This is a genomic window from Pseudomonas sp. MPR-R2A5, assembly GCF_058793055.1.
On record NZ_JBXAFK010000023.1, the window covers coordinates 1 to 106,708 of the forward strand.

Genomic DNA, 106,708 nt, shown 5'->3' on the forward strand with positions numbered 1-106,708 from the left:
CAGGCCGACCTGGTAAAAGCACGGCCTGCCTGACGGCAGGCCGTTACCGGCCCGCACACAAAATATCTGACAGTCCCACTGGCAGGCGCTTATTCTCGGCACGTCTGAAAAGGTACCCTCCGATGACAAGTCTTTCCTCCACGCCCTTACCGCACCTTCTGCCCCAACAGCCTCCCCTCCTGATCGACACACCCACGCCCGCCCTCCCGGGCAACCAGCCCCCCACCACCGACACCGAACAGTCCGACTCAACCCAAACAAACCCCTCAACCACCGATACCGCCAGTGGCAGCTTGGCGCAAACCCTGGCAGACAAGCAGAACCTGCGCAGCCTCGGGCAAAAACTCAACGATATGGCCCAGCGCCTGGGTGTAAACGCCACGCCGCAGGAGATCCTGGCCGCGCTGAAGTCGACCCCCATGGATGTGCAAACCGCCTCGTCCTATCCCGTCGCCCCCGGCCATGCCACGACAATGGAGGCCTTCATCACCTCCATAGGCGTGGCTGTACCGAACAGCCATTTCGCCTTGACCGCATTGGCAGACGCCGTGCTCAGCAGGGCCATTGAACACCCCCTGGGCAATCTGGGCGGTGCCCTGTCCTGGCCGCTGCCGCTGAGTATCGCGGAGCAACGCACGTTGCTCAGTGCCGCCACGCAATATGTCACGCTCCACCCCAACCCACCGTCGATGGGGGCAAGCCTGGGCCCGCTGGATTATCTCAACAGCAATCAGCCACTCAGCGGCGAAGCCGCATGTGATCCAGCGAAGGCGCTGGAAACCCTGCTCAGTACCCCCCGTGCACAAGCGCTGGGGCAAGCCATGCAGACTCAATTGAACGGCATTGCGACTGACACCAGCGTCAATGACTACACACTGGCCGCGCTCAATCTGATGCTGGACCCACAGTCCATCAGCACGCCCCATCGAAACACCGTCGCCGGGTTTGATCTGGCACAGTCGGAGCATTGGGGCAAACCCGCATCAGCCATATTCCCGGCCCTGAGCAAGCACTTGAGCGCGCAAGGCCACGCCACGGCCGAAATGGCCAACGTAGGCGCTTACCTGATGCTGGCCCGCAAGGCGCCCGAGTTGCTGATCAAGGACATCCCCAGCAACGTGACCTATGGCAGCCCTGCCTGGGTCAACCTGTCGATCGCCGCGGCAACAATAGAAGCCCAGACACCGGGCAAAGTGCCCAACATGAGCTTTGCCCAGGTCATGAATGCCGCCGAAGACGCCAGCCTGCAAGATCCAGCCATGACCCAACAGGCACAACGCGCCGCCCTGCGGGTGTGGGGCGTGGTGAGTGGCGCACTCTCCCAGCAAGAAGCTGATCGCTACAGCCCCGACGACGTCGAGAAGGTCCGCAGCGCGTTCAATCAACAGGCGAATGAACGATTGGAGGCGTCCAGCCAGATTCAGACTGAAATGCCCAGCCGCAAAGACATTGCCCTGGCCGCACTTAAACAACGGTTCGGCTCGGATGTGCCCTTTGAAGAAAAACTGCTGAGCGTCAAGAACACCAAGCAACCCCACATACAGCCGCTCTACGACCCCAATCGTGCCCCGGCAGGCTTGCACTCGTTGCTGGATATCGCCATGAGTGGCTTGCACCAGTACGAATGGGAAAGCACAGACCCACGCATCCTCCGCGCCACGCAAGGCGAGTCCCTCCAATTCGACGTGAACAGCACCTTCAACGATCAGTTCACCCAAGCCATCGATTCAAGAAAAAAGGGCATTGCTAAGGCGGTCAAACACATGATTGCCCAATTGCCCCTGGCCGACAGGCAAAACCTGGAGCATGGGGAACTTGAGTTCTACCAGCACAATACCTACAAGCTGGGGCTAGGATTTACCGGAAGAACCCTTCACAGCAAAAACGACAATTTGCTGGTTAAAGCCACAGGGCCAAGCGGCGAGACGGTGTATAAGATCGACCTGAAACAAGGGCGCGTGACCCAGGTTCCCACCACCGTTTTGACCGATCAGCACGAACGTAACGCCAGCCTGGTCTACCCGATTGAGCGGTTCACACCAACCACCTCGCCTGAGGCCGACTTCGCCCAGGACAAGACCGTCAGTTCTCCTCCGCCCACGCCTTCGAGCTACACAAGTGCCCGAACACAGTCCATTGCCGATGCCTTTGTCGAACACCTGGACATTGCCGGCAAAGACGTGGTCCGGCAGGCCAAGGGGGCTACCAGCTACGATCAGCAGATGGACACGGAGTGGAAACTGGTCGGCTTTTTACTGGACCTGATTCCACTCAGGTCGGCCATTGTCAACTTTCAAAACGGTGACTACCTGGATGGCGCGACAGACCTGGGCATGGATATCTTTGGTTTCGTCACTGCCGGCGCAGGGGCGGCAGCGAAAGTGACAAAAGCCGGAACCTCGGCCGTCAGCGCCGCAACCAAGGCCCTGCGGGTGGCCAAAATACTCGGGACCACCGTCATCGGTGAGCTCAACCCCTTCAGTGGTATAGGCGATCTGGTTCAAGGCGGTGCAAGGCTGATCGGCAACGGGATTGAACAGGTCAAGCGCATAGGTCGTCATCACAACGTGTTGAATGTCGCCAGTGCCGAATATGGACCTATTACCCAAGGCACCTTCAAGGCTGCCGACCAGACCGTCGAGGGAAGCACCATCCTGTTTGATGGCCAACGGTATGCCTATGATCCCGACAAGGGCAAACCTTACGGAGCGCCGATCGAGGCATTCAACCCGCTGGACGGGATGATGCCGCCCGCCCCCAATATAAACGCATCCCGCAATCTCCCCGCATCCGCACACAATAACCGGCATAACCCGCTTAGCTCGAGCAACCGCCCGGCCCGTCCGCAGCCACCGGCGAATGGCCCGGTACAAGCGGTCCCGAACGGCATCCAAAAGACCGACCACTTACCTCAGGGGGAGTATGTCACCAGCATCAAAGGCGCGATAAGCGATGCACACTTCACCCCGAGCAGGAAGGCGGCAACCCGGCAAAAGTTCGGGCAAGAAATGAATGACTTTTATCGGCGGATGGCAAACGGCGGCCTTCCGGCTCGCCCCACCCTCCCCGTGATCCCTGGTCAAGTCACACCCAAAACGCTGATCGAAAAGGCCCTGGATGCATCCGATGGCGTGGTCTTTGGTGACATCCATAAAGAAATGGCCAGTTTCCAGACGCTGTTCGATAACGTAGACACCTTCAAGCAAAAAGGGGTCAAGAAACTGTATATCGAAGCCACGTTCTATGACGCACAGATGAAAGTCATTGACGACGGCATCGGTTTTCTCGGCAACGGCAAGACACCACGGCTATCGCCCTCATTCGATGAGTTGGTCAAAAAATTCAATGATGAAGGGATAGAGATCGTGCCCCTCGACCATCCTTATCTCACCCGGCACAAAGATGAGCCCGAGCAGTTCCAAGCAATCAATCAGGCGCAGCAAAATGAGCCAAGGCTCAGGGAATTCAATTACTACGCCGCACAGACCATTCGCCAGAACCCTCCGGGCGAAAAGTGGATTGCGTTGATGGGCAATGCCCATATGAAGACATCCCAAGGAGTCCCGGGAGTGGCGGAGCTGACAGGCGGCATTGGGGTGGGCGTTTTCACAAGGACAGACCCGGGAGTAAGCGTCGGAATGAGGAAGACCAAAAACCTCCCGGATCCGGCAAAGGCCTTAGATCCTCACGACGCACCGGGTGACCTGCACATTTTCCACGAGGTCTGAGGTCCAACCTACCCCCTGAACCCAGCCTGCTCATACGCGATGACAAAACGCCCGGCCGGAGGCCGGGCTTTTGTTCAGGGCCTGTCACCCGCCATGCACCCATCGCTGATGCAACCATCGCGCAAACGCATCCAGCGCAAAGCCCAGCAGCCCGATCAGCAGCACCATCGCCATCAGTTCCGAATAAGCCAGGCGGTCCCGCGTGTCGAGGATGTAATACCCCAGCCCGGCACTGACCCCAAGCATCTCGCACGGCACCAGCACGATCCACAAAATGCCGATGGCCAGGCGCACGCCGGTCAACACATGCCCGACCACGCCTGGAATGATCACCCGACGCAGCGTCTCCCAGCGCGTGGCACTCAGGCTCTGGCTCAACTGCAACCAGCGTGGGTCCAGCTGGCGCACCCCGGCAGCGGTGTTGAGCATGATCGGCCACACCGCGGCAAACGCCAGCAGGAAGTAGATCGGCTGGTCCCCGACGCCCATCAGCATCACCACGATCGGCATCCACGACAGGGGCGAGATCATCCGCAGGAACTGAAAGGCCGGCGTGGTCGCAGCCTCCAGGTTGCGCGAACTGCCCACCAGCAACCCCAGCGGTACGCCCACCAGCAAGGCAAGAAACAGCCCGACCACAATGCGCTTGAGGCTCACCGCAATGTGCAGGTACAGCTCGCCGCGCCCCAGCAACTCCCACAGGCTGCCGAACGTGGCCGCCAGTGAAAAACGCGCTGACAAGCCGTCGGCAGCGCCAAACACCTTCACACCCAGCCACCAGAGCAACAGCAACCCGGCCAAGCCTCCCAACCCGAGCAACCAGCCCGGCCACGCTACGGTTTTACCTCGGTTCAAGCGCCGATCTCCTCGTGCCGCTCAAAGCCCTCCGGCAAGCCAAAGGTCTTCATGCCACCCACGGCCTCGATGGCGTTGCGCACAAAGCGGTCATCCACGAGGTCCTTGGCGACGAAGGCCGGGTCGAGATCGGCGAGGAACTTCTTGTCGCCTTCGATCAAGGTGTCTTTCAGGCGCCGTACCAGTTCCTCGGTGTAGCTGGGGAAGGGATAGGGCTGGAAGTCGATGCGATGTTCGTCCCAGTTGGCATGCTGGATCGCACCCTCCGCCAGGTACGCAGCGCGGTCGCTGGCCGCCGGTGCCAGGACCTTGCTCAAGACCGGTTCAGCATGCGGCGTGTAGCGGTTCGGGCCATCCTTGGACAACAGCTTCACCGCTTCTTCGCGGTGGTCGCGGGTCCAGACCTGGGCCTTGACGATGGCATTCACCACCTTCTGCGACCACTCCGGGCGGTTGACCAGGTCATGCTCATGCATGAACACCACGCAGCACGCATGGTTGCGCCACACATCGCCGGTAAAACGCTGCACGCGACCGACCTTGAGGTTTTCCGCGAGGGCATTGAACGGCTCGGCGACGATGTAGCCGTCGATGCGCTTGCTGGCCAATGCCGGCGGCATGTCCGAAGGCGGCAGCACGATCAGGTTCACCTCATTGGCGGCAATCGCGCCACCGGCCGCACGGGCAACGGGGGTAAGGCCGTTATCGCGGAACAGTTGCTGCACCACCACGTTATGGATCGAATACCAGAACGGAATCGCCACCGACTTACCGCCCAGTTGCTTCACGTCAGTGATGCCCGGCGCCACGGTCAGCCCGGAACCGCCGACGTGGTTCCACGCCACGACCTTGGCCGGGACCTGGCTGCCATAGCGTGCCCACACGGTCATCGGCGACAGCAGGTGAATCACGTTGACCTGGCCCGAGATAAACGCCTCGATCACCTGGGCCCAACTGCGTAGCAGCACCGGGCGCTCGGCCTTGATGCCCTCGGCCTCGAACAGGCCATTGTTATGCGCCACCAGCAATGGCGTGGCGTCGGTGATCGGCAAATAACCGATGCGTACCGGTGCATCCGGTTCATTGGCCGCGCGTGCCTGCAGGCTGCTCAACAGCGGCAAGGCACCGGCGGCGCTGAGCACCGCAGAGAGTTTGAGAAAATCACGGCGCGAGTGGGTCAGGTCATCCAGACACATGGCTAGGCTCCAGCAGGTCAAGGGGGTTGGGTTGAGGGCGGCTCGCCTGCCGTAGGGTTTTAAGAATCTCGATGCGCAGCGCGCCAATCGCTTCTACCTGTTCCTCGCGGGGTTGCGGCAGGTCGATCCGCCATTCGCCCAGCGTGCGCGCCGGGCGGTTACCCAGTAGCAGGATGCGGTCGGACAGCAGCAAGGCTTCGTCGATGTCGTGGGTGATCAACACCGCCGCCGAACCCTGTTCGCGATTGACCTTGAGCAACAGGTGCTGCATGTCGGCACGGGTCACTTCGTCCAAGGCACCAAAGGGTTCATCGAGCAGCAGTACTTGCGGCTGGCGCGCCAGGCAGCGGGCCAACGCCGTGCGCTGGGCCATGCCACCGGACAACTGCGCCGGGAACTGCTGGCGCGCATGCTCAAGGCCCACGGCCGCGATGGCATGGTCAACGCGCTGGCGCCGCTCCTCGGGGCTCAGGTGCGGCTGACGGGTGAAGTCCAGGCCAAACGCCACATTCTTTTCCAGGCTCAGCCACGGCAACAGGCTTGGGTCCTGGAACGCCACCGCCACACGCGGGTGCGGGCCGCTCAATGGCTCGCCCAGTACCTGTACGCCGCCGCCCTGAGGCGCCTGCAAGCCGGCGAGCACCCGCAACAGGCTGGATTTGCCCACACCGCTGGGGCCGAGGATCGATACCACTTCGCCGGGCTGCAACTGCAGGTCGAAGCCTTGCAGCACCGGGCCGCTGGCGTACCCCAGGGCAATGCCCCGGGCCGTCAGAACCGCCTGGCTCATAACGCGGCCTGGCGTTGCAGTTCGGTGCGCAGTTGCACCAGGCTGGGCGTCACAATCGGCACAAAGGCCGACTCACGCCAGCGCCGGGCAAAACCACTGCCGTGCGCGGTGAGGTAGGCCTTGCCGCCACTGGCCTGCAGCTCAAGTTGCACGGCGCTCGCAGCGGTTTCCGCGAGGGCGATGCGCAGCTTGAACAATGGCACCGGTTCGGCGGCAAAACGTCCGGCCAGCAACCCTTTCTTGAGTTCGGTGACCAGGTGATCGAGGGTCACGCGCAACGCCTCCAACTCTTCACGCAACACGGTGCGGGACGCGCCCAGATGATAGGCCACTTCCGCCAACGAGCGACGCGCCAGGCCAATCGACATGCCGCATTGCAGGCCAAGAAACGCCGGGCGCACCGCCGGCAGGAACTGGCGTGCATCCTCATGCAGCAACCAGTCGCGACTCAGCTCCACACCTTCCAGCCCCAGGGCGGCCGTGTTGCTGGATTGCAAGCCGAGCAAATCAAGGTCGTGTGAGCGCTGCAAGCCCGCCACTGAGTCCGGGATCGCCAGGATAAACGGCGCACCACCGTCGGCATGTTCAATCGCGGCGGCGGCGACGAAGCCGTTCTTGCGCAAGTTGGTCACCCAGTGCAGGCGACCGTTCAGGGTCCAACCGTCGTCGCTCGGCTCGCCGCTGATCTGCAAGGTCTCGATACCCGAGAGGAACTTCATTGCATTCGACAGCCCCGTGGCCCCGGCCAGCTTGCCGCTGAGCAGGTCCGGCAACAACTGCTCACGCAGCCGCTCGTTGGGGCTGTGCAACAGATACTCGATAAACGAACGCTGCCCCCAGCACACAAAGGCTGCCGCCAGGGAATGGCTGGCAACATTCGCGATGGCGTCCACCGCCCCGCCCACATCGCCGCCGAGGCCACCGAGGTGCTTGGGTACGCCGATTCGCAACACGTTGGCGTCTGCCAACCGCGGCAGCACTTCCTGTGGGTCGCAACTGCCCACATCCAGGGCCTGCGCTTGAACATCGAGCCAACGGCTCAAGATTGGGTCAAGCATTCATGTTTCTCCTTGTTAAAGCAGATGACCATCACCGACGCGTGCGCGCCTTCAACTGGCCGGTTGTTCCCAACGGTACTGCGCCAGCTCCGGGTTCAGCGGGGTACGGGCAAACACATTAGCGAAGTTGCACAGAGTGGCCAGGCTGACCCCCAATATAACCTCCAGCGCCTGGCCTTCGGAGTAGCCGGCGGCCCGGAACGCCTCGTAGCCGGCATCGCTCACATCGCCTCGGGTAGCGATCACTTCGCGGGTGAACGCGGCGAGCGTCTCATAACGAGCATCAGGCAGTTCGCCACGCTGGCGCAGGGCTTCGATCACGGTTTCGGGCAGCTTGGCTTTGTTGCGCGCCACGGCGGTGTGGCCGGCCACGCAGAAATCGCAACCGTGGGTGGTCGCGGCAATCAGTTGCACCACTTCGCGATCGGCCAGGCTCAGCTCGGCCTTGGCGTTCAGGCCGGAAACGGTGATGTAGGTCTCCAACGCGGCCGGCGCATTGGCCAGCACGGCCAGCAGGTTGGGGATGAAACCCGAGCCTTTCAGCGCATTTTCCAGGAAGGGTTTGGCCGCTGGCGGAGCGGTTTCGAGGGTGAGCAGCGGTACGCGGGACATGGTGCGGTCTCCTTATTGGTTCGTGTACCAAGTCTGTTGGTTATAAAAAAACGCCTCAATAGGCTAAAGTAGCGATTACTTGCTCTTGAGTCTTTCCATTAGATGAATTCGTCCGGTGCACTTGTCGATTGGTTATTAGACAGCCTTGAACTCGAGACCAGCTTGTTTCATGTCGGACGTTACTGCGGTGACTGGCACGCCAGCACCCACGGCCTGGCACGGGCCAGTTTCCACCTGCTCGTGCAGGGCCAATGCTGGCTGCATATCGACGGCGAGCCCAGCCCCCAGCACCTGAACAATGGCGACGCGGTGTTTCTGTTGCGTGACCTTGAGTACCGACTGTCCGGCGAAGCCACGGCGGCGGGTGCGCAGGAATGCCCGCGTCGCCCGATGGTGCCACTGGACAGCGCGGCCACCGACGGCGTGGGGCTGGTCTGCGGGTTCTTTCACTTCCAATCCGGCTTGTCCGCAATGATTGTCGACAGCCTGCCCGCGTGGATCATCCTGCGTGCCGGCGACCCGTCATTGACCGCCGCGCGCAACCTGTTCGAACTGATCCTACAAGAGTGCGAACGCACTCCGGCGCCCTCGTCCACCCTGCTCGAACGTCTGTGCCACCTGCTGTTCCTGTATGTACTGCGCCAACAAGTGATCGGCAACACCGACTTGGGCGGCCTCGCCGCGCTGGGCCGGCAGCCGGCATTTGCGCACCTGCTGGAACAATTGATCGCCCGGCCGGCGGAGCCCTGGACCCTGGAAAGCATGGCCGCCTGCACCGGCCTGTCGCGCTCGGCGTTTTTCAAGCGCTTCAATGAGCTGTGCGGGCAATCGCCAGGGCAAGTGCTACTGATGATGCGCATGCGCCATGCCTGCCAGCTGTTCAAAAACGACCAGACCGTGGCCGATGTTGCGCTGGAGGTGGGGTATCAGTCGGTGGCCGCGTTTACGCGGGCGTTCCACAAGGTCATTGGCCAGCAGCCGGGGGCCTATCGCAAGGGCCAGGCGCCAGGCGTGAAGCGCTAAGCCCACGCATCGTAATAAATGGGACGGTTTTGCAGGCGCCCGCCCCTAACGCTGTAACCCACTGCCGGGCCGCGCGCACAGTTCCACCAGCCAATCGACAAACACCCGCACCCGCCGTGATAACTGGCGGTGCGGCGGGTACAGCGCCGTCAGGGCCATTTTCGGGACTGGCAAGTGTGGCAGCACTTCCACCAGCGTCCCCCGGGCCAGTTGCTGCATCGCATGATAATGGGGGGCCTGGATCAACCCGTATCCGGCTTCGCAAGCAGAGAAATAGCCGTCTGAACTGTTCACCGCGACAGTCTTGGCCAGGTTGACGCTCCGCAACTCGTTCGCTAATGCGAATTCCAGCCCGAAGCGTTTGCCGCTGGCGCTGGACACATACTCAACCATCTGATGCCGGGCCAGGTCGTCCAGGGTTTGGGGCACCCCCATGCGTTCCAGGTACCCGGGGCTGGCCAAGGTCAGTTGGTCCATCATCGCCAGCGGCCTGGCCACCAGTGATTCGTCCAGGGCCGGGCCACCGCGCAGCACGCAATCCACACCTTCGCGTATCAGGTCCACCGGGCGGTCATTAAGGCTGATCTCCAGTTCAATCTGCGGGTAACGCGAGGTGAACGTCGGCAACGCGGGGATCACGATAAGGCGCCCGATACCCGACGGCATATCAATGCTCAGGGTGCCGCGCGGGTTCTGGCTGCGGGTAGAAAACACCGCTTCGGTTTCCTCCAGGTCTGTCAGCAATTGCACGCAACGCTGGTAATACGCCGTGCCATCCAGGGTCGGACTGACCTGACGCGTCGTGCGCTGCAACAACTGCACGCCCAGGTGCGCTTCCAGTTGCTTGATCAGGATCGTCACCGACGCGCGTGGCAGTTGCAGGCTGTCGGCCGCCTTGGCGAACCCGCCCAACTCGACAATCCGGGTAAACACGCGCATTGCGTTGAAACGGTCCAAATCTCGCCACCTCTATTATGGATTATTTAGATTTTACGAATAGTGATAGTGCTTTTAGCCGGTTTATCCCGGTTTTGTCGAGGGTAACAATAGGCGCCTACCTCAACAGGAGCTGCACCCATGCACACTCGTCAACTCGGTAAAAACGGCCCACGTGTTTCCGCCATCGGCCTCGGCTGCATGGGCATGACCGACTTCTACACCCCCGACACCGATACCACCGAGGCCACGGCCACCCTGCATCGCGCGCTGGAACTGGGGGTCAACTTCCTCGACACCGCCGACATGTACGGCCCGCACACCAATGAACAACTGATCGGCCAGGCCATCGCCGGCAAACGCGATCAAGTGTTCCTGGCGAGCAAATTCGGCATCGTGCGCGACCCGGCGAACCCGGCGCGGCGCGGCGTCAATGGGCGTCCCGAGTACATCCGCGAGGCCATCGACGGCACGTTGCGGCGGCTGGGCATAGAAACACTGGACCTGTATTACCAGCACCGCATTGACCCTGAGGTCGCCATCGAAGAAACCGTCGGCGCCATGGCCGAGCTGGTCAAGCAAGGCAAGGTGCGTTACCTGGGCCTGAGCGAAGCGTCCGCCGCCACCTTGGAACGCGCCCACAAGGTGCACCCGATCAGCGCGCTGCAAAGCGAATATTCCTTGTGGAGCCGCGACCAGGAAGACAACGGCTGCCTGGCCGCCTGCCAACGCCTGGGCATTGCCTTCGTGCCCTACAGTCCGTTGGGCCGGGGCTTTCTCACCGGCGCCCTGCAAAGCCCGGACGATTTCGGCGCCGATGACTATCGCCGTCTCAGCCCACGTTTCCAGGGCGATAACTTTGCGAAAAACCTGCAATTGGTGAAACAGGTACAACGCCTGGCGGCTGACAAAGGCGTCACCGCCGGGCAATTGGCTTTGGCCTGGGTGCTCGCGCAAGGTGACTTCATCATCCCAATCCCCGGGACCAAGCAGCGCAGGTACCTGGAACAGAACGTAGCGGCTGTATCGATCACCCTCACCCCGGCCGAACTGGCGGCGTTGGACGCCATCTTCCCTGCCGACGCCACAGCTGGCCTGCGCTACCCCAAGGAAGTCATGGCAATGCTGGATATCTGACGAGCCCTGCCAGGGAGCCCCTTTATCAAGGGGCTCCCACTTCCTTGCACCATCGTACCTAAAGCTATTGCGCGCCAAGCCGATAGCCCTACGAAGCTCTAACAAAGCCGCGTCGACAATAAACGCTTCGTAAGGACGACCCCCATGCCCCCACTGCGCTCCATCCAAGCTCGCTACACCGTGTTCCTGGTGCTGTTCGTCCTGATGCTATTAGTGTTGACCGTCGTGGGCATCGGCCAATTGGTCGCGCCCACCCTGCGCCAGACTGAAGAGCAGGTCGTACTCAATCGCATCGCCGAGGTTGCGGTACAGATCCAGGGCGAGTTGAACAAAGTCCAGGCCCAGCAACGCACCATCACCCAAACCATCCCCCTGCTCGACAGCGATGCCATCGACAAGGTCCTGCCAGGTCTGGTGGACCAGTATGGCGAGCTGAAAGTGTTCGGCGGTGGTATCTGGCCGCTGCCCAACCAGCGCACGCCCGGGCGCAACAAGCACAGCACCTTCTGGCACCGTGATGCGTCGGGCAAGCTGGCCGTGAACACCTTCTGGAACAGCGACCCGGCGCCCAACTACTACGACCAGAGCTGGTACAAGGGCGGCCTCGCCGCGCCACGCGGGCAATGTGCCTGGGCCGCGGCCTACAAGGACGACGCCAGCCAGGAGCCGCGCACCAACTGCGCCATGGCCATCCAGCGTGATGGCGCGGCGTATGGCGTTGCCACTATCGACGTGACCCTGGGTTTCTTCAACGACCTGGTGGCGAGCAAGGAAAAAGACATCGGCGGGCAAATGCTGATCGTCGAAGGCGACGGCAAGATCATCAGCAACAGCACACGTATCAACAGCCCGGTGGTGCTGAAGAACATCAGCGAACTGAGCGGCACCTCGGCGTTCGCCGCCATGATCAGCAAAGCCCTTGGCCAGCGTGACCAGAAGTTGCAACGCAGCGAGTTCGACAACCAGGGCGTGGCCAGCACCTTCTACATGCGCCCGATCGAAGGCACGCCATGGTTCCTCGCGACCGCCCTGCCCACCTCGCTGATCACCGCCCAGCGCGATGACGTGCTCGGCACCCTGGCGCTGCTGCAAATTCCCATGGTACTGCTGCTGGTGCTGCTGGCGGCCTATGCGATTCGCCAGTTGGTCCAGCGCATGAAAACGCTGAAAAGCAACATCGACGCACTCTCCGCCGGCGACGCCGACCTCACGCGACGCATCACCATCCGCGCCGAAGACGAACTCGGCGCCATCGGCCACTCGGTCAACCGCTTTATCGTCTACCTGCAAAACATGATCGGCGAAGTGACCCTGGCCACCGGGGCCATGTCGTCTGGCCTGGCGCAATTGCAGCAAACCTCGGCGCAGACCAACAGTATCCTGGTGCGGCATGCCTCGGAGACCGACCAGACCGTCACCGCGATCACCGAAATGAGCTCCACCGCCGACACGGTGGCGCACAACGCCGCCGAAACCGCTGCATTCACCCAGCGCGCCAATGAGCACGCCGACCGCTCCCGTGTGGTCGTGGGTGAAGCCTCTACCAGCGTCAGTGCATTGATCGGTGAAGTCGCCAGTGCCACCCACACCGTGGAAAACATGCGCCAGGACGCCGCACGCATCACTGAAACCCTCGGGGTCATTGGCGCGATTGCCGGCCAGACCAACCTGCTGGCACTCAACGCGGCGATCGAAGCCGCGCGTGCCGGCGAGCAAGGCCGTGGGTTTGCGGTGGTGGCGGACGAAGTGCGTGCGCTGGCGGCGCGGACCCAGGCCAGCACCTCGCAGATCAATGAGATGCTCGCGCGCCTGACCACGGGCGTGAGTTCGTCCGTGGCGGCCATGGAAAACACCCAGGCCAGCTGCCAGTCGGCGGCGGACGCTACCGCACGGGTGAACAGCGGCCTGGATGAGATGGCTGGCTCGGTCAGCCATATCAACAACCTCAGTACCCAGATCGCCACGGCCGCCGAGCAACAGAGCGCGGTGACCGAAGAGATCAACCGCAGCATGGTGCAGATCCGACATATGGTCGAAGAGCTGGTACAAAGCGGCCATGCCACTGAAACCAATACACAAAGCCTGCTGGATGCGAACGGTCGGGTGATTGCGTTGATGAGCCGATTCAAGGTGCGCTGATAAATGGATGAAACACTCCCGTGCAATACGCGGGAGTGGGACTATTCTGACAGCTCACGGTGCATAGTTTCGCCACACAGGAGGTGTGCCATGCGCGCTGAGCAGTCGATTCGCCTGGAGCGGATCAGTCAGGAACGTTTTATCCAGGCCCCTATCGACGCCGTCTATGACTATGTGACCCAACCGGATCGATGGCACGAATGGCACCCCACCTCCCTTGGTGCCGAGACCGGCACCAGCGGCTCACTCCCCGCCGGCGCGCGTTTCACCGAGGTCATCGACCTGCTGGGTGTACGGGTTCCCATGAGTTATCGCGTGCAGATCGCGCACAAGCCTGGGGAGTTCAAGACCGTGTTCACCTCCCTGGCTGTCGACGGCTCCCTACACTACGTCTTGCAACCCTATAACGGCGGCACGCTGTTCAAGCGCGTGTTGACCTATGAGACGGAGTTGCAACTGGCGAGCTTGCATGAACGCATGATCGAGCTGTCCACGATCGCGCTGGACCAGCTCAAGCACCGGCTGGAAAATCCCGACTTCGTATAATTTTGAAACATTACCACTGGCGTCGCGCACCGGCGGGCGCTGGCTTGCCCGCGATGACGTGGTCATGATCGCCACCATCCCAATGGCCACCTCCTGCTGACGAGACCTTCCATGAAAACCCCTTTGCGCCTGGCCCTGCTGTCAGCCCTGTTCACCACCGCCCTGGCCCAAGCCGCCGACTTGATACCCATCGACGTACACCGCGACGCTAATTGCGGCTGCTGCAAAAAATGGATCAGCCACCTGGAAAATAACGGTTTCAAGGTCAATGACCACGTCGAAACCAACATGAGCGCGGTCAAGCAACGCCTGGGCGTCGCCCCGCGCCTGGGTTCCTGCCATACCGCGGTCATCGACGGCAAATTCGTCGAGGGTCATGTCCCCGCCGAACAGGTGTTGGCGTTGCGCAAGCGCGACGACCTGCTGGGCATCGCCGCACCGGGCATGCCCATGGGGTCGCCGGGGATGGAAGTGGACGGTCAAGCCGAGGCCTATCAGCTCATTGGCCTGACGCGTGACGGCCAGGATGTTGTGGTCGCCGAGTATCCGGCGCACTGATCGGTGTTGGTCGGTTACCTCGGGCTGTTCGTCGCGGCCTTTGGTGCCGCGACCCTGCTGCCGCTGCAATCGGAAGCCGTGCTGGTGGGCTTGCTGCTCAGCGGCCAGTACAGCTTGTGGTGGTTGCTGGGCATCGCCACCTTGGGCAACGTGCTGGGGTCGCTGGTCAATTGGCTGTTGGGCCGCTGGGTGGATCACTTCAAGGCGCGACGCTGGTTCCCGGTGAGTGCCCGGCAACTGGACAAGGCGCGCGGCCATTACGCGCGTTGGGGGCACTGGACGTTGTTGCTCAGTTGGGTGCCGATCATAGGCGACCCCCTGACATTGGTGGCCGGGGTGATGCGCGAACCCCTGTGGCGCTTCTTGCTTATGGTCTCTATCGCCAAAACAGCGCGCTATGGCCTCGTAGCCTATCTGACGGGGCCTTGGACATAATCATCTGTCGGCGCTGACCGGCAGGCCAATCTGTACCAACTGGCGCAACGATTCATTCAACTCCGGCGTAGAACCCTCAACAATCCGCGGCTCCACGACGTAATAGAGGTACGGTTTGTACCCGTCGAATCGTTCAAGGTCCTGGCGGTAGATCAAACGCTGCACGGGGGCGCCTTCTGGCCACGAGTCGCCGACCAGCTTCGACTCGCTGAACACCACCACATCATTCAATCCACGGACATAGCGCATGATCAGGGTCAATTTATCCTGCGCTTGACGCCATGGGTAATAGGGAATACTCACCAGCGCGGAGTTGGGAATAGGATGCACCGTATGGCCGGGGTATTCGGCAAAATAAGGCGCCTCAAGCCTGACAATCGAGCCGAATACCTTCGCAACGGTGATTCTCGAATACAGATCGACGGCAGGATTCTGCTTCCTCAGCACATACTTGATTTCCACCCGGCCGCCTGCAGCGGCACGCACCACACCATATGGGACATTGTGCGTGACCGTCCTGCCAGCCGTGATGACCCGTTCAAAATCACGATGCACAATCACACCCCCGTTGGGCGGGTAGGACCGGAAGTCTATGTCGTACAGACTTCCCGCCGGGGCGATGGCTGCAGAGTTGTGCATCTCGATGAGCAGGTCCTCGCCATTGAGTCGCTCTATATCGATAGTGTCAACGGGGCCATCGGTGATAATGGCCGGGCCCTCTAGCCGCGTACTATCCAGGTTCACCTGCACCTTGGTATCTGCGGACCTGTCCGTCGACGTGTTGCCTACCTGGTCCACCAGTAAAAACCCTACCAACAGGTCGGTGCCGTCGCCCCCTTCCATCAGTTGGTCACGACTGATGTTGAACACGGTTTCGCGGCCAACCCCCGCCACTTGTTGGATGATAAGCACGCTTGCCCAAGAGAAATGGATCATGTCCCGGGCATGCATGTTCGGATAGGGGGCAACTGTCACCGTTACCCCGCGTATGGCATCCGGAGGGTCAACAATCGTGGTCGACAGGGTGAACTTGAGCTCTGAATGCCCTACGCCAGGGAACGGTGGGTTATTGTTTCTTCCACCCGGCAGGTCAGTCTTCACCAACACGCTCAAGGTGTAGGAAGCGGCCTCGCCTCCCTCTTTGAAATGCACCACATACCCCAGCCGCACCTCACCATCAGGAAGGTTCTTGTGTTCAATGCTGAAGAAATAATGGTTGGCCGCCTCATCGCCCTCCTTGAGCATCAGGGTTGCCAATTGCAGCATATCGGGCATGCGCACGATATTGATCACATCGCCCGGGCTTGCCAGCCAGTTCCTGTCCACCACCACCGTCAAGCCATACGTCAGCAACCAGAGGCCAACGCCCCCGTCATAGCCAATGACGTTTTGCTTCATACCCGGAATATTGAGGCGATCGAGTTGCCTGGGTTGGCGGGGTGATTGGGGGGCCAGGGCAATGTCCATGGATTCTCTCCGACTGATCAAGCGAACACTCAAGCGACGCTATTGAGCGGTTGGTGTTATCAAACAATGATGGGCGGGGCATGGCTACTGTCAGAGTTGACAGGTAGCGACCAGTGGTCTCAACACCGGCCGCTTCTCGTTCCATTCGTCGCCACCTGTCAGAGTTGACAGTAGTCAGCGGTCCTCGCGCAGAGGTTCAATTTCGCCATACGCCTGCGAGGAAATCCTCATGATCAAGCACCCTGCACCGGTCAATCCGTTTGTACCCGATCTGCCACCGGTCGAGATTGGGCTCTTGCAACCCCCTATCGTAGGCGACCACGAGCGGGCCGATGGTGGCATCGGCATTCGGCATACCGAGATTCCCCTGGTGGTGCATATTGCCCGTCCGCCTTCAACGCCCAAAGGCACCAGCTTTGAGTTTTACTGGGCAGGCGTCGCGGTGGCGTTCAACCAGATTCGCGACGGCGACGAAAACCTGACCCGTATCCCCTTTACGATCTCCCAAAATTTCATTCGCGAGTCGTGGGCCGACCCGGTACAGGTCAGGGTCATCCGTCTCAGTGGGAACCCTTCGGAAACCATGCCGTTGCGGTTGCGCGTCAATCTGCGTCGTCCAGGAGGCATCGCGCCGGAACCCACCCAGCCCGGCAATCGAAAACTGGTCCTGGTGCTGCCGCCCGATGTAGAAATTGACGGTATCAATGATGACCGTGCCAAGCTCGGTGTTCAGATAACGTTCCGACACTGGGAGAATATGGCGCCCTATGATCTACTTCGGCTGGCCTGGGGCAACGTGATCATAGAGTACCGAGTGCAACCCGCTGACGTCGGGTCTGACATCAAGCTCACCGTGGAGTACGCCACGATTATCGATGTCGGCGACAGCGAGCAATTGCCAGTCGCTTTCCAAGTAATAGGCCCCACCGGCAATGGTCCCGACCCAAGGGCTCTGTGGTCGGTCATAACCTGGATATCGGTGTACCTGCGCAATGATCGTTTGGACCCTCCCTGGTTGGATTTTCCCGATACGGCCCCCACCATCGACTTGGCTCAGTTGGGCAATCAACACGTAAGAATCGGGCTCTATGTTTCAGCCGCCAATGCCCGGATCTACGAGCGCGTCTTTCTGATTTGGGCCGGGACCAATGAAAATGGCTCTGTCCCCCATATTGACGATCAGGTGTTACCTGGGGGCAGGACTTACTATTTCGACGTACCGAATGCCTTGGTCAAGGCCATTGCCAGTGGCAGCGCAACCGTTCACTACTTGCTGGAGGGTAACGGGCAGCCGACCAAGCGCTCGCACAATCTGTTCCTGTCGGTTATCGGTGAAGCGCTGAAATGGCCCGCCCCCTGGGTGGTAGAGGCGGTAGGCGACATTATCCCCCCAGGCCCTGCCAACGCCACCGTCAGCTTTCTTGAGCAGGACACCTGGCGACCCGACGACCTCATCCAGATCACGCTGTTGGTCAGCAACCCCAACATCACGACTGAGTACAAGCAGAGCAAACGGTTTGACAGCATCCCGAATGACAAAGGCGTGCTCTCGTTCACCGTACCGGGTGAAGATATCAAGCGGTTTGACGGGTTGCGCGTGCAGGTGTTCTACACACTTCTGCGCACCGGGCAGGACTCACTGAGCGAAACCTATCAAGTGGGCGAGCCCAAACGCGATATGCCCCCACCCAAAATCGAAAAGGCATCGGGCGCTCAACTGGACCCGGACGATGTAAAGAATGGCGCCAAAGTCATTGCCCCCTTCGCCAGCACGCGCGCAGGCGACCAGATGATCTTGTGGTGGACAGGCCCGCTGGCCAGCACCCAAGTCGACTACGATGTCCACCGGGATGGCGAACTCGCTGAGTTCGTGGTGCCGTACGTCTTTGTCGAACGCAACCTTGATCAGGACGTAATTGTTTCCTACACCCTCAAGCGGGGGCTTGAACCGACGCGTTACTCCGAAATCACGTCCGTGCTGATTGCCCGAGGCCTGATGGACCTGCCACCACCGGACTTGGTCCGAGCCACGATCACCGGGCCAGGCAGGGCCACGCTGGCGCCGCTGGATGCGCTGAATGGCAGCGACCTGGTGGTGCGCTACGTGGGGATGCTCGACACCGACTCCATCAAAGTGTCCATGCTCGGTAGGCAAGGGCAAGGCTCGCCGGACATCCCGGCCAAATTCGGCAACGAATTAGCGGGAGAGGTCGTGTTCGACATCCCCCGGCAGGCCATTGCGGCCAACATAGGCAATAGCGATCAGTTCATGACGTTCAAGTACGTGGTCACCCGCAGGGGTGAACCGTCGCCGGACTCTCAGATATTGACCGTGAAGGTGCTGCCTATTCCGTTGGATGAATTGCAGAAAACCATCATCCGTATCAACGAAGCAGATCAACAAACCCAAATACTCGACCTGGCAAAAGTGATTGACGGGGCGACCGCCCATATTGGCACCTGGCACTTTATTACCGAGTTCTGGCCGGTTTGGCTGACGTTGACAGGCAAAAAGAACGGCGTGAATTACCCGATCACCCTCCTAAACGGCAGCGGGGGTGATCGTGTCAATGGCGACTGGATAAACCAGGGTCGCTACGAACATCCGATCCTGGCCACTTACCTCAATGAATTGGACCACGCTTCGACGCTGACGATGGAGTTCTCGGCCGCGTTCAGCACCAGCCCAGAACGGGCGGATGCGATCGTGTTTCCACCGGTGATCTACTCCGTTTTAAAAGCGCCGCCGTTGACTATTGGCAACTCGACCATGATTTTGAACGGGCGAGCCATCGTCGCTCCCGGCTGGCCACGAAACGGCCAGGAATACCCGGGCAATGCCCAGATACGCGAGGCAGAAGGGGGCTCGCCTCCTTACTCATACCGTTCAAGAAACCCAGGTATCGCGACGGTCAACTTAAACGACGGCAAGGTCAGGGGCATGGCTAACGGAAGCACCTATATCGATGTAGAAGACAGGGCAGGCAATACCGCGTCATACCGTGTAGAGGTCAGCAACGTATGGCAACTGCGTGAAAATCGTGCAGGAATGAATTGGAGCCAGGCCGTCGCCTGGCGCAAATCATTACCTGGCGCTGTAGGTATCTATTATGCCGATGGCATATCGTTTATGCGGACCGTATACGGTTCGCCATTACCCGTTCCGTATGACTCATATTACTGGCTGGGGGTTGAAGAGGGTTGCGACTTCCTCACGGGCGTGTTTTGGGATTCCATGAGGCCGGATATCGTGCGGTGTATCAACAGAAATACATACACATGGGCCTGGTGTCTGCAGCCATGACGTGCGGCCAAACGGGACGAGCGTGATATGCCGGCCTGAGCGACCTCCCCTGCCATATGCTGGTGGCATGGAACTCGGCGTCGATTTGCGACATGATCCTCACCCGGCCAGTGTATTACGCGTTCAAGAACCTGCGGATGGCAACCCTGCTGCTGATCGGCACGTCCGCCACCACCGCCATCGGCAAAGACCTCGGGCCGCCGGTATTCCCCATGCAACCCTGGTGGAATTCCCGGGGTTAGGCCATGCACCGAAAACGCAAGAACCGGCCCAGTTTCACACCGCACTGTTGCAGGGCCTGAGCACCCTTTAATCCAACCTTTTTCGAGGCACTCGTGAATGTCGGTACAGATTGCAGTCATTGATGATTGGCAGAATGTGGCCCAAGGCGTGGTGGACTGGTCGGTCCTGGACACCGTCGGCCAGGTGCACTTCCTGCACGATTATCCGGCGCAAACCACCACGATGATCGAGCGCCTGAAAGGCTTCGAGGTGATTTGCGTAATGCGCGAACGCTCGACCTTCGATCAACCCCTGCTGCAAGGCCTGCCGAACCTCAAGCTGCTGGTGACCGGCGGCATGCGCAATGCCGCCATCGACATTGCGGCCGCGAAGGCCCTGGGCATCCAGGTATGTGGCACCGACAGCTACAAGCACGCCGCGCCGGAACTGACCTGGGCGCTGATCATGGCCTCCACCCGCAACCTGCTCGCCGAAGCCAGTGCCCTGCGCGCCGGCCACTGGCAAGTGGGCCTGGGCGGCGACCTGTATGGCAAGACCCTGGGTATCCTCGGCCTGGGCAGCATCGGCCAGAAAGTCGCACAGTTCGCCCAGGTGTTCGGCATGCGGGTGATCGCCTGGAGTGAAAACCTTACGCCGCAGCGCGCTGCCGAAGCCGGGGTGACCTGGGTCAGCAAACGCGAACTGTTCGAACAGGCCGATATCCTGACCATTCACCTGGTGCTCAGCGAACGCAGCCGCGGGTTGGTGGATGCGCAGGCGCTGGGCTGGATGAAACCAAGCGCACGGCTGGTGAACACCGCGCGCGGGCCTATCGTGGATGAGCAGGCGCTGGTGCAGGCGTTGACCGCTGGTCGCCTGGCAGGCGCTGCGCTGGATGTGTATGCCCAAGAGCCGTTGCCGGTCGATCACCCGTTCCGCCACTTGCCCAATGTACTGGCCACGCCCCATGTGGGGTATGTGAGTGAGCAGAACTATCGGCAGTTTTATCAGCAGATGATCGAAAACATCCAGGCTTGGGCTGATGGAGCGCCCATTCGCCTACTCGGCTGACGCACCAATAAGGGGCAGCCTGCACTCATGATGGGAATACCCTCTCTGTGAAGAGCAGGCTTGCCCCGCGGTGGGGCGCGAAACGGCCCTGAAAACTGGCAACGGGGTGCAAGCCGCCAAAACCGTTTGGGAGCGCTTCGCACGCCAGCGCAGGGCGAGCCTGCTCGCCACAACCCTCGTTACAAGTTTTTGTCCTACAAAATTCCCACATAAACCCTACAGGCTCTGGGATCTGTCCTAGACTCATGACTGATGGGTCCGTTCCAAAACAAAAACCCCGCAAAAAATCGAAACTTTACAACTCTGCCGTAGGTCCAGTTTTAAGGTGGCGCGAGCGCACGCAGTTCACAGCCGATGCCCGTCCATCCAATCTATTTCAGCTGACCGTGCATCTGGCATAAGCCTTGCCAGTTTGTATAACGCTTGTGCGCCTGGCCGCAGGATGCGGTCTTCGGAGCTAGTGGCAGCGGGCCATTAGCCGACCAACACGTGGGAGAGAATTATGATCAGTGCCGCTGTAGAGACTCAGGGAGAGCGTTTTTGTAAGCCGGCAGGGGGGCCCACCTCGTTGGCCGACCTGCCCAACACTGTGCGGCCGATCGTGAGTCAGAACCCGAACCGAAAGAAAGTCTTGTTCGTCACCTCTGAATTCGCCGACCTGGTCAAAACCGGAGGCCTGGGCGACGTTTCCGCCGCCCTGCCCCGCGCCATGGCGCACCTGCACGATGTACGGGTGCTGATCCCGGGCTACCCGCAGGTGATGGAAAGCGACAACCCGATCCATATCATCGGCGAACTCGGCGGCCACGCCGCGTTGCCGCCGTGCAAGATCGGGCGCATGGACCTCAAGGATGGCCTCGTCATCTACGTGCTGATCTGCCCCGAGCTCTACGAGCGCGAAGGCACGCCCTACGGCGCCAACAACGGCCGTGACTGGCCCGACAACCATATCCGCTTTGCCCGCCTGGGCCTGGCCGCCGCCGACATGGCCGCCAACCTCGCCCAGATCCACTGGTGCCCGGACCTGGTGCACGCCCACGACTGGCCAGCTGGCCTGGCCCCGGCCTATATGCACTGGCGTGGGTCACGCACGCCAACGCTGTTCACCATTCATAACCTGGCCTATCAAGGCGTGGTCAGCCTGGCCTCGACCCCGGAACTGGGCATTCCCCCCCATGCCCTGCAACAGGAAGGCATGGAGTTCTACGGCAAGATGTCGTTCCTCAAGGCCGGCATGGCGTACTCCAGCCATATCACCACGGTGAGCGCCACCTACGCCCAGGAAATCACCACCCCGGAATTTGGCTGCGGCCTCGACGGCTTCCTCGCCGCCAAGACCCAGCAAGGCTTGCTCAGTGGTATTCCCAACGGCATCGATGAAAGCTGGGAAACCTCCACCGACACGCACCTGACCCACAACTTCAATATCGGTGACTGGGAAGGCAAGGCAATCAACGCTGCCCACGTGCGTGAGCTGTTCGGCCTGCATGACTCCACCGGCCCGCTCTTTGCCGTGGTCTCGCGCCTGGTCTACCAGAAAGGCCTGGACCTCACCGAAGCAGTGGCCAGCTTTATCGTCGAGCACGGCGGCCAGATCGCGATTATCGGGCGCGGGGAGCCGGAGGAAGAACAAGCCATGCGTGAGCTGGCGCTGCGCTTCCCTGGCCAAGTCGGCGTGCGTATCGGCTTCAACGAGACCGATGCGCGCCGCATGTTCGCCGGCAGCGATTTCCTGCTGATGCCTTCACGCTATGAGCCTTGCGGCCTCAGCCAGATGTACGCCCAACGCTTCGGCTCGCTGCCGGTGGCACGCAATACCGGCGGCCTGGCGGACACCATCGAGAATGGCGTCACCGGGTTCCTGTTCAATGAGTCCACGGTGCAAAGCTATGAGGAAGCGCTGAGCCGTGCGTTCAGGGTGTTCGCCAACAAAGGCCTGCTCAATGCCATGCGCAGCCGCGCCATGACCCAACCCTTCAACTGGTGCCAGGCGGTAGAACCCTACGCCGAACTCTACGAACAACTGGTGGCCAAGGCTCTGGGGAAAACCACTAAATAATCAAGGGAGGTCTTCATAGATGCCGTTACGGACTTTGGAAACCTGGCCCCACGGCGCAATCATGTTGGACGCGCAACACACGCGTTTTGCCTTGTGGGCGCCAGACGCGTTTTATGTCAGCGTTGAATTGGAAGACGGCCGGTCCCTCGCCATGTTGCCTCAGGCAGAGGGCTGGTTCGAGATAGAGATCCAGTGCCCGGCGGGCACGCGTTACCGCTACAACATTGATGGCGAAATGGATGTTCCCGACCCTGCGTCCAGGGCGCAAGCCTCGGACGTGCACGGTTGGAGCCTGGTGGTCGACCCGCTCGCCTACCCATGGCGACACAGCCAGTGGCAAGGCCGCCCCTGGCATGAAGCGGTGATCTACGAACTGCACGTCGGCGCGATGGGTGGGTACGCCGGTGTCGAGAAACACCTGCCACGCCTGGCCGAGCTGGGCGTCACCGCAATCGAATTGATGCCTCTGGCGCAATTTCCCGGCGAGCGCAATTGGGGCTATGACGGGGTGCTGCCGTATGCACCGCACGCCGCCTACGGCTCCCCCGAACAGCTCAAGCACCTGATCGACAGCGCCCATGAACATGGCCTGGCGGTGATCCTCGACGTGGTTTACAACCACTTCGGCCCTGACGGCAATTACCTGGGCCAGTACGCCAAGGGCTTCTTCCAACAGGATGTGCACACACCTTGGGGCGCGGGTATCGATTTCAATCGCCGCGAAGTGCGGGATTTTTTCCTCGATAACGCGCTGATGTGGCTGCTCGAATACCGCTTCGACGGCCTGCGCCTGGACGCGGTACACGCCATCGACAACCCCGGTTTCCTGCAGGAGCTGGCCCACCGCGTGCGCCAACAGGTGGACACCGGCCGGCATGTGTGGATGGTGCTGGAAAACGAGCTCAACCAGGCCCACCTCTTGAAGCACGATTTCGACGCGCAATGGAATGATGACTTTCATAATGTGTTGCATGTGTTGCTGACCGGCGAAACCGACGCCTATTACAGCGACTTTGCCCAGGAGCCCACCGCCAAACTGGCGCGTTGTCTGAGCGAAGGCTTTATCTACCAAGGCCACACCACCCGCCACGGCCATGAGCGCGGCGAACCCAGTGGCGACTTGCCACCCACGGCCTTCGTGGCGTTCTTGCAGAACCATGACCAGATCGGCAATCGCGCCTTGGGCGAACGCTTGCATCAACTGTGCTCGCCGCAGGCGTTGCAGGCCGCCACGACCTTGTTGCTGATGTCACCGATGATCCCGCTGATGTTCATGGGCGATGAAGTCAACGCGAGCGAGCCGTTCCTGTTTTTCACCGACCACCATGGCGAACTGGCCGAAGCGGTGCGTGAGGGCCGGCGCAATGAATTCGCCGATTTCGCCGCGTTCAAGGACCCCGAACGGCGCGAACACATCCCAGATCCCAACGCGCTGCCCACCTTTGTGCAATCGGCGCCGAACCTGGTGGAAAACGAACACGCCCACTTCTACCGCCAGCTGCTGAGCCTGCGCCACCGGCATATCGTGCCGCACCTGCCGGGCAGCGTGGCCTTGGGCGCGCACGTGCTGGCAGACGGCGCCGTCAGCGCGCGCTGGCGCCTGGGCAATGGCAGCCTGTTACAGATCGATCTGAACCTGAGCCGTGCGCCCCTCGATTGCCCCGCGCCGCCGCAGCTTCTGTTCCAAACGCCCGCCCATGAAGGCCCGCACCTGGCGCCCTTCAGCGCGCGCGTCACCTTATCCCCTGTTGGAGAGCACCTTTGAGTGAAGCGAACCTGGAAATACTCGCCAGCCGAGCGGGGTTGGCCGTCGATTGGATCGACGCCAACGGCCGCCCGCAACGCGTGACAGCCGACGCCTTGCGCGCGGTATTAAAAGGCCTGGGTCACCCGGCCGACAACGATGCCCAGGTCGATGCCAGCCTGCTTGAATTGGAGCAGGTGCAACAAGACAAACACTTGCCACCCCTGATGACCGTCGACAGCGGCGATGGCTTGGACCTCGGGCATTTCTTTGCGCCCGACACCCCCTGCCGCGTCCACCTGGAAGACGGCGAAACCCTGCAACTGCGCCTGGACAGCCACGCCGTGTTGCCCGGCGTGATCGCCCTCGGCTATCACCAGGTGCATATCGACGACCAGACCTTCACCCTCGCGGTGGCCCCCACTCACTGCTACAGCGTCGCCGAAGCAGTCGACACCGCCACCGCCCGCGCCTGGGGCCTGAGTGCCCAATTGTATTCTTTGCGCCGCCTCGGCGACGGTGGCTTTGGCGACACCCTGGCCCTGGAACACCTGGCCCGTTCGGCCGCCGAACGCGGCGCCGATGCCTTGGCCATCAGCCCGATGCATGCGATGTTCAGTGCCGACCCCGAGCGCTATAGCCCGTACTCGCCCTCGAGCCGGTTATTTCTCAACAGCCTGTATGCATCGCCTGGCTGCGTCCTCGGCGAACGTGAAGTCCGTAACGCCATTGAGGCCTGCGGCCTGGCGGAGGAACTGCACGCCCTGGAACAACACACCCTGATCGATTGGCCGGCCGCCGCCAAGGCCAAGCAGCGCCTGTTGCGTGCCTTGTATGAAGACTTCCGCCACGGCCACCACCCGCAACACGCCGACTTCCTGAGCTTCCGCCAGGCTGGCGGTGAAGCCCTGGAAAACCATTGCCGCTTCGAAGCGGTGCAGGCCGTACGCGCGGCCGCGGGCGAATCACTCGACTGGCGCCACTGGCCGCAGGAATGGCGTTCGCCACAGAGCCCGGCACTGGTGCATTTCGCTGAAGAGCACGCGGCCGATATCGGCTTTTATGCGTTCAGCCAATGGCTGATCGCCCGTTGCCTGGAGCGCGCGCAACAGGCGGCACGTGGCAGCGGCATGGGTGTCGGGTTGATCGCCGACCTGGCCGTAGGCGCCGACGGCGGTGGCAGCCAGGCCTGGAGTCGCCAGGATGAGTTGCTCGCCGACCTTACCGTGGGTGCGCCGCCCGACATTCTCAACCGCGCCGGGCAAGGCTGGGGAATTTCCGCATTTTCCCCCGAAGGCCTCAAGCGCAACGGCTTCCGGGCCTTTATCGAAATGCTGCGGGCCAACTTTGCGCATGCCGGCGGCTTGCGCATCGACCATGTGATGGGCCTGCAACGCCTGTGGGTGATTCCCATGGACGCCTCGCCTCGCGAAGGCGCCTACCTGTATTACCCGGTGGACGACCTGCTGCGCTTGCTCGCCCTGGAATCCCACCGCCACCAGGCCATCGTGCTCGGTGAGGACCTCGGCACCGTGCCCGACGGCCTGCGTGAAAAACTCATTGGCCGTTCGATCCTGGGCATGCGCGTGCTGTTGTTCGAACAAGGCCACGATGGCCAGTTCAAGCCGATCCTCGACTGGCCGGACAACGCGCTGGCCACCACCAGCACCCACGACTTGCCGACCCTCAATGGCTGGTGGCACAGCCGCGATATCGACTGGAACGTCCAACTGGGCCTGATCGACGCCCCCACTGTGGAGCAATGGCGCGAGCACCGCCTGCGTGAGCGCCAGGCGTTGCGCCAGGCCCTGAGCCAGGACCCGCAGAATTTCATCGATGAAATCCGCAATGAGACCGACCACATGATCGACGCCAGTGTGCGCTACCTGGGGCATACCCGCGCACCGCTGGTGTTGCTGCCGCTGGAAGATGCGCTGGGCCTTGAAGAACAAGCCAACCTGCCCGGCACCACCGATACCCACCCGAATTGGCGCCGTCGCTTGCCCGGCGAAGCCTCCAGCCTGCTCGACAATGCCGGCGCCGCCCGCCGCCTCGAACTGCTGGCCGTCGCGCGCAACCAAGCCTATGAGCGTGACCGATGAACGTACTGCCCCTGCGCGCAACCCAGCGCCTGCAATTCCATAAAGGTTTCACCCTGGACGACGCGGTGCCACTGGTGCCGTATTTTGCCCAATTGGGTATCAGCCACCTGTACGCCTCGCCGCTGCTCGCCGCCCGCGCCGGCTCGATGCACGGCTATGACGTGGTCGACCCCACCCGCGTCAACCCGGAACTGGGCGGCGAAGCGGCATTGCGCCGGCTGGTCGCCGCACTGCGTGAACATAAGATGGGGCTGATCCTCGACATCGTCTCCAACCACATGGCCGTCGGTGGCGCCGACAACCCGTGGTGGCTCGACCTGCTGGAATGGGGCCGCCTGAGCCCCTACAGCGAGTTCTTCGACATCCAGTGGCACTCCCCCGACCCGCTGCTCAAGGGCCAATTGCTCATGCCGTTTCTTGGCAGCGACTACGGCGAAGCCCTGCAAACCGGCACCCTGACCCTGCATTTTGACGCCGCCCATGGCACGTTCTACGTCGAACACTACGAGCATCGCTTTCCGGTCTGCCCACGGGATTACGCGGCGATCCTCGGCACTGATGAACTGCTCAAGCCCCTCGCCGACCGCTTCAGCGCCCTCGCCTATCAGGACGACGCCTACGCCGAAGCCGCCTGGCTCAAGCAGGCACTGGTCGAGCGTGCTACCCACGGCGCCGTACGCGAGGCCATCGAACACCGCCTGGGCGAATTCGATGGGCGCCAACCCGACGGTTTCCAGCGCCTGCATCACCTGCTCGAACAACAAGCCTACCGCCTGGCCAGCTGGCGCACCGCGGCCGACGATATCAACTGGCGGCGTTTCTTCGACGTCAACGAACTGGGCGGCCTGCGCGTGGAACGCAGCGTGGTGTTCGAAGCCACCCACGGCAAGATCTTCGAGCTGATCAGCGAGGGCCTGGTGGACGGCCTGCGCATCGACCATATCGACGGCCTGGCCGATCCGCGCGGGTATTGCCGCAAATTGCGCCGGCGTGTCGATTCACTGTCGCCACAGCGCCATCTGCCGATCTTCGTGGAAAAAATCCTCGGCGAAGGCGAAACCCTGCGCGAAGACTGGCAGGTGGACGGCACCACCGGCTACGAATTCATGAACCAACTGTCGCTGCTGCAACACGACCCGCAGGGCTTCGAACCGCTGGCCGAGCTGTGGACCCGACACAGCGAACGGCCCTCAGCCTTTATCGAAGAGGCTCGGCTGGCGCGTCAGCAGATTCTCAATGGCTCCCTGGGCGGCGACTTTGAAAGCGTGGCCCAGGCCCTGTTGCAAGTGGCCCGTGACGATGTGATGACCCGCGACCTGACCCTGGGCGCCATTCGCCGCGCCTTGCAGGAGCTGATCGTGCACTTCCCGGTGTACCGCACCTATATCAGCGCCCGAGGCCGCAGCGAGCGCGACGACGTCTTTTTCCAGCAGGCCCTGGCCGGTGCGCGCAGCACCTTGAGCGAGGGCGACTGGCCGGTGCTCGATCACCTGGAAAAATGGCTGGGCGGGCAACCCTGGCGCGACCGCCCCGTCGGTCGCGAGCGCAAGATACTCAAGCACGCCTGCGTGCGCTTCCAGCAACTGACCTCGCCGGCGGCCGCCAAGGCCGTGGAAGACACCGCGTTCTATCGCTCGGCGGTATTGTTGTCGCGCAACGATGTGGGCTTCAGTACCGAGCAGTTCAGCGCCCCCGTGACAGACTTCCACCGCGTCAACCAACAGCGGCTGCAGACGTTCCCCGACAACCTGCTGGCCACTGCCACCCACGACCACAAGCGCGGTGAAGACAGCCGCGCACGCCTCGCGGTACTGAGCGAATGCGCACCGTGGTATGCCGGACAGGTGGAGCACTGGCGCACCCTCGCGGCGCCGTTGCGCAATGACACCAGTAGCCCGTCGGCCGGTGATGAGCTGATCCTCTATCAAGTGTTGCTCGGCAGTTGGCCTTTGGACCTGCATCTGGACGACCGTGAAGCGCTCCAGGCCTATCAACAGCGCCTGTGGCAGTGGCAACAGAAAGCCTTGCGCGAAGCCAAGCTGCAAAGCAGTTGGAGCGCCCCCAACGACACCTACGAACAAGGGGTAGAAGCGTTCCTTTCGCGCCTGCTGCTCAGCGACGACGGCCTGCCCCTGCGCACCGCCATCGCCAGTGCCGCCCAGGCCATCGCACCTGCCGGCGCGGTCAATGGGCTGGCGCAATCCTTGCTTCGCCTTACCGTGCCTGGGGTACCGGACCTGTACCAGGGCGATGAGTTCTGGGACTTCAGCCTGGTGGACCCGGACAACCGTCGCCGGGTGGATTTCAACGCGCGGCAACGTGCGCTGAATGCACCACTCGACCTCGGCGAGTTGCTGTTCAACTGGCGTGACGGGCGGGTCAAACAGGCGGTGATCGCCCAGGCGCTGGCCTTGCGCAAGGCCCACCCCGAGGTGTTTCATCAGGGCCGCTACACGCCCCTGGATGTGGTGGGCCAACACGCCGAACACGTGGTTGCATTTTGCCGCGAGCACCAGGGCAGACGCGTGCTGGTGGTGGTGCCGCGCTGGCCCCAACGCCTGCTTGAAAAGGGTGTGCACCCCCAGATCAATGCGCGGGTTTGGGGCGATACACGGGTGAAATTACCGTTCGCCGCGCCAACCGAAAACTGGAAGGGACTTTTTCATACAGTCGCAGTCACACCAGACAAGGAGCTGTTGATCAGCACTGCGCTGGGGGATTTCCCGGTCAATGTCTTTATCAATCCTGATGATCAAGAAAGCTGAAAATTTTCTGTGAGGAGCATTGTGATGAGTACTGAAGACAAACGCATTCGCGAATTGGCGCATCAAATCTGGGAGTCCGAGGGCAAGCCCCACGGTCAAGATGCACGCCACTGGGAGATGGCGCGCAAGCTGGCAGAGGCCGAAGCGCTGACGCCGAGCAAACCCAAGCCGGCCGCCAAGCCCAAGACCGCGCCCAAGCCAGCGGCGAAAGCCAAGCCTGCGGCAGCGGCCCCAAGCAAACCGGCTCCCCCGGCGGCAAAAAAGCCGGCGGCGCCAAAAAAGCCCAAGCCTTAAGCCTCGTGACCTCATGAGCCACCTGCCGATACGGTCGGCAGGTGGTCATTTCACTTTCCCGATTGTCAGCTGAACCATGTCAGCACGGCCGCGTTCGGCCCGAAAAAAGACCCTTGCAGGAGCAACACAATGAGCAAAGCCGATAACCACCAAGCGGCCCCGGCCCACGAGCCATCGCGGATCCGCGAAGGTTTGCCCTTCCCCCTGGGCGCGACCTGGGACGGCCTGGGTGTCAACTTTGCCCTGTTCTCGGCCAACGCCACCAAAGTCGAGCTGTGCCTGTTCGACGATACCGGCGAAGTCGAAATCGAACGCATCGAACTGCCTGAATACACCGACGAAATCTTCCACGGCTATCTGCCCGACGCCCACCCCGGGCTGATTTACGGCTACCGTGTGTACGGTGCATATGACCCGGCCAACGGCCATCGTTTCAACCACCACAAATTGCTGATCGACCCCTATGCCAAACAGCTGGTGGGCGAACTCAAATGGTCCGAGGCGCTGTTCGGCTACACCATCGGCCACCCGGACGACGACCTCAGTTTCGACGAACGCGACAGCGCCCCCTTCGTGCCCAAATGCAAAGTCATCGACCCGGCGCACACCTGGGGCAACGACCAGCCCGTGCGTGTGCCCTGGGACCGTACGATCATTTATGAAACCCACCTGCGTGGCATCAGCATGCGCCACCCATCGGTGGGCGAGTCGGTGCGCGGTACCTGCGCCGGCCTGATGGAAGATGACGTGCTCAAGCATATCCGTCAGTTGGGCATTTCCTCGGTCGAGCTGCTGCCCGTGCACGCCTTTGTCAACGACCAGCACTTGCTGGAAAAAGGCATGACCAACTACTGGGGCTACAACAGCATCGCGTTCTTCGCCCCCGACCCACGCTACTTGGCCAGCGGCAAGATCGCCGAGTTCAAGGAGATGGTCGCGCACCTGCACGAAGCCAAGCTGGAAGTGATCCTCGACGTGGTCTACAACCACACCGCCGAAGGCAATGAGCGCGGCCCGACCCTGTCCATGCGCGGCATCGACAACGCCTCTTACTATCGCCTGATGCCCGACGACAAGCGCTTCTATATCAACGACTCCGGCACGGGCAACACCCTCGACCTGAGCCACCCGTGCGTCCTGCAGATGGTGACCGACTCGCTGCGTTATTGGGCCAACGAAATGCACGTCGACGGTTTCCGCTTCGACCTGGCGACCATCCTCGGCCGCTACCGTGACGGCTTCGACGAGCGCCACAGTTTCCTCGTCGCCTGTCGCCAGGACCCGGTCCTGCGCCAGTTGAAACTTATCGCCGAACCCTGGGACTGCGGCCCCGGCGGCTACCAAGTGGGTAACTTCCCGCCAGGCTGGGTGGAATGGAACGACCGTTTCCGCGACACCGTGCGTGCCTTCTGGAAAGGTGACGACGGCCAGCTTGCAGATTTTGCCGGGCGCATGACCGCCTCCGGTGAGATGTTCAACCATCGCGGCCGTCGCCCGTACAGCTCGGTGAACTTCATCACCGCCCATGACGGTTTCACCTTGCACGACCTGGTCTCCTACAACGACAAGCACAACGAAGACAACGACGAAAACAACCAGGACGGCACCAGCAACAACCTGTCTTGGAACCACGGCGTCGAAGGCCCCACCGACGACCCTGAAATCAACGCACTGCGCCTGCGCCAGATGCGCAACTTCTTCGCCACGCTGCTGCTGGCCCAAGGCACGCCGATGCTGGTGGCCGGAGACGAGTTCGCCCGCACCCAGCACGGCAATAACAACGCCTATTGCCAGGACAGCGAAATCGGCTGGGTCAACTGGGACCTGGACGACGACGGCAAGGCGCTGCTCAAGTTCGTCAAACGCCTGATAAAGCTGCGAATGGCTTATCCGATCCTGCGTCGGGGTCGCTTCCTGGTGGGCGACTACAACGAAGATATCGGCGTGAAGGACGTCACCTGGCTGTCACCGGATGGCAACGAGATGACGACCGAGCAATGGGAAGACAGCCATGGTCGCTGCCTGGGCATGTTGATGGATGGTCGCGCCCAGGAAACCGGGATTCGCCGCGCGGGCGCCGATGCCACCTTGTTGCTGGTGGTCAATGCCCATCACGACATGGTCAATTTCCGCCTGCCGCCGGTGCCGCAAGGTGAGTTCTGGACCTGCATGCTGGATACCAACCAGCCAGCGGTACGCGGCCAGGAGCGCTTTGAGTTCGAACATGAATACGCGGTCACCGGCCGTTCGCTGTTGCTGTTTGAATTGCAGCGTGACGACGAGGTGTGACATGGCCTTGCATGGATTCCTTCAAGGCTACCCAGGCTATGCGGACACGCAGGCCCTCGGCGCCGCCCTGAAGGCGCTTCAGGCAGAAGGCCTGGATCAGTTGCCGTTGCCCGGCAGCGGCCAGACCCTGGAGCGCCTCAGCGGCCTGGCGCAGGTAGCCGGGCATGACTTGCGCCTGTGCAAGTTGTTCGAAGGCCATACCGATGCCCTGGCGATTATCGCCGAACTGCGCAGCCCCTTGCCGCCCTTGGGCAGTACATGGGGCATGTGGGCAGCCGAACCGCCGACGGCCAAGGTCCGCGTGCGCCGCGATGGCTCGCGCTTGATCCTTGAGGGGCGTAAAGCCTGGTGCTCCGGCGCGGCGGTGGTCAGCCATGGGCTGCTCACCGCTTGGGACGAACAGGATCGCCAGCAGTTGGTCGCGGTGCAGATGCATCAGCCAGGCATCACCGTGACCGATGAGGGCTGGAACGCCGTGGGGATGGCGGCCACGGGCAGTGTCGAGATCCTTTTCGACAATGCCCTGGGCATCGCCGTCGGCGCACCGGGCGACTACCTGGCGCGCCCGGGGTTTTGGCACGGTGGCATCGGTATTGCCGCGTGCTGGTATGGCGCCGCACAGCGCCTGGCCGAAGTGCTGCGCGCGCAGTGCAGCAAACGCCCAGAGCCCCATGCCCTGGCCCACCTGGGTGCGGTCGACAGCGCGTTGAACAGCGCAGCCTGCGTACTGCGGGCCAGCGCCGCACAGATCGACCGGCAACCGCAGGCCGACGCCCGACAACTGGCCCAGCAAGTGCGCGCCGCCCTCGAGGATACGGTTGAGCAGGTGATGCGCCACGTCGGTCGCGCGACCGGTGCCGGGCCCTATTGCAAGGACCCGCACTTCGCCCAGCTGATGGCGGATTTACCGGTGTTTGTGCGTCAAAGTCATGCCGAACGCGACCTGGCCGCCCTCGGCGAGCAGGTGGCGGGCGGCGCCCCAGGGAGGTGGCAGTTATGAAACCCAATCCCATTGTGGGCCAAGGCACCCCGCTGCATCAGTGGCAGGCCTCGTCCCATATGGCGCAGTTGCCCCTGATCAGCGTTGAGCAACTGGTGCCCAAGGGCCATCGCGCCGTGATCATTGCGCCGCACCCGGACGATGAAGTGCTCGGCTGCGGAGGCCTGCTGCAGGGCCTGGCCGCGCTGGGCCGGCCGATCCAACTGATCTCAGTCACCGATGGCCGTGCCAGTCACCCTGGCTCGCGACGCTGGCCGGCGGAACGGCTGAGCGTGGTGCGCCCGCAGGAATCGGCCCAGGCCCTGCACCGCCTTGGCGTGCCGCTGCACCGCTTGAAATGGCTGCGCGCGGGCTTTGACGACAGCCGGGTGGCCGCACAGGAAGCCGCGCTCGCCGCGTTCATCCAGCGCTATCTCAAGCCCAACGATGTGGTGTTCACCACCTGGCGCGAGGACGGCCATTGCGACCATGAAGCGGTCGGCCGCGCCAGCGCCAAGGCCGCCTTGGCCGTGGGGGCGAGCCTGTTCGAACTGCCCGTGTGGACCTGGCACTGGGCAACCCCCGAAGACAGCCAGGTGCCCTGGCACCGTGCGCGCAAACTGCCCCTGGCGCCCGAGGTGGTGGCGCGCAAGCGCCATGCTATCCATGCGTTTGCCAGCCAACTGGAGGGCGACCCACATATCGGCCTGCCACCGGTGTTGGCGCCCTATGTGGTGGAACGTTTGCTGCAACCCTTTGAAGTGGTGTTTGTATGAGCGTGGCTACGCCGTATTTCGATCAGTTATTTGCCGACAACGATGACCCATGGGCCTTCCGACAGCGCTGGTATGAACGGCGCAAACGCGCGCTGACCCTGGCCGTGTTGACCCGCCCACGTTACGCCTCGATCTTTGAACCCGGCTGCGCCAATGGCGAATTGAGTGCCGAACTGGCGCCGCGTTGCGATCGCCTGGTGTGCTGCGATACCGCCAGCGCCGCCGTGGCACTGGCCAAGACCCGCCTGATGGGCTTTGCCCACGCCCACGTCGAGCAAAGCCGCCTGCCGGAGCAATGGCCCGGCGGCCGCTTCGAGCTGATTGTGCTGAGCGAACTGTGCTATTACCTCGATGCCGACGACCTGGGCCGCCTGATCGAGCGCGCCCTCGCCAGCCTTACCGACGACGGCCAGTTGCTCGCCTGCCACTGGCGCCCGCGAATCGAGGGTTGCCCGCAGACCGCCGAACAGGTACATGCCCTGCTCCATGAACGCCTGGCGATGCGCTCTGTGGTTCAACACCACGAAGAGGATTTCCTGCTCGACCTGTGGAGCCGTGAAGGCCATTCGGTGGCGACCCTGGAGGGGCTGCGTTAAAAAACGGGGTGACTCGATGTGAAAACCATCGATCCTTGACTATGCTGAGGAAGCCTTGCCGGCACTCCAGGGTTGGAGTGCCGAGCAATCGTCGCGGCGGAGCCTGCGGCGAATAACGAGAGTCGTACCGACAACGGGCACGACCCGCACCAACCGACAAGGATGTGACACCCATGAAGCCCGCTTCCCTGAGCGAAATCCGTCGCGGTCCCGCGCAAATCTGGAACAGCGCGCCCCAGCTGGCGCAGATCCCCGCGATTCAACTCAACTCATTGGTGCCGGCCGGCGCGCGCGTGGTGATTGTCGCGCCCCACCCTGGCGATGAAGTACTGGGCTGCGGCGGTTTGCTGCAACGCCTGAGCACCCTCGGACACCCCCTGCAATTGATCTCCATCACCGACGGCAGCGCCAGCCATCCGGGTTCCCATGTGTGGCCCGCCAGCCGCTTGAGCGTGGTGCGGCCCCAGGAAAGCGTCGAAGCGTTACGACGCCTGGGCATGCCGCTGCACAGCCTGAAGTGGATTCGGGGCGGGTTCCGCGACACTGGCTTGGCCGCTCACGAACAAGCGATGAGCCAATTTATTGCGCGCTACCTGCAACCCGGTGATGTGCTGTTCACCACCTGGCGCAACGATGGCAATGACGACCACGATGCCGTCGGCCGCGCCAGCGCCAAGGCGTGCAGCCTGGTCGGCGCGTGCCTGTATGAGCTGCCGATCTGGGCGTGGCACTGGCCGGCGCGGGAAAGCGCGATGATCCCCTGGCAGCGCGCACGCAAGGTGCGCCTCGACACCTGGAGCGTCGCGCGTAAATTGCACGCCGTCCATGCCTTCGCCAGCCAGTTGGTCGGTGACCCGGCCATTGGCCTGGCGCCAATCCTGGCCCAGGTGCTGCTGGAGCGTATACGCGATCCTTATGAGATCGTGTTGATCTAGCCTTCCACTCGTCCATACCTGTTATTTCTGACAGTAGCGGCCTACGCAATGTGCGTCTAAGGTGCAAAAAGCCCTGCACTGGTTGAGGTGCAGTCGAGAAAGCCATGCCAACCCTTTGCATTGGCCGGTGTTTTCAGATGCAGGTAAGCCGCAGTCCCTGATCCGTATCGCGTTCGTTGTTGCCATGGTTCGGACCGCACCTGGATACCAGGTGCGTGAACAACATGCCTCTGCTGCGAGGACGAATCATGCGCACACCCACTCCTGCTTGGCTGTACGCGGGCATCCTGTCATTGATGGTTCTGACGACCTGGCCGCTTCTCTCCCAGGCGGCGTGTACGATCAACATCACCTCCGGCGACGACACCTCCACCTGCGACAGCGGCACCGCGCCGGGCTTCACCGACAACGCGGGCAACAACACCCTCGACATCCGTGACAGCGGAAGGATCACCGGCAACGTCACCTTCGGTGCGGGTAACGATCTCGTGGATGTGAATGGGGCGACGGCAGGAATCGACGGCGCACTGAATCAGGGCGACGGGAGCAATATCTTTCGGCTTAACCTGGGAACTGTCGGTTCCGTAACCCAGGGCTCAGGCACGGATGTCATACAGATCAGCGGTGGCAAGGCCGGTGCGATCAGCCAGGGGGGCGGGATCGACAGCTACGCCCAAAGCGGTGGGACCGTTGATTCCGTGTCCCAGGGTGACGGCCATGACCGGTTTACCATGAGTGGCGGCACCATTATCGGGATCTTCGATGACGGCGACGACGCGCTGATGACCGACGGGCTGATCGGGTCGGTCAACATGCGGCTGGACAATAACGTGTTTGATATGCACGGCGGCAGGATCGTCAACAACCTGACGACGGGCTTTGGCCTGGACCGCATTTACGTCCGTGGCGGTTCCATCGGTGGCACGATCAGCCTGGGCGACGGCGATGATTTGATCGAGGTTTCAGGTGGCGAGGTGGGTGCAAATGCCGGTTCGGAGATTCGCATGGGTAACGGCGATGACACCCTGCTCTGGACCCGCGCCGGAATCATCCACAGTCCAATACGGATGTCCGCCGGTGACGACAAAGTGGTACTGACGGCCCTTACGGAAACAACGCTGTCCCCTACCCCGCAGATCGACGGTGGGCCAGGTAACGACACACTCAATTTCGTTGCAACGCAATCAGCCACTCCGTCGCGTTACGTCCAATGGGAGAACGTTAATCTCACCAACGCCTCGCAGTTGAACCTGGGTGCTGGCGAACTGGTGCTCGGTGACCTGCTGACCCTGACCGGGACCCTGAATATCGATCCTACCAGCACGCTGTCAGCCACCGCTGGGGCCATATCGCCTTCCGCCGCCGGCCAACTGGTGAACCTGAACAACAGCGGCCTGATCGACATGACCACCGGCAGCACCAGTGCCACCGACACCCTGACAGTCCACGGCAACTACAACAGCACCGGCGGCCGGCTTGCGCTGCAAAGTCAGTTGGGCAGTGATGGCTCGGCCGCTGACAAGCTGGTGATCAGCCAGGGAGCGATCCTGGGCTCCACCGCCATCAGCGTCAGCAACCTCGGCGGAGCCGGCGCCGAGACCTTGCAGGACGGTATCCAGGTGGTTCAGGCGCTCAACGGTGCAACCGGTACCACCAGCAGTTTCTCCCTGGCCGCCCCGGTATCGGCGGGAGCCTATGAATACTTCCTGTTCAAGGGCGGCGTCACGGCGGGCACGGCGGAAAACTATTACCTGCGCTCCACGATACCGGTGACCCCGCTACCGCAGCCCGAAGGCCCGGTGACGCCTTTGCCTAATCCGGTGGAAGACACCCCGGACCTGCCGACCAACCCAGGTATCACCCCCATCCCGATCTACCGCCCGGAAGTGCCGATTTATGCAGCACTCTTCCCCGCTACGCAGCAAGTCGTCCAGGCCATGCTGTCGACCTTCCACGAACGCATGGGCGACCAGCGCCCGCAGCAGGTCGATGCGTCGACGGCCGGTTGGGGCCGGGTCTATGGCAACAGCGGCCGCCAGAGTTTCGCCGGTGCCGTGAGCCCGACGCTGAACAGCTCGGTGACGGGCTTCCAGGTGGGCAGCGATGTGTATACCCACACCCATGACAACGGCCAGGTGCAGCACGCCGGGTTCTTCGTCGGCCACAGCAGGCTCAAAGGCGATATCAAGGGCTTCAACCTCGGCTGGCAGGACAAGGACGCTGGCAACACCACCTTGCGCGGGGACAGCCTGGGGGTTTACTGGACGTTGATCGGCGCCAACCAGGCCTACCTCGACCTGGTCCTGATGGGCACCCGTTTCGACGGCAACAACGAGTCGGACCGTGGCGTGAAGATGAAGACCCGCGGCCACAACGTCACGGCCTCGGCCGAAGTGGGCTGGCCGTTCCCGTTGACGCGCAACTGGGTGTTGGAACCCCAGGCCCAAGCGATCGTCGGCACAACCCACCTGGACAGCCAGAATGACGGAATTTCCGACGTGTCCTACAACGCCGACACCAGCCTCACCACGCGCCTGGGTGTACGCCTGCGCGGCGACTACCAGGTCCGTGGAATGCCCTTGCTGCCCTATGCACGGGCCAATATCTGGCATACCTCCGCCGGGCAGAACACCGTCACCTTCAACGGGGTGACCGATATCGACACCGAGCAGAAGTCCACCACCCTGGGCCTCAGTGTCGGCGCCACGCTACAAGTGACCAAGGACTTCAGCGTGTACGGCGAATTGGGCTACAACAGCAACCTGGACAGCAACGCCTTTGACGGTCGCCAAGGCGCCGCCGGCATGAGAATGAAATTCTGACCTCGCCTGTGTATCGCAGTGTGTACGGCAGCCACTGCGATACATAGGGTTTAACCCGGCGTCGGTGCTGAAACAGTCCGGATACAGCAGCACGATCAACTGTGAGCCATACGCACACCAAGCCGTAGGAGGCTCACCATGCACACGCCGCAGACTCGTCGCTGCAAGCACCCGAGGCGTTTGCCCAGGCGGTGGTGGATGCAGACCATCTGTGACGTGAGCGCGAAGACTGCGACACCGCCTTCACGCGGCCGGTGCCCTGGCGATGGGGGCCGAACACTGTCCGGCCCCCATCGCCCCCAGGATCATCTGCGCCGTTTTGATCACTGCCATTTCGACTTTGTATGCTCCTACAGTCGAATGATGGCATTATGCCTCACTCTTTATCGTACGCATGGAGCGACCGTGACCCACGTTTTCACCCCTTCCCACACCCACCTCGCCGCTGGCGTCCCCGCGAATTTTCCGTTCTTCAAGCGCCTCGGGATGTTCGTGCTGGCGGCATTCATTTTCATCTTCGGCACGATTCCCGGATTGTTGCTGGCGCCCCCCGCCACCCAGGCTTACGGGGCATTCATCACCACCCTCGGTCCTGTCGCGCTGCTGCTATGTGCATTGTTCGCCTGGCAACATCGGGCCGATCTGGGCGCTACGTTTCGCGGCAACGACTTGCGCAGACCGCTGCGTGTCGGCGCCATCAGCGTTTTCGCCGTCTATATGCTTTGTGGCCTGTTGGTTGCGGTGCTGGGGCTGCCACGGGAAGCGTTCATGGCTGAGCTGTTTGCCGGCCTGACCACCTGGCAAACGCTGATCAAGCTGGCTTCGTTGATGATCCTGGCGCCTATCACCGAAGAACTGATGATGCGCCACTACGCACTGCGTCTGTTTCCCTATGAACGCAGCCACCTGTGGAAATGGGTTTCGGTTCTTGCCACCTCCGCCCTGTTCACCAGCCTGCATACTCAATACGGCAACTGGCCAACCCTGGCGCTGATATTCGCCGTTGGGTGCATCCTTGCCCTTGCACGCATCGCCAGCGGTGGCCTGCGGGTACCGATCCTGCTGCATATGTTCGCCGAAGTGATCGCCTGCAGCCTGGATTGGACCTGGGCATCAGCAGGGCTCTACGGCTGATCAGAACAGGCCTGATGCCTGGGTGATACCCCCGCTCGTAAATCCAGTTGAGCGCGCCGTCAGACCGCCCGGATAGGCGGCCTGCGACGGGCTTATGGGCAAAAGCCGCGCCCCTGCCATGTGAAAAACTTGTTAACCCTCTCTGCCCCAAGGCTTTTTTTGGCCGCCTTGATCTGTCAAGCTGATGAGAACAATTATCAACAGCTTTACTATTTGCTAGGAATGGTATTCAGGGAGAGTCAGGTTCATGTCTGTTCAACACCCAGGCGGCAAGGTTTTTTCACCCAGTTTTATGGCGATGGCGATGTGCCTGGCAACGTCCCAGGCGACCTTCGCAGCCGACACTGAAAAACCAGCACCGCTGGAACTGGGGGCTACCGAAATCTCCGGCCAACAGCTTGGCGACACCACCGAAGGCACGCAGTCCTACACCACCGGTGAGATGGCCACCGCCACCAAACTGCCCCTGAGCATGCGCGAAACGCCCCAAGCCGTGACGGTCATCACCCGTCAGCGCATGGACGAACAGGCCATGACCAGCGTCAACGACGTGGTCAAGAACACGCCGGGGCTGTTCCTCAGCCAAGCCAGCGGGCCGGGCCGGCAAACCTACAAATCGCGCGGTTTCGACATCGACAACATGATGTTCGACGGCCTGCCCTGCGCCTATTCCGGCTACGCCAACAGTGTGCAACCTAACCTGGCGATGTTCGACCGCGTGGAGGTGATCCGCGGCGCCACCGGCCTGGTTACCGGTGCCGGCAACCCCTCGGCGGCAATCAACTTCGTGCGCAAGCGCCCAACCCTTACCCCTCAGGTGTCGATTACCGGCGCGGCCGGCAGTTGGGATGACTACCGCGGGGAACTCGATGCTTCCAGCGCCTTGAACGACAGCGGCACCCTGCGCGGCCGGGTGGTTGGCTCATACCGCGATGCCAATAGTTTCCGCGACAAGGAAACCAGCGACCACGGCCTGTTCTACGCCATTGGTGAGGCCGACCTCAGCGAAAACACCACCGCCACCCTGGGGTTCTCGCAACAGGAAGACCAGACCAACTACTTCTGGGGCGGCCTGCCGCTGGGCGCCGACGGCCATCACCTGAACCTGCCCCGCTCCACCAACCCCGGCAGCGACTGGGAAAACAAGAAACTGACGATCAATACGGTGTTCGGCGACGTGCAGCATCGCTTCGACAATGGCTGGAAACTCAACCTCGCCGGCTCCGCCTCGCAACTGGACGGCGTGTTCACCGGCACCTACCAGTCGCGCTACCGGACCACACTGGCGAGAACCGCCTACCAGTCGCATCAGGACGACAAACAGTACGCCTTCGACACCTTCGCCAGCGGCCCGGTCGAAGCCTTCGGTCGCACCCACGAAGTAGTGGTCGGGACCAGCAAGCGCATCCTCGACGCCACCTCCAAGGAATACAGCCCCTATGACACCAACTATCCCCTCAATGGTGCAAAACCGGACTTCGTGCGCAATGGCAAAGGCCATGCCATCACCAGCCAGGACGGCGTCTACCTGACCACCCGCCTGAACCTGGCCGACCCGCTCAAAGTGATTCTCGGCGGGCGCCTGGACTGGTATGACTACGACGATCGCCAGGGTAACGGCGACTACAAAGTCACCCGCAACCTGACGCGTTACGCCGGTGTGATCTATGACCTGGACGAGCATCACTCGGTCTACGCCAGCTACACCGATATCTTCACCCCGCAAAGCAGCAAGGACCTCTCGGGCAAAGTGCTGGAGCCGATTGTTGGCGAGAACTACGAGGTGGGCCTCAAAGGCGAGTACTTCAACGGCGCCCTCAACGCCAGCGTGGCGGTGTTCCAGATCGACCAGAAGAACCGCGCCACCCAAGCCGCGACCCAGCTCGGTTGCCCTCAGCTCACCTGCTACGACGCCTCCGGGCTGGTGCGCAGCCAGGGTATCGACCTGGAACTGCAAGGCGCACTCACCGAGAACTGGCAGGTCGGCGGCGGTTTCACCTACACCCGCGTGCATTACATCAAGGACACCAACGCCGCCAACAAAAACCAGCGCTTCGACACGGACACCCCAGAACGGATGTTCAAGCTCACGACGTCGTACCGCTTCCAGGGCCCACTGGAAAAACTGCGCATCGGCGGCAACGTCTACTGGCAGAGTCGCATGTACAACGACGTCGTCCTCGCTGACAGCAGTCGCTACCGCCTGGAACAAGGCAGCTATACCGTCGCAGACGTCATGGCTGGCTACCAGGTGACCCGGCACCTGGACCTGCAAGTGAACGTCAACAACCTCTTTGACCGCACCTACTACTCCGCCATCGGCACCAGCCCTATCTGGGGTTCCACCGACACCTACGGTAACCCCCGCAGCTTCGGCCTGACAGCCAAGTACACGTTCTAAATGCACTGGGCGCCGGTTTCGACCACGAAGTTGAAATCGGCGAACAGATCAAGCTGCAGGAATATTTACCTCGGTATCAGATACGTTACACTCGCCGCCTTAAACATCCGCCAGGGAGGCAACCATGAGCGTTCGCGGTCACGATCGACAGATCGACAATATCGAATTCAATGTGGCCAACATTGCCCGCAGCAAAGCGTTCTACGGCGAAGCGTTCGGCTGGACCTTCGTCGACTACGGCCCGACGTACACCGAATTCAGCGATGGCCGCTTGACGGGCGGTTTCACCACCGGCGAGCCCGTTCGCCCGGGCGGCCCCTTGATCATTTTGTACGCCGATGACCTCGATGACACCCAGCGACGGCTTGAAGCCGTGGGCGCCGTCATCACCCGTGCGACCTTCTCGTTCCCAGGCGGCAGCAGGTTCCACTTCACGGATCTCGACGGCTATGAACTGGCCGTCTGGACCGCTCAGCCATAAATCCCCGCTTGGATGCGCGCGACATTCCCGTACAAGGGGGTCGCGTCGTCATCCGTTGAACACCGACCTTTCTCCATCAGATAAATGCAGGCTGTGTAAATGCGCAAGATTGCCCTCCCGTTTTTGATGCTGTTGCTGTGCCTGCACGGCTGTGCCGAAATGCCCGCCTACTCGAATGTCACCGCCAGCGACGCGAGCGATGAGTCGCGCTATACCGTCGTCGAAACCGACACGTATGCGGGGCGGCCTCAACGGCACCTGCTGGATGACCAAGCCGACCTGAACATCATCAGGGTCAACGATAAGAAGGTCGGGAACATCCCCTTCTCCACGTACTACTACAGGAACGACTCGCCCCAGCGCGCCATCCTTGTACCCGGCAAATACAAGATCCAGCTGGAATACCGCTTGCCTCGGTACTTCATGTTTGCAGAACTGGATTTTGAGGGTAAACCCGGCCAGAAGATCATCGCCCGCTCGGAGTACATTGGGCTGAATCGAATCAAAGTCTGGTTGGAAGATGCCGCGACCGGTGAGGTGGTCAGCCAGCGGGCGAGATATTAAAGCCGCCCTCGACGCCTCCCGCTCATCAGCGGCGCACGGTTCACTTATCGCAGCGAGCAAACTCGTCCTCGGGTGGCGGAACGCGAAATGACAAAAGAGACAACACGTCACATCTTGGTCACCGGCGCGGCAGGTACCGGCACCACGACCTTAGCCGATGCGTTAGGCAAGGCGTTGAGCGCAACGCACCTGGAAGCCGATGACTATTTGTGGCTACCCAGTGACCCGCCCTATCAGCACCTGGCAGACAAAACGCAGCGAGGCGCGCGCTTGCGACAAGCAATGCACGCGCATGGCCGCACCGTGGTGGCAGGATCCATCATGGGCTGGGGCCAGCCGCTTGAAAGTGAGTTTGACCTTGTGGTGTTTCTTTATCTTCCTGCCGAACTCAGGTTGGCGCGATTGGAACACCGAGAAGCCAAGCGTTTCGGACAAGCAAGGCCCGAGTTTCTGGCGTGGGCGGCTCAGTATGACGAGGGAGACGCCCCTGGACGTAGCTTGGCCAGGCATCAGCACTGGCTGTCCGCACTGTCCTGTACGGTATTGATGCTGGAGGGGGATATGTCTGTGGCAGATCGAGTCCGGCGGGTATTGAGCACGCTCGACGGACTGAAGCGCCCGCCGTCAGTCACGTGAAAGGGCGTGATAGGCACTCAGTCTTTAACCTCGGGCAAAGCGTCGCGCTTGGCGAAGATGCCTGCCATTTCCGCCGCGTTCTCAGTGCCCCAGGTACACAGCGGCACGATCGCCTCAGCCAGGCTGCGACCCAGCGGCGTCAGCGTGTAGTCCACGCGCGGCGGCACTTCTTTGTAATCGGTCCGCGCCAGCACGTGGTCGGCTTCCAGATCCTTCAATTGCTGGATCAGCACCTTGTCGCTGACGCCTGGGATCAAACGCTTGAGCTCGCCGTAGCGCTTCGGGCCGTCGCGTAGGAAAAACAAGACCAGCGGTTTCCACTTGCCCGAGATGATGCGCAGCGTGGCGTTGAGCCCGCAACCGGTACCGCAGATTTCAGAGTTTCTGGTCATTTTTTGATACTTACCAAAAGGTGCATACTTGTCCTTAGGTTATTAGCACCGCATCCTCGTCTCAAGCAAGCGATTTCCGGCTTGGGTACAACTCCAACGAAGGATGCACGTCATGACCAGATTGAATGGAAAGACCGCCGTGATCACCGGCGGCGCTACCGGCATCGGCCTCGCCGCGGCAAAACGCTTCATCGAGGAAGGTGCGTTCGTCTTCATCTTCGGCCGCCGGCAGCAAGCGCTCGACGCCGCCGTGGCCGAGCTAGGCCCCAACGCCCGTGCGGTGAAAGGCTCGGTCTCTGATCAGGCCGACCTGGACCGGCTCTACGCAGCGGTGAAGGCCGAGCGTGGAACCCTCGACATCGTCTTCGCCAATGCCGGGGCGGGAAGCCCGCTTGCGCTCGGCACAATCACCGCCGAGCACATTGACGAAGTCTTCGACACCAACGTGAAGGGCTTGATCTTCACGGTGCAGAAGGCGCTGCCGCTGATGGGCCCGGGCGGTTCGATCATCCTCACCGGATCGAGCGCCGGCACCACCGGCGCCCCGGCATTCAGTGCCTACAGCGCGAGCAAGGCGGCCGTACGCAACCTCGCGCGCAGCTGGGCGCAAGACCTGAAGGACACCGGCATCCGAGTCAACGTGCTGTCGCCCGGGCCAACGGCCACCGAACTCGCGAAGGCAGCGCTAGGTGAGGAAGGCATGAAGGTCTTCGCCTCGATGAATCCGCTCCAGCGCATGGCCGATCCAGTGGAGATCGGCGCGGTGGCTGCCTTTCTCGCATCGCACGACAGCAGCTTCATGACCGCCAGCGAGGTCGCCGTCGACGGCGGCCTGGCCCAAATCTGACCTGCTACGCCCGGCTGCGCACTCGATTCGATATTCGCAGCGGCTGGGCGTGGTAAACCTGAGGAGAAACGCTATGAGCTACGCAATTATCGGCTTCGGCAAGCTCGGCCAAGCGCTTGCCAAGGCCTTTGCCCGAAGCGGCATCGACGTATCCGTTGCGACCACTCGCGCTCCGGAAAGCTTTGCATCCCTGGCTGCCGCGATCGGCCCCCAGATCACGGCCACAACGCTGGCGGAGGCCGTCAAGGCGGACATCCTCTTTTTGGCGGTCCGGTACGAGTCGCACGGAGATGTTGCACAGGCGCTGCCGACCTGGACGGGAAAGATCATCATCGACGTGACCAATGCTTACGGCGTGCCCCCAGAAGCACTGGGAGGACAGCCCTCTTCCGAGGTCATCGCGCAGGCCTTCACGGGGGCCAGACTGGTTAAGGGTTTCAACCATCTGGTCGCTGCCGTCCTTGACCAGGATCCAGCGGTCCAGGGTGGCAGGCGAGTCGTGTTCCTGGCGAGCGACGATGACAGCGCCGCGGAAGAGGTTGCTGCGCTTGCGAACAATCTCGGTTTCTCGCCGCTGCGACTGGGCGGGCTTTCGGAAGGTGGCCTGCTGGTCCAGGCGCGCGGAAACAGCTGGGGGCCGCTGATCTTCAAGGACCTGGTCAAGTTCGACTGACGTATTGCGCGCGCACATGTCGGTACGAGCCGGCCTCGCGGATAAAGGCCAGCCTCTGACTGATTGAAGCGCGATCCTGGCTCGATCGCTCGCCCCCTCTCAATTTCGATGCAGCAGCGTATTGGGCGCAACGCCGAATGCCTTGCGGAACGCATGGCTGAAATGGGAAAAATCAGAAAACCCGAAATCCAATGCCGCCTGGGAAACACTGCGCACCTGGCCGCGTTCAATCGCTTCGCGGCTGGCGTTGAGGCGCTCCTTCCAAATCTCGGCCACGGGAGTCTTCTGATAGCGTGCGAAGGCGCGTGTAACGGTTCTGGTGGACACGTTGTGGGCCTGCGCGATGACTTCAATCGACAGGTCCGGCTCGGTCAGGTGCCGTTGAATGTACTTCATGATGCGACCGTAGAGATCCAGTTCTTCATGGGTGGTCTTCAAGTCCTGCACTTCCAGGCTGATGACGAGAAGGTCGAGCAAAGCACTGGAATAACGGTTCGAGATGGCCTCGTCCTGCAACGATGCCGGCGTACTTGCGGCCTGACGTAACATTTCCCGCAATGGGATTACGCCAGGGCGCCGATCGTCGAGGACCATTGCCGTGTAGTCCGCGATGCGCGGCAGACGTTCGACGAGCAAGCTCCGAGGAATACGGACCAGGTGGTTTTCGGTACCACCGAAGCTGAATCGAAACGCCTGAGTTGCGTCATAAAGAAACAAATTGCCCGACGCCAGATTGGCTTTCCGGCCTCCCTGTTCAATTTGACCATGGCCATTTCGAGAGAAACCCAACCACAGTTCTTCGGCCGGACCGCTGCGCAGGTGGCGCTCGGAACGCTCCCAATAATGCAGGGGCGATGACAATGAACAGATGTCCAGATCGCCTAAGGTATTGACGGCGAGCGCACCATCGAAACTGCTCTGGGACAAGGGTTTGCTATCGGCCGTCAGACAATGGCGGCAAACCACTTCCTTCCAATATTCAAAGCGACGGGGTGCGGCAACGGCAAGGGTCGAATACTGAGTGCTTGGGTTCATGGCACTGACCTCGGTACGGCAATGCAAAAGAGCTCGATGATGTGTAACTGTTTGTCACCGTTAGCAATTAACAGGCCAAGCACACGCAGGGACATCCCAAGGGCTTTACGACGAGGTTTGCATCGAGGTGGCGCCAGCCCGGGGTGGAGATTGAAGCGCCCGCCATCCCCATTCAGAGGCACAGGGCCTCACATTTTCGGCCTGGGTGCACCAACCCCGATCATGGCCCGGCAGTGCCAGCGTTGTCTTTTCCAACCAAACGGTTGTCCTGACGAACAAAGCGACCCATCGCCGTTCCGCCTAGTTTTCACCTCACAGCAGCTCATCCCCGCACTGATGAGGCACCCCATGCATCGACAACGTTCACACCCCTTGCCGGACGCTTCCTGGCCTTTGCACACGCGCGACCTCGTGCCTGAAGAGTCGGTGTACTGGTTGATCGAATGGGGGGCCATGAAGCTGCTGCACCGACAGCGGGAGACCCAGCCCACCCCGCCACCGGGGCGTTGAATCCTACCCGCATGCCTGAATGAAAATAACGAGGAGCCCAAGATGGAATCTGCGATCGACACACATCTCAAATGCCCACGCACCCTGTCTCGTCGCGTGCCCGAAGAGTATCAACCACCCTTCCCAATGTGGGTCGCACGCGCTGACGAACAACTGCAGCAAGTGGTGATGGGTTATCTCGGCGTGCAGTATCGCGGCGAGGCACAACGCGAGGCCGCGCTGCAGGCCATGCGGCATATTGTGAGCAGCTTCAGCCTGCCGGATGGCCCGCAGACCCACGACCTGACCCACCACACCGACAGCAGCGGCTTCGATAATTTGATGGTCGTGGGTTACTGGAAAGACCCGGCCGCCCACTGCCGCTGGTTGCGTTCGGCCGAGGTCAACGATTGGTGGACCTCGCAGGACCGCCTCGGTGAAGGCCTTGGTTATTTTCGTGAGATCAGCGCGCCGCGGGCCGAGCAGTTTGAGACCCTCTACGCCTTCCAGGACAACCTGCCCGGTGTCGGCGCAGTCATGGACAGCACCAGTGGCGAAATCGAGGAGCACGGTTACTGGGGATCGATGCGCGACCGTTTCCCGATATCCCAGACAGACTGGATGAAGCCCACGAACGAGCTGCAAGTGGTCGCCGGTGACCCTGCCAAAGGTGGTCGGGTGGTGATCATGGGGCATGACAACATCGCCTTGATTCGTTCAGGCCAGGACTGGGCGGATGCCGAAGCTGAGGAGCGCTCCCTGTACCTCGACGAGATCCTGCCGACCTTGCAGGACGGCATGGACTTCCTGCGCGACAACGGCCAGCCCCTGGGCTGCTACAGCAACCGGTTCGTACGCAATATCGACCTGGACGGCAACTTCCTCGACGTGAGCTACAACATCGGTCACTGGCGTTCGCTCGAGAAACTCGAACGCTGGGCGGAATCGCACCCTACCCACCTGCGTATTTTCGTGACGTTCTTTCGGGTGGCCGCGGGGTTGAAAAAGTTGCGGCTGTACCACGAGGTATCGGTCTCGGACGCCAAAAGCCAGGTATTCGAGTACATCAACTGTCATCCGCACACCGGCATGTTGCGGGATGCCGTTGTCGCGCCCACCTGACACTCAACGCTGACCCATCTGTCCTGGAGGGCGTCGCTCCTCCCTCCAGCCTGACGCCGGGTTCACCCCATTATTTTTTGGTCCCTCATCTCTAGCGCATGGGGTGGGGGCCACTTTTTGGCAGGGATTTGATCATGAAACCGAATCGAAGTGTGCTGGTGCTGGGAATGTTGCCGGGAGGTTTCGAACCGTTGCGCGCAGGGGCCAATGCCTCGCTTTTTTTATTATCGGCACGCGCAGCGATCTGATCTTTATCTTCTGAGTGCAGATGTCTTTTTCAACCAAATGAGTGTCCTGCTCAACCATGCAAATACGGCCATAGCGGCCTAATTTTATCTCCATTGCGACCCGGACTCAGTGGGTCCCACGGGCTCGAAACGGTTGTCGAACAATCCCGAGCCGGTGTGTCGATCATCGATCAAAAGACAGGAAAATCATGGCCATTACTCGCCCTACCCTCGACCAGGTTTTAGACATCGCGACCCAGTTGCACATGCAACTGACGCACGAACAGGCAGCGTCCTACCTGGAACTGATGCAACCGAGTTTCGACGCCTACGACCTGGTCGACGAACTGGCTGATTTCGTTCCGCCAATACGCTACGACCGCAGTTCAGGCTATCGCCCATCGGCCAAGGAAAACCCTCTGAACGCCTGGTACTACCGAACAGAAGTGAATGGTGCCCGCGAAGGCCTGCTGGCGGGTAAAACCGTCGCGCTCAAAGATAATATCTCCCTGGCAGGCGTCCCCATGATGAACGGCGCAGCGCCGTTGGAAGGCTTCGTCCCGGGGTTCGATGCCACGGTGGTCACCCGCTTGCTCGATGCGGGGGCGACCATTCTCGGCAAAGCCACCTGCGAGCACTACTGCCTTTCAGGAGGCAGCCACACCTCCGATCCAGCCCCGGTGCACAACCCACATCGCCACGGTTATGCCTCTGGCGGTTCCTCATCAGGCAGCGCGGCATTGGTTGCGGCCGGTGAGGTGGACATCGCCGTGGGTGGCGATCAAGGCGGCTCCATTCGGATCCCGTCGGCCTTCTGCGGTACCTACGGCATGAAGCCCACCCACGGCCTGGTGCCCTACACCGGCGTCATGGCGATTGAAGCCACGATCGATCATGTCGGCCCCATCACCGGTAACGTACGCGACAACGCGCTGATGCTGCAGGCAATGGCCGGTGCAGACGGACTCGACCCGCGCCAGGCGGCGCCTCAGGTCGATGACTATTGCAGTTACCTGGAAAAAGGCGTGAGCGGACTCAGAATCGGGGTGTTGCAAGAGGGATTCGCGCTTGCCAACCAGGACCCTCGCGTGGCGGACAAAGTGCGCGACGCCATCGCCCGACTCGAGGCGTTGGGCGCTCATGTCGAGCCGGTCTCCATTCCCGAGCACAACCTGGCGGGGTTGTTGTGGCACCCCATCGGTTGCGAAGGCTTGACCATGCAGATGATGCATGGCAACGGCGCAGGCTTTAACTGGAAAGGGCTTTACGATGTCGGCCTGCTGGACAAACAAGCCAGCTGGCGCGAGCACGCAGACCAATTATCCGCGTCGCTCAAGCTCTGCATGTTCGTCGGCCAATACGGCCTGTCGCGCTACAACGGACGCTACTACGCCAAGGCCCAGAACCTTGCACGCTTTGCCCGGCAGGGATACGACAAAGCGCTGCAAACCTATGACCTGCTGGTGATGCCGACCACGCCCATCACGGCCCAACCCCACCCGCCAGCGAACTGCTCGATCACGGAGTACGTGGCTCGCGCGTTGGAAATGATCGGCAATACCGCGCCACAGGACATCACCGGGCATCCGGCCATGTCGATTCCGTGCGGCCTGCTGGACGGCCTGCCCGTCGGGCTGATGCTGGTCGCAAAACACTACGCCGAGGGCACGATTTACCAAGCGGCGGCGGCGTTTGAAGCCTCGGTGGACTGGCGCACGCTCTGAGCCTTTTACAGGCGCCGCCCCCCCTGAAGAACGATAAGAAAGACCGGCAAGTTGCAATGACTTTTCAACCGCGTTGACTGATAGGAGTTACCCCATGAGTACATCGATTTCCACGACCGCGACACCTTCGACCCCCGGTGAGAGAGCATGGGCCTTGTTTCAAGTGCTCAAGAGCAAGGAACTCATCCCAGAGGGCTATGTCGAGCAGCTCACTCAATTGATGGCCCATGACTGGAGCCCGGAGAACGGCGCTCGCGTGGTCGCCAAGGCATGGGTCGATCCGCAGTTCCGGGCGCTGCTGCTCAAGGACGGAACAGCCGCTTGCGCGCAGTTCGGCTACACCGGCCCACAAGGCGAATACATCGTCGCCCTGGAAGATACACCGGGGGTGAAGAACGTCATTGTCTGCAGCCTGTGCTCCTGCACCAACTGGCCGGTCCTCGGCCTGCCGCCCGAGTGGTACAAGGGCTTTGAGTTTCGTGCGCGCCTGGTCCGGGAGGGGCGCACCGTACTGCGCGAGCTGGGGACGGAGTTGCCGAGCGACACGGTCATCAAAGTCTGGGATACCAGCGCCGAAAGCCGTTACCTGGTGTTGCCGCAAAGGCCTGAAGGCTCTGAGCACATGAGTGAAGAACAGCTTCAACAGCTGGTGACCAAAGACGTGCTGATTGGCGTCGCCCTGCCACGCGTTGGCTGAGAAAAAACAACTCATCATCGTTCAACTTGCGGAGTTTTCATTATGGATGGCTTTCACGATCTCGGCGGTTTCCAAGGCCTTGGCAAAGTGCCGCACACCATCAACAGCCTCAGCTACAAACAGGTTTTCAAGCAGGACTGGGAACACCTGGCCTATAGCTTGATGTTTGTCGGCGTTGACCAATTGAAAAAGTTCAGCGTGGACGAAGTGCGTCACGCCGTCGAACGCCTGGACGTTCGCCAGCATGTCGGCACCCAGTACTACGAACGCTACATCATCGCGACCGCCACGCTGCTGGTGGAAACGGGCGTTATCACCCAGGCGGAGCTCGATCAGGCATTGGGTTCCCACTTCAAGCTGGCGAACCCCGCCCATGCGACAGGTCGCCCGGCGATCACCGGCAGGCCGCCCTTCGAAGTGGGCGATCGGGTTGTGGTTCGAGACGAATATGTGGCGGGGCATATCCGCATGCCGGCCTACGTGCGCGGTAAGGAAGGCGTGGTCCTGCACCGCACCTCAGAGCAGTGGCCCTTCCCCGACGCCATTGGCCACGGCGACTTGAGCGCAGCCCATCAGCCTACCTACCACGTCGAGTTTCGCGTGAAAGATCTATGGGGTGACGCGGCAGATGACGGTTACGTCGTGGTCGATCTTTTCGAAAGCTACTTGGATAAGGCCCCCGGTGCCCAAGCGGTGAACGCATGATTGAAGGCGCCCAGGCGGGCCGACTGCCGGTGACGGTCCTTTCCGGCTTCCTCGGCGCCGGCAAAACCACCCTGCTCAACGCTATCCTGCGCAATCGCCAAGGACTGCGGGTCGCGGTCATCGTCAACGACATGAGCGAAGTCAACCTCGATGCCGAATCGGTGCAGCGCGACGTCTCGCTGCACCGTGGCCGCGATGAGTTGATCGAGATGAGCAATGGCTGCATTTGCTGCACCCTGCGCGCCGACCTGCTGGAACAGATCAGTGACCTGGCACGTCAGCAGCGCTTCGATTACCTGCTTATCGAATCCACGGGGATCTCCGAACCGATGCCGGTCGCGGAGACCTTCGCCTTCCTCGACACCGAAGGCTTCAGCCTCAGCGAGCTGGCACGCCTTGATACACTGGTGACGGTGGTCGATGGCAGCCAATTTCAGGCGCTGCTGGAATCGACGGATACCGTTGCCCACGCCGACACCGAGGCGCACACGTCCACGCGTCACCTGGCGGATCTTCTGATCGAACAGGTGGAGTACGCCAACGTCATTCTGGTCAACAAGCGGGACCTGATCGACGAGCCCAGCTACCAGGCAGTGCACGCGATCCTCGCTGGCCTCAACCCGAGCGCGCGGATCATGCCGATGGCTCACGGGAACGTCGCGCTGTCCAGCCTCCTCGACACCCATCTGTTTGATTTACCCAGCCTCGCAGCCTCGCCGGGCTGGATGCGTAAAATGGAAGCTACCGATACGCCGGCCTCGGAGTCGGATACCTATGGCGTGACATCCTGGGTCTACCGGGAGCGTGCGCCTTTTCACCCCCAGCGCTTGCTCGAGTTTCTACAGAAGCCCTGGCGCAACGGTCGCTTGTTGCGCAGCAAAGGTTACTTCTGGCTCGCCAGCCGCCACCTGGAAATCGGCCTGCTGGCGCAAAGCGGCAAGCAGTTCCAGTGGGATTATGTCGGGCGCTGGTGGAACTTCATCGAGCCATCGCAATGGCCGCGGGACGAATATCGGTTGCAGGGCATCATGGCCAAGTGGGACAGCGTTGTCGGCGACTGCCGACAGGAGCTGGTCTTCATCGGCCAGGGGCTCGACACCCGCGTCTTGCAGCGCGAACTCGACCATTGTTTGCTGAGTGCCCAGGAAATAGCCGCCGGCCCACTGGCCTGGCAGGCCCTGCCGGCGGCGACGGCCTTTGACACCGAGGCCTTATCGGCACGCCCCACGCCCCCCCATGGCGGTTCAACCGACTTGACCCGGTAGAGGTACACCATGCTCTTTTTTAGCCGTACCACCCGCTGGGTCTTGGCGCCGCTTGCCGACAGACTGGACCAGCCTGACCAGGCATGCACGCCGTTGTCGTCGAACAACCCTTTGTTGCGACGCATCCTGACCGGCGTCGAGCAATTACTGCAAGAGCGCAGCGCCCTGAAAGAACAGGCACGCGCGCTGACACAGGAAGTCACCCAACTGGACGAGCGCGTGGCCTGCCGTGACGCGCTTTTGCGGCAATGGGAGGCTCGCTGGGCCCTGGTCAGCCACGGCGCAGGTGAACTGTTCTGGGAGCTGGAGGTGAATGGAACCGCTGCACCGTCACTGGCATGCGCAATGAGGTGGACGGGGTCTGCGTCGATCCTGGCTGCGGGCATTGATCAGCTTGGCCATTGGAACGAACAGCTCCATCCGGCCGACCGTCAACGCCATTTGGATACCCTCGCCAGGCACCTGGCCGATCGCAGCGGGCGTACGCCGTTTGTGTTGGACGTGCGAATACAGCCCCCATCGGGCGACGACTATCGCTGGTGCAGGATCAGCGGTGATTCACGCCGCGATGCGCAAGGCCTGCCTGTGGCGATGGGTGGCAGCCTGCGGGACATTCACCAACAACACCTGCAAGACGAGGTGCTGGAACTGGCGGCGACACGCTTCGACATCTCCCGGGAAATGCTCCATGACGGGCTCTGGGATATCGAGGTCGTGGCCGGCGACCCGGCGAACCCGAAAAATACCATCTGGTGGTCATCGCAAATGCGTCGGCTGCTGGGGTACACCACGGTCGAGGAGTTTCCCAATACATTGGAAAGCTGGACCTCGCGCCTGCACCCCGACGACAGCGAACGGGCTATCGCTGCGTTCGTCGCCCATGTCGACGACCGCAGCGGCAAAACACCGTTTGACGTGGATTATCGACTCAAGCACAACAACGGCACTTACCGCTGGTTTCGCGGCCGCGGCCAAACCCGGCGCGCGGACGATGGCTCCCCGCAAAGAGTCGTGGGCGCCATTACGGATATCCATGCCAGCCATGAAGAGCGTGCGCTGCGCGAGGCTCAGGAACAGCAACACCGCATGATGCAGGAAACCTTGAGCAAGCTGACGCAGATTGTCGCCACCATCCAGGGCATCGCCAGCCAGACCAACCTCCTGGCGCTGAACGCAGCCATTGAGGCGGCGCGCGCAGGCGAAGCCGGACGCGGCTTCGCAGTGGTCGCCGATGAAGTCCGCAAGTTGGCCACGCGAACCAGCCAGGCCACCCAGCAAGCAGCCGACATGATGGACGGCTAGCCCCATGAACACACCCCAGCCGGTGGCGACAGCCAGCCGTTGCCATGCCTGCATGTAGAGGCTGCTGGGGTTTTCGCAAGACCGATCCCCACAATAATAATCAGGTGTCGATATGCGCGATTATGAACACGTTGTTGAATCCTTCGATTATCTGCAGAGCGCCACCCAGGATTTGCATGGCGAACTTACTGCTTTGAACGCCTGCGTCGAATGCTGCGACCGGCATGCCCACGGCGAGGCCGTGGCGTTGTATTGCGAAGCGCAGGATGGCCATGCCGAGCGCTACAGGTTTCGCGACCTGCAACGCCAGGCGGCGCGCTTCGGCAATTTCTTGCGTGAACAAGGCGTCAAGCCGGGCGATCGCGTCGCCGGCCTGATGCCACGCACGGTTGAACTGTTGATTGCCATTTTGGGCACCTGGCGCATCGGCGCGGTCTACCAACCGCTGTTTACGGCCTTCGGCCCCAAGGCCATCGAACAACGCTTGAACTGCTCGAACGCCCGCTGGATCGTGACCGACCCGCACAACCGTCCGAAGCTGGACGACGTCACTGACTGCCCCAGCATCGTTGTGACCGGTGGCGCCCCACAGAACCCCGCTGATCACCACTTCTGGAGCGCACTGAACCGCCAGGCTGACGATTGCGCGCCGGTGCTGCTGGATGCCAGTGCGCCGTTCCTGTTGATGTGTACCTCTGGCACCACCGGGCCGGCCAAACCGCTGGAGGTGCCGTTAAGCGCGATTCTGGCCTTCAAGGGCTATATGCGTGATGCGATTGACTTGCGTGCGGACGACCGCTTCTGGAACCTGGCTGACCCGGGTTGGGCCTATGGTTTGTATTACGCGGTGACCGGCCCGCTGGCTTGTGGGTATGCAACGCTGTTCTACGACGGCCCCTTCACGGTGGAAAGTACCCGTCACATCATTGCCAAGTACGCAATCAACAACCTGGCCGGTTCGCCCACCGCCTACCGCTTCCTGATCGCCGCGGGGGCCGAGTTCGCCGACGCCGTTCGTGGGCGCCTGCGGGCCGTCAGCAGCGCCGGAGAACCGCTCAACCCGCAAGTCGTGCGGTGGTTTGCCGAACAGCTTGGCGTGGTGATTCACGACCACTATGGGCAAACGGAAATCGGCATGGTGCTGTGCAATCACCACGGTTTGCGTCACCCGGTCCGCGAAGGCTCAGCGGGTTATGCGGTGCCCGGATACCGCATCGTCGTGTTGGATAAGGCACACCGGGAATTGCCAGCCGGCCAGCCGGGCGTCCTGGCCGTTGATCGCGAGCGCTCGCCGTTGTGCTGGTTCGACGGCTACCTCGGCATGCCCACCCAGGCCTTTGCAGGGCGCTATTACCTGAGCGGCGATATTGTGGAGCTCAATGACGACGGCAGTATCAGCTTCGTCGGCCGCAATGATGACCTGATTACCACGTCCGGCTACCGCGTCGGACCGTTCGATGTGGAAAGCGCGCTGATCGAACACCCAGCGGTGGTCGAGGCGGCCGTGATCGGCAAACCCGATCCGCAACGCACCGAGTTGATAAAGGCGTTTGTCGTGCTGAACACACCCTACCTGCCAAGCCCTGAGTTGGCGGAGGAGCTGCGCCTGCATGTACGCCAGCGTCTAGCCGCACATGCTTATCCGCGGGAAATGGAGTTTGTCGACCATCTGCCCAAGACCCCAAGTGGCAAGTTGCAACGGTTCATTCTGCGCAACCAAGAGATTGCCAAGCAACAGGCGCTTGGTTAAGCCCCCTGATCGGTCAAGCTCAGCGCCGCGTCCTTGCATGATCGACACCCCGCCCCGGAGCCGCCATGGACCTCGCCACCGTCGCCCTCCTCCCCGCCGGCTTCGCCCTGTGGGGTTATGGGCACTGGCGCGTCAGGACTTTCTGGTGGTGACAGGCAAGCCTGGTGGTGGGCTATATGAAATATCCTAGACGGTTGCTCCTGGCTGTTTTCAGGCTTTCGTACGGTCGAAAACCGGCCAGCGGTTGCCACTTGGCTGGACCCTTTCGTTTGATTAACGGATAGGGTTTATCCCGTCCTCGACAAGTGAAGAGAACGCTTGAACCGTAGGCTCGGCTCTAGGAGTACACGGTACCGGTTGGCATTTTTATACCGCACAGTGTTCGGTAGAAAATACCATTTCCATATACCAAGCATTTATCGTGGGCTTGGGCTTTAAGCATTAACGCTCGCAATCTTTCGACAATCCGAACGGCTCGACGTCTGAATAACAGCGGTTTGATTGGCCGCTTTTCTTGCCCTGGATGTTGGATTTCACCGAGATACTCCTGCCAACTCTTTGGTTGCTGACAGAGCTGTGTTTCGAGATCGTTCAAAATTGCCAGTACGTCAGCTAGATCGTCATTTCTCAAGCGGAACGTTACATTCATTGATTCAATGCCTATCCCTGCATCTCTTTGTGTATATCGTTCAAAAGCAGGTGCTATAAGGGAAAAATATCCAAACGTATGAAAGCAGTCAGACCTGAAAGTAATTCGGTCTTCTGGGTCTAGCGGACCCAAATGCTCTGTTTTTTTCGATGCATATAAGCCGATTATATGATGCATGGTGACTGTACCAAACTACTGACATACTTATGGACGAAGGCAAGCTCACACTCCTGCGAGGACACAGGCTAGAAGGTTCGTGGCATCTATCGGCCACTTCCTCTGACCGTTTTCTGGCGGCTGTCACCGGCAGCTATGGGGTCCAGGTTGTGTGAACAGTGCCGATGAATCTAAAGAGCATTAGACAAACAACCTCAGGTCTTTCACATTCCCTCTAAAGCGGGTCAGGAAAAAGACATACCTTCACGTTTGGCATCCAGCTACCCAAATATTCAACATGCATTGGACGCGATCATTCCAAGCAAAAAATTGGACGTGGCTACTCGTATTGTCCTATGGGCGGCGAGTGACGCCGGGCTAGATCCAGCCGAAATTATGGTCACGCTGTCAAAGCTAGATCCAGTGCTTTTCGACAACCTTTGTTCTGAAATGGAGGTGCAGTATTTCAGACTTTTCGAGCGCGGAGATGAGAGGCACCTATCGTTTTTCTGTAAGGCTCGAGCCTACAGCGCCGGCGCTTGGTTGGCTCGTGAGGCACCCTACGAAGCAATTTACGAGTCAATATTTGCCACAGAGAAACCACTTGTAATTGCTGATTTTTTGTAGGTAAAAATGGACCTAACCGGTTTCTGTAGCCATCCAGGTCAAAAAAAAATGGAGCTGAGCCGTAAACTCCTTTGGCTTAGCATACGGGCTCCTTGCCTGGGACAAGAAAAAAGAGATCTGCATGCTCATACACGGGTAATGCTGAACAAACAGCTCGACATGTTCTTCGAGTGTTTGCGGCCACATCAGGTCCTTTTCAGAGCGAAGTACTTGAGTTGACCGGATGAGTTTGCGCGAGGCTTCCCGTTGCAAGCGTAGGGATTGCGTCGGTGTGGTCGCCTGATCGATAAGATCGGCATACCGGGTCAATTCGGATTCAAAGTCACCATTCACGGCAATGGCGATATCACGCGACGGCTTGAACCGGTCGAAGCGCTTGCTCAGATCATTCCCCCATAAGCAACGGCAGTGATGCTTGAGCCAATACCCCCAGCTCAATCGGTTGTCTGCCGCCAATACTTCAGAACGACTACCGATGTCGAAATCGATCTTGATGACTTCGGTATGCCGATTTTCCAGCGTGCGCCTTTTCGACTCGAACATTTCGAGATCCTGCGACGTAGGAGTGCTCTGCAGAACAAGGGTTAGGTCAAGGTCAGAAACCCCCAGCACGGCGTCGCCTCTAGCGACGCTGCCATAAATATAAATCCCGTCCAGCAGAGGTTCCGAGCGAGTGAGCGTCATGCAAACGTCCACCAGTAAATCTTGAAACTGCGGCTGTATCTCGACGTTGGGCACGGTGAGGATATAACCGTCTGCATCGATGCCACGAGGATGGAATCGTTCCATGAAGCCGTCCGTGAGTTGTGTTCAGAGAGGTACTTTAACAGGGCCAATAGTGACTGCTTCTGGCCGTTTTGAGTCGGTCGCAACAGGCAGAAAACGACCCATTGCGGCCATTCGCAGGAGCCACCAGAATCGAGGGACTGCTGGTCGTGAGGTGACGCATGGTGAGAATTGAAGTATCAGAAGAAGCTGACTGGAAACTTTTCGAGTATGTGGCCCGGGTTCTTGAGCAAGGGCTGGGCGGTTGCTGGAAAGAGAGGCTCGATGGCTCGGACCAGCGCTACTGGGATCTGTTAGTGGATGAACACACGCTTACCCTGCACCTTGAACACTATTTAGGCATTTCAGTGGTCATTCCCGATGGCGCAGATGACATCGCTCAAAGAGTATGTGCGTTGCTCAAGCAGCCTCCTTGCGGGTAAACCCGCTCCAACAAAGATCACAACTGATCTAGACGGCAGCTGTGGGTCGATAGCGGGCTTATCAAGCCCTGCCCATTTCCTCGCACCAGATATCGACAAGCAGGCTCCGCTCGACCCATAGCAGACGTCGAGGGCCATAGTTATGTGCCGCTCAGAAAACGATTTCGCACCGCGCTTCAGCGGCCTGTACTCGTAATGTCAGGCCAGACTCGAAGCGTATTACAAGGTGATGATCTGGTTGGATGTTATCTGTGAGGTAAAAGGTTTGTGTCTCCGCACCGGACTCCACCACTCCAATCGAATGAAGAACATTACCGTCACTGTCAGCCAGGTTTTCATCCCGCCCACTCGCTGAAAAGTAGTCAACCTCATGGAAGCTGATAGTAATCTTGCGTGCTTCTTCAGTCGGCACCCATGAGTCACTCCGTCGAGTGAAGCTAAGTACAATCGACCGATCCACGATGTCGTAAATGATGGCGCCGGCTTGATAGAAGTTATGCAGATCGTATGCACGGTCGTGAATCTCGACCTCGATATGCCCAAACACGAAACCATGGAATTGCATGGATTAGCCCTAATGATCTAACGGTAGGAGTGCATCGTACTGCATGGTCGCAATGGCCGCTTCTGGCCCAGAGTGTGTAAAAACAGATGTTCAGCCGGCGTCAGGGGAGACAGGCATCCCGCTGAATGATTTGGAAAGTACCTCCGCGCGACGCTTGTGTTTCTAGGTGGAACTGGCGAAATGTCAGCTTGGGATCGTTTAGCCGAAATCTACATCTGATGCGAGCGCTGGGTACTCAACCTTCATTTCGGTAAGGCATTCATGCATGAGCCTCGCATCCTCAGGTAAGCGCTTGGATAGCATGTTCCACCCTGAAATTTTCAGGTGCTCGGGCATTTCCACTAGACCCGTTATCGCGTCCCAGAAAGCATCCCAATTACAGCCATACCACCCAGGAAAACCGAGCGCATCCTTCAAGACACAATGGAGGTCCTCAGAGCTTGACACCCCACTCAGGTCAATATTTACCATGTGCAATCGGCTCATCGTCATTACCTCAAAAAACTGTTAACCAGCGAACGCATGCCAGCGGCTGAATCAGAATGCTTTTACTATCATTTTTGGCGTGATCCATTCGGGGGTCGGTAATGAAGCGCTTTATTCAAGGTGAGCATCGCGGACAAAGCACTTTGCTTCCCGAAAGCCTTGACGACTACGTCAGCAACACAAATCCGGTGCGAGTAGTCGACGTTTTCGTCGACGAACTCGACCTAGTCAATCTAAGTTTTGAAGGCGTCATTCCAGCCGATACCGGCCGACCTGCTTACCACCCCGCAATCTTGCTGAAAATCTACATCTACGGCTATCTCAACCGCATTCAATCGAGCCGGCGTCTTGAACGAGAAGCTCAACGCAACGTGGAGTTGATGTGGCTGACAGGGCGTTTGATGCCCGATTTCAAGACCATCGCGAATTTTCGAAAAGACAACAGCAAGGCTATCCGAGGCGTCTGTCGCCAGTTCGTAGTGCTATGTCAGCAGTTGGGATTATTCGGTGAAAATCTGGTTGCCATTGATGGCAGCAAGTTTAAAGCCGTCAACAACCGCGACCGAAATTTCACCAGTGCCAAACTGAAGCGGCGCATGGAGGAAATCGAATCGAGCATCAACCGTTACTTAACGGCACTTGATACTGCGGATCGGCAAGAGCCCACATCCTCTGAAGCCAAGACGGTGCGGCTGGAAGAGAAAATCGCCAAGCTCAAAGTGCAAATGAAGGAGCTTCAGGCGATTGAAATACGGCTCAACGACTCACCGGATAAACAGGTCTCACTGACCGATCCAGACGCGCGTTCAATGATGACGCGTGGTACAGGATCGTTGGCTACAACGTGCAAACAGCAGTCGATGCTCAGCACCATTTGATCGTTGCTCATGAGGTGACCAATGTCGGTTCCGACCGTGATCAGCTCAGCTCAATGGCCAAGCAGGCGCGCGAGGCCATGGCATCAGATTCGCTTTCGGTGGTGGCCGACCGAGGCTATTTCAAAGGTGAGGAAATCCTGGCTTGTCACAACGCTGATATCACCGCGTATGTGCCCAAGCCAATGACCTCTGGAGCCAAAGCTGATGGGCGTTTTAACAACGATGCCTTTATCTATGACGCGGCGAAAAATCACTATGTATGTCCAGCTGGAGAAACGCTGATATGGCGTTTCTCCAGCGTCGAGAAAGGCATGAAGCTGCATCGTTATTGGAGTTCAAAGTGTCAAGGCTGCGCCTTGAAAACACAGTGCACACCGAGCAAGCAACGCCGTGTTCGGCGCTGGGAGCATGAGGCGATATTGGAAGAGATGCAGGTCCGGCTGAGCAACGCGCCGGACATGATGCGAGTCCGAAAGCGCACAGTTGAGCATCCCTTCGGGACGCTCAAACAGTGGATGGGCGCCACGCATTTTTTGACGCGAAGGCTGGAAGGCGTCAGTGCAGAAATGAGCTTGAACGTGCTCGCCTACAACATGAAGCGCGTTATGAAAATCCTTGGCACCAGCAGCTTAATGAAGGCGTTGTCAGCTTGAAATGGTTGGCTTTGTTGCCCACCTGGCATCGTAGGGGCTTTATTGAAGCCTCCAAGACCCTAGTGACGACCCGCAGGGCTTACCCCGAGCGACTACATAGCAAAAACCGTCGGGGCTACGTGCCGACATTGCACTGGCCCGTTTTTACACACTCTGGGCCGACCGCTGCCCTTAGACATAGGCAAAAATCGGCCAAAAGCGGTCACTCCTACTGATCACATGCAACCGCTGGATAATTGGGAGTGTCATCGCCAAAACTTCCACCAAGGACGAACTCGTTCCTCATCCATCGTTGTGCTTGTCTGCCTGTAAACAGCAGTTGCGATCGCATGAGTCTGCGCCGCCATCTCATCCAACCAATCTTGAGGCCCGATCCAGTGATCGTGAACTACCTCCAGAAACTCTCGATCCAAAGGCAGCTCGGAGGCATCGCCAACGACCGTACTGAAAGCCTCGCATTTTGGACACCATGCCTTGGTCTCAGTAAACCGTGTCACATCAGAAGCAGGAAATACCGCATAGCAACCAAAGCAAGCGCAATGGTTGCTGGCGAGGATTTCTGCCTGATTGCGGTTCGCATGATCATGCGCGCTGTAAGTGTCGGGCATTCATACCTCCATCGCAGTGCGCCAGATTAGTTGAGCGGCGATCACAAGGCAGTCAGGCGATTAAGCTGCTCTGCCGAAGGAAATCCTAGTGTCCGATAGCGAGGTGGATAGCCAGTTTCTGTAGTCAGCAGATCGCCAAGCTCGGATTCAAACTCGCTCCATAGAACGGTTTTGACCGTAGGTTCCCCACCCTCAACGGGTTCAACCAACACGATGCGATCACTCTTGGGCAATAGGGTCGGCACACCTTTTGTCCAAGCGCTCATCGATACGGTTTTGCCGTTCTGGTCAGACAGCTCGTAGAGAAGGTACGAGGCAACAAACACATCGACGCTCGTTTCCAGATTGACCTTATCGAGCAACTCTTTCTGATTACTGTAGCTACCCTGGAGCAGCAAATGTTCCAGCGTGGCCAGACGGTTATTGACCGTTTCATCATCAGTGTGAAATGGGACGATATCGCGCCCGTCATAGGTATAAATGTCGGTGGAGACTGCCCTGCCCCTCTCAAGCGCTTTGAAGCTAAGCTCGACCATCTGACGGATGCCTTGCTCGTCCTTGTCGCCCGTGACCATCAAGACGTCACGGCTGGGGATCATGAACACCGGTCGACCTTTAACGGGTGCGCGCTGTAGAACATCTGGCAACAAGACTCTGCTGCTGTCGTATCCGTCCGCCCACTGCGCGGCGTAGAGCCCAGGGATGATCTCACCGAAGGCCTCGTGCGTCGCATCGCGCAAGTTCTCAATGGAGATCGCCACTGCCTCATCCATTGTGACACCCCACTGCGCTTCAGGGCCTCTCGTAAGGGTGGCGGTGGACTCGGGAGAGTCGACGGCAAGCATAATCACACAGTCGCGGCCCAAGGACTGATAAACGACATCGTGCGGCTTGTCGCCACCATTTCTGGCGTGCTCCAGTCGAACTTCCTCAAGCATGGCAAGATTTCGAATCACCGGACGTAATTGTGCTTTCACGTTTTCAAAGACCGTCCCGGTTCTCTGGCCAGACTCCAACAGAGTCGATACGTACCCATTCAGAATTGCGGCCTTCTGGGTCTTGTCTCCATTTTGATAGTCGCGAAAGGCGTTATGAAGATTGAAGTACGAGCCATTGTTATGACGGATGCGAAACTCGCTAGTCTGAAAGTCCATGGCCTCGCTGTAGCCAGCCTTGCGGGCTGACTCGATAAATTTTTTGGCAAATCCTTCCTGAGTCAGAGGACGACTGAAGATTTTGTCGAGCAGGGATTGGAGCATGCACAGGATCCTTCGTGTCAGCAGGTATTTGTAAACAGGGTGGGTTGGACGCGGCTAAACGTGTCCACAGCTTGAGCGGCTGCTCTCTATATCGACAGGTATAAGATGAAAAATAGGGTCGCACACCTGGAGCTAGGCTCATGAACCCTACAACCCCGGACGGGCGTTATTTTGTTGTAAATGGCCGGCTGTGGCGCTGCTCAAACCCCGCTGACAAAATCGACCAATCAGACGTTCATGTCGATGAATCCGCCAGCCCCTCTCATGCTCGGCCAGCCGGCATGGATATCCCGCAAGTGGGGCAGTCAACGCCATCGCTCGCCATTTGCATAACCTCCTCGCCGCACGTTGGGCAAACCTCCCCCGCCATCTCGCATGGAGATCCGAGAATGAACTCGTCCCCCATAACCGGGAGCCATTTCTCACAGCAACGCGGCTCGCGATGAAACGGCAACAGCCCCTAGCGCAGCGCATGCTCACAATTAGCGCGCCCTAGCTCATCCCCATACAAAATACCTGTACAGAAATTACGCCACGCATTTTTACAGCGCTCGCAGGATTCTATCGGCCCAAAGATGGCCTTGGGCTGTATCGCCCCCAAACAGTCATCAGCCCGATAGCCAGACCTCTACTTCCCGCGCCTGCCAGAAATCGGAGGTTACTGACCGCTCATCGGGATTGAGTGATGCCATGACGACATCACACCAATATAGTTGTACAAGACTTGTACAAATACTAAAATCTGTACAAGTTTCGACTAGCCAGGAAATAACACCGCGACTGGTTGCCGTCGGACAAAAGAATACCTGCGCAGGATGCGGACCAAGGGCGAATACATACGCTTGCAGGTGTCCCTAAACCGCTCCTCCCACTACGCAGGTACATCATGCCATCGCACACTCCCCGGCTCTCTACACGGACCAGTCTCTATGCCGGCTATGCCAGCCTGCTCGCGTTTATGCTGCTGATCGCCGCTATCTCGCTGTACGCCCTGGCTAACAGCAATAAGGACTTTTTTCTCTACGTTAATGGCATTGATGCGCGCGCCCGCCTCGCCAACACACTGAACGACGCCGCCGCCCAGCGCGCGATTGCCCTGCGTAACATCGCCTTGAACAGCAATGTCACCGCGAGAGGACAGCAGCGAGGCGCAATTGCCATCAACGAACAAATGGTGGCCGGCAGCCTCGCCGCGCTACGCCAGGCAATTGAAAGCCATGATGATGTGTCGCCCAAGGCACGTGAACTGTTCTCAACCATCGAGCAGGTCGAGAGCCGCTACAAACCGGTAGCACACACCATTGCCGAACACCTGTTCAAGGGTGAAAACGACGAGGCCCTGCGCATGGTCAGCGAGCAGTGCACACCCTTACTGGCCGAGCTGACCCAGGCAATTGGCGAATTCCTGCGCTACACCAACCAGAAGGCAGACCTGCAGGTCAGCGAAAATGACGCAAACTATCTGTCACAACGCAACCTGTTGCTCGCCATTACTGCGCTGGCCGTCTTACTAGCAGCGGTACTGGGCTACGTCATCAGCCGCAACCTGCTGCGCGCGCTGGGTGCCGAACCGAGTGAACTCAACCAGCTCGCCCAACGAGTTGCCCAGGGCGATTTGCGCGCTAGCGAGCGCACGATTGAGCCACCACAAGCCAGCATCATGGCCGCCCTGCTGAGCATGCAGGAGAACCTGCGGGACATGACCAAGGGCATAAACCTGTCCTCACAGACCGTGGCCGAATCCAGCCAGGAACTTAGCCAATCGAGCCTGAGAAACGCCGAGAGCGTGGCCATGGCACAGTGCGAGGTCGAGCAGATCGTCACCGCCGTTCACCAAATGGCCGCCACCGTGCAGGATGTCGCGCGCAATGCCGAATCCGCCGCCAGTGCCGCCAGCGATGCCGATAGCGCGGCCCTGTACAGCCAGCAGAAGGCCAAAGATGCCGTCAACATGATCGGCGAGCTGGCCGAGACAATCGAACAGTCCAACATTGCCATGGGCCGGCTGAAGAATGAAACCGGCAATATCGGCGGCGTGCTTGAGGTGATCAAGTCGGTGGCCGACCAGACCAACCTGCTGGCCCTCAACGCAGCCATCGAAGCTGCACGTGCTGGCGAGGCTGGACGCGGCTTCGCGGTGGTAGCCGACGAGGTCCGCAGCCTGGCACAGCGTACCCAGAAGGCCACCTCAGAGATTGAGGGGCTGATCGCCAGTCTGCAGAAAATTGCCGACGAGACCTCGCAGCATATGCAACGCTGCAAGCGCTCCAGTGCGCAGTCGGTGTCCGGCGTTTCCGAGGCCGGTGACGCGGTAAGCACGATCGTAACCATGATCGAGCGGATCAACGGCATGAACCACCAAATCGCCGCGGCCGCCGAGCAGCAGAGTACCGTTGCCGAGCAGATCAGCCGGGGCATCGTGACCGTCAGCGAAAGCGCCGAGCAATCCGCTGCCGCCTTCCGCAGCGCTCAGCAGGAAAGCGAAGGACTAGCACGCACTAGCGTGACATTGCGAGAGAACATCTCGCGCTTTCAGCTCTAGGGTCTGTTGCCATTTCATCGCGAGCCGCGTTGCTGCGAGAAATGGCCCCTGGTTAGTCGCAGGACACAGGTATCGTCGTGCCATCGACCAGGCGAACCGGTCTTCCCATCCACAGTTGCGTATCAGCGCAGTGCGAGCTGATCAGATGACTCCTGCGTCGAACCATTCACCGCAGACCGATAGCGTAGTTTGTTCTACCTGGGCATCAGACAATGCTTCAAAAAGGGCACGATGCTCTCGGACGGGATTCAAGACGACTTGAAGAAAAACCGGCCGCTCCGTTCCAAACATGCTTTCTTCTCGAGGTGTTTGCTAACGTCAAATGTTGTTGAAGCCTTCCCCCCAGTATTGCCCAAGCTTTTTACAGAGCTTGAAGGGGGGCTGACCGATGATCCATCCCGCAAAAAAAGCCAGGTGTGCTGGCCATAACATTGTCCAACCGCCCCCAATCCCCTTATCCTCGCCCCTCCCCGTCCGCTCAAACCCGGAGCCGCCATGGACCTCGCCACCCTCGCCCTCTTCCTCCCCGCCTGCTTCGCCCTGAACATGGCGCCTGGCCCGAATAACCTGTTGTCCGTAAGCAACTCCACGCGCTACGGCTACCGCACATCCTGCCTGGCAGGCATTGGCCGCTTGCTCGCCTTCGCCGGAATGATCGTCCTTGCCTCAGCCGGCCTCGCGGTAGTGTTGCAAACCTCTGAGTTGTTGTTCTACGGGATCAAGATTCTGGGCGCGGCGTATCTGTTTTATCTGGCGTTTCAACTGTGGGGTGCGAATCCACAGGCGCACGCGGAGTCAGCAACCGCCAAGGTCAGCCTGTGGGCACTGGCGCGTCAGGAGTTCCTGGTGGCGGCAGGCAACCCCAAAGCCATCCTGATCTTCACCGCCTTCCTCCCCCAGTTCGTGGTACCGGGCCAGCCGATCACGCCGCAGTTCGCTGTGCTGGGCGCGCTGTTCCTGGCGCTGGAATGGATCGCGATCAGCGTCTATGCCTATATGGGCCTGCATATGCGCCGCTGGTTTGCCGAGCCGCGGGGCAAGCGTGTCTTCAATCGCTGCTGTGCGGGGTTGTTGTCGGCAGCGGCAACGGTGTTGTTGATGGCGCGACGGGCTTGACGGAGGGTTCGAAATGAATGAGATGGACAGAAATGCGCTGGCCAGTCTTTACCGCGAATACATCCACTGCCTCAACCAACAGGACTGGGAACGCTTGCCCAATCTGCTGCACCAGGACGTGACCTACAATGGCCGCCTCGTGGGCGTCGCCGGTTACCGCGCCATGCTCGAACGGGACTTTCGCGAAATTCCCGACCTGGTCTTCCACATCCAGCTGCTGGTCGCCGACCCGCCCACCCTCGCCAGCCGGTTGAATTTCAACGTCACGCCCAAGGGTGAGTTCTTCGGCTTGCCGATCAACGGTCGGAAGGTCGCGTTCTCCGAAAATGTCTTTTATGAATACGTCGACGGCAAGATCGCCCACGTCTGGTCGGTGATTGATAAGGCCGCGATCGAACGCCAGCTGTAAGGGCTGTCCCGGACCGACAAGCGCGACTGCCGCGCCTCAGCCCATTGTCTAGACTCCACACACCCATCCACCGTGGAGCCCTGAGATGACGCATAAAAACACCCTCTGCCTCTGGTACAACGGCACCGCCGAGGAGGCCGCGAATTTCTATGCCAAGACCTTCCCGGACAGCCGGGTCAATGCCGTCCACCGCGCCCCTGGCGATTACCCTGCGGGGAAACAGGGCGACGTCCTGACCGTCGATTTCACTGTCATGGGCATCCCGTGTATCGGCCTGAACGGCGGCCCGGCGTTCCCGCACACCGAGGCATTTTCGTTTCAGGTGGCCACCGATGACCAGGCCGAAACCGATCGCCTGTGGCAGGCCATTATCGACAACGGCGGCCAGCCGAGTGCCTGCGGGTGGTGCAAGGACAAGTGGGGGTTGTCGTGGCAGATCACCCCGCGCGTGCTGTCGGCCGCCGTGACCCATTCGGACCCGGCAACGGCCAAGCGCGCCTTCGAGGCGATGATGAGCATGACCAAGATCGACATCGCCACGATTGAGGCCGCAATCGCCAATCGCTGAACACACCCGGCAGCGCCTTGGGGCACTCTACGGCCCAAAGGCCGCTGCACAGGCGTTGTACAGAGCGCGCCACGCTGACTAGACTTTGCCCCCGCCACACCCTGCACGCTAAAGATTCGGCGCCACTTGCCGTCATCCTTACATCCCTGAATGGACTCAAAGAGGCTCCTGTGCGCTTTTTCTCTACCCTTTTGTTAGTGGGCGGCCTTGCCACCCTGTCCGGCTGCGCCACCCAGGCCAGCAAAGTCGACCAGATGCTCGCCGACACCCTCGCCCAGCCGCTGGTGGAAAACAGCATCGTGCGCGAAGGCGATCTGCTCAGTTTCGAGCTGCTGATGCCGCTGTCGACGCCGGGTGCACGCCGCACCATGCAGTTCGAGGCCGCGTGTTCTTCGCCGCAACTGTCCTTGCTGTACCTCGACGGTTCGCAGCGGGTCTACCCACTCAAGGCCGGGCGCTACACCGAAGCCCGCAAATTGTCAGCCGACCTGCACGCGAAGCTGGCCGCCAACCCGACCTTCGTGCGCGCGTGCGCCCAGACCCCCAAGCCAGACTGGCGCCTGGTCAAGACGGATGAACGTGGCAATTGGGTACTGATTGACGCCGCGAGCATCAAGACCGTGGAGGGCGAAGTCCGCTTCTGGGCGGCGTTCGATAACCCAACGGTGCTCAACGACCTGCCCTACGACGCGCCTTACGCGCAAAAGCGCGAGCACTTTGCCGTGTCCTGCGCTAACGGCACCTACAAGGAGCTGGCCGGCTATGACCTGGATGCACGCAATCGGGTCAGTGACGGCCGGGTCGACAGTTTTCCGACGCCACGCAACATTGTCGGCAGCGATACCGACTATGAATTGCTGTTCAACAGCGTCTGCGCCACCCCCGAGAAGATCGCCGCGCTGCCACTGTTCAAGCCGCGCCTGAAGGCCCCGGCGACCATCGCCTTGGGCTCGGTACAGCCACCGGTGCTGGCGGCACTGGCGCAATTTGACCAGGACAAACCGACCCGCAGCCTGAAGTACGTGCACTTCACGGGCACGTCGACCATGAAAGGCAAGACCAGTAACTCGACCAGTGAGCAGTTCATCAGCCGCGACGCCGCCAGCGGCCAGCTGTCGATCGCCCTGCGTGGCGAAGGCTACGAATCCCAATCGGTAAGCTGGCGAAACCTGATCGACCTGGTGTCCAAGAGCACCTTCGGCGGCAGCATGGCCGAAAGCACGACGACGACCCAGCTGAGTTTCACCGGTAACTGGAAAGCCCTGCCGGTGGGCGACACCTTGGTCTACCAAAGCACCCGTTCGACCCTCAACAGTGTGATTGGCAACTACGACAAACAGACCATCACGCGCTGCGTGGTCGAGCGCCAATTGCCGGCCAGTGAACTCAACCCCAACCTGCTGGGCAGCGCCAAGGCCCTGTCGTGCCGCAACGACAACGACAAATACAACCGGGTTAACCACCTGTTCTACCTGACGGACTATGCGTACTTCCTGGAGTCGAGCACGGACAAGAATGAGTTTTTCTACTCCGATACACGCATCGATAAATTCGAGTAACCGTCCACAAGGTGAAAAACACCTTCAATCAGGTTGACACATTTGCTCACACACCCTGAAGATGGAGGCCTTCTTCAGGGTGTGTCCGCTCATGTGCGCAACGTCGCTGGTTAACTTTTCCGTCATTGGCTTGATTGCCAAGGCGCAAGATTGCGCTGCACACGCCCTCAAATCGAAGAAACAGTCGCTCATGTGACCGGGGCGCGCTGTCCCGTCAGATGAGCTGACAGGACATTGAGCGCGACGGACACCCTCCCCTTGCACAATTCCCTCTGCCCTTCTGACGGTGACTTAATCGGTCAACCATCAGGAGAAAGAGCATGTCAGCGTTTCAAGGTATCTGGGTTCCCGTGGTCACGCCGTTTCATGACGGCGCCCTCGACTTTATCGGCCTGCGCCGTTTGGTTGAGCATTTGCTGGAAAAGCACGTGGCCGGGATCATGGTCTGCACCACCACCGGTGAAGCCGCGTCGCTGAGCCGCCAGGAACAACTGGCCGTGCTCGATGCCGTGTTGCAGTGGGTGCCGGCGCACCGTGTGGTGATGGGCCTGGCGGGCAATAACCAGATTGAATTGCTGCAGTTCCAGGACCAAGTCCTCAAGCGCCCCGTGGCCGGTTTACTGGTGCCGGCGCCCAGCTATATCCGCCCTTCCCAGGCCGGCCTCGAAGCGTTTTTTCGTACGGTGGCCGATGCGTCCAGTGTGCCGATCATTCTCTATGACATCCCCTATCGCACCGGCGTGACCTTCGAGCAGGCCACCCTGCTGAACATCGTCGCCCATGAGCGCATCAAGGCGGTCAAGGACTGTGGCGGCAACCTCGGCAATACCCTGGCACTGCTGGCCAGCGGCGAAGTGGATGTGCTGTGTGGCGAGGATATCCAGCTCTTCAACGCGCTGTGCCTGGGTGCCAGCGGTGCCATCGCGGCGTCGGCCCACGTGCATACCGAACAGTTTGTGGCGCTGTGGCAGCAGGTGCGGGATAACCAGTTGGCCGAAGCGCGGCAGACGTTTTTCCAGCTGCTGCCGCTGATCCAGACGTTGTTCATGGAGCCCAACCCGGCACCGGTGAAAGCGGCGTTGGCATTGCAGGGCTTGATCGGCAGCGAATTGCGCGCACCGATGCAGCGGGCCAGCGCGGCGCTGATTGCACGGGTGCAGCCGCTCTCGGCACCGGCACGATAATGCCGCTGTAGGCGCGAGCAGGCCGCGCCTACAGGGTTGTTCAAGGCATGCGCGGCTTGGCCATCTGCAACCGATGCAAGGTGATCTCGCGCACTGCCTGCTTGCTCAGTTCGATATGCCGCTTGAGCAAGTGCTGCGCCTGATCGCCGCGCCGTTGCAGGATCGTGGTGAGTATTTGCCCATGCTCCTCGTACGTCGCCGCAATGCGTGAAGCCTGGGTAAAGTCGAGGCGCCGGATGATGCGGATCTTTTCCGTAAGGGCGTAGTGCATGTGTGCCATCTCACGGTTGCCGGTGGCTTGCACCAGGGCGCAGTGAAAGTGTTCATCCAGCGCCGACACCGCCTGGCTGTCCTGCAGGCGCTCACGTTCCTCCACCAGCCAGGTCGCCTGCAGCCCTTGCAAGATCGGGTTCGGTTGCTCCATCGCGCATAAACGGCTGACAGCGGCCAGTTCCAGCACGATCCGCACGTCATACAGCTCTTCGAAATAGGTGAAGTCGAACGGTTTCACCTGCCAGCCGCTGCGGAAGTACACCGCCAGGTAGCCTTCCCGTTCCAGCCGGTACAGCGCCTGGCGCACGGGTGTACGGCTGACACTCATGCGCTCGGCCACTTCGCCCTCGCTGAAACGGTCGCCAGGCAACAGGCGAAAGTCGAAGATATCCGCCTTGAGTTGCGCATAGATCTGCTCGGCCAGGCTGTCCGGGCGCTCGCGCGGTTTTTTCAGCGTTGAAAGCGGCATGCTTACCCCTTGCTGGTGACATAGGCGCGCCAGCCGCCAAACTCAGTGACATCCAGCGCATCCGCCAGGGCCCAGGGTTCGCAGATAAAGCCTTTGACACTGCGTCCATCCGCCAGCATCAGGGTGCCGATCCCCAGCGGTGCGGGAATTTCGGCGACGAACTCGCCAAAACGGGCGATAGGCATGTCCCACAGCTCGACGATGATCGATCGGCCACCTTCCGCCCTGGCCAGCCCCGGCTTGGGCGGCACGGTGCCGGGCAGCGCATACAAACGATAAGTGCTGGCCGTGAGGGTCTGCTCCACCAGCACGGCGTTGCGTGTGGTCAGTTGGAAGTTCAACGGCATGCCGCTCAGGTGGGCGCCCACCACCGCCACGCGCACGGTACCGGGTGCCTGTTGGGCAGCAGCGGGTGCCGGCAGGTGGCGTTCGGTTGCGCCGAGCGGCAACTCAAGGCTGGCCTGCCAGCGCTGGCCCAGGTGCGCCAGGGCGCTGTCATGCCAGGCCGGTGCGAGCAGGGTAATGCCGCACGGTAGACCGTCCGCTCGCAGGCCCGCCGGCAGCGCCAGCGCCGACAGGTCCGCCAGGTTGGTGAAGTTGGTGTAGTAGCCGAATTGCGCGTTGTAGCGCACCGGCTCCAGCACCATGTCGGCGCGCGTGCGAATCGTCGGCGAGGTCGGCACCAGCAAGGCGTCGAACCCCGCCAAGGTGTCGTTGATGCGGCGACTGAGTTCGGCCCGCAGGTATTCGGCCTTGTAGGCATCGCAGGCGCTGTACTGGAGGCCATTTTCGACAATGCCGCGCACCACCGGGTTGATGGCCTGCGGCTGGTGTTCGAGCATGCCTTCCAGGGCCACCGTGCGTTCTGCGACCCAGGGACCCGAATACAACTGGTCGGCCAGGGCCTTGAACGCACTGAAATCCACCTCGCTGATCACCGCGCCCAACGCCTTGAAGTGCTCGACCGCCTGCTCGAACACCGCCTGGTTCTGCGTATCGCCGAAGAACTCCAGGCTCGCCGGTATTGCCAGCTTGATCGAGGCACCCACGCTCACCGGCGCCGTGTAGGGGTTGCTACGCGAGTATGCGTCGCTGGCGTCATAGCCCTGTGCGACCTGCGCCACCGCGGCGGCATCCTCCACGGTCAGGGCGAACACCGAGATGCAATCCAACGTGCGACAGGCCGACACCAGGCCCGTATTCGAAAACCGGCCCTTGGTCGGTTTCAATCCGACGATATTGTTGAACCCTGCCGGTACTCGGCCCGAGCCTGCGGTGTCGGTGCCCAGCGCAAACGCCACCAGCCCGCGGGCAACCACCGACGCCGAGCCGGAGCTGGAACCGCCGCTGACGTAATCGGCATTGAAACTGTTACCCACCGCACCATACGGCGAGCGCGTGCCCACCAGGCCAGTGGCGAATTGATCCAGGTTGGTCTTGCCCATCAGAATCGCACCTGCCGCTCGCAGTTTGGCGACTACGGTCGCGTCCGACGTTGGGCTGTAGGCGAATTCCGGGCAGGCTGCCGTGGTGTCCCAGCCCGCCGCGTCAATGTTGTCCTTGATGGCGAATGGCACGCCGTACAGCGGCAACTTGTCGATATCGCCGCCCACCGCGTCCAGCCTGTCGTTCAATTGCGCCAGTTGCATGGCCAATTGCTCAGGTTGTGCGCGGGCAATCCAGGCGCTGTCATCCGCGCTGTATTGCGCCGCCAGGCTCAACAACCGGTCGGGGGTCATCGCCCCGCTGCGATAGGCCGCGTGCCATTCGCCAAGGGTCCAGCCGATAACGCTCTGCATAGGGATTCCCATCTTGTATCCAAGTTGACCTGTCTTAAAGCAAACCCCAGGCCAAAGGCCGAAACGCCGTGATGAGCGGGCTCGCGTGCCCATCCAGGTGCTCGGGCCTGCTCGTTGATGGCGCACCCGAGCGTCGCCCATGCGCCAAAAAAAGACACCCAGCCGACCGCTCGGTTGCGAGCCGCCCGATACCGGCCTATGTTCCAAGCCATGCTTTGCCTTTTGCTGTCCCCCACCCTACGCCCATCCCGTAACCAGGTGACGACATGCCTACGCCTTCCCGCCCCGCCGTCCTCGAACTGATCGGCAACACGCCGTTGGTACGCGTCAGCCGTTTCGATACCGGCCCCTGCACCCTGTTTCTCAAGCTCGAATCGCAAAACCCCGGTGGTTCCATCAAGGACCGCATCGGCCTGGCCATGATCGACGCCGCCGAACGCGACGGCCGCCTGCGCCCTGGCGGCACCATTATCGAAGCCACCGCCGGCAACACCGGCCTGGGCCTGGCGCTGGTGGGCCGGGCCAAGGGCTACCGGGTAGTGCTGGTGGTGCCCGACAAGATGTCCACGGAAAAAGTGCTGCACCTCAAGGCCATGGGCGCCGAAGTGCATATCACCCGCTCCGATGTGGGCAAGGGCCACCCCGAGTATTACCAGGACGTGGCCGCGCGCCTGGCCAAGGGCATTCCCGACGCGTTCTTTGCCGACCAGTTCAACAACCCGGCCAACCCCCTGGCTCATGAAACCAGCACTGCCCCGGAAATCTGGGCGCAAACCCAGCACGACGTGGACGCGATTGTGGTGGGGGTCGGCTCAGCGGGCACCCTCACCGGCCTGACCCGCTTTTTCAAGCGCGTACAACCCGACCTGGCCATGGTGCTGGCCGACCCGGTGGGCTCGGTAATGGCGGAATACAGCCGCAGTGGCCGCCTGGAAACGCCAGGCTCGTGGGCGGTGGAAGGCATTGGCGAGGATTTCATTCCGTCGATCGCCGACCTCTCCAGCGTGCGCCAAGCCTATTCCATCAGCGATGAAGAAAGCTTCGACCACGCCCGCCAATTGCTCAGGGCCGAGGGCATTCTCGGCGGTTCCTCCACCGGTACCCTGTTCGCCGCCGCGCTGCGCTATTGCCGTGCGCAGACCGAACCCAAGCGCGTGGTCACGTTCGTCTGCGACACCGGCACGCGCTACCTGTCAAAGGTCTACAACGACCAATGGATGAAGGATGCGGGCCTGCTGCAATACAAGCACTACGGCGACCTGCGCGACCTGATCGCCCGCCGCTTCGAAGATGGCCGCGTGATCAGCGTGAGCCCCGACGACACCCTGCTCACCGCCTTCCAGCGCATGCGCCTGGCCGATGTCTCGCAACTGCCGGTGCTGGTGGACGGCCAGACACTGGTGGGGGTGATCGACGAATCCGACATCCTGCTGGGCCTGCACCATGACGCCGCGGATTTCTCGATGATCGTCGCCAGCGCCATGACCGATAAAGTGCAAACCCTGGCCCCCAGCGCCAGCCTCGCCGAATTGCAGGCGGAACTGGATCGCGGCCTGGTCGCCATCATCGCCGACGCCTCGGGCTTCCACGGCCTGATCACCCGCGTCGACCTGCTCAATCACCTACGGAGGTCCCTTGCATGAGTCAGCCCGATAAAAGTGCGTTTGCCACCCGCGTGATCCACGCCGGGCAATCACCCGACCCGACCACGGGCGCGCTGATGCCGCCGATCTACGCCAACTCCACCTACCTGCAAGACAGCCCCGGTGTACACAAGGGGTTCGACTACGGCCGCTCCCATAACCCCACGCGCTTTGCCCTGGAACGCTGCGTGGCCGACCTCGAAGGCGGCAGCCAGGCGTTTGCCTTCGCCTCGGGGCTGGCGGCGATTTCCACCGTATTGGAATTACTCGATGCAGGCGCCCATATCGTCTCCGGCAACGACCTGTACGGCGGCACATTTCGCCTGTTCGACAAGGTGCGCCAGCGCAGCGCGGGGCACCGTTTCAGCTTTGTCGACCTGAGCGATGGCGCGGCGTTTGAAGCGTCGTTGCAAGACGACACGCGCATGGTCTGGGTTGAAACCCCGAGCAACCCGTTGCTGCGCCTGACCGACCTCAGCGCCATCGCGCGCATCTGCCGTGACCGCGGCATCCTCTGCGTGGCCGACAACACATTCGCCAGCCCGTGGATCCAGCGCCCGCTGGAGCTGGGTTTCGACATCGTGGTGCACTCCACCACCAAGTACCTCAATGGCCACTCCGACGTGATCGGCGGCATCGCCATCGTTGGCGACAACCCGGAACTGGCCGAACGCCTGGGCTTCCTGCAAAACTCGGTCGGCGCGATCGCCGGGCCCTTCGATGCCTTCCTGACCCTGCGCGGCGTGAAAACCCTGGCCCTACGCATGGAGCGCCATTGCAGCAATGCACTGGAATTGGCGACCTGGCTGGAACAACAACCGCAAGTGTCACGGGTTCACTATCCCGGCCTGGCGTCCCATCCCCAGCATGCACTGGCGCGTCGACAGATGCGCGGGTTTGGCGGGATGATTTCGCTGGATTTGAACAGCGACCTGGCCGGCGCCCGGCGCTTCCTGGAAAACGTCAGAATCTTCGCTTTGGCCGAAAGCCTGGGGGGCGTGGAAAGCCTGATCGAACACCCGGCAATCATGACCCACGCAAGCATCCCCGCCGCCACGCGCGCGCAATTGGGTATTGGCGATGGGTTGGTGCGGTTGTCGGTGGGGGTTGAGGATGTCGAGGATCTGCGGGCGGACCTGGCGCAAGCCTTGGCCCGGATATAAATCCTCCAGCCCCCATGAATCCCAGGTGGGAGGGGCAAGCCCCAATGCCGTTCAGTTAAGGCTTTTTTTGTAGGAGCGAGCTTGCTCGCGAAAAACTCACAGGCGCCGCGTTGATTCAGGAAACACGCGTTATCGTTGACGTTTTTCGCGAGCAAGCTCGCTACTACAGAAGGCGATGTGCACTTAACTGAACGGCATAGGCATGCGCGACAACACTATCTCGAAGAGGTAGTGGCGCCTCCCACACGGGTCAGTGCGTCAGGCCGAGGTGATATTGGCCCGCGCGCCGTGCAGTTTCTTGTAGCTCTCGATCAAGCGTAGATGCCGGTCCAGCCCTTCCAGCTTGGTGCTGGTCGGCGTCAAGCCATAGAAACGCACGCTGCCATTCACCGAGCCGATCACGGCGTCCATCCGCTCGTTACCGAACATCCGTCGGAAGTTGGCCTCGTAGTCCGCCAGTTCCAGGTCTTCGTCCAGTTCCATCTCCAGCACCGCGTTCACCGCCTGGTAGAACAGGCCGCGCTCGACGGTGTTGTCGTTGTACTGCAGGAACATTTCCACCAGTTCCTTGGCGTCTTCGTACTGCTGCAACGCGAGGTAGATCAGCAGCTTCAATTCCAGGATGGTCAACTGGCCCCAAGCGGTGTTGTCGTCGAACTCGATGCCGATCAAGGTGGTGATATCGGTGTAGTCGTCCAGCTCGCTCTCCACCAGGCGCTCGGCCAGGGCCTTGAGCTCGGCATCGCTGAGGCTGTGCAGGTTGAGGATGTCGGCGCGGAAAAACAGGGCCTTGTTGGTGTTGTCCCAGATCAGGTCGTCCACCGGGTAGATTTCCGAGTAGTCCGGCACCAGGATGCGGCAGGCCGTGGCGCCAAGGTGCTCGTACACCGCCATGTACGACTCCTTGCCCATGTTGTCGAGGATGCCGAACAGCGTCGCGGCCTCTTCGGCGTTGGAGTTTTCACCCTGGCCCGAGAAGTCCCACTCGACGAATTCGTAATCCGACTGGGCACTGAAGAAGCGCCACGACACCACACCGCTGGAGTCAATGAAGTGTTCGACAAAGTTGTTCGGCTCGGTGACTGCATGGCCTTCAAAGGTTGGCTGCGGCAAATCGTTCAAGCCTTCGAAGCTGCGGCCTTGCAGCAGTTCGGTGAGGCTGCGCTCCAGGGCCACTTCCATACTCGGGTGCGCGCCGAATGAGGCGAATACGCCTCCGGTACGCGGGTTCATCAAGGTCACGCACATCACCGGGAATTCACCGCCCAGCGACGCATCCTTGACCAGCACCGGGAAGCCCTGGGCTTCCAGGCCTTCGATACCGGCCAGGATACCGGGGTACTTCGCCAGCACCTCGGCCGGCACGTCCGGCAGGGCAAACTCGCCTTCGATGATTTCACGCTTGACCGCACGCTCGAAGATTTCCGACAGGCACTGCACCTGGGCTTCGGCCAAGGTATTGCCGGCACTCATGCCATTGCTCAGGTAGAGGTTTTCGATCAGGTTGGACGGGAAATACACCACCTCGCCATCGGACTGGCGCACAAACGGCAGCGAGACAATGCCACGTTCTTCGTTGCCGGAGTTGGTGTCGAACAGGTGGGAACCGCGCAACTCACCGTCGCGGTTGTAGATCTTCAGGCAGTAGGCGTCGAGGATTTCCGGCGGCAGTTCATCCTTGCGCCCCGGCTGGAACCAACGCTCATCGGGGTAATGCACGAACGGCGCGTTGGCCAATTCCTCGCCCCAGAACTGATCGTTGTAGAAGAAGTTGCAGTTGAGCCGCTCGATAAACTCGCCCAACGCCGACGCCAGGGCGCCTTCCTTGGTCGCGCCTTTACCGTTGGTAAAGCACATCGGCGAGTGCGCATCACGGATATGCAGGGACCAGACGTTGGGCACGATATTGCGCCACGAGGCGATCTCGATCTTCATGCCCAGGCCGGCCAGGATCCCGGACATATTGGCGATCGTCTGCTCCAGCGGCAGGTCCTTGCCCGCGATATAAGTGCCCGCGTCGGATGGGCTGCCGGGCATCAACAAGGCCTGGGCATCGGCGTCGAGGTTGTCCACTTCTTCGATGATGAATTCCGGCCCGGCCTGCACCACTTTCTTCACGGTGCAACGGTCGATGGAACGCAGGATACCCTGGCGGTCCTTCTCGGAAATGTCCGCAGGCAGCTCGACCTGGATCTTGAAGATCTGGTTGTAGCGGTTTTCCGGATCAACGATGTTGTTCTGCGACAGGCGGATATTTTCCGTGGGGATATTGCGCGTCTGGCAGTACAGCTTCACAAAATACGCCGCACACAACGCTGACGAGGCCAGGAAGTAATCGAATGGCCCCGGCGCCGACCCGTCGCCTTTATAGCGAATTGGTTGATCGGCGATCACCGTGAAGTCATCGAACTTGGCTTCAAGTCGAAGGTTGTCGAGAAAGTTGACCTTAATTTCCATGCGGGATTACCAAAATAGCGAACTTCAAATTGGCCGCCATTATCCGGGATTTGCGTTTTAAGTCTTGTGCTTTCGCCATTCGGCCGCCGACAGGCAAGGCTGATGCGCTATCGACACCGGTATAAAGCCACGCCAGAGCACTTGTCAGACGAAATACCATCAACTTATCTGTACGGTTGCCGATGACCTGCTAGCAATTCAGGGAGTAGTCGAATGCGCAATAACCAGCCAGTGACACAACGCGAGATTTCCCTCGCGCCTTCGCAGAAGCTCATTTCCGCCACCGATGTGGATGGGATGATCACTTACTGCAACGATGCTTTTGTCGATATCAGCGGTTTTGAACGCGCCGACCTGATCGGGGCGCCGCAGAATATCGTGCGCCATCCCGACGTGCCTCCCGCCGTGTTTGCCCATATGTGGCGTGCGCTCAAGCAGGGGCTGCCGTGGATGGGCATCGTCAAGAATCGCTCGAAAAACGGCGATCATTATTGGGTCAACGCCTATGTCACGCCGATTTTCGAGGGCAACCGCGTGGTGGGTTTCGAGTCGGTCAGGGTCAAGCCGACCGCCGATGAGATCCGGCGTGCCCAGGCGCTGTATCGGCGTCTGAGCCAGGGTAAAGCCGCCGTGGCCGCCCTGGACACCTGGGCGCCGGCCTTGATGAGCTGCGTGCCGTATATCGCCACCGGCCTTGCCGGCGCGGTGGGTGGGCTGTTCCTCAGCGCGCCGCTGGCCATTGCCGTGGCGGTGGGCGTCGCGGTTCCGGTGGCGCTGCTCTGCTCACAGTGGCGCCAGCGCGCGACCCTGCGCTTGCTGGTCGGCGTCGAGCCATCCACCTCCGATGCCTTGATCGCACAGATGTACAGCGATGAAGCCGGTCCCCAGGCACGCCTGGAAACCGCGTTCCTCAGCCAGAACGCGCGCCTGAAGACTTGCCTGACCCGTTTGCAGGACAGCGCCGAGCAACTCAGTGCGCTGGCCGGGCAATCCGACCGACTGGCCACGGCCAGCTCCACCGGCCTGGACCGCCAGCGCGTCGAAACCGAGCAGGTCTCGGCCGCCGTCAACCAGATGGCCGCGACCACCCAGGAAGTCGCCAGCCATGTGCAGCGCACCGCCGATGCCACCCAGCAAGCCAACTTGCTGACCGGGCGCGGCCGTGAGGTGGCGCGGGATACCCGCGAAGCCATCGAGCGGCTTTCCGCGGTGGTCGGCGAAACGGGTGTCACCGTGGCGCAGCTGGCCAGGGACAGCGATGAAATCGGCACCGTCGTCGATGTGATCAAAGGCATCGCCGACCAGACCAACCTGCTGGCCCTCAACGCGGCCATCGAAGCGGCCCGTGCCGGCGAGATGGGGCGCGGATTTGCCGTGGTCGCCGACGAAGTCCGACAGCTGGCACAACGCACCTCGCAATCCACCACCCAGATCCACGGGCTGATCACCAAGCTCCAGGCGTCGTCCAACAATGCCGTGCAAAGCATGGAGAACGGCCATCGCCAGGCCCAGGAAGGCGTGGCTTGGGTGCTTGAGGCCGACCAGGCATTGGTGGGCATCAGCGAAGCGGTGTCCCACATCACCGACATGACCACCCAGATCGCCGCCGCCACCGAGGAACAGAGCGCCGTGGCCGAGGAGATCAGCCGCAACATCACAACCATTGCCACACTGGCCGACCAGACCTCGGTCCAGGCGCATCAATCCACCGACCTGAGCAAGGAGCTGACCCGCACCGCGTCCACCCAATATGCATTGGTTGAACGTTTCAATCGCTGACAGGCGACCCACCGCATCCAGCAAAGTCGGGGGCCGGGCTGAAAGGTCGTCGGGTGGTCAAGCTCTGGCCACCCGCCACACCATGGCGCAGCGGCTGCCGGGCTCAAAGCCTTGTGCATACTCGTCTGCCAAAATCCCGGCCAAGCGCTGATCCAATGACGCCTCGGCTTGCAGCTCAAACCCCAGGCGGCGGTAGAACGGTGCATTCCACGGCACCTGCCTGAACGTCGTCAGGGTCACTGCGCGCAGTGCCTGTGAGCGCGCAGCGTCCATCGCCGCCTCAACCAGCTTGCGCCCCCAGCCCTGGCCGTGCAGCGACCGAGCGACCGACACCTCATGGATATGCAGGTCGTCGCCCTGGCGTTCTGCGCACAGAAATCCTTGAGGTTGATCGTTGGCATCGACCGCCACCCAACAGGTCGACAGCGCGATCCACTGCCGATGACGCTCGACGGTCAAGGTGCCTGCGCTGGCCAGCCAGCCCAAGCCATCGATCAGTTGAAAGGCTTGGGCGGCAGAATGCTCGATGGCGGGCAATAACGGCGCGTCATCCAGTCGCGCCAGGCGAATGTGTAGTGGCATTGGGTGTCACTGAGCCTCAAAAGGTGGAAGACGCGCGGGTCAAGGCTGCTTGCGGTACATCCCGGTGAAGTAATCCTGGCTGTCCGGCGCCGAGTTGTGTTCGATCACCGCGAAGTTTTTCACCAGTTGGATGTGGTACGGGCCAACGCGCCGAGACGCCAGGGGTTCCGGCACGATAATCAGGTTTTCGGTTTCCATCGCAACCGTGTGATGCGCGCTGGCGATGGTTTTTGAGGTTCCAGCGGCGTTGAGTGTCAGGGTCAATCGTGCAAGCTCCCGGCCCTGGGCATCACGCTCGGGCAGGATCTCCAGGTCCAGATCACCGTCGCGGCCCAGGAAGTCATCGCGCATCTGGTAGTGGCCGCTGCGCTGGTCACGGGCGACATCACTGAGTTTTTCGTACTCGGGTTCATGGTCTTCCGGGCGTAACTGGATGGCCAGTTCACGCGGCTGCCCCTTGGCGGAACTGACCCAGGTGCCGCTGTAGTGATAGGGCTCGACGGTTTCCCGGGTGATCCGCCAAATGCCGGTCTGATGACCATCATCGGTATATTCGTGCAGGTAGACGAAAGGCTTGTCGTCATAGTCGCTTTGGTCGCCAACCAACTTGATCGGCTTGCCGCTGCCACTCTTGGTGTAGCGCAGCTCACCGATCAACACGGCGCCCTGTTGCTGGTACCAGAGCGCCACCGGGATCTTGCCGTCGAGGGTGCCGGCCAGATACTGCGGATCTTCGTTGACGGGACCTTCCAGGCGCGGTGTTTCCTGCCACTTGCCGTCCTTCAATACACCGGTGGTGCGCAGCATGTAGCCGCTGGGCATGCTGGAGTTTTCACCGTATTCGGTGGGCGGCACTTGTTCCTGGGTATAGGCATCCAGTCGCACCAACTCACCCTCGCGCATTTGCAGGCGGCTGGAGCGCGTCCAGCAGCAGCCACGGTCGGTTTGCGAATGGATAATGCCGTCCTTGTCCACCGAGAACATGCCGCCGAAGGTTTCGTTCGCCAGCTCCGTCAATGGCCGGTTCAGCACCCATTGGGGCTTGTGCGGGTCTTGCAGGTACACATCGTAGTGGTACTGCAGGCTCTCCTCGGCGTCCTCGCCATTGCGGATAGCCAGGTCCTGGCGGCCGTCGGCGTTGATATCGGCGAAATACAACACACCGTAGGCCCCCACCAGATGGTCGCTGTCTGTCTTGCCATTGCGATCCAGCGGCACATTGGCGGCAGGGGTTTGCAGCTGTTGCAGGGTTTGGAGGGTGGCCCGGTCACGCAGGGTAACCAGGGCGCGGGCCGGCTGGCGGAGGTCTTGCGGCACCTCTGGAAACAACACCTCCACCAGGTATTGACCGCTGGGGTCATTGACCGAGAACGAGCGCGGCTCGGCCATCACGGGAGCCGTGAGGGTCATGGAAAGGAACGCACCGCTCAATAACACACGCATCCAAAGCATCCTTGCTGAAATTTTGCGCCGCAGTGTAATGGGAAATGCTGCGGGCTTCGAATAAATCCCTGCCATGGCCCATGTATCGACTGATATGTTGCGCTTCTCGCCAGTCAAAGGAGCTGCCATGGAACCGTTAGCGACAAACGCCGCCTTGTTGATCATCGACATGCAGCAGGGCATGAACCATCCCAGGCTTGGGCGACGCAACAACCCGCACGCCGAGTTGCAGATGCAGCACCTGCTCAACGCGTGGCGGCGATCCCAGCGGCCCATTGTCCATGTCCGACATATGTCTCGCTCTCCCGACTCGGTCTTTTGGCCGGGTCAGCCTGGCTGCGAATTCCAGCCGGCCTTGTGCCCGTTGGCGCATGAGCAGGTACTGGAAAAGAACGTCCCGGATGCGTTCACCGCCACGGGCCTGGAGCGTTGGCTGCATGTGCGCTCGATCAAGCAGTTGGTGATTGTTGGGGTGATCACCAACAACTCGGTTGAAGCCACGGCGCGATCCGGCGGCAACCTCGGCTTCGAGGTAATCGTGGCGGCGGACGCCTGCTACACGTTCGATCAAACCGACTTGGCCGGGCGCCTGTGGCCGGCGGAGGACGTGCATGCATTGTCGCTGAGCAATCTGGCGATGGACTACGCCAGGGTGATCGAGACAGCTGAAATCCTGGCCGCGGCCGCCCCGTTGCAAACGGACTGACCGTGCGTAATCACGTTCACACTTGCCCTACGCCTTAAGTGCAGCGGGCCGCCCATGGGCTTGCAGATAAGCCCGCAACAGCAGCGTGGTCTGCTGTTCAAGACCGGCTTCGAACGTAGGCGAGGCATTGCCTTCGAGCAACGTCCTGACCGGGCCGACGATCGCGCTGAGCGAAATCCCGGCGGTCAGGATCGGGTCTTCGAAATGCGCATCGGGGGCGGTCTCCAGCATCGCGGCGATGGCCGCCACCATGCGCGTATTGATGCGGGCGACCAGCTCCGCACCACCCCGCTCGCCCGCGATGGCATACAAGGCCTTGGACGCGCCCTGATCGCGTAACTTGGCGGCCACCAATGCCGTGACCAGGCCGGCGGCCATCTCAGCCACCGGCACCTGCCGATGGCGAGCGCATGCCTGCTCCACCGCCTCGGCCACCCACTCCAGGTGTTTTGCCAGCACGGCGGCGAGCAGCGCGTCGCGATTCGGGTAGTACTGGTAGAGGCTGCCCACCGACATGCCGGCACGCTCGGCCACTCGGGTGGTTGTGCAGCGGATCAGGCCCTGCTGGGTCAAAACCTGAAGGGTTGCCGTGTGCAAGGCCTCGACAGTCGCGGCTGAGCGCGCCTGAACCGCTGTTTTTCTTGGCTTCAAGGACGCTTTGAGGGTGCTCACGGAATGCGAATTCCAATATCTGAAGGATCCTTCATATTAGAGCCTTACTCCGCTGAAGCAAGGGCGACCCCGATGACAGGTTTGAAAAACAGCAAGACATTCATACTGGGCGACCGCGAGGTCAACCGCATGGGTTACGGCGCGATGCAATTGGCAGGCCCTGGCGTATTTGGCCCTCCCAAGGACCGCGACGCCGCGTTGGCCGTGCTGCGTGAGGCGGTCGCCTGCGGCGTCAACCATATCGATACCAGCGATTTTTATGGGCCGCATATCACCAACCAACTGATTCACGAGGCCCTGCATCCCTATCGGGACGACCTCACGATAGTCACCAAGATCGGCGCCCGTCGTGACGCTGAAGGTGGATGGCTGGCGGCGTCCACCCCGGAAGAACTGACGCAGGCGGTGCATGACAACTTGCGCAACCTGGGGCTGGAGGTGCTGGACGTGGTCAACTTCCGTTCGATGCATTCCACAATGGGCCCGTGCGAAGGCTCGAACGCCGCCGCGTTGGACACCCTCGCTGAACTGCAACACCAGGGGTTGATACGCCATATTGGCATCAGCAATGTCACGCCGACCCAAGTGGCCGAGGCACGCCGCATCGTCAAGTTCGTTTGCGTGCAGAACCTGTACAACATCGCCCATCAACACGACAACGCCTTGATCGACACCCTGGCTGAGGAAGGCATTGCCTATGTGCCGTTCTTCCCGCTGGGTGGATTTACTCCGGTTCAGTCTTCGACCTTATCCAGCGTTGCGCAGGGGCTGGGCGTAACACCGAAGCAATTGGCGCTGGCGTGGTTGTTGCGGCGCTCGCCCAATATCCTGTTGATTCCGGGCACCTCCTCGGTGGCCCATTTGCATGAAAACCTTGCGGTGGGCGAATGGGCTGTGCCGGACGAGGCGCTGGCTGCGTTGAACGCCATCGCGGACTGAAGCGGTCCCTTATGCGTGGATATTCCAGGTGATGCGCAGCGTTGTTCGGCGCATCGCCTGCCAATTGGATACAGAACAATCTCGAATTGTATTGTGTACAAAAAACCCTAAAGCTTTAACCCAAGCGAGCCGAAACATCGGTGAAAGCAAATCGCAGTGTCTCGGCGATTTGGCCGCCCTCTCCGCTGATGGTCGTCTCGATGAAAATAAAGAATAAGCTGGTCCTTGCGTTTGTATCTGTCGCGTTTATCCCGGTTAGCCTGGTCGCGGTGATCTCCGTGATGAATACGCGAACCCAGGCAGTCGATCAGTTCATCGATGGCAGTACCCGTGAGATACGCCAGATCGATGGCAATATCCGGCAATTCTTCGAGGGTACGCTGCAGAACGTCGATCAAATGGCGGCAGATCCTGTATACACGTCCGTGAACACCCTCAAGGATTATCGACCCGACAACGCCGCCAGCCAGCCCATGCCGGCGCAGGCCCAGCAGGTGATCGAACGGTTCGCGCGTTTTGGCGCGACCCATCCTTCTGCGGCGATCCTGTCCATCGGCCTGGAAGACGGCACTTACGTCAAATGGCCCGACGACCCGCAACTGGCCAAGTACGACCCGCGCACGCGCCCCTGGTACAAGGCGGCGATGGCCAGCCCCGGCAAGACCGTGCGCACCCCGGCTTACTATTACGACAAGGATGACGTCGCGCTGGTCGGCACCGCGCGGGCGCTACTGGATAACGCCGGCAAGGCCAAGGGCGTATTCGTGGTGAGTGTGTCGCTGAAGAACCTCACCGAGCTGGTCAAGAGTATCAAGCTGGGCGAAAGCGGCTATGTGATGCTGATCGAAGACGGCGTGGTCCTGGTTGACCCTCGCGATGCCAAGCACAGTTTCAAGCCGCTCAAGGACCTTGGCGCGCCGTACGCACATTTGGCCGAGACCGCCCAGGGATCGACCGAAGTGGTGATCGATGGCGTGCGCTACATGGCCAATATCTGGACCTCCCCCGGCCTGGGCTGGCGTTATGTGGGGTTGATCGAATACAACGAAGTGATGGCCGCCGCCACGCGCATGACCTACCTGACCACAATCATCGTGGCGGTGCTGGTCCTGATCTTTGGCCTGATCGCCGCGGCGTTCTCCAAGGTGATCGTCAAGCCGATCGGTCAGGTCAGCACCGGCTTGCAATCCATCGCCCAGGGCGAAGGAGACCTGCGCCACGAACTGCGGGTGCAGGGCAAGGATGAAACCGCTGAACTGGCCGGTTGGTTCAACAAGTTCCTCGCTGCGATCCGCCAGCTGATCCAGCATATTGGCGCGGCGTCGACCAACTTGCAGGACGCTTCACGGGTCAACAGCGAAGTGGCGCACAACATGAACGAAGCCGCCGGGCGCCAGCGGGAAGCGGTCGAACTGGTGTCCACGGCATTCAATGAAATGGTGGCCACCGCCAATGAAGTGGCGCGGTCGTGCAGCGGCGCAGCGGAGTCCGCCGAGAACGGCCATCGCCGCGTGGCCGAGGGCAAGCAGCAGATCGAAATGACCACGGACAACGTCAACCGGCTCGGCCGCCGCTTGACCGAGTCGTCCGACGCCATGGTCGAGCTGGAGGCCGGCAGCCGCAGCATCAACCAGATCATTGGCACTATCCGTGCGATTGCCGAACAGACCAACCTGCTGGCGCTCAACGCGGCCATTGAAGCCGCCCGGGCGGGTGATCAAGGCCGCGGCTTTGCGGTGGTGGCGGATGAAGTGCGGGCGCTGGCCAAGCGCACTTCCGACTCCACCGGCGAGATCGAACAACTGCTCGGTACCCTCGGCAGCAAGACCGAGGAAGTGACGCAGAAGATGAGCAGTTGCCTGGACCTGTCCCGCGCCAGTGTGTCGTCCATCGAAAGCGCGCGGGACAGTTTTGAAGGCATCCAGTTATCGGTCAACGAGATTCGCGACCAGAACCTGCAGATATCGGCCGCCGCCGAGGAACAGCACAGCGTGGCCGAAGAGATCAACCGGCATATCCAGCAGATCTACGACGAGGCACGGCTGGTGGAGAGCCTGGCCAATTCTGCGCAGGATGACTCGGGGCGGTTGGCCGGCTTGTCGGCAGAGTTGAATGGGCTGGTGGGCCGGTTCAAGTCCTAGGGCGCCGCGGACGTTGGGTGGGGACGACGCCTTGATGTGCTCATCCCCCGACCAATCTCCCTGTGGCGAGCGGGCTTGCCCTAATGCCGTTCAGTTAAGCGGACATCGCCTTCTGTAGGAGCGAGCTTGCTCGCGAAAAACGTCAACGATAACGCGTGTTTCCTGAATGAACGCGGCGTCTGTGAGTTCTTCGCGAGCAAGAACTAGGCGTCCCCCTCGCTCCTACAAAAAAACCTTAACTGAACGGCATTAGGGCTTGCCCCGCGTTGGGCTGCGCAGCAGCCCCAGTCAAGAAGAATGCGGTGTATCAGACACTCTGTAGAGGCTGGTTTTGGGGCTGCTACGCAGCCCAACGCGGGGCAAGCCCGCTCGCCACAACAGCCCTGTCGGCCGGGCGTTCAGCGTTGAGCGAACATTGTGAAGATACCTGAAGCACCTCGCGCGTTGCGTGCGCGCAGGCGAGCGCGGCAGGCCGCGCAGCCACCCTCACCTCCCCAGGGTAGAGCTGCGCCAGCCAAGTGTCTTCACTGAGCAGGATCGCTGCGTGTTCGGCGACCAGTTCTTTGGCGAGGGTAGATTTGCCGGCGGCAATCTTGCCGCACAGCAGATGCAGGGTGGGCATGGCACGGCTCCTTTTGTGAGGCCATGAAGCATGCCAGCTTTCCGGCTGAATCATCATATTTAGACACGAATTACCCTGAACTTTCTGACAGGCACCGCGTTCATTTCCTATGCGCTGCCCCGCCCAGGGGCGTTGGTTTACAAGGAGCCGTTCCCACATGACTACCCTCCCCGCCTATCGCCACACACCCGGACCGCTGCATGCCACCTTGCTGGCGGGTACCGTGCCGCTGTTTCTCGGTGCCCTGATCAGTGACATTGCCTACGGCCAGACCTACCAGATTCAATGGGCCAATTTCGCCTCCTGGCTGATTGCCGGCGCGTTGGTGTTCTGTGGATTCGCCCTGTTGTTCGCCTTGGTCAACCTGCTGCGCGCCGAACACAAGGTCGGCCGACCCGCCGTGTATTGCCTGTTGCTGTTGGCGACCTGGGTACTCGGGCTGGTCAACGCTTTCCAGCATGCCAAGGACGCCTACGCCATGATGCCGACCGGCCTGGTGCTGTCGGTGGTCGTGACAGTGCTGAGCGTGGTTGCGACCTGGGTCGGCCTGACTAACCTGCGCTCGGGAGCTGCCCAATGAAAGCGTCCAATACACTCACCCTGTTAAGCGCCGCGCTGCTGCTCAGTGCCTGCGGCGGCGAAGGCGACAACACCCAGGCCCGTGGCCCCGACCCAAAACTGCCGGAGCAGCAAAGCAGCCTGCTGCCCAGCATGAAGATTGCCGAACCCACGCCCTGGGGCAACGAGAAGCCCAAGGTGCCCGACGGCTACAGCGTCACCGCCATCGCCACCGACCTGGCCATCCCGCGCCAGACCCTGGTATTGCCCAATGGCGACATCCTCGTTGCCGAAGGTCGTGGCGGCAGCGCGGCCAAGCTCAAGCCCAAGGATGTGATCGCCAGCGTGATCAAGGCCCAGGGCAATACCAAGGTCAAGAGCGGCAACCGCATTACCCTGCTGCGCGATGCGGACGGCGACGGCACCTATGAACTGAAAACCGTGTTCGCCGACAACCTCAACGCCCCCTACGGCCTGGCCTTTGCCGACGGTAAACTCTACGTCGCCAACCAGGACGCGCTGGTGCGCTTCGACTACACCGACGGCCAGACCAAAGCCAGCGGCGCCCCGGTCAAAGTCACCGACCTGCCGGCGCAGATCAACCACCACTGGACCAAATCCCTGGCCGTGAGTGACGATGGGCGCCACCTGTATGTGGGCATCGGCTCCAACAGCAACATCACTGAACGCGGCATGGAAGTGGAGATCGACCGCGCAATGGTCTGGCAGGTCGATGCCACCACCGGCGCGCACAGACCCTACGCCACCGGCTTGCGCAACCCGACGGCCCTGACGATCCAACCCGACTCCGGGCAACTGTGGACAGTGGTCAACGAACGCGATGAACTCGGCCCCGACCTGGTGCCCGACTACCTGACCTCGGTGCGCGAAGGTGCCTTCTACGGCTGGCCCTACAGCTACTGGGGGCAAAACGTCGACCCGCGTGCACAACCGCAAAACCCGGCCAAGGTGGCCGCCGCGATCAAGCCCGATTACAGCCTCGGCTCCCACGTAGCGGCACTGGGCGTCGACTTTTCCATCCCAGCCATGGGTGAACAATTCGCCGAGGGTGTATTTGTGGGCGAACACGGTAGTTGGAACCGCGACAACCCGGTGGGCTACAAAGTCATCTTCGTGCCGTTCAGCCATGGCAAGCCAGCCGGCCAGCCCATCGACTTCGCCACCGGCTTCCGCGGCGACGACGGCAAGACCCGTGGACGCCCGGTAGGCGTCACGGTCGACCCGAAAGGCGCCCTGATCATTGCGGACGACTTGGCCAATACCATCTGGCGGGTGACGCGCAATCAGTAACAGCGTGAACGGCAGTTGCTCTGCTTCGGCCCCCGTTAAACCGCGCTGGCCGGAGACGGCTTGAATCCGTGGCCCACGGATTCAAGCCCGCCTCCGGCTCGTGTCCACCGTAAGGGCGCAACCACGGATAAGCCCATCGAATCAGCGTCCCCCTTCACATCGCCGCACCCGCTATGCGCTTCAACCCCATCACCATCAATCCGGCCCCCAACCCCATCGCTGCCAAAAACAATGGGTATGACACCCACCACGGCGTCCCCGCCGTCATCATGCTGAACTCCGACATGCCGCCAATGCTGGCGATCAGGTTAAGCGGCAGGAACACCACGTTGATCAGGGTCAGCTTGCGCAGTAGGTTGTTCATGCTGTTGTTCATCAGGTTGCCGCGCGCGTCGATCAACCCGGAAAACACGTTGGAATAGATCTCGGCCTGTTTGTAGCATTGGTGGTTCTCGATGATCAGGTCGTCGATCAGACCCAGAATCTCGCTGCTGAACTGTTCCTTCCCGGCATGGTTGCGCAGGCGCGAGAGCACCGCGCCGTTGCTGTGCAGCGCGTTGATGTAATAGATCAGGCTTTCACTGAGGTTGAACATCTGCATCAGGTGATGGTTGCTCATGGACGCGTTGAACTGTTGCTGCAACTCCCGCGCGACCAGCTTGATCACCTTGAGGTGGCCCAGGTAGTGGTGGATGTTGTTCAGCAGCAGGTCAAGCAACACGTCGAGCGGCGTATGCAGCGGCCGGCGCTTGCCCAGGCCGGTCAGCGGGGTTTCGTCGGGGGCGATCACCAGCAGGCGGCCAGGCGAAAACAACAAGCCGCAGGATGACACTTCGAACACCAGGTTGCCGCCACCGGAGTAGTTTTCCGGGCGCTTCCAGATCAGGAACAGGTTGTCGGGGTGGAATTCGATACGTGACACTTCGTCGGGATCGAGCGCCGAGGCCAGGGCATGTTCATCCAGCTTGTGGTGGTCGCGCAGCCATTCACGCTCGACCAGGTCAGGGTTGTTGAACAGCAGGATCGGGGCATCGTCATTGTCCCCGCGGCGCAGTTTTCCATCGGTCAGTTCAAAGCGCTGGATCATCCCGACTCACCAGGCCTGGCCCTGACGCTTCAACTCCAGGCGCCGCACAAACTCTTCCAGCACCAGGCTGTACAGGTCGTCCTGCAAGTAGGCATCTTCGATACCCGCGTCCAGGTTGGGGTTGTCGTTGACCTCGATCACCACCACCTTGTCGCCGGACTGCTTGAGGTCTACGCCGTAGAGGCCGTCGCCGATCAGGTTGGCGGTCTTCACCGCCAGTTCCACCACCGCCTTGGGTGCCTCATGGACCGCCAGGGTACGGCATTCGCCGTTGATGTCCTGGCCGATGGCCTTGTGGTTGTAGATCTGCCAATGGCCCTTGGACATAAAGTACTGGCAGGCAAAAATCGGCTTGCGGTTGAGCACGCCAATACGCCAGTCGTACTCGGTATAGAAAAACTCCTGGGCCAGCAGCAGGACCGAATGTTCGAACAGTTCGGCGGTGGCCTTGAGCAAGGCTTCCTGGCTTTCCACCTTGATCACGCCTCGGGAGAAACACCCATCGGGGATTTTCAACACCAGGGGGAAGCCGAGGCGCTCGCCCACCCGTTCGAAGTCCTCCGGTCGCTCCTTGTACAGAATTTCGGTGGCCGGCATGCCCAGTTGATGGCTATTGAGCAAATCGGTGAGGTAGACCTTGTTGGTACAGCGCAGGATCGACGCTGGGTCATCCATCACCACTAACCCTTCGCTTTCGGCTTTCTTGGCAAAGCGGTAGGTATGGTTGTCGACACTGGTGGTCTCACGGATCAGCAAAGCGTCGTATTCGGCCAGGCGCGCGTAGTCTTTGCGCTCGATCAGCTCCACATCGATACCCAGCCCCTTGCCGACCCGCACGAAATTGTCCAGGGCGCGGGCGTTGGACGGCGGCAATTGCTCCTGGGGATCGTGAAGAATCGCCAGGTCATAGCGGGCCATGCGTCGTGAGCGTGGCTGGCGCCAGATCTTGCGACTGAAGTTGTCGAGGGCGTGGGCGAATTGATCTTCCTGGTCATCGCGCAACTTGTGCAATACACCGGACTTGACCCCCTCTATGTGCCAGCCGTTATTCTTTCTGAATTCAACTAAGAGGATCGGGCACGGAAAGGCCTCAAATAATTGACGGGCCAACTCCTGCAACGGCTCTATATTGGTTCGACCAAAGTTAAGGGTCAGGGTAAAGCCTTCGGTATTACTGTAGAGATGATGACTCAAGGCTTTATCGAGGGTTTTATCCAGGTCATCCAACGCCAGGCCATACAATGACTTTCGGGTCAGTTCACTGATGGTGCGCACCGACGGGATTACCTTGTGCCCGCGCGCCTCGGCCAGCAGCGAGCAGTAGTAGCCGTGGCCCAGGTACTTGTAGCTGCGGCACAGGTTGATTACCTGCACGCGCTTGCCCGTCTCGTTTTCCCGGGTGTGTTCCAGGTATTCCTGGGCGGTGACGATGTCTTCGCTGGGGAAATAAGAGGCCCAATCTTCCTTGCGCTCGACAATGATCACGACTTGACTTGCGCCTCTGGGCAAAACAGAAAAATAACCTTTAGAAGTTATTGTCGCCGCGACAGTTTGCTCGGATACTTCACGCCAATGACCTTGTACCGCTGACATAATATTTGATCCGCTTTAGAGAACTCGACCTTTTCTATTAAGCACGATCTTTTAGAGAAGTCCCGTTTCGTTACGCAACTTTTACGGCGGTCATATGGCTCTTTTCTTTCGCGTTGCAACCCCCGGCGATGTGCCGGCATTAGTCGTACTGGAACAGCATTGTTTCACCACCGATCGGCTGTCACCGCGCAGTTTCCAGTGGATGATCAGCCGCGCCCACGGCCAACTGCTGGTGGCCGAACAGGACGGGCAATTACTGGGCTATGCGCTGCTGCTGTTCCATCGCGGCACCTCGCTGGCACGTTTGTACTCCATCGCCATCGCCGCGCACGCACGCGGCCTGGGCCTGGGCAAACAACTGCTGGCCCGCGCCGAGGCCTGTGCCGTAGAGCACGACTGCGCCTACCTGCGCCTGGAAGTGCGCACCGACAACCCCGGCGCCCTCGCCCTGTATGAACGCACGGGCTACCGACGCTTTGCCCTGATCAACGATTACTACGAAGACCATGCCCCCGCCTTGCGCCTGGAGAAGCGCATCGTCCAGCACCACGACGCGCGTCCGCAGAGCGTGCCGTATTACCCGCAAACCACCGATTTCACCTGTGGCGCCGCGTGCCTGTTGATGGCCATGGGCGCGCTGGTGCCTGCGCGCGTGGCTTTGCGCCGCGAAGAGCTGCAAATCTGGCGGGAAGCGACCACCGTGTTCATGACCGCCGGCCATGGCGGCTGCAGCCCCCAGGGCCTGGCGCTGGCCGCCTGGCGTCGCGGTTTTCGGGTGCGCATGCAGGTGAATGTCAGCGGGCCGCTGTTTCTCGATGGCGTGCGCGATCAACATAAAAAGGACGTGATGCGCGTGGTGCACGAAGCCTTCGAGGAAGAATTGGCCAGCAGCGACGTCGAGCAGGTACTCGGCGGCACGCTGGACTTGCCTCGGGTATTACGCGAGGGCGGGCAGCCGCTGGTGTTGATCAGCAGCTACCGCCTCACGCGCTCCAAGTCGCCCCACTGGGTGATGGTCACCGACTGCGACGATGACTTCGTCTACCTGCACGACCCGGATGTGGACCACAGCCAGCACCGCCAGCCCCTGGACTGCCAGCATTTGCCGGTCAGCCATGGCGAGTTCGAACGCATGTGCCGCTTCGGCAACAACAAATTGCGCGCGGCGGTGCTCGTGTTTACGCGGTAAACGCTCAGGCCACCTGCTTGATCCCAGCCTTGGCTTCCAGCTCGCGCACCAGCGGCAATACGCGCTTGCCGAAGTACTCCACTTCTTCCTGGAAGTGCAGGAAGCCGGCCAGCACCAGGTCGACGCCCACCGCCTTGAGCGCGACGATGCGCTCGGCAATCTGCTGCGGGGTGCCGATTAGGTTGGTCTTGAAGCCGTCGTTGTATTGCACCAGGTCTTCGAAGCTGGACTTGGCCCAGTTGCCCTCGCCTTCCGGCGAAGCCTTGCCCGCTTGTTTGGCCGCATCACCAAAGGCGTTGACCGCCTCGGGGTCGGCCTTGTCGATGATTTCCGCGAGCACGGCGCGGGCTTCTTCCTCGGTATCACGGGCGATCACGAAGGCGTTGACGCCGACTTTCACCGAATGGTTGTTGGCGGCGGCCTTGGCGCGGATATCGTCGACCTGGGCCTTGATGCCTTCCGGGGTGTTGCCGTTGGTGAAGTACCAGTCGGACACCCGCGCCGCCATATCCCGCGCCGCCCGCGAGCTGCCGCCCTGGAACACTTCCGGTTGGCCCAGGGGCTTGGGCTTGAGGGTGTAGTTGTTGAAGCGATAGAAGTCGCCCTTGAAGGTGAAGTCGTCCTGGCTCCAGATGCCTTTCAAGGCACGGATGAATTCTTCGGAGCGGCGGTAGCGCTCGTCGTGTTCCAACCAATGTTCGCCGATGGCCTGGAACTCGCCCTTGAACCAGCCACTGACGATGTTCACCGCGATACGGCCATTGGTCAGTTGATCGATAGTCGCCAATTGCTTGGCCGCCAGCGCCGGTTGCCAGGGGCCGGGCAAAATCGCCGCAATCACCTTGAGCTTGGTGGTCGCTGCCAGCAGGGCATGGCTGAACGCCACGGATTCATGCTGGTTCTCCGCGCCGTAGCCGGCGGTAAAGCGAATCTGCGTTAGGCCATATTCGAAGCCGGCCTCTTCGGCCAATTGCGCCAGTTTGCGGTTGTAGTCGATGCCCCAATGGGTGCGTTGCTCGATTTTGCTGACCACCAGCCCACCACTGACGTTGGGCACCCAATAGGCAAATTTCACGGCTTGTTGACTCATCTGACGATACCTCGCACACAGGGATGTACCCAGGGCTTGAGCAGCAAGCGTGCCAGCCAGCGGCAAACGCCCATGCCATGGGTGCTGCGGCAAACCTGCGGCACCCAGCGGCGGTGAATGCGGATGTCAGGGTTTGCGACGATTTGTCGGTTTGCTGTTGCTGGAGCAACAGCGAACGCGGCAAATCCCCCGTAAACAGGGGCTCCGGCACCCGGCACGGAGTGTGCAATCACTCCTGGCATCGATCACTGCCCCGGAGCCTTTCCCATGACCGAACAACACGTCATCAACCCGCTGTCCATTGGCGTCGACTACCCCACCCTGGCCGCACGCTTCCGGCCGATCTTCCAGCGCATCGCCGAAGGCGCGGTGCAGCGCGAGCAAACCCGCGCCCTGCCCTATGAGCCAATCCAGTGGCTGAAGGACGCCGGCTTTGGCGCAGTGCGAGTGCCCGTGGAATACGGTGGCGGTGGCGCGTCCCTGCCGCAATTGTTTGAACTGCTGATCGAGCTGGCCGCCGCCGACTCCAATGTGCCCCAGGCCCTGCGCGGGCACTTCGCCTTTGCCGAAGACCGCTTGAATGCGCCGCCCAGTGCCGGTCGCGACCTGTGGTTCAAGCGCTTTGTCGACGGCGATATCGTTGGCTGCGCCTGGACCGAAATCGGCAACGTGGCCATCGGTGATGTGGTCACCCAGGTCACCCCGGATGGCGACCAGTGGAAGCTCAACGGCGAGAAGTTCTACAGCACTGGCAGCATTTTCGCCGACTGGATCGATGTCTACGCCCAGCGCAGTGACACCGGTGGCGATGTGATCGCCGCCACCCGCGCGCGCCAGCCTGGCGTGGCTCACAGCGATGATTGGGACGGCTTCGGCCAACGCACCACCGGCAGCGGCACCTCGCGCTTTACTGACGCGGTGGTCGAAGCGGAAAACGTGATCGATTTTGCTACCCGCTTCAAATACCAGACCGCGTTTTACCAGCTCGTGCTGCTGGCCAGCCTGGCCGGGATCGGCCGCGCGGCGCTTAACGATGTGGCGCAGCAGGTGCGCAACCGCAAGCGCATCTACAGCCATGGCAATGCCCCCCATGTCAGCCAAGATGCGCAGATTCAGCAAGTGGTGGGCGAAGTCGCGGCGTTGGTATATGCCGCTCAAGCCACTGCGTTGAAAGCCGCAGTGCCGGCGCAACGGGCGTACCTGGCACGGTTCGCCGGGGATGATGCTGCCGAGCGCGAGGCCAATGTGGCCGCCGAAATCGAGTCGGCCACGGCGCAGGTGGTGGTGTCGGAGTTGATCCAGCGTGCCACCAGTGAGTTGTTCAACGCGCTGGGGGCCTCGGATGTGCGCCAGGGCAAAGCCCTCGACCGGCATTGGCGCAATGCGCGGACCGTGTCGTCACACAACCCGGTGATCTACAAGGCGCGAATTGTCGGGGATTGGGTGATCAATGGCACCGAGCCGCCGTTTGTGTGGCAAATCGGCAATGGCCCGGCGAAAGTTTGAAACTGCCCCCTCTTATCAACCATGGGGCTTCACCACTTTTCATGGCGAGCGGGCGACTGTGGCAAGCGGACTTGTTGTGGCAAGCGGGCTTGCCACAACGGCGTACACCTCAAAAGGCCAGTTTGTAGCCAATGCTCATCAACATGATCGCCAGGCACGGGCGCAATACCGCGTCCGGCACTTTGCCGGTCATGTGGCTGCCGAGGTAGATCCCCGGCAGCGACCCCATCAGCAAGAAACCCAACAGGTGCCAGTCCATATTGCCCATGCCGGCGTGGCCCAGGCCCGCCACCAGGGTCAGGGGCACGGCGTGGGCGATTTCGGTCCCCACCAGGCGCCGCGTGGCGAGGAACGGGTACAGGATAAACAGCGCCACCGTACCGAGGGCGCCAGCGCCGATGGAGGTCAGGGCGACCATGGTGCCCAGCACGGCCCCCGTCACCACCGTCAGCGTGTTCAGGTTACGCGGGTGCATATGGTAATCGTCGCCGGCATGGCGTTGGGCGAAGGCCAACAGCCGTTGCTTGAACAGGATCGCCAGGGCCGTCAGCAGCAGCACCACGCCGAGAGCCTGCTTGATCACAGCGTTCATGGCGCTGGGGTCGGTGTGCAGGCTGGCGAGGAACCACAGGGTCAGCAACACGGCGGGCACGCTGCCCAGGGTCAGCCACCCGGTGATGGACCAGTCGATGTTCTTGTTCTTGCCGTGCACCAGCACCCCACCGGACTTGGTGATGGCGGCGTACAGCAGGTCGGTGCCCACGGCGGTGGCCGGGTTGATACCGAACCACAACAGGATCGGGGTCATCAAGGAGCCCCCGCCGACACCGGTCATGCCAACGATAAAACCAACGATCAGGCCAGCAATCACAAAACCAAAATTACCCACTTCCATCACTGCTACCTGCGGCCTTATAAATTTCTGGCCGCAGGATAGCGATTTTTCTTATAACGACTTATATCAATGTGATCTGACTTTATGCCTTTTTGGTCAGTTTGTGGCTGACGTAGGCTTGGGTCTGATAGGGGAATGCCACGGTGTCGCGGCCTTTCAGCGCGGGGTGGGTCGCGATCAGGGTGCGCAATTGTTCGGTCACCAGGGCTTTTTCAGCAGCGGGCAAGGCAGCGATAAAGCTCACGGAGAGGAAGCGATCCATGATCACTTCCTGCGGGCTGCCGACATGGTTGTAGGGGAAACACGTCACCTGAGGATCGGAAAAGTACTCGCCGGTGAACGCTTCGCGCCAACGCCCGGTGTGAAAACGCGGGGTGTCGCCCTCGTATGGCGTGATGATCGCGGTGATGGCGGCCACCCAATCCACCGATTCATCGCGCACATTCCACACCAACCCCAGGCGCCCGTCGGGTTTAAGCACACGGTGGATTTCCGCCAGCGCGGCCTCGGTGGAAAACCAATGGAAAGCCTGGGCACACACCACCGCATCGGCCGTCGCGCTTGGCAGGGGGATGGATTCAGCTGTGCCGTTGACCAGGCGTACGTCGGGCAGCAGTTTATGCAACTGCGCGGCCATGGCGTCCACCGGCTCGACGGCGATCAGCGTCGGTGCCAGGGTGTTGAGCAAGCGCGTGAATTTGCCAGTGCCCGCCCCCAGGTCGATCACCGTAGAGTGCGCATTGATCTGCAGCGTGTCGCTGAGCCAACCGGTGAGTTGCCGGGGATAATTCGGGCGGCCCTGGGCATAAGTGACGGCCTGGGACGAGAAACCCTGCTGAGCAGACGTGTGGACACCAGTCATTGCCAATCTCTCCTCGGGTAAAACGGGGGCACAGTGTGCGCCCTTCCCGGCCAACTTTCTAATCGGCCTGACTGGGCAACCACACACGAAACCGGGCGCCGCCCAACGGCGAGGCCTGGGCGGTCAAGGTGCCGCCCTGGGCTTCGAGGGCGCGCCGGCTGATCGCCAGGCCCAGGCCGAAGCCACCGGTGGCGCGGTCGCGGCTGCGGTCAAGGCGATAGAACGGTTCGAAGATGCGTTCGCGCTGATCCAGCGGGATGCCGATACCGTCGTCATCGACCCAGATTTCACAGCCCTTGGGGCAGACCTTGACGCCTAACTGGATGCGCTTGTCACAGTAGCGCGTCGCGTTGCGCAACAGGTTTTGCAGGGCACGCGCGGTCAAGCGCGGGTCAAGACTGAAGCGCTCGACGCTGCAGTCGAGGACTACGTCGATGACAATCTCGGGGTTTTCCAGTTCGTCATCGACGCTGCCCAATACGCTGTCGATAAACTCGTCGAGCACCACGTCGACCCGCTCCGGCAGTTGCGCGGGGTTTTGCAGGCGACTGTAGGAAAGCAATTCCAACACCAGCTCATCCAGCTCACGAATATGGGCCACCAGGCTTTGCAGGCGCTCACGGCTGGCCTGCGGCAAGTCTTCGGACAGCGCCAGGGCCAGGCCGAAGTCCAGGCGCGTCAACGGCGTGCGCAGCTCGTGGGACACGGCGTTGAGCAAGTCTCGCTGCTGGTTCAGCAGGTGCTCGATATCGTCGGCCATGGTGTCGAACACCGCCGCCAGGCTGCCGATATTGGAGCTGGGTGGGATATGCGTGCGTGCACCCAGGTTGCCCTTGCCCAATTGCGCGGCGGTGCTTTTGAGGCGCTCCAGGTCGCGCCAATGGGGGCGCAGCCACACCAACAGGCAGGCCAGTAACGCGGCGCCGATCAGCACGTTCATCGACCAGTACAGCAGGTTCATGTCCAGCGGGTCCGGCGGCACGGTCAGCTTGACCGCGAACTGCGCATTGATCGGCGAACTGATTTCCTCCATCCAGCCCCACTCGCCCAGGTGAATCACCGGTTTGCCTTGTGCCAGCAGCGCCTCTTCTTCAGGGGTGTAGCGCGCATCCTGGCGCAGCAGCAGTTCGACTTTCAGCGGTGCGAAATCGCGGCCCAGTTGCTCCGTGACCTGGGACCAGCGCTCCACTGGCGCCCGCTGGTACTGTTTGACGATCAGGGTTTGCATGCCCCGGGACTGCTCGACGTTGTAGGCCAGGTAACGGTGTTCGAAGACCTGGACCACCAGCTTGGGAATCAGGTAGATCGCCGCGCTGAAGGTGACGATGGTGATCAGGTAGAGGCGTAGCAGCACACGAAACATGGATCAGCATTCCCACTCGGAACGACTGAACAGGTAGCCCTTGCCCCACACGGTCTTGATCTTGCGCGCCTCGCCAGCATGGTCGTCGAATTTGCGGCGCAGCTTGGAAATCGCCACGTCCACCGAGCGGTCGGTGCCATTGAACTCGATGCCGCGCAGGCGTTGCAGGATCTGGTCGCGGCTGAGCACCTCGCCGGCATGCCGTGCCAGCACCACCAGCAGGTTGTATTCACCGCTGGACAACTCCACCGCCTGCTCACGCCAACTCACGGTGCGTTCCGACAGGTCGATGCACAGGTTGCCCATGACGATCTGGTCGTTGGCCACCTGGGGCTCCGACAGACTGCTGCGGCGCAGCAATGTGCGGACACGGGCTAGCAACACGCGCGGTTCGCAGGGTTTGGTCACATAGTCATCGGCGCCCATTTCCAGGCCCAGCACCTGGTCATGGCTGTCATCACGGGCGGTCAGCATCAGGATCGGCAGGCCCGCCGAGTCGGCGCGCAGCAAGCGGCACACTTGCAAGCCGTCGAGACCGGGCAGCATCAGGTCGAGGATCACCAGGTCGGGCGGGTTGAGGCGCGCGCGTTCGCGCACATGATCGCCCCGGCTGAGCACACTGACGTGGTAACCGTTGCGTTCCAGGTAGCTGGCAATCAGCTCGGAGAGAGCGGCGTCGTCTTCGACCAGGAGGATGTTGGGCATGATGTTTCCAGAAATACAGTGATGTGTCGTTCACAAATCCCATGTGGGAGCAGGCTTGCCTGCTATGGCGGTGCTTCAGATACAGAGTCGTTGACTGATTCACCGCGATCGGGGGCAAGCCCCCTCCCACATTTGATCCTCATTGTAAGCAAGGTTGTGCAAGGATATACGCCCCCGGTGCCCTGCGGGCTGCACCTTACATTTCTTCACAGACGACCTACACAGCTTCACAGCACCACGGCGCAGGTGACCTTAGGATGTGCCAGTCAATATTGGGATAAGAGCATGTCGAAGAATCTGTTTGCGCCGTTTTGCCTGTTGGCCCTAACGCTGGCACTCAGCGCCTGTGACAAGTCGGCCGGTGAGGCACCGGCAACGCCCCCGGTCAAAGTGAGGATCGAAACCCTTGCAGCCAAGCCCCTGTCCATCACCAGCGAATTGAGCGGGCGTATCGCCGCGCCGCGCATTGCCGAAGTGCGTGCGCGGGTCGCCGGGGTGGTGATGCAACAGGTGTTCAAGGAAGGCCATGACGTCAAACAGGGCGACGTGCTGTTTCGCATCGACCCAGCACCGTTCAAGGCCGACCTGGACAGTGCCCAGGCCAACCTGAGCAAAGCCGAGGCCAATGCGTTCCAGGCGCGCCTACAGGAGCAGCGCTACAGCCAGTTGGTGGAAGGCAATGCCATCAGCGGCCAGGACTACGACAACGCCCGCGCCGCCGTGCGCCAGACCAACGCCGAAGTCGCCGCCAACAAGGCCGCCGTCGAGCGCGCCAGGCTGAACCTGGGCTATGCCACCGTGACCGCGCCGATTTCCGGGCGCATCGGCCGCGCACTGGTAACCGAGGGTGCGCTGGTCGGCCAGAACGAGGCCACGCCACTGGCGCTTATCCAGCAACTGGACCCGATTCACGCCGACCTGACCCAGTCCACCCGCGAGCTGAACGACCTGCGCCGCGCCTTCCGCGCGGGCAGCTTGAAGCAAGTCGGCCAGGACCAGGCCAAGGCCACGTTGATCCAGGACGACGGCAGCCTGTATCCGCTGCCAGGCAAGTTGCTGTTCGCCGAAATCAGCGTCGACCCGGGCACCGGTCAAATCATCCTGCGCAGCGAGTTCCCCAACCCCGACCTCGACCTGTTGCCCGGCAGCTTCGTGCGCGTGCGCCTGGAACAGGCCGTCGACAAACAAGGCATCAGCGTGCCGCAACGCGCCATCACCCGTGATAGCGCCGGTATCCCCATGGTGCTGTTGCTGGACGCCGAACAAACCGTGAGCCTGCAACCGGTGGAACTGGGCGCGGTCATCGAAGACCGCTGGATCGTCAGCAGCGGCCTCAAGGCCGGCGACCGTATCGTCGTCGAGGGCCTGCAACACGCGCGGCCCGGTGAAAAAGTTGAAGTGGACGACAGCCCGCTCGTAAAGGAATAACCCGCCATGCCGCAGTTTTTTATTGACCGCCCGGTGTTCGCCTGGGTGGTGGCCATGTTCATCCTGCTGGCCGGTGCGCTGGCCATCCCGCAGTTGCCGGTGGCCCAGTACCCCGACGTCGCACCACCGAAAGTGGAAATCTACGCGGTGTACCCGGGCGCTTCGGCCCAGACCCTGGATGAAAGTGTGGTCAGCCTGATCGAGCAGGAGCTCAACGGTGCCGATCACCTGCTGTATTTCGAATCCCAGAGCAGCCTGGGTTCGGCAACCATTACCGCGACCTTCCAGCCGGGCACCAACCCGGAAATGGCCCAGGTCGATGTGCAGAACCGCCTCAAGGCGGTGGAGCCGCGCCTGCCCCAAGCCGTGACCCAGCAAGGTTTGCGGGTGGAGAAAGTGTCTGCCGGCTTCCTGCTGCTGGTCACGCTCACCTCCAACGACGGCAAGCTCGACGACGTGGCGCTCAGCGATTACCTGGCGCGCAACGTGATGAACGAGCTCAAGCGCCTGGACGGGGTGGGCAAGGCCCAGTTGTATGGTGCCGAACGCGCCATGCGCATCTGGATCGACCCGCAGAAGCTGATCGGCTTCAACCTCACGCCGGCCGACGTGAATGCCGCGATCAGCGCACAGAACGCACAGGTTTCCGCCGGCAGCATCGGTGATTTGCCGGGCACCAATACCCAGGAGATCACGGCGGCGATCCTGGTCAAGGGCCAGCTGTCTACGCCGGCGGAGTTCGCCGACATTGTGCTCAAGGCCAACCCGGACGGGTCCACCGTGCGCATCGGCGATGTGGCGCGTGTGGAAGTGGGCAGCCAGGAATACCAGTTCTCCACACGCCTGAACGGCAAGCCCTCGACCGCCGTCAGCGTGCAACTGTCGCCAGGCGCCAACGCCCTGAGTACCGCGACCCTGGTGCGGGCGAAGATGGACGAGTTGTCGCGTTACTTCCCAGCCAATGTGGAATACAAGATTCCGTACGACACCTCGCCGTTCGTCAAGGTCTCGATCACCAAGGTGGTCTACACCCTGCTCGAAGCCATGGCGCTGGTATTCGCGGTGATGTTCCTGTTCCTGCAGAACGTGCGCTACACGCTGATCCCGACGCTGGTGGTGCCGATCGCGCTGATGGGCACCTTCGCCACCATGCTGTTGCTGGGCTTCTCGATCAACGTGTTGACCATGTTCGGCATGGTGCTGGCCATCGGCATCCTGGTGGACGATGCGATCGTCGTGGTGGAGAACGTCGAGCGGATCATGGCCACCGAGGGCCTGTCGCCCAAGGACGCGACCAAGAAAGCCATGGGCCAGATCACCGGCGCCATCATCGGCATCACCCTGGTGCTGGTCGCGGTATTCCTGCCGATGGCATTCATGCCGGGGTCGGTGGGGGTGATTTACCAGCAGTTCTCGCTGTCGATGGCCACCTCGATCCTGTTCTCGGCGTTCCTCGCCCTGACCTTGACCCCAGCCTTGTGCGCAACGCTGCTCAAACCGATCGCCAAGGGTGATCACCACGCCAAGGGCGGCTTCTTCGGCTGGTTCAACCAGCGTTTTGAAAGCCTCACCAATCGCTACGAAGGCTGGGTGGCCTATGCCCTCAAGCGCAGCGGCCGTTACCTGTTGATTTATCTGGTGCTGCTGGTGGGCCTGGGGTGGATGTTCAGCCGCCTGCCCTCCTCGTTCCTGCCCGTGGAAGACCAGGGCTACACCATCACCGATATCCAGTTGCCGCCTGGTGCGAGCAAGAACCGCACGGTGCAGGTGGCCGAGCAGATCGAAGCGCACAACGCCGGGGAACCCGGCGTGGGTGATACCACCATGATCATGGGTTTCAGTTTCTCCGGCTCGGGGCAGAACGCGGCGCTGGCGTTTACGACGCTAAAGGATTGGTCGCAACGCAGCAGCGACGATTCCGCCGCGTCGATTGCCGACCGCGCCAACATGGCCTTCAGCGAGCTCAAGGACGCGATTGCCTATGCGATCCTGCCGCCCCCCGTGGACGGCCTGGGCACCTCCAGTGGTTTCGAGTTCCGCTTGCAGGACCGCGGCGGTGTTGGCCATGCGGCGTTGATGGCGGCACGTACCGAATTGCTCAACGCCGCTGGCAAAAGCCCGATCCTGGCCAACGTGCGCGAAACCGCCCTGGCCGAAGCCCCGCAGGTACAGCTGGAGGTGGACCGCAAGCAGGCCAACGCATTGGGCGTGGCCTTTGCCGATGTGGGCAGCGTGTTGTCGTCGGCCATCGGCTCGGCCTACGTCAACGACTTCCCCAACCAGGGCCGCATGCAACGCGTGGTGGTGCAGGCCGAAGGCGACCAGCGCAGCCAAGTGGCGGATTTGATGAAGATCAATGTGCGCAACAAAGCCGGCAAGATGGTGCCGCTGTCGGCCTTTGTCGAAGCCAAATGGACCCAGGGCCCGGCGCAGTTGACGCGCTACAACGGCTACCCGGCCATTGCCATCAGCGGCGAAGCGGCACCGGGGCACAGCACCGGCGAGGCGATGGAAGAAATCCAGCGCCTGGTCAGCCAGTTGCCGGCGGGGCTGGGCCAGGAGTGGACCGGGTTGTCACTGCAGGAACGCTTGTCCGGCTCCCAGGCGCCGTTGCTATTGGGTCTGTCACTGCTGATCGTGTTCCTGTGCCTGGCAGCGCTGTATGAAAGCTGGTCGATCCCCACGTCGGTATTGCTGGTGGTGCCGCTCGGCGTACTCGGCGCGGTCGTGGCCGTTTCCTTGCGCGGCATGCCCAACGATGTGTTCTTCAAGGTCGGCTTGATCACCATCATCGGCCTGTCGGCGAAAAACGCGATCCTGATCATCGAGTTCGCCAAGGACCTGTACGACCAGGGCGAAGACCTGATGAGCGCCACCCTGAAGGCCGCGCGCTTGCGCCTGCGCCCGATCATCATGACGTCGCTGGCGTTCATCCTCGGCGTGGTGCCATTGGCGATTGCCACCGGCGCCAGTTCCGCCAGCCAGCAGGCGATTGGTACGGGGGTGATTGGCGGGATGATCACGGCGACACTGGCGGTGGTGTTTGTGCCGGTGTTCTTTGTGGTGGTCATGAAGCTGGTGCGCAAAAAGAGCTAAGGCTTTTTGGGGGACACGGTAACTGTGGCGAGCGGGCTTGTCCCGCGTTGGGCTGCGAAGCAGCCCCAATAAGAGCGCTGCAGTGTGCCAGGCAGGTCCGGGGTTATGTTTTGGGGCTGCTTCGCAGCCCAACGCGGGACAAGCCCGCTCGCCACAAAAAATGCGCTAAGGTGCTCACAAACAGCCATTTGTGAGCCCCCATGCCCTTCCTCGCCCGCACCCACCCTCGCCTCTCCGCTGCCGCCGCCCTGGGCCTTGCCGCTGGCATCCTGGTGCCGGCCGACAGCGTCGTCAGCAAGATCCTCATTGGCTGGAACACCGGGGTCTGGACCTACCTGGTGCTGATGCTGTGGCTGACCATCCGCGCCAAGGCCCCGGACGTCAAACGCATCGCCGAGATCGAAGACGAAAACGCCGGCCTGGTGCTGTTCATCGTGTGCATCGCCGCCATTGCAAGTTTGGCGACCATCACCTTCGAGCTGGTGGGCAGCAAAGACCTGCCGACCACCGCGCGCCTGCTGCACTACGGCTTTACCGGGCTGACCGTGATCGGCTCATGGCTGCTGATCGGGGTGATTTTCAGCGTGCATTACGCACGCCTGTATTACACATGGGAAGGCAAGGAGCCGGCACTGCGCTTTGCCGAAGACCTGCGCACCCCCAACTACTGGGACTTCCTGTATTTCTCCTTCACCATCGGCGTGGCCGTGCAAACGGCGGACGTGGGGGTGGCGACCCGCGCCATGCGCAAAGTGGTGCTGGGGCAATCGTTGATCGGGTTTCTGTTCAACACGGCGATCCTGGGCTTCTCGATCAATATCGCTGCGGGCCTGTTTGGTTGAGGCTCAATCGCTCTTCTATCCGACGAGTGGCTCCCTGACCTGTTAGTTCTGACAGTTGTGTGCAACGTCAATATGGCGCCGAATAGCCTCACGTATGCAGCCGCACTGCGTGCCGTAGAAGCGCTGATGTGCAACTGAAAATCACCGGCTGCAACCACTTTCCGGCGGGAGAAAAAATAATGCCAAGGCGAACGGCCTCAACCAGCAACCTCCTCCTCAACGGTAATTTCAGTCAATACGCAATGCACTGGAATACAACAGGCACTGTCGATTACTCCCGACAATACTGTAGAGCACTTACCGGTCAGGCCTCCCAGCAGGTCAATATCAACCCTGGTGCCAGTTACTTACTGCGCATGTGGAGTCAAGTGATCTTCAAGGGTGCTGGCGCGGTGGTGATCACCTCTGAGCCCTCGGGTACAGCCGATCGTATTGAGCTCGATGCTTTTCATCTGTGGACCAAACGAGAGTTCAACTATTCCCCTCCCGCCGGTACAACCTCCGCTACCGTCACCGTCACGGGCACGACAGGCGAGGTTTGTGTCGACGAGATTGAACTGCTCGTGGACACCACCACTCCAGTTCGACCGGAGCTGATCAGAAATGGCGATTTCATCCAAAATAACGCTGATTGGACCGTAGAAAGGCCTGGGCCAGCGTCAAGCGTCAACTTCACCGCCGGTGTCTGCAGTGCGAACCTGGGGGGCTTGATCTATCAGGACATAGCAGTAGAGCCCGGCAAAACCTACAGCTTTACCCTGATGGCCGCGAACCCCACAAGCGGGGACGGCGCGGCCCGGTTGTACGACGTGGCCAATACCGGCGTTATCTTGCTGGATATTGAATTAAGAGGGCCGGAAACGTTCCAGCCCTATCAACGTAACTTCCAAGTTCCAGCCGGTACGCACCAACTGCGTGTACTGATGGTGGGAATTACCTTTTTGAGACTAGACAGCGTGTCCTTCAAGCTCGCCTGAAGGCACTGCCGACTTGATTGAAAGTATTTGTGTGAAGTCGATAACCCAACACGTTGCGCGTTGATGTGGCAGTCCAGGTGGAGACGTAATCGCCAGGCACTCGACACGCTCCCAGCCCCCAAGGAGAAACGCTCATGACCGCCATCCACCGTCACCGTCCACCAAAACTGCATCTGGCCGCCCAGTATTTTAAAGGCATTATCGACGGCGAAGATTTCACCGCCAATATATTTTCAATCACCTGCACGGCAGGAAAATGGACGATCACCGGCAGTAGAGTCGATAGCAACGGCGTGACCCACAAGTTGCAGTTGTCGCTACCTTCAACTTATGGCATAGGCATCTATCGACTGGAGGACCATCCGGACATTCGGTTTACCTATAGCACTGATGACCTTTTAGAGCCTGTACTGCGATACGGTTTCTCCGGATTGGTCGAATTCAGGGCCATTGACCCTTCAAATACCCACGCCACGGGTGGACTCAGCGATATCCAAACCCGTGACGACGGCAACCCAGTCTCTACCATCTCTGCGCTGTTCAGCCTGGGCTGACGCCCGAAGGTCGTTAAACTGCACATACCAAAAAGGAAGCCGAAGCTTCCTTTTTGGATACATACATATGAGTTACCAGCTATAACGCACACCCACGTTAGCACCCCATGGTTGATCGACATGTTTACCTTTGCTGTGCTCGAAGTCAGCATGCAGCTGCAGGTTTTTCGACAGTGAGACCGCTACACCAGCACCGAACTCAGCACGAGAACCTGAGACGTCATTGTTGAACACATGGCCGTTGACCGATGCTTTATTGTCTTTCGCAAACTCATGCGCTACCGCTGTACGCAGGTAAGGCTGAACGATGCTGCCGTCATCCATTATAAAATCGCGACCTACCGTTACCCCCAGCTTACCGAGTGCCGAATGGGTGTTCTGGCCTTTGGCTTGCAGGCCATTGTCCAACCCATAGTTCTTGCCCTTGACCACAATAGTGGATGCCTGAGCAAACGGTTCGACAAAGAAATCATTCTCCAGCTTGATGTTGCGACCCACTTCTACCGAAGCGCCAATGCCGTTGGTGCCGTATTTACCCTTAGGGATGGTCTGAAGTAGCCATGTATTTCCCCGGCATACCACCTAGCGCAACTTTTAAACTCGCCAAATGATCAA

At 60.8% G+C, this 106,708-nt stretch carries 84 protein-coding genes and 8 pseudogenes; 63 read left to right on the forward strand and 29 right to left on the reverse strand.

Going from position 1 to position 106,708, the window contains the following annotated elements; all coding sequences use genetic code 11:
* Nucleotides 1-353: 353 nt before the first annotated feature.
* On the forward strand, nt 354-3,728 hold the full coding sequence (locus tag AC1Q6I_RS17325; RefSeq protein ID WP_146016760.1) for a membrane-targeted effector domain-containing toxin: 3,375 nt from the start codon (nt 354-356) through the stop codon (nt 3,726-3,728).
* 84 nt (nt 3,729-3,812) lie between these two features.
* Here AC1Q6I_RS17325 and AC1Q6I_RS17330 read toward each other — a convergent pair whose 3' ends face one another.
* From AC1Q6I_RS17330 to AC1Q6I_RS17350, 5 genes are read right to left on the reverse strand one after another with little or no spacing between them, the layout of a single operon-like run.
* Entirely contained in the window at nt 3,813-4,583 is a 771-nt protein-coding gene (locus tag AC1Q6I_RS17330; RefSeq protein ID WP_024075724.1) for an ABC transporter permease, read from the reverse strand.
* Nucleotides 4,580-5,779 carry an ABC transporter substrate-binding protein gene (locus AC1Q6I_RS17335; RefSeq protein WP_024075725.1) on the reverse strand — a complete coding sequence of 400 codons (1,200 nt, stop codon included), beginning with the start codon at nt 5,777-5,779 and terminating at the stop codon, nt 4,580-4,582. The genes AC1Q6I_RS17330 and AC1Q6I_RS17335 overlap by 4 nt, the downstream gene beginning before the upstream one ends.
* Nucleotides 5,766-6,569 carry an ABC transporter ATP-binding protein gene (locus AC1Q6I_RS17340; RefSeq protein WP_024075726.1) on the reverse strand — a complete coding sequence of 268 codons (804 nt, stop codon included), beginning with the start codon at nt 6,567-6,569 and terminating at the stop codon, nt 5,766-5,768. The genes AC1Q6I_RS17335 and AC1Q6I_RS17340 overlap by 14 nt, the downstream gene beginning before the upstream one ends.
* The gene (locus AC1Q6I_RS17345) at nt 6,566-7,627 is read right to left on the reverse strand and encodes an acyl-CoA dehydrogenase family protein (protein ID WP_024075727.1); all 1,062 of its coding nucleotides are present in this window, start codon (nt 7,625-7,627) and stop codon (nt 6,566-6,568) included. The genes AC1Q6I_RS17340 and AC1Q6I_RS17345 overlap by 4 nt, the downstream gene beginning before the upstream one ends.
* Before the next feature lie 51 nt (nt 7,628-7,678).
* A complete protein-coding gene (locus AC1Q6I_RS17350) occupies nt 7,679-8,239 on the reverse strand; it encodes a carboxymuconolactone decarboxylase family protein (protein ID WP_024075728.1) in 561 nt (186 codons plus the stop codon).
* Between the two features lie 102 nt (nt 8,240-8,341).
* On the opposite strand from AC1Q6I_RS17350, the gene AC1Q6I_RS17355 reads away from it, so the two are divergent.
* Nucleotides 8,342-9,262 carry an AraC family transcriptional regulator gene (locus tag AC1Q6I_RS17355; protein WP_024075729.1) on the forward strand — a complete coding sequence of 307 codons (921 nt, stop codon included), beginning with the start codon at nt 8,342-8,344 and terminating at the stop codon, nt 9,260-9,262.
* Nucleotides 9,263-9,307: 45 nt separating this feature from the next.
* Here the strand turns inward: AC1Q6I_RS17355 and AC1Q6I_RS17360 are convergent, their stop codons facing one another.
* Entirely contained in the window at nt 9,308-10,219 is a 912-nt protein-coding gene (locus AC1Q6I_RS17360) for a LysR family transcriptional regulator (RefSeq protein WP_102623501.1), read from the reverse strand.
* 120 nt (nt 10,220-10,339) lie between these two features.
* On the opposite strand from AC1Q6I_RS17360, the gene AC1Q6I_RS17365 reads away from it, so the two are divergent.
* The 5 genes from AC1Q6I_RS17365 (at nt 10,340) to AC1Q6I_RS17385 (ending at nt 15,013) form a co-directional block, all read left to right on the forward strand.
* Complete coding sequence (locus AC1Q6I_RS17365; RefSeq protein WP_102623500.1) at nt 10,340-11,335, forward strand: aldo/keto reductase; 996 nt, start codon at nt 10,340-10,342, stop codon at nt 11,333-11,335.
* 144 nt (nt 11,336-11,479) lie between these two features.
* Nucleotides 11,480-13,474 (forward strand): methyl-accepting chemotaxis protein, encoded by a 1,995-nt coding sequence (locus AC1Q6I_RS17370; protein WP_069076285.1) that lies wholly within the window; start codon nt 11,480-11,482, stop codon nt 13,472-13,474.
* 90 nt (nt 13,475-13,564) lie between these two features.
* Nucleotides 13,565-14,020: an SRPBCC family protein gene (locus AC1Q6I_RS17375; RefSeq protein WP_024075733.1), complete on the forward strand. Its 456-nt coding sequence runs from the start codon at nt 13,565-13,567 to the stop codon at nt 14,018-14,020.
* A gap of 111 nt (nt 14,021-14,131) precedes the next feature.
* Nucleotides 14,132-14,578, forward strand: a complete 447-nt coding sequence (locus tag AC1Q6I_RS17380; protein ID WP_102623499.1) for a DUF411 domain-containing protein — start codon at nt 14,132-14,134, stop codon at nt 14,576-14,578.
* A gap of 3 nt (nt 14,579-14,581) precedes the next feature.
* Nucleotides 14,582-15,013 carry a YqaA family protein gene (locus AC1Q6I_RS17385; RefSeq protein WP_024075735.1) on the forward strand — a complete coding sequence of 144 codons (432 nt, stop codon included), beginning with the start codon at nt 14,582-14,584 and terminating at the stop codon, nt 15,011-15,013.
* Here the strand turns inward: AC1Q6I_RS17385 and AC1Q6I_RS17390 are convergent, their stop codons facing one another.
* On the reverse strand, nt 15,014-16,480 hold the full coding sequence (locus AC1Q6I_RS17390; protein WP_102623498.1) for a hypothetical protein: 1,467 nt from the start codon (nt 16,478-16,480) through the stop codon (nt 15,014-15,016).
* Nucleotides 16,481-16,709: 229 nt separating this feature from the next.
* On the opposite strand from AC1Q6I_RS17390, the gene AC1Q6I_RS17395 reads away from it, so the two are divergent.
* The 19 genes and pseudogenes from AC1Q6I_RS17395 to AC1Q6I_RS17485 all read left to right on the forward strand — a co-directional run bounded on the left by AC1Q6I_RS17395 (nt 16,710) and on the right by AC1Q6I_RS17485 (nt 43,654).
* Nucleotides 16,710-19,784, forward strand: a complete 3,075-nt coding sequence (locus tag AC1Q6I_RS17395) for an immunoglobulin-like domain-containing protein (RefSeq protein WP_102623497.1) — start codon at nt 16,710-16,712, stop codon at nt 19,782-19,784.
* Nucleotides 19,785-19,813: 29 nt separating this feature from the next.
* Nucleotides 19,814-20,097, forward strand: a pseudogene (locus tag AC1Q6I_RS17400) (alpha/beta fold hydrolase); the annotation flags it as partial.
* Between the two features lie 26 nt (nt 20,098-20,123).
* Entirely contained in the window at nt 20,124-21,077 is a 954-nt protein-coding gene (locus AC1Q6I_RS17405; RefSeq protein WP_102623496.1) for a D-2-hydroxyacid dehydrogenase family protein, read from the forward strand.
* Between the two features lie 502 nt (nt 21,078-21,579).
* Nucleotides 21,580-23,136, forward strand: coding sequence for a glycogen synthase GlgA (gene glgA / locus AC1Q6I_RS17410; RefSeq protein WP_102623495.1), 1,557 nt, complete (start codon nt 21,580-21,582; stop codon nt 23,134-23,136).
* Between the two features lie 19 nt (nt 23,137-23,155).
* On the forward strand, nt 23,156-24,901 hold the full coding sequence (gene treZ, locus AC1Q6I_RS17415) for a malto-oligosyltrehalose trehalohydrolase (RefSeq protein ID WP_102623494.1): 1,746 nt from the start codon (nt 23,156-23,158) through the stop codon (nt 24,899-24,901).
* Nucleotides 24,898-26,982, forward strand: a complete 2,085-nt coding sequence (gene malQ, locus AC1Q6I_RS17420) for a 4-alpha-glucanotransferase (protein WP_069076281.1) — start codon at nt 24,898-24,900, stop codon at nt 26,980-26,982. The genes treZ and malQ overlap by 4 nt, the downstream gene beginning before the upstream one ends.
* Nucleotides 26,979-29,747, forward strand: coding sequence for a malto-oligosyltrehalose synthase (locus tag AC1Q6I_RS17425; protein ID WP_102623493.1), 2,769 nt, complete (start codon nt 26,979-26,981; stop codon nt 29,745-29,747). Before malQ ends, AC1Q6I_RS17425 begins: the two co-directional genes overlap by 4 nt.
* 24 nt (nt 29,748-29,771) lie before the next feature.
* Nucleotides 29,772-30,041: a DUF2934 domain-containing protein gene (locus AC1Q6I_RS17430; RefSeq protein WP_024075744.1), complete on the forward strand. Its 270-nt coding sequence runs from the start codon at nt 29,772-29,774 to the stop codon at nt 30,039-30,041.
* 129 nt (nt 30,042-30,170) lie between these two features.
* Nucleotides 30,171-32,330, forward strand: a complete 2,160-nt coding sequence (gene glgX / locus AC1Q6I_RS17435; RefSeq protein ID WP_024075745.1) for a glycogen debranching protein GlgX — start codon at nt 30,171-30,173, stop codon at nt 32,328-32,330.
* A gap of 1 nt (nt 32,331) precedes the next feature.
* Nucleotides 32,332-33,330 carry an acyl-CoA dehydrogenase family protein gene (locus AC1Q6I_RS17440; RefSeq protein ID WP_024075746.1) on the forward strand — a complete coding sequence of 333 codons (999 nt, stop codon included), beginning with the start codon at nt 32,332-32,334 and terminating at the stop codon, nt 33,328-33,330.
* Nucleotides 33,327-34,085 carry a PIG-L deacetylase family protein gene (locus AC1Q6I_RS17445; RefSeq protein WP_102623492.1) on the forward strand — a complete coding sequence of 253 codons (759 nt, stop codon included), beginning with the start codon at nt 33,327-33,329 and terminating at the stop codon, nt 34,083-34,085. Before AC1Q6I_RS17440 ends, AC1Q6I_RS17445 begins: the two co-directional genes overlap by 4 nt.
* Nucleotides 34,082-34,681, forward strand: coding sequence for an SAM-dependent methyltransferase (locus tag AC1Q6I_RS17450; protein WP_069076278.1), 600 nt, complete (start codon nt 34,082-34,084; stop codon nt 34,679-34,681). The genes AC1Q6I_RS17445 and AC1Q6I_RS17450 overlap by 4 nt, the downstream gene beginning before the upstream one ends.
* A gap of 173 nt (nt 34,682-34,854) precedes the next feature.
* A complete protein-coding gene (locus AC1Q6I_RS17455) occupies nt 34,855-35,616 on the forward strand; it encodes a PIG-L deacetylase family protein (protein WP_024075749.1) in 762 nt (253 codons plus the stop codon).
* Nucleotides 35,617-35,864: 248 nt separating this feature from the next.
* A complete protein-coding gene (locus tag AC1Q6I_RS17460) occupies nt 35,865-38,438 on the forward strand; it encodes an autotransporter family protein (RefSeq protein ID WP_102623491.1) in 2,574 nt (857 codons plus the stop codon).
* Nucleotides 38,439-38,843: 405 nt separating this feature from the next.
* Entirely contained in the window at nt 38,844-39,572 is a 729-nt protein-coding gene (locus AC1Q6I_RS17465; protein WP_102623490.1) for a CPBP family intramembrane glutamic endopeptidase, read from the forward strand.
* 247 nt (nt 39,573-39,819) lie between these two features.
* Nucleotides 39,820-41,973 (forward strand): TonB-dependent siderophore receptor, encoded by a 2,154-nt coding sequence (locus AC1Q6I_RS17470; protein WP_102623489.1) that lies wholly within the window; start codon nt 39,820-39,822, stop codon nt 41,971-41,973.
* 124 nt (nt 41,974-42,097) lie between these two features.
* Entirely contained in the window at nt 42,098-42,454 is a 357-nt protein-coding gene (locus tag AC1Q6I_RS17475; RefSeq protein WP_024075753.1) for a VOC family protein, read from the forward strand.
* 99 nt (nt 42,455-42,553) lie between these two features.
* On the forward strand, nt 42,554-43,018 hold the full coding sequence (locus tag AC1Q6I_RS17480) for a hypothetical protein (RefSeq protein ID WP_102623488.1): 465 nt from the start codon (nt 42,554-42,556) through the stop codon (nt 43,016-43,018).
* Between the two features lie 87 nt (nt 43,019-43,105).
* Nucleotides 43,106-43,654 carry an AAA family ATPase gene (locus tag AC1Q6I_RS17485; RefSeq protein WP_102623487.1) on the forward strand — a complete coding sequence of 183 codons (549 nt, stop codon included), beginning with the start codon at nt 43,106-43,108 and terminating at the stop codon, nt 43,652-43,654.
* A gap of 17 nt (nt 43,655-43,671) precedes the next feature.
* Here the strand turns inward: AC1Q6I_RS17485 and AC1Q6I_RS17490 are convergent, their stop codons facing one another.
* On the reverse strand, nt 43,672-44,046 hold the full coding sequence (locus tag AC1Q6I_RS17490) for a winged helix-turn-helix transcriptional regulator (protein ID WP_024075756.1): 375 nt from the start codon (nt 44,044-44,046) through the stop codon (nt 43,672-43,674).
* Nucleotides 44,047-44,158: 112 nt separating this feature from the next.
* On the opposite strand from AC1Q6I_RS17490, the gene AC1Q6I_RS17495 reads away from it, so the two are divergent.
* Nucleotides 44,159-44,893, forward strand: a complete 735-nt coding sequence (locus AC1Q6I_RS17495; RefSeq protein WP_102623486.1) for an SDR family NAD(P)-dependent oxidoreductase — start codon at nt 44,159-44,161, stop codon at nt 44,891-44,893.
* A 49-nt stretch (nt 44,894-44,942) separates the two neighbouring features.
* Entirely contained in the window at nt 44,943-45,566 is a 624-nt protein-coding gene (locus tag AC1Q6I_RS17500) for an NADPH-dependent F420 reductase (RefSeq protein WP_371858344.1), read from the forward strand.
* 99 nt (nt 45,567-45,665) lie between these two features.
* On the opposite strand, the gene AC1Q6I_RS17505 is transcribed toward AC1Q6I_RS17500, so the two are convergent.
* Entirely contained in the window at nt 45,666-46,601 is a 936-nt protein-coding gene (locus AC1Q6I_RS17505) for an AraC-like ligand-binding domain-containing protein (protein WP_024075759.1), read from the reverse strand.
* 348 nt (nt 46,602-46,949) lie between these two features.
* On the opposite strand from AC1Q6I_RS17505, the gene AC1Q6I_RS17510 reads away from it, so the two are divergent.
* The 9 genes and pseudogenes from AC1Q6I_RS17510 to AC1Q6I_RS17550 all read left to right on the forward strand — a co-directional run bounded on the left by AC1Q6I_RS17510 (nt 46,950) and on the right by AC1Q6I_RS17550 (nt 55,882).
* Nucleotides 46,950-47,111, forward strand: coding sequence for a hypothetical protein (locus tag AC1Q6I_RS17510; RefSeq protein ID WP_168232938.1), 162 nt, complete (start codon nt 46,950-46,952; stop codon nt 47,109-47,111).
* Nucleotides 47,112-47,153: 42 nt separating this feature from the next.
* Entirely contained in the window at nt 47,154-48,212 is a 1,059-nt protein-coding gene (oxdA, locus tag AC1Q6I_RS17515) for an aliphatic aldoxime dehydratase (RefSeq protein ID WP_024075760.1), read from the forward strand.
* Between the two features lie 436 nt (nt 48,213-48,648).
* Entirely contained in the window at nt 48,649-50,163 is a 1,515-nt protein-coding gene (locus AC1Q6I_RS17520) for an amidase (RefSeq protein ID WP_069076269.1), read from the forward strand.
* A 94-nt stretch (nt 50,164-50,257) separates the two neighbouring features.
* Entirely contained in the window at nt 50,258-50,860 is a 603-nt protein-coding gene (nthA, locus tag AC1Q6I_RS17525; protein ID WP_024075762.1) for a nitrile hydratase subunit alpha, read from the forward strand.
* A 42-nt stretch (nt 50,861-50,902) separates the two neighbouring features.
* Complete coding sequence (gene nthB / locus AC1Q6I_RS17530) at nt 50,903-51,565, forward strand: nitrile hydratase subunit beta (RefSeq protein ID WP_102623484.1); 663 nt, start codon at nt 50,903-50,905, stop codon at nt 51,563-51,565.
* Nucleotides 51,562-52,830, forward strand: a complete 1,269-nt coding sequence (locus AC1Q6I_RS17535; RefSeq protein ID WP_102623483.1) for a GTP-binding protein — start codon at nt 51,562-51,564, stop codon at nt 52,828-52,830. Before nthB ends, AC1Q6I_RS17535 begins: the two co-directional genes overlap by 4 nt.
* A 345-nt stretch (nt 52,831-53,175) precedes the next feature.
* Nucleotides 53,176-53,838, forward strand: a pseudogene (locus tag AC1Q6I_RS17540) (PAS domain-containing protein); the annotation flags it as partial.
* A gap of 30 nt (nt 53,839-53,868) precedes the next feature.
* A pseudogene (locus AC1Q6I_RS17545) lies at nt 53,869-54,108 on the forward strand (methyl-accepting chemotaxis protein); the annotation flags it as partial.
* 136 nt (nt 54,109-54,244) lie between these two features.
* Complete coding sequence (locus AC1Q6I_RS17550) at nt 54,245-55,882, forward strand: AMP-binding protein (protein ID WP_069076265.1); 1,638 nt, start codon at nt 54,245-54,247, stop codon at nt 55,880-55,882.
* 1,444 nt (nt 55,883-57,326) lie between these two features.
* Here AC1Q6I_RS17550 and AC1Q6I_RS17555 read toward each other — a convergent pair.
* A complete protein-coding gene (locus AC1Q6I_RS17555; RefSeq protein ID WP_102623481.1) occupies nt 57,327-58,103 on the reverse strand; it encodes a nucleotidyltransferase domain-containing protein in 777 nt (258 codons plus the stop codon).
* A 158-nt stretch (nt 58,104-58,261) separates the two neighbouring features.
* On the opposite strand from AC1Q6I_RS17555, the gene AC1Q6I_RS17560 reads away from it, so the two are divergent.
* Entirely contained in the window at nt 58,262-58,522 is a 261-nt protein-coding gene (locus AC1Q6I_RS17560) for a DUF3630 family protein (RefSeq protein WP_102623480.1), read from the forward strand.
* 151 nt (nt 58,523-58,673) lie between these two features.
* Here the strand turns inward: AC1Q6I_RS17560 and AC1Q6I_RS17565 are convergent, their stop codons facing one another.
* Complete coding sequence (locus AC1Q6I_RS17565; RefSeq protein WP_102623479.1) at nt 58,674-59,087, reverse strand: hypothetical protein; 414 nt, start codon at nt 59,085-59,087, stop codon at nt 58,674-58,676.
* 198 nt (nt 59,088-59,285) lie between these two features.
* Nucleotides 59,286-59,573 carry a barstar family protein gene (locus tag AC1Q6I_RS17570; protein WP_102623478.1) on the reverse strand — a complete coding sequence of 96 codons (288 nt, stop codon included), beginning with the start codon at nt 59,571-59,573 and terminating at the stop codon, nt 59,286-59,288.
* A gap of 101 nt (nt 59,574-59,674) precedes the next feature.
* Here AC1Q6I_RS17570 and AC1Q6I_RS17575 point away from each other — a divergent pair.
* Nucleotides 59,675-61,104: pseudogene (locus AC1Q6I_RS17575) on the forward strand (IS1182 family transposase).
* A 245-nt stretch (nt 61,105-61,349) separates the two neighbouring features.
* Here the strand turns inward: AC1Q6I_RS17575 and AC1Q6I_RS17580 are convergent.
* Entirely contained in the window at nt 61,350-61,712 is a 363-nt protein-coding gene (locus tag AC1Q6I_RS17580; RefSeq protein ID WP_102623477.1) for a hypothetical protein, read from the reverse strand.
* A 41-nt stretch (nt 61,713-61,753) separates the two neighbouring features.
* The gene (locus tag AC1Q6I_RS17585; RefSeq protein WP_102623476.1) at nt 61,754-62,971 is read right to left on the reverse strand and encodes a DUF1444 family protein; all 1,218 of its coding nucleotides are present in this window, start codon (nt 62,969-62,971) and stop codon (nt 61,754-61,756) included.
* Between the two features lie 886 nt (nt 62,972-63,857).
* On the opposite strand from AC1Q6I_RS17585, the gene AC1Q6I_RS17590 reads away from it, so the two are divergent.
* The 6 genes from AC1Q6I_RS17590 to dapA all read left to right on the forward strand — a co-directional run bounded on the left by AC1Q6I_RS17590 (nt 63,858) and on the right by dapA (nt 70,349).
* Nucleotides 63,858-65,513 carry a methyl-accepting chemotaxis protein gene (locus tag AC1Q6I_RS17590; protein ID WP_102623474.1) on the forward strand — a complete coding sequence of 552 codons (1,656 nt, stop codon included), beginning with the start codon at nt 63,858-63,860 and terminating at the stop codon, nt 65,511-65,513.
* Nucleotides 65,514-66,008: 495 nt separating this feature from the next.
* Nucleotides 66,009-66,629 (forward strand): LysE family translocator, encoded by a 621-nt coding sequence (locus tag AC1Q6I_RS17595; RefSeq protein ID WP_102623473.1) that lies wholly within the window; start codon nt 66,009-66,011, stop codon nt 66,627-66,629.
* A 22-nt stretch (nt 66,630-66,651) separates the two neighbouring features.
* Complete coding sequence (locus AC1Q6I_RS17600; protein ID WP_093235662.1) at nt 66,652-67,038, forward strand: ester cyclase; 387 nt, start codon at nt 66,652-66,654, stop codon at nt 67,036-67,038.
* A gap of 85 nt (nt 67,039-67,123) precedes the next feature.
* On the forward strand, nt 67,124-67,606 hold the full coding sequence (locus tag AC1Q6I_RS17605; protein ID WP_102623472.1) for a VOC family protein: 483 nt from the start codon (nt 67,124-67,126) through the stop codon (nt 67,604-67,606).
* Between the two features lie 170 nt (nt 67,607-67,776).
* Nucleotides 67,777-69,165 carry a hypothetical protein gene (locus AC1Q6I_RS17610; RefSeq protein WP_024075779.1) on the forward strand — a complete coding sequence of 463 codons (1,389 nt, stop codon included), beginning with the start codon at nt 67,777-67,779 and terminating at the stop codon, nt 69,163-69,165.
* A 320-nt stretch (nt 69,166-69,485) separates the two neighbouring features.
* Nucleotides 69,486-70,349, forward strand: a complete 864-nt coding sequence (gene dapA, locus AC1Q6I_RS17615) for a 4-hydroxy-tetrahydrodipicolinate synthase (RefSeq protein ID WP_102623471.1) — start codon at nt 69,486-69,488, stop codon at nt 70,347-70,349.
* A gap of 40 nt (nt 70,350-70,389) precedes the next feature.
* Here dapA and AC1Q6I_RS17620 read toward each other — a convergent pair whose 3' ends face one another.
* Nucleotides 70,390-71,091: a GntR family transcriptional regulator gene (locus tag AC1Q6I_RS17620; RefSeq protein WP_102623470.1), complete on the reverse strand. Its 702-nt coding sequence runs from the start codon at nt 71,089-71,091 to the stop codon at nt 70,390-70,392.
* Between the two features lie 2 nt (nt 71,092-71,093).
* A complete protein-coding gene (gene atzF, locus AC1Q6I_RS17625) occupies nt 71,094-72,890 on the reverse strand; it encodes an allophanate hydrolase (RefSeq protein ID WP_102623469.1) in 1,797 nt (598 codons plus the stop codon).
* Nucleotides 72,891-73,156: 266 nt separating this feature from the next.
* On the opposite strand from atzF, the gene AC1Q6I_RS17630 reads away from it, so the two are divergent.
* A complete protein-coding gene (locus AC1Q6I_RS17630; protein ID WP_102623468.1) occupies nt 73,157-74,533 on the forward strand; it encodes a pyridoxal-phosphate dependent enzyme in 1,377 nt (458 codons plus the stop codon).
* Complete coding sequence (locus AC1Q6I_RS17635; RefSeq protein ID WP_069076255.1) at nt 74,530-75,696, forward strand: cystathionine gamma-synthase; 1,167 nt, start codon at nt 74,530-74,532, stop codon at nt 75,694-75,696. Before AC1Q6I_RS17630 ends, AC1Q6I_RS17635 begins: the two co-directional genes overlap by 4 nt.
* A 258-nt stretch (nt 75,697-75,954) precedes the next feature.
* Here AC1Q6I_RS17635 and AC1Q6I_RS17640 read toward each other — a convergent pair whose 3' ends face one another.
* Entirely contained in the window at nt 75,955-78,153 is a 2,199-nt protein-coding gene (locus tag AC1Q6I_RS17640; protein ID WP_102623467.1) for an OsmC domain/YcaO domain-containing protein, read from the reverse strand.
* A gap of 297 nt (nt 78,154-78,450) precedes the next feature.
* Between AC1Q6I_RS17640 and AC1Q6I_RS17645 the strand changes: the two are divergent.
* Together AC1Q6I_RS17645 and AC1Q6I_RS17650 are read left to right on the forward strand one after the other, a co-directional pair.
* A pseudogene (locus tag AC1Q6I_RS17645) lies at nt 78,451-78,639 on the forward strand (PAS domain-containing protein); the annotation flags it as partial.
* 195 nt (nt 78,640-78,834) lie between these two features.
* On the forward strand, nt 78,835-79,932 hold the full coding sequence (locus AC1Q6I_RS17650; RefSeq protein ID WP_410524631.1) for a methyl-accepting chemotaxis protein: 1,098 nt from the start codon (nt 78,835-78,837) through the stop codon (nt 79,930-79,932).
* A gap of 57 nt (nt 79,933-79,989) precedes the next feature.
* On the opposite strand, the gene AC1Q6I_RS17655 is transcribed toward AC1Q6I_RS17650, so the two are convergent.
* A complete protein-coding gene (locus tag AC1Q6I_RS17655; RefSeq protein ID WP_102623466.1) occupies nt 79,990-80,514 on the reverse strand; it encodes a GNAT family N-acetyltransferase in 525 nt (174 codons plus the stop codon).
* Between the two features lie 39 nt (nt 80,515-80,553).
* The gene (locus AC1Q6I_RS17660; protein WP_102623465.1) at nt 80,554-81,957 is read right to left on the reverse strand and encodes an XAC2610-related protein; all 1,404 of its coding nucleotides are present in this window, start codon (nt 81,955-81,957) and stop codon (nt 80,554-80,556) included.
* Nucleotides 81,958-82,084: 127 nt separating this feature from the next.
* Between AC1Q6I_RS17660 and AC1Q6I_RS17665 the strand changes: the two genes are divergently transcribed.
* Nucleotides 82,085-82,663: a cysteine hydrolase family protein gene (locus AC1Q6I_RS17665; RefSeq protein ID WP_102623464.1), complete on the forward strand. Its 579-nt coding sequence runs from the start codon at nt 82,085-82,087 to the stop codon at nt 82,661-82,663.
* A 27-nt stretch (nt 82,664-82,690) separates the two neighbouring features.
* On the opposite strand, the gene AC1Q6I_RS17670 is transcribed toward AC1Q6I_RS17665, so the two are convergent.
* Nucleotides 82,691-83,335: a TetR/AcrR family transcriptional regulator gene (locus tag AC1Q6I_RS17670; protein WP_024075790.1), complete on the reverse strand. Its 645-nt coding sequence runs from the start codon at nt 83,333-83,335 to the stop codon at nt 82,691-82,693.
* Between the two features lie 72 nt (nt 83,336-83,407).
* On the opposite strand from AC1Q6I_RS17670, the gene AC1Q6I_RS17675 reads away from it, so the two are divergent.
* The 4 genes and pseudogenes from AC1Q6I_RS17675 to AC1Q6I_RS17690 all read left to right on the forward strand — a co-directional run bounded on the left by AC1Q6I_RS17675 (nt 83,408) and on the right by AC1Q6I_RS17690 (nt 86,415).
* The gene (locus AC1Q6I_RS17675) at nt 83,408-84,274 is read left to right on the forward strand and encodes an aldo/keto reductase family oxidoreductase (RefSeq protein WP_024075791.1); all 867 of its coding nucleotides are present in this window, start codon (nt 83,408-83,410) and stop codon (nt 84,272-84,274) included.
* A 28-nt stretch (nt 84,275-84,302) separates the two neighbouring features.
* Nucleotides 84,303-84,491 carry a hypothetical protein gene (locus AC1Q6I_RS17680; protein WP_146015789.1) on the forward strand — a complete coding sequence of 63 codons (189 nt, stop codon included), beginning with the start codon at nt 84,303-84,305 and terminating at the stop codon, nt 84,489-84,491.
* A gap of 64 nt (nt 84,492-84,555) precedes the next feature.
* Nucleotides 84,556-85,560 (forward strand): annotated as a pseudogene (locus AC1Q6I_RS17685) (cache domain-containing protein); the annotation flags it as partial.
* Nucleotides 85,561-85,647: 87 nt separating this feature from the next.
* The gene (locus AC1Q6I_RS17690) at nt 85,648-86,415 is read left to right on the forward strand and encodes a methyl-accepting chemotaxis protein (RefSeq protein ID WP_371858356.1); all 768 of its coding nucleotides are present in this window, start codon (nt 85,648-85,650) and stop codon (nt 86,413-86,415) included.
* A gap of 427 nt (nt 86,416-86,842) precedes the next feature.
* Here the strand turns inward: AC1Q6I_RS17690 and AC1Q6I_RS17695 are convergent.
* Nucleotides 86,843-87,037, reverse strand: a pseudogene (locus tag AC1Q6I_RS17695) (P-loop nucleotide/nucleoside kinase family protein); the annotation flags it as partial.
* A gap of 157 nt (nt 87,038-87,194) precedes the next feature.
* Here AC1Q6I_RS17695 and AC1Q6I_RS17700 point away from each other — a divergent pair.
* Together AC1Q6I_RS17700 and AC1Q6I_RS17705 are read left to right on the forward strand one after the other, a co-directional pair.
* A complete protein-coding gene (locus AC1Q6I_RS17700) occupies nt 87,195-87,617 on the forward strand; it encodes a DUF2231 domain-containing protein (RefSeq protein WP_024075794.1) in 423 nt (140 codons plus the stop codon).
* A complete protein-coding gene (locus AC1Q6I_RS17705; RefSeq protein WP_024075795.1) occupies nt 87,614-88,906 on the forward strand; it encodes a PQQ-dependent sugar dehydrogenase in 1,293 nt (430 codons plus the stop codon). Before AC1Q6I_RS17700 ends, AC1Q6I_RS17705 begins: the two co-directional genes overlap by 4 nt.
* A gap of 154 nt (nt 88,907-89,060) precedes the next feature.
* Here the strand turns inward: AC1Q6I_RS17705 and AC1Q6I_RS17710 are convergent, their stop codons facing one another.
* Nucleotides 89,061-89,993 carry a magnesium transporter CorA family protein gene (locus AC1Q6I_RS17710; protein ID WP_069075852.1) on the reverse strand — a complete coding sequence of 311 codons (933 nt, stop codon included), beginning with the start codon at nt 89,991-89,993 and terminating at the stop codon, nt 89,061-89,063.
* Nucleotides 89,994-89,999: 6 nt separating this feature from the next.
* Complete coding sequence (locus AC1Q6I_RS17715; RefSeq protein ID WP_102625448.1) at nt 90,000-91,586, reverse strand: RimK family ATP-grasp domain-containing protein; 1,587 nt, start codon at nt 91,584-91,586, stop codon at nt 90,000-90,002.
* A gap of 94 nt (nt 91,587-91,680) precedes the next feature.
* On the opposite strand from AC1Q6I_RS17715, the gene AC1Q6I_RS17720 reads away from it, so the two are divergent.
* Entirely contained in the window at nt 91,681-92,775 is a 1,095-nt protein-coding gene (locus AC1Q6I_RS17720; RefSeq protein ID WP_102625449.1) for a peptidase C39 family protein, read from the forward strand.
* 4 nt (nt 92,776-92,779) lie between these two features.
* Here the strand turns inward: AC1Q6I_RS17720 and sfnG are convergent, their stop codons facing one another.
* Nucleotides 92,780-93,865: a dimethylsulfone monooxygenase SfnG gene (gene sfnG / locus AC1Q6I_RS17725; RefSeq protein WP_024075799.1), complete on the reverse strand. Its 1,086-nt coding sequence runs from the start codon at nt 93,863-93,865 to the stop codon at nt 92,780-92,782.
* A gap of 267 nt (nt 93,866-94,132) precedes the next feature.
* Between sfnG and AC1Q6I_RS17730 the strand changes: the two genes are divergently transcribed.
* Complete coding sequence (locus tag AC1Q6I_RS17730) at nt 94,133-95,371, forward strand: acyl-CoA dehydrogenase family protein (RefSeq protein ID WP_102625450.1); 1,239 nt, start codon at nt 94,133-94,135, stop codon at nt 95,369-95,371.
* A gap of 109 nt (nt 95,372-95,480) precedes the next feature.
* On the opposite strand, the gene AC1Q6I_RS17735 is transcribed toward AC1Q6I_RS17730, so the two are convergent.
* The 4 genes from AC1Q6I_RS17735 to AC1Q6I_RS17750 form a co-directional block, all read right to left on the reverse strand.
* Nucleotides 95,481-96,266: a sulfite exporter TauE/SafE family protein gene (locus tag AC1Q6I_RS17735; RefSeq protein ID WP_102625451.1), complete on the reverse strand. Its 786-nt coding sequence runs from the start codon at nt 96,264-96,266 to the stop codon at nt 95,481-95,483.
* A gap of 82 nt (nt 96,267-96,348) precedes the next feature.
* The gene (locus tag AC1Q6I_RS17740) at nt 96,349-97,128 is read right to left on the reverse strand and encodes a class I SAM-dependent methyltransferase (protein ID WP_024075802.1); all 780 of its coding nucleotides are present in this window, start codon (nt 97,126-97,128) and stop codon (nt 96,349-96,351) included.
* Between the two features lie 58 nt (nt 97,129-97,186).
* The gene (locus AC1Q6I_RS17745; protein WP_024075803.1) at nt 97,187-98,491 is read right to left on the reverse strand and encodes an ATP-binding protein; all 1,305 of its coding nucleotides are present in this window, start codon (nt 98,489-98,491) and stop codon (nt 97,187-97,189) included.
* A gap of 3 nt (nt 98,492-98,494) precedes the next feature.
* Nucleotides 98,495-99,196, reverse strand: a complete 702-nt coding sequence (locus AC1Q6I_RS17750; RefSeq protein WP_024075804.1) for a response regulator — start codon at nt 99,194-99,196, stop codon at nt 98,495-98,497.
* A gap of 285 nt (nt 99,197-99,481) precedes the next feature.
* Between AC1Q6I_RS17750 and AC1Q6I_RS17755 the strand changes: the two genes are divergently transcribed.
* From AC1Q6I_RS17755 to AC1Q6I_RS17775, 5 genes are all read left to right on the forward strand, one after another.
* A complete protein-coding gene (locus AC1Q6I_RS17755) occupies nt 99,482-100,624 on the forward strand; it encodes an efflux RND transporter periplasmic adaptor subunit (RefSeq protein WP_102625452.1) in 1,143 nt (380 codons plus the stop codon).
* A gap of 6 nt (nt 100,625-100,630) precedes the next feature.
* Nucleotides 100,631-103,720 (forward strand): efflux RND transporter permease subunit, encoded by a 3,090-nt coding sequence (locus AC1Q6I_RS17760; protein ID WP_024075805.1) that lies wholly within the window; start codon nt 100,631-100,633, stop codon nt 103,718-103,720.
* A 200-nt stretch (nt 103,721-103,920) separates the two neighbouring features.
* Nucleotides 103,921-104,562: a DUF1345 domain-containing protein gene (locus AC1Q6I_RS17765; protein WP_024075806.1), complete on the forward strand. Its 642-nt coding sequence runs from the start codon at nt 103,921-103,923 to the stop codon at nt 104,560-104,562.
* A gap of 128 nt (nt 104,563-104,690) precedes the next feature.
* Nucleotides 104,691-105,539 (forward strand): hypothetical protein, encoded by an 849-nt coding sequence (locus AC1Q6I_RS17770; RefSeq protein WP_146015790.1) that lies wholly within the window; start codon nt 104,691-104,693, stop codon nt 105,537-105,539.
* 134 nt (nt 105,540-105,673) lie between these two features.
* Complete coding sequence (locus AC1Q6I_RS17775; protein ID WP_024075808.1) at nt 105,674-106,093, forward strand: hypothetical protein; 420 nt, start codon at nt 105,674-105,676, stop codon at nt 106,091-106,093.
* A gap of 72 nt (nt 106,094-106,165) precedes the next feature.
* Here the strand turns inward: AC1Q6I_RS17775 and AC1Q6I_RS17780 are convergent.
* Nucleotides 106,166-106,642 (reverse strand): annotated as a pseudogene (locus tag AC1Q6I_RS17780) (autotransporter outer membrane beta-barrel domain-containing protein); the annotation flags it as partial.
* Nucleotides 106,643-106,708: the final 66 nt, after the last annotated feature.

Coding starts and splice junctions, on each gene's coding strand:
- AC1Q6I_RS17325 (WP_146016760.1), top strand. CDS start 354: ATGGCCCAGCGCCTGGGTGTAAACGCCACGCCGCAGGAGATCCTGGCC.
- AC1Q6I_RS17335 (WP_024075725.1), bottom strand. CDS start 5,779: ATGTGTCTGGATGACCTGACCCACTCGCGCCGTGATTTTCTCAAACTC.
- AC1Q6I_RS17340 (WP_024075726.1), bottom strand. CDS start 6,569: ATGAGCCAGGCGGTTCTGACGGCCCGGGGCATTGCCCTGGGGTACGCC.
- AC1Q6I_RS17345 (WP_024075727.1), bottom strand. CDS start 7,627: ATGCTTGACCCAATCTTGAGCCGTTGGCTCGATGTTCAAGCGCAGGCC.
- AC1Q6I_RS17350 (WP_024075728.1), bottom strand. CDS start 8,239: ATGTCCCGCGTACCGCTGCTCACCCTCGAAACCGCTCCGCCAGCGGCC.
- AC1Q6I_RS17355 (WP_024075729.1), top strand. CDS start 8,342: ATGAATTCGTCCGGTGCACTTGTCGATTGGTTATTAGACAGCCTTGAA.
- AC1Q6I_RS17365 (WP_102623500.1), top strand. CDS start 10,340: ATGCACACTCGTCAACTCGGTAAAAACGGCCCACGTGTTTCCGCCATC.
- AC1Q6I_RS17370 (WP_069076285.1), top strand. CDS start 11,480: ATGCCCCCACTGCGCTCCATCCAAGCTCGCTACACCGTGTTCCTGGTG.
- AC1Q6I_RS17375 (WP_024075733.1), top strand. CDS start 13,565: ATGCGCGCTGAGCAGTCGATTCGCCTGGAGCGGATCAGTCAGGAACGT.
- AC1Q6I_RS17380 (WP_102623499.1), top strand. CDS start 14,132: ATGAAAACCCCTTTGCGCCTGGCCCTGCTGTCAGCCCTGTTCACCACC.
- AC1Q6I_RS17390 (WP_102623498.1), bottom strand. CDS start 16,480: ATGGACATTGCCCTGGCCCCCCAATCACCCCGCCAACCCAGGCAACTC.
- AC1Q6I_RS17395 (WP_102623497.1), top strand. CDS start 16,710: ATGATCAAGCACCCTGCACCGGTCAATCCGTTTGTACCCGATCTGCCA.
- AC1Q6I_RS17405 (WP_102623496.1), top strand. CDS start 20,124: ATGTCGGTACAGATTGCAGTCATTGATGATTGGCAGAATGTGGCCCAA.
- glgA (WP_102623495.1), top strand. CDS start 21,580: ATGATCAGTGCCGCTGTAGAGACTCAGGGAGAGCGTTTTTGTAAGCCG.
- treZ (WP_102623494.1), top strand. CDS start 23,156: ATGCCGTTACGGACTTTGGAAACCTGGCCCCACGGCGCAATCATGTTG.
- AC1Q6I_RS17425 (WP_102623493.1), top strand. CDS start 26,979: ATGAACGTACTGCCCCTGCGCGCAACCCAGCGCCTGCAATTCCATAAA.
- AC1Q6I_RS17430 (WP_024075744.1), top strand. CDS start 29,772: ATGAGTACTGAAGACAAACGCATTCGCGAATTGGCGCATCAAATCTGG.
- glgX (WP_024075745.1), top strand. CDS start 30,171: ATGAGCAAAGCCGATAACCACCAAGCGGCCCCGGCCCACGAGCCATCG.
- AC1Q6I_RS17440 (WP_024075746.1), top strand. CDS start 32,332: ATGGCCTTGCATGGATTCCTTCAAGGCTACCCAGGCTATGCGGACACG.
- AC1Q6I_RS17445 (WP_102623492.1), top strand. CDS start 33,327: ATGAAACCCAATCCCATTGTGGGCCAAGGCACCCCGCTGCATCAGTGG.
- AC1Q6I_RS17450 (WP_069076278.1), top strand. CDS start 34,082: ATGAGCGTGGCTACGCCGTATTTCGATCAGTTATTTGCCGACAACGAT.
- AC1Q6I_RS17455 (WP_024075749.1), top strand. CDS start 34,855: ATGAAGCCCGCTTCCCTGAGCGAAATCCGTCGCGGTCCCGCGCAAATC.
- AC1Q6I_RS17460 (WP_102623491.1), top strand. CDS start 35,865: ATGCGCACACCCACTCCTGCTTGGCTGTACGCGGGCATCCTGTCATTG.
- AC1Q6I_RS17470 (WP_102623489.1), top strand. CDS start 39,820: ATGTCTGTTCAACACCCAGGCGGCAAGGTTTTTTCACCCAGTTTTATG.
- AC1Q6I_RS17475 (WP_024075753.1), top strand. CDS start 42,098: ATGAGCGTTCGCGGTCACGATCGACAGATCGACAATATCGAATTCAAT.
- AC1Q6I_RS17480 (WP_102623488.1), top strand. CDS start 42,554: ATGCGCAAGATTGCCCTCCCGTTTTTGATGCTGTTGCTGTGCCTGCAC.
- AC1Q6I_RS17485 (WP_102623487.1), top strand. CDS start 43,106: ATGACAAAAGAGACAACACGTCACATCTTGGTCACCGGCGCGGCAGGT.
- AC1Q6I_RS17490 (WP_024075756.1), bottom strand. CDS start 44,046: ATGACCAGAAACTCTGAAATCTGCGGTACCGGTTGCGGGCTCAACGCC.
- AC1Q6I_RS17495 (WP_102623486.1), top strand. CDS start 44,159: ATGACCAGATTGAATGGAAAGACCGCCGTGATCACCGGCGGCGCTACC.
- AC1Q6I_RS17505 (WP_024075759.1), bottom strand. CDS start 46,601: ATGAACCCAAGCACTCAGTATTCGACCCTTGCCGTTGCCGCACCCCGT.
- AC1Q6I_RS17510 (WP_168232938.1), top strand. CDS start 46,950: ATGCATCGACAACGTTCACACCCCTTGCCGGACGCTTCCTGGCCTTTG.
- oxdA (WP_024075760.1), top strand. CDS start 47,154: ATGGAATCTGCGATCGACACACATCTCAAATGCCCACGCACCCTGTCT.
- AC1Q6I_RS17520 (WP_069076269.1), top strand. CDS start 48,649: ATGGCCATTACTCGCCCTACCCTCGACCAGGTTTTAGACATCGCGACC.
- nthA (WP_024075762.1), top strand. CDS start 50,258: ATGAGTACATCGATTTCCACGACCGCGACACCTTCGACCCCCGGTGAG.
- nthB (WP_102623484.1), top strand. CDS start 50,903: ATGGATGGCTTTCACGATCTCGGCGGTTTCCAAGGCCTTGGCAAAGTG.
- AC1Q6I_RS17535 (WP_102623483.1), top strand. CDS start 51,562: ATGATTGAAGGCGCCCAGGCGGGCCGACTGCCGGTGACGGTCCTTTCC.
- AC1Q6I_RS17550 (WP_069076265.1), top strand. CDS start 54,245: ATGCGCGATTATGAACACGTTGTTGAATCCTTCGATTATCTGCAGAGC.
- AC1Q6I_RS17555 (WP_102623481.1), bottom strand. CDS start 58,103: ATGGAACGATTCCATCCTCGTGGCATCGATGCAGACGGTTATATCCTC.
- AC1Q6I_RS17560 (WP_102623480.1), top strand. CDS start 58,262: ATGGTGAGAATTGAAGTATCAGAAGAAGCTGACTGGAAACTTTTCGAG.
- AC1Q6I_RS17565 (WP_102623479.1), bottom strand. CDS start 59,087: ATGCAATTCCATGGTTTCGTGTTTGGGCATATCGAGGTCGAGATTCAC.
- AC1Q6I_RS17570 (WP_102623478.1), bottom strand. CDS start 59,573: ATGAGCCGATTGCACATGGTAAATATTGACCTGAGTGGGGTGTCAAGC.
- AC1Q6I_RS17580 (WP_102623477.1), bottom strand. CDS start 61,712: ATGCCCGACACTTACAGCGCGCATGATCATGCGAACCGCAATCAGGCA.
- AC1Q6I_RS17585 (WP_102623476.1), bottom strand. CDS start 62,971: ATGCTCCAATCCCTGCTCGACAAAATCTTCAGTCGTCCTCTGACTCAG.
- AC1Q6I_RS17590 (WP_102623474.1), top strand. CDS start 63,858: ATGCCATCGCACACTCCCCGGCTCTCTACACGGACCAGTCTCTATGCC.
- AC1Q6I_RS17595 (WP_102623473.1), top strand. CDS start 66,009: ATGGACCTCGCCACCCTCGCCCTCTTCCTCCCCGCCTGCTTCGCCCTG.
- AC1Q6I_RS17600 (WP_093235662.1), top strand. CDS start 66,652: ATGGACAGAAATGCGCTGGCCAGTCTTTACCGCGAATACATCCACTGC.
- AC1Q6I_RS17605 (WP_102623472.1), top strand. CDS start 67,124: ATGACGCATAAAAACACCCTCTGCCTCTGGTACAACGGCACCGCCGAG.
- dapA (WP_102623471.1), top strand. CDS start 69,486: ATGTCAGCGTTTCAAGGTATCTGGGTTCCCGTGGTCACGCCGTTTCAT.
- AC1Q6I_RS17620 (WP_102623470.1), bottom strand. CDS start 71,091: ATGCCGCTTTCAACGCTGAAAAAACCGCGCGAGCGCCCGGACAGCCTG.
- atzF (WP_102623469.1), bottom strand. CDS start 72,890: ATGCAGAGCGTTATCGGCTGGACCCTTGGCGAATGGCACGCGGCCTAT.
- AC1Q6I_RS17630 (WP_102623468.1), top strand. CDS start 73,157: ATGCCTACGCCTTCCCGCCCCGCCGTCCTCGAACTGATCGGCAACACG.
- AC1Q6I_RS17635 (WP_069076255.1), top strand. CDS start 74,530: ATGAGTCAGCCCGATAAAAGTGCGTTTGCCACCCGCGTGATCCACGCC.
- AC1Q6I_RS17640 (WP_102623467.1), bottom strand. CDS start 78,153: ATGGAAATTAAGGTCAACTTTCTCGACAACCTTCGACTTGAAGCCAAG.
- AC1Q6I_RS17655 (WP_102623466.1), bottom strand. CDS start 80,514: ATGCCACTACACATTCGCCTGGCGCGACTGGATGACGCGCCGTTATTG.
- AC1Q6I_RS17660 (WP_102623465.1), bottom strand. CDS start 81,957: ATGCGTGTGTTATTGAGCGGTGCGTTCCTTTCCATGACCCTCACGGCT.
- AC1Q6I_RS17665 (WP_102623464.1), top strand. CDS start 82,085: ATGGAACCGTTAGCGACAAACGCCGCCTTGTTGATCATCGACATGCAG.
- AC1Q6I_RS17675 (WP_024075791.1), top strand. CDS start 83,408: ATGACAGGTTTGAAAAACAGCAAGACATTCATACTGGGCGACCGCGAG.
- AC1Q6I_RS17690 (WP_371858356.1), top strand. CDS start 85,648: ATGAACGAAGCCGCCGGGCGCCAGCGGGAAGCGGTCGAACTGGTGTCC.
- AC1Q6I_RS17700 (WP_024075794.1), top strand. CDS start 87,195: ATGACTACCCTCCCCGCCTATCGCCACACACCCGGACCGCTGCATGCC.
- AC1Q6I_RS17705 (WP_024075795.1), top strand. CDS start 87,614: ATGAAAGCGTCCAATACACTCACCCTGTTAAGCGCCGCGCTGCTGCTC.
- AC1Q6I_RS17710 (WP_069075852.1), bottom strand. CDS start 89,993: ATGATCCAGCGCTTTGAACTGACCGATGGAAAACTGCGCCGCGGGGAC.
- AC1Q6I_RS17715 (WP_102625448.1), bottom strand. CDS start 91,586: ATGTCAGCGGTACAAGGTCATTGGCGTGAAGTATCCGAGCAAACTGTC.
- AC1Q6I_RS17720 (WP_102625449.1), top strand. CDS start 91,681: ATGGCTCTTTTCTTTCGCGTTGCAACCCCCGGCGATGTGCCGGCATTA.
- sfnG (WP_024075799.1), bottom strand. CDS start 93,865: ATGAGTCAACAAGCCGTGAAATTTGCCTATTGGGTGCCCAACGTCAGT.
- AC1Q6I_RS17730 (WP_102625450.1), top strand. CDS start 94,133: ATGACCGAACAACACGTCATCAACCCGCTGTCCATTGGCGTCGACTAC.
- AC1Q6I_RS17735 (WP_102625451.1), bottom strand. CDS start 96,266: ATGGAAGTGGGTAATTTTGGTTTTGTGATTGCTGGCCTGATCGTTGGT.
- AC1Q6I_RS17740 (WP_024075802.1), bottom strand. CDS start 97,128: ATGACTGGTGTCCACACGTCTGCTCAGCAGGGTTTCTCGTCCCAGGCC.
- AC1Q6I_RS17745 (WP_024075803.1), bottom strand. CDS start 98,491: ATGTTTCGTGTGCTGCTACGCCTCTACCTGATCACCATCGTCACCTTC.
- AC1Q6I_RS17750 (WP_024075804.1), bottom strand. CDS start 99,196: ATGCCCAACATCCTCCTGGTCGAAGACGACGCCGCTCTCTCCGAGCTG.
- AC1Q6I_RS17755 (WP_102625452.1), top strand. CDS start 99,482: ATGTCGAAGAATCTGTTTGCGCCGTTTTGCCTGTTGGCCCTAACGCTG.
- AC1Q6I_RS17760 (WP_024075805.1), top strand. CDS start 100,631: ATGCCGCAGTTTTTTATTGACCGCCCGGTGTTCGCCTGGGTGGTGGCC.
- AC1Q6I_RS17765 (WP_024075806.1), top strand. CDS start 103,921: ATGCCCTTCCTCGCCCGCACCCACCCTCGCCTCTCCGCTGCCGCCGCC.
- AC1Q6I_RS17775 (WP_024075808.1), top strand. CDS start 105,674: ATGACCGCCATCCACCGTCACCGTCCACCAAAACTGCATCTGGCCGCC.